Below are 115343 nucleotides of genomic sequence, written 5' to 3'. Positions count from 1 at the left end.
TGCTTACTACGGATACGATGACTGTTTTTTCGCCGATCGGCAGCACAGCATCGCTGATCGTCCTGAACGTTACCGGAGCTAATGCGGCCGTTGCTTTAGTTTTTACCAGTGTACCTGCCGGAATGAGGTAATTATCGTCAGCTGCCGTGGTGCGGCTGAATACGACTTGTCCAGTCGCAGATACCGCCTGCAGCTTTGGAAATGCCATGACTGTATATATGCTTTCAGCGATCAGCTTGCGGATATGGCGATAAACCTTGTCATACAGCTCTTCAATTTCTTTTGCTGGAGACTCCAGGAATGTTCTTGCCCGAGATCCGATCCGGTAGTCTGTGATTTTGGAAGACACTCCCCGTGACCAATCGACCATATCCTGAACCAATGATTCCATAGACTTGCGTTCAAAAGCCAATATTATCCCTCCTTTCTAAGCGGACACTGATGCTATTGTCTGTGATTCTGTCCCGGCTGCCGTGAAGCTAATATCTACCCGGATTGCTGTCATATCTACTTCAATAGCATTTACAGTTACAGTATCGATCCGCTCGTCATCCAGTAACGTTTCGATGACATCCAGCTCAATCAATTTATTTATATAGGGTGCCTGCGCAAGTCCGATCAGTTCGTGCAGCCTGCTGCCATACGTCGGATGCTGGGTAATACTACCGCGCCGAGTAGTCAGGCGATGGTTGGCTGCCTGCTGGATGTTCTCAGCTCCTACAACAACTCCCCAATCTCCTGCCCCGTCATAGGTAATATCGTTGTCTACAGCAGCTACCAGGTCTACTCCACCCAGTTCTTCGATATAACTGCTACTGGGCTGCCGAGTAGTCTGATTCGTATCATCAATGTAAATAGTCTGACCAGTAAGCCTTACCCGAGCATCTTTGCCGCTGGTGATCGGCTGCGGATTGGTAACAGTAACTGGATTAGAGTAGATTGAGTTTGTTTTGATTTCACCAACAATAATGATGCTGCCTGCAATAGTATTACCGAAACTTCCCGGAACCATGGAACGAACATAAAAATAACCCTCAGCTGTTCCGGCAGCCAGGGTTGCATCTTCTGTTAATTCGTATACTTTTTGAATACCTTGTGCATCTATTTCTGTTTTAAATTGAGATCCTGCAGCTATCGTCAACTCGCTATCTGCTTGAGTACGCATAAATCGTACATAGCCACCTGCATACAGTTCAAAATAGGCCTGGCGGCTGGTCATGGTATACGGGTACTCCAGATTGTTGTACTCTGCGATATCTTGCCAGGGTACATTATAAAGAACAGATAACCCTTGTATCGTATCTGCATCGTTTAGGACATGTTCAATCATATGCCTTCATCCTCTTCTATTTCATCCGGTTCCCCGATAATTTCAGTATCAGCGGCAAGCTGCCGTAATTTGTATAACTCAGCCAATATGGACCGCAGCTCAATTAATACATCATGGGGTACCCGATCAGATGTGCCGAGGGCATTACAAGTCCGCCGGCACAAATCAATATACTGTTCCAACTCATCGGTATTAATATCTACTCGATCATAAATAGCCTCATTGTAATCATATAGGGCAGAATAGGCGCGTTCAGCATAGGTGACGATCGCTTCAATGTTTGCCTGTTCATCCCTCAATACCGGGTAATTGATAAAGCTTGGCTCCGTATTCGGCAGGTAGTATGTGTCATCCATCGTTACCTCCTCGTGGCTTTTTTCATAAACTCACCAATATTGGATATATTGTCAGCCAGTTTGCCAGCCACTTTCTTTGTAGAGGGGTTTCTTTGCAGATAATCTGAAGCAGCTTCCTTCCGAGTTTTCGCCAGTCTCCGCAAACAGATGAACCGTAATTCGTAACGGTATAAGGTTGGCTCTGATTTACTGCGCTGTACGCGGAAGTCCTGCGGCTGTATTTCATAATGCTCATCATCTTCCCAGTTATACCAGTACATCGAGTGCTGCGGGTCATTCGCCTGTAGGAACTTTCGATAGACACGAGCACGGAAATTAATAAGTTCTTCGTAACCATCCAATTTCTTACCCTCGGCGCTGGTACGTGTGCTGTAACCGGTCGTTCCTGAAATCGTGACACTGGGTAACCCGATACCGAAATCTTGTACATATGCGCCACCGAGAGTCTGTGTAACGTTGCCTCGCCCGGCCTCTTCCTGCGCAAACTCGCTAGGATTCACCAGAAGTGTATGCAGCACAAGAGACCCGGAATTACCCGCCGGGGTTGTTTTGCGTATTTCAAAAGTCATACGATAAAACTTCTTAATGTCGCGGGTTCGATTTTTGACTAATGCCTTCTTGACTGCTGCCATCTCCTCACCCTTTTTCTACTTTCATTTCACCCTGTGGTAGCTTAAATAATGCAGAGCCGGTAGGATGGAAAAATTCAAAACCAGCCTCAGAAATCTTGATATGCCCAGTCCCATATTGGATGGTTGTATCCGTGGCAGTCATCGTTATCGATGATGCAGCACCCTTTTTATCCGCAGGATAATGTACAACTGCCTGATCAGCAGATAACTCTACATACGCACGCATCGGCAGCTTGCTTTCGTCCAGCAGATTACCCTGTACGTCCTGGTGAGCCAGCCCGCCCTTCACTCCGATATCAAATACCGGTAACTGTACCCTGATTTTATCCCTGGCTACTGTAATGAAGTTGCTGCTATAGCTGCCATTGCGCTGGAAGCCGATCATATAAGGCGCATCCTTCCGATTATCCATGTAACCGATCAGCACTGTATCCCCTTCTACAGGTTCCCGGTCCATATTGTTAATGATCCATACCGGTACCGGTTGGCTGTAGTCCAGAAATATAACTTCGATACGTCCAAAACGCTCATAATCTTTAACGCTTGTCACTTTTGCCAATCGATTTACGCCGAATTCCGGCTGACGGTTAGTTGTACGCCCTCCCAGAGAACTTTGATTTTTCATGGTATTTTCAGCACCTGCCCTTCATAGAGATATTGTCCCGGACTGGATACATTGCGCTGGTCTCGCTTAATCAACATCTCCTTATTTGCATTCCATATCTTTGTCCAAGCATCGCCTTTCCCGTATGCTGCAGCAGCAATGATCCATAAGGATTCGCCTTTCTTCACAGTATGGAATTCTGCCTTTACCTCAGCTGCCGTCTTTTTAGAGGCGGTTTTACCGGCTGCTGCCGTCTTGGTAGCAGATTTATTTGCGGCAGGTGCAGCTGCCTTTTTATAATCCTTGCCACGAGTAAGCTGCAGCGTGGTGGTCCAGCCTTCATACAGATTGAATGTCTGATTTACAGATTCAATGTAGAATTCTTTCATAATGCCTGAAGCCTGTAAGCGCTGACCGATCCGGTAGTGTCCCTTTCCTCGAACAGTCACTGCTCCATTCATGAATAGATGATTGTTTTCGTACCAGGATTTAAGTTTTTTGGTATATTGCCCGCTCATTCCTTCCAGCAGCGTGGTGCTGGTCTGATCATCTTGATCAATTGATAAGCCTTCTACCTGAACTTCAAGCGGTGATAATCCATATCGACTAACATTGGCTTCATTAATCAGCGGCGGTACAACGTTTTTGAGATCGAATCCCAGTGGATTGATCGTTGTACCTGCCCAGAATAGGTTGTAATGCTCGTCGTCTGAATAAGATAGATCTTCTTCGATGACATCTGCTGCTGTGACCTCATGGGCTAACAGCTTTTCCCAAGCGTCTTTATCAAACGGTGTATTCCGTAGGAAAAGTGAAACCACTGCATTGTCTTTACCGAATGGGAAGCGCGGATAAGGATAATATCCTTTGCCTTTTGGGAATTTTGCTTTTGCAGCATCAGATGCCTGCTCGATAGTCTCGTTGACTACGCGAGGCTTGCTGCCTTTATTCCATGCTTCATCTGGATTCCGTACATCCACGAAAAATTCTGTGAATGGCTGTACACATGCACGTTCCATCATGTTCCATAGCGACCCTTCATACTGATCAGCGGTCAGGATCATCGGGAGAAACAGGTCTACTTTGGCAAAATTGTACCGGAGAATATTAGTGACGTTCACTTTCTTGGCAACTGGCGTTTGTTTCTTCTCATCCCATACGGTCCACTGCACTGTATTTAATTTAGGTAAAATAAATCGCATGATATTATCCAGAACAGCAGCAGGGGTCCCTTTCATCACGTTCTCATTCGTAAAGTAGCTCATGAGTGTGACCCAACCTTCATTGGTCAAAAAGAACTTATCTGACTTAGCCTCGCTGCCGCCGATCTGCGGATAAAATTTCAAATTGGACTTGATCAGAATTTTCCCGAAATCTCTGCCCGTTACAGAGGTGGCCATTCCTCCATCCAATTCGCGCGTTCGTCGCACCCGGTCCACCAGCCCAACCATGACTGTGGAAGATTCTTCTCCTTTAGTTGTCTGATACCCCATTTGTATTACAACCAGGTCATTGGGCTTGATCAGCTGGGAACGGAACCATTTATCTCCGGCAAGTTTCATGCTGAATGTTCCGGCGGGAGCATCAAGCGTTTTTTGCGTTGCAATCGATAAGATCTGATTGGTCGGGTCATCTACGTTCTCAGCCTTCCCCTTGAGCTGGTAACAGGCTTTTTCTGTATGAAAGCTTACTCGAACTACCGGTACATACCTGCTGCCCTCTACGCCGCCTACAGGAGCCCAGCTGTAACGCTCTATCATGAGTACCCCGCCTTTGTAGGAGACATACGCAGTTTTTGCCGCTCTGCCTCAGCTATAATTCTTCTGACCATTCTTTCTAATTGGCTATGTGTAGCACCATTTAGAGACTTGGCACCTTCTCCTGTAACATCGAGCTTAACCGTGATCTCAGATTGATGCTTCACCGTGGATACAGCTGATCCGGCATTGGTCATGTAACCAATGTCACTGTCACCCGCTCCACCAGTTCCTAAAGACTGCAGCAATTGTTCCGGATCCATCAGTTTGCCGGATGAATTCATATATCCCAGATGTAGATGGCTACCGGTCGTGCTGCTGCCGCTGCCAGGCACTCCCCGATCACCACCGACATTACCGATCCAGTCGCCTGTTTTGATTTTTTGACCAACCTTGAGACCAGAGTTCACATTGGATAGATGGCTATAGAAGTAAGTGCTACCATCGGCCATTTTTACGCCGATCTCAGTACCTCCACCACGAGTATTGGCTTTGCCGTCTTCATCAAGTGCGCTGCCATCATCCATTTTTATAAAGGAAATTGTTCCGCCGGTCAGAGCATCCAACTTGTCTCCCTGCTCTCCGTTAATATCCAAACCACCATGAGCCTTTTTGCGGAATCCTTCTTTGGATCCAAATCTACTTGTAATACGGCTTTGCCAGTTATTAAAAAAACCGCTGCCGGAGCTAGTCGGCATCCCGCCGATCAATCCATTGGCAATATCGACGACGCCCTTGGACCAATTATTATTTAAATTATCTGGATCATTTCTGGCCCCGACAGGAGCATAACGCTGCTGCACTCCTGTTATGGTATCTATACCTTGATCGACATAGTTATTTTTAAGATTTTTGGCCATTGCCAGGATGCCATCATCGATACTATCGAAATTCATCAAACCATGAGAACCCATCATACCACCGACATTATTACGGTTGCGTGATGCTGGGGAAGTACCATTACCGGTCTCATGCATCGATATAGCAGCAAGTGCTGCCGGATCGATTCCGTATTGCAAGCCGGCTTTAACAAATTGTGCTCCCTTACCGGATAGCACACCGCCAAGCTTCGCATCTAATTGTGAGGCGCTGATTCCGCTCATGTCTGTAATCTTAGAAGAGATACTATATCCATCTTCCAGTGAAGCAGGCAGGCCCGTTAACGTGCTGTCTCCTCCACTCAGCAGCTCGGCGATCATTTCTTTAATCCCCTGATGCTCGGAGTAAATGTCGGCCATCTTGTTTTGGACCGTATACAACATCTGCCGGAATAGCCAGGTCCCTTTTTCGGTTAAATCCTTAGAGCTTTTTTCCATAGAGACATATTTGCCAGATGCATTACTAGCCATATCGGTAGTCGTACGATCCATGCTTTTGAAATTGTTTTTGCCGGACAGGGATAAATCTTCAACGTTATCGGCTACCTCATTAGGCATTTTACCAATATCCGAGTCACCCGCATGATTGTCCAGACCCCATAACCAATTCCATCCTTGTGAAAGAGCGCCCTGCCTAGAATCCTGCCATGTTTCCTGCTTAAATGGATTTTCAAATAGACCCGGATTCTTGCGTTGTCCCGATTGATGACCGAAAAGCCAGTCACTAACTCCGCTACCGGCTTCATCAGCCAATTTAGCTGATCCGATTACACCAACAGGCCCGAGAATTTTACCGGCTACACTGGCTGCTGTTCCAGCTCCTGCCGCCGCTTCACCCGCAGCAGCGGCTGCTCCCCCTTTAGAGGCAGGATTAAACCAACTTTTCACTTTATTGAATATTTTCCATCCGGCATATCCGCCTGCAGCAGTTGTAATAGCATCCTCGGGATTCTCTGCTACATATCCAGTAAGGTTGCCAATGGTATCACCGATTTTGTTGCTGGTTTCTTCACTAACCCCCAGCTGCTGCAATGTATCGGTTACAAATTGGCCTAAGCCTTCCTCTAAATCTTTTACAGTACTACTGACCGTGTTAAAACCTTCAACCAGCGTACCGACAAAGCCGCCTGCACCTTCTTTTAATTCGTTGACGATTCCAACTAATTGATCACCCAGACCAGTCAAGCTCTGTTTATACTGCGCATCGATATCCAGAAACCCTTGACCGGTTTCATTCATACGTTCTGTATCATACTTTGCGCCGGAATCAATTGATCCATTTTTCATTGATTCAATCTGCTCAGGGCTGAAGGATGTTAACCCATCGGTTGCGTCATAGAACTCAGAAGCTTCACGTTTGGTTGCTGCAAAGCCCCCGTCAGTCAGCCAGCGCTGCATGATCCGCTTGGTCAGCTCCTCATTGCCACCACTAATGCCTTTAATGTACTTGGACATGGCCGGGATATTATCTGTGTTCATCAATCCATCTTCATAGGATTGTTCCAGATCAAACAGATCCATCTTTCCGTATTCTCCAGGCTTATACTGCTGGAGTGCCCGTATCCCCATCCACTTCCAGTTATCGTTTTCCGGGGAAAATATACCACCCAGCCCGCTGATCAAGTTACCGCCAGAAGCTCCAGTGAGCTGCGTCATGCCCTTCTCAGTACCGATCCGGTCCAGTGTAGTCTGGTACGCCAATATCTGCTTAGAGCTGCCATCCTTGAGCGTTGTATTCATAGTTTGTAGCAATGCATTATTGGTCTCCATCACTTCTAAAATACGCGGAGTCATGCCGGATTCAGCTACACTCCCGGCAATAGCATCTGCAAAACTTTTCGGATTAACAGATCCGCCCGCCGCCCGGTTCGTTCCGGTTGCTCCAGCAACTTCAGATGTTGTTAATCCATAGGCGCGGCCGAACTTCAATAATCCCTTCTGCTGATCGGTATCGATGTTGCCTGCTGCCCGTGTATATTGGTCCAGGAACCCCCATGCTTCTGATGAGCTATAACCCATGCGATCGCTGCGGCCAACATCACCAGATCGGTCCCACATGCTTTTAGCCGCTCCGCTCCAGCCTTGCTGTCCACGCATACGTTGTGCCAAGTCCAGCGAATCAACCTGGCGGCTGTAAGCCAGTCCATAGGCTTGTGAGATGATTGCCCCAATACCACCGACCCCAGCCAGACCTAACCCCATTTTCCCAGCAGTCAGCACTCGACCTGCAGTGCCTTTAAAGAACTTGCCGACAATTCCTTTATTCACCTGATCGTTTAACCCATCTGCATTCAGGCCGCCCGATCCACTACCACCGCCGGAACCGGATCCACTTCTAAAATTAGACGATTCTCTTGATCGTGCATTATACAGGCGCTCGGTTTCAATGAGTTCCTTACGGATAATATCCAGCTTTTTCTCGCGCTCACGGATTGTTTTTTCAATTTCGCCACGCTCTGATTTTTGAGCAGAGTTCATTTTTTCGTATAGCTGCTCTACCATATCATTCTGCCGGCGGAATTGGCTGTCTAACTCCTGCATAGTGTCGGTAAAACGCTGCTTGTAGATATCCAGTGCTTTTAACTGGTTTTCATCAAAGAAGCCGCCTTTATTCGCGCCTTTGTTGACAACGCCGGTTACGCCTTTCAAATCCTGCTGCAATTGTTTTAAGCCGCGCTGTAGTGAGCCAAATTCTGCTTTGGCGGATACGCGGACCGTATTCTCTTTTGCCACTCTTGTCCCTCCTTCCTATGGTTCGACGTTTTCCCAATCGTCCGGGTCGTGCGGCAATTCTTGACGCGGCTTATAATTGTATGATAGTTTGCTATCGATTTCGTCGATTTCCTTATTCCATTTATCAAAATCGTCGTCGGAATATTCTTCGGCATTTGGACTATTGGCTTTTTTATCAAAAGCTATATGCGCAAATTCCAATTCGACTTGTTCAGGTGTCATTGCCAGAATGCGCGGATCGGTTGGCGGCAAGCCTCCGTATACATATTTACGGAGTATCCATAGTTTCCTTTCCATCGGCAGCTGGACGATCGTTTGCAGATGCTTCTCGAAAGGCTTTACGAAAAGAAGCCTCCCACATCTCATACAAGCCATATACATGGAATAACAAATCAGCTTCTGTAATTTCGCGCAGCTTCAGGAGACATTCTGGACGCTTGTACATAACTACTTCCAGAGTTGAGATCACCTGAGCCATAAACATGATGTCATCATCCACGAAACGGGGATCTCTAACACCAGACTCGCGCAGGATTTCCGACTTAATTGCGCCCATCTTCATAATGTCGCCCATAGAAGGCTTTTTAAATACAATTACGCCAGTATAGTGATTGCCTTCCTGTGACTCGTAATCGAGCGCTTCGCCTTCCTTCAACTCCGCTCCGGCACGAGCCTGTCCGGCAGCTTTAACCGCTGCTAATGCGTCTTCCTTATCTTTATCCGTGTATTGAGACATGTTCTTCCTCCTTAAAATAAATAGCCCTCACATGGAGGGCTTGATAGTTATGCAGATTCAGGTTTGCCATAGTCGGCAGACAGATACAGCCATGTTGCATTTTCCCCAGACATTGCATTCGCCTGGAATGTCTCCGAAGATTCTTGCAGTGTGCAGCCCCGGTAAACAATAACAATATCCCCGGTGTATTTATCCGTAATTTCAATATCGATAACGTTCATCGTCAGGATACCGATACCATAGCTGGATAAACCGAGTTCTGCCAGAGATTTGCCACGAATGCGGTATTTCTCAAGCGAAACGCTACCTTCAGCACGCAGCGGTACTGATTCTTGCGGCATGATAGAGCCGATTTCGTATTGGTTTTCCGTACCAAATGAACGGCGACCGCTTACGCTCTGCGCTCGTCCTACTTCTTGTCCGCCAATTTTAAGGCGGATCGTATGGCCAGCATGTGCCGGTTGGTCTTTTACAGTAGCCATGCATGTCCCTCCTTCATTTTATAAATTAAAGTGTGAAATGATTGGTCATTAAGAAATTATTGATTGGCAGCGTCGGTGATCCTGACCACTCTAAAGAGAATGCCGTGCCATTCTGTGTAACACGCACCGAATCCGGATCGTATTTAGTGATCCAACCTTGCTTTTGGAAAGCCTGCAGCCGGGAAATAAGATCGTTGTAAATGGTGGTCGCGATCCCGGCAACGGCTGCTTTACCTACATATGTGGTTTCAAAGTACGTTTCCAGATCTTCGCTCATGGCATCCTTCAGTGTGGAAACTGATAATTCTGACTGGGTCAGATCCTGACTCGGTGAAAGTGTGATTCCTTGGACAATACGGAAACCAACGTTTTTCACCTGCTCTACCGGACAGATATGCGCTTCCAGCAGCGTTTCGATTTCCAGACCGATGTACACCTTTTCCAATCCATCAAATCTCACCAGCTTGTAAGTGACCGGCTCCTGAGATTCTTGTCCCGCCCATATCCCGGCCACAGCTGCTGCCATGTAATATCCGGGCTTAACCACTTTATTCCCTTCACTGTCTGCTACCAGAGGACACGGCGTAACCAGCATGCCGCGTTCGGTAGCCAGTGGGGCAGCGAGTGCCGTGATTTCGCTGGTAGTCGCTCCTGCCGCATGTCCGTAAAATGCACGGCGGCGTTTCCGGTTTTTGGTATTGGACATAAAGGAAATATGCGCATCAACCTTCGCCCAAATCGCTGCTGCTGTTGTAACCGGAATAATACCGGCTATATCTTCGGGTTGCAGCAGATCGATAGCAGTCTGCCATTCACTATCTGTCGGACCCTTGGCAGCATCTGCTGCTGCAACAGGCGATACGCCAATCAAATCTGCTCCATGTCGCCAAGCTACATTCATTACTTCCATCAGGTCACTAGCTCCTACAGCAGCCGCCGCATCTTTCGGATTATTGAAATATGAAACTCTGTCGACTGGCAGTGTACTGCCCGCCCCTGGACGCCCCACTACAGATAGTGATTTCAAAGCACCCAGGGTAACCGGTACCATCCCTGCTGAATCGACAGTCGAATAAGCGCCAGGACGTTTGATCGTCGTGCCGCCGAACGAAATATTAATACTCATACGGTACCTCCTTATTTATAATTCATGGTCGACTGCTCCTGTAGGACAGTATTCCATTCTGCATCTGTTTTACTTTGCAGCAGTTCCGGACGCTCCCGGGCCTCATAACGGAAGCTTGCTACAAGTCCGATATGAACGCTGTGCTGCTGCAGATACTCTTCCAGAGTGATCCTTGCAGGCCCCTGCTGCATTTTTTTACCTTCACTATTTGCAGGCTGCGTCCCTACGGCTGCCTGCTCCTGACTCATTGCTTCATCTTTCTGTGCCAATTTGGACACCTCCATTTACCGTAACGCTTGTAATCGCAACTACGTGTTCTGTTATTTCAACATCCATTGGATTCAAGTAAGTGATTACCAAGCTCCCCCAATATACAGGGAAGGGTATAACCTGCCCGCTGAAATCACTCTCATCCTTACCAGCTTCCATACTGAAGCTTCGGACACCCAGCGCTACCGCCTGCTTACGGAATTGGATAATAAGCGCCTTGAGCAGACGATATACACGCTCTCGCTCGTCTGCATTGTTATGCCAGATGCGTATCTCCATAGACTCTTGAAATACCGTTCCATATAATTCGCCATATTCCAAGTCAATATCATCAAACGTACTACCAGCAAAGTCGCCGATCGTATGATTGGCTTCACTGTCCGATACTCGATTAATCCCTATACAGGGTAATTCTCCAGATGTTTGCGGGTCCGACTTCAGTACTGTCATCTTAATTTGCGCAGCACGAAAAGACTGCTTCAAAAATTGCAGCAGTTCTTCTTTCATATCCACACTATTAAATTGCATATACTAGCCGCCTCCCAGTCCGGCAGCTGCCATGTCCTGCTGGAAGCCCTGTGTTATCATTCCTTCGATTTGTTCCCGGGTATTTTCAATCACAGCGTCCCGGATCGGCTTAGGTTTTGTTGGCGGACGACGCCATGCAGCTGCCGGGGAATTTTCAGAAATCCGGCGGAAAGTCAGATACTGCGTCTGCCCTTGCTTATTCATGCGAACCATCCCTTGATAAGGACCAGACTTCCAAGTATGACCTGCTCCCGGGTGCGCCCCTGCCTGGCTCCGTTGCCCTGTGTTCTCTTCCTTAATCCTTCCGCCCCAGTCATAGGTCCGAGTAGGTAGATTAGAAGAAACACGGCTGAAAGAGAGCTGACGCGCCTGATCATATATGCGACCCGGCATTGCGTTGTTGGCAGCTCCTGGTGCGCCGTGCCGGAAAGGTACTGTGATATACTTCTTGCCATTCTTGCCCGTTTTCGCTTTTGGAGATGCAAGCAGCTTTGGCTTCAGATCTCTGGAGTCCTGACCACTTTCAATTGATTCGCCGTGTGAAGATGTACTGAACACTTCACCCGTCATAGAATCAGGGAACCTCAGCCCGTTTTGAATGCTGCGCACGTAATCACCCGTTTGGATGCCTACCCGGAATGTCCCGCCGCTATAACTCACGTTCACACCAGAAGCATATTCAACCCAGGTAGATTGTAGCAGGTGTGCTGCTTCCTTTACGGCTGCTTCAGTGTACGGTAGCTTATTGCCATTCCCTAACCGATCCAGAACAGAATCAAATTCCGGCAGCTGGATCTCGATGGATAATGGATTCATGTAATACACCTCCCGGATAATACCGCAGCACTACGGTACGCGGCAGTTCCTGACCATCTTGATGCCGTGGACGCGGCAATACAGCATATACGGTATATACCGGACGATGCATATATGTCACGGTATACTGCGCCCTATCCGGCGGTGCCTCTTCTCCGAACCATTCAATTGTTGCTCCCGTCATAGTGTAATCGTCGGGATCGTACAGCATGGTTGCACCAGTAAGAGGATCATGCATGCGAACTGACAATACACGAGTCACTTTAGGATTGAGCAGAGTATCAGCCGGGCGGTTATTCAGCTGCTCGCCACGGATCAGCACCTCAGATGTTTTCACCTCATCGTCAATCAATGTGACAATATCACCGAATCCGATGTTGTACATGTGTACCGGTTCACGAACACCGGGGTTGAATGTGCCATCTGCTTTGCGCTGCATCATATTAGCTGGCACCGTCATTAGAATGTCACCAACTTCAAACATACCGGCATATGCGAGGTAATCTTTACTTGTTGTTACATTCTGTACTGCTGGACGGCCTGGTATAGGAAGTTCATATACGAACCCAGTACCGCCACAGGCCAGACAATCATACCGGGGCTGCCCACTGTCTACATTCATGCAGGAGCAGCGGTTGGACTCTTGCCAGAGTACATCCCGGCCATGTCTTGCCAATAAATCTTCGAAGCGCGGAGCATGTGCTTTAACACCACTTCCAAAGCCCATTACAATCCTCCCATCGTAAAGCCGCGCATTTTCGTACGCCCTCCACCAATTTTCGGATCAAAGAATGCGCTGACTTCGCTTTGTAGCTGCACAATGTGTGCTGAGTAGGTTCCATACATGGCACTGGCAGTCGACTGAAAGCTTTCACTAATGCCATCGATAGACAGTGAATATCCAGCCATACCAGCCAAGGTAGAATCTCCGGCTACTCCCAGTACATCTACCGCTGCCATTTTGGCGACGACAGCTCTGATATCTTCAGTCAGCTGCGCCGGAGAGAGACCTGCTACATAATCAATATGGAACACTTGTGGAGTACGCGACAGCAGTCCGGCAGCAAATGGTGTTGAATTGTAGCCCATTCCATAACCCATACCGGCTGTCATGCCGTTACCGCCTCGATTAACGATTTGCAGGTGAGATGCTTTTTTATTTAGCTTGATCCATTCCGGATAATCCATAAAATTAACCGTCAGCTGCCCGGCATAGTTCACCAGCCTGAATGCATTAATCTGACTGGCATACCGTTGTCTTAGCTGAATGAAACCATAGGACTGCCATTTCTGCATATCATAATCATACGGCTGTTCTTCCAGCTCATAGTCGACTCCCTGAATTAAGCCGCGATCATCGGGATTGCACGCAATAATGGTTGACTTCAGCAAAATGCCTAGCCTGCGTTCTGTCTCCTTGACCGCAGTCATCAGGAAGCCGAGTATGTCCCGGTCATCCATAGTCACCCCTGCAGCATTTGCCAGGCTTAATCCGTATGTCCATCGGCTGCGTATCTCTGCCGGGGTAGGCAAACCAACCGGTGATGTGATAACCAGCTCACCAGTTGATTCGTCTCTTTCCGTCAGATAGTAAGGAATGATATCCATTACTTAGATTCAGCTGTTTTTTTGGTAGTAGCATCCGCTGGCTTGGATGCAGTAGTTGCCTCTTTCTTTTGATCAGAGGCTGCATCAGCCGGCGGCTGGTTATCCTCATTGGATTTAGTTTCAGTTTCATTCGGCGTCGTAGCTGGCGGAACATTTGAGTTTTCTTTATTTCCGCCGCGCGTTTTGACTTCTTCATAGCCCGGGATAGTCAACAGCAATTCGCCAACCTCATCATTCACTTCTGCAATGCCTTTTTCATTAAACTCCACTGGACCGAAAGAGGTAGTGATAATGAGTGGGTTATCCCCACTCGTTCTTCTGATTTTCATCTTCTTTTCTCCTTTCAGGCAATAAAAAAGAGACCGTTATAAGTTAACGATCTCTTTATCGCGTTGTTGGTTTGATTGTACCGTAGGATTGAGCACCGTAAGATGGTCCAAACATATCGCGGTTGCTGTTTGTACCCAGCTTGCCGACATTTTTAAATACAACAATACGACGAGGATTGTATACCTGCAGCATACCGAACATCAGGATCATGAAACGTTGAGTCGTATCGACCAAGCCCAGAGGTACACGCATCAGGTCCGCCAGTTTTTTGAATGCCAGAACATCTTCTGCATCATTATCGATGAGGAACGCATATTCACAGCCTGGCAGATCGTCACCGTTATCTACCAATACCTGTGTTGCTCCATTACCCGCATCCGGTACTTCCGTAAGGAATTGGGCTTTCTCTGGATTACTGCTTGTGCCACGGTATACTTTATAGCTGGTAGCTGCCAAAGCTGCATCATCATTCAGCACTCGTGGAATTGTGATATTCACCTTTTGTTTGGCAGCAGCAGCTACAGACGCAGTAGCTACAGCAGCAGATTCGCCTTTCGCACCTTTAGCAGATACAAAGTAGTAGTAAGAGCCTGCTTCCAACCGAGATGTTATATCGGCTACCACTTCAGCAGTAGCAGATGATGGTACCGCCGGCGCTCCTTTTTGAGACAGCAGCTTTGGTGGTCCTTCAGGTTTCAAGAAACGATCCGGAATGAAATCGATATTTGCCGCATTCGCTGCATATCCACGAACCGGTTGACCCATACGAACATTGCTGCCGATATCAATTACACGCTGACGACCATTTGGACCGATAAACAGCTTCGAGAAATCTTTGTGAACTTGGTTGGTCAGATACATTTCCAGGTTAGCTCCACCAAAGTTATCCGATACGATCGTAGCAGCATCCTCAAGGATATTTTCATCCAGTGGCTGTCCACGCATGTCGATGATGTGCTGATTCTCAAACGACTTCCCTTTTACAAAGCGTTTAACCTGCGCCAAAATGCCATCAAATGCCAGTGGATTCTTTCCACTGTCACCGAAGAAGAGGCTTTTTTCTACCTGCTGCAGCAACCACATTGTACCGTTCCTTGTCTCAGCTGCCATAGCGTCTCCCACGCCTACCGTTTGTGAAAATTGCATTGGCATAGTCACACCACGGGTTACGCCCATGAATTTGACCAGTGCAGTTTGACGGATATAGTTACTGTTGTACTCCTGCGGACGTCCACCCTCGACGATAAATGGATCTCCATCGTTACCATAGCTGTCGAGAACGTTAAATTCTTCTACTGTGCTGTTTGCACCCGGCTTACCGATCCGGCGCCACAGTGAAAGATGTTCTTCTCTGGCAGTCACTACCCGAAGTGTCGATTCAAGTGATTGTGGGCGAATAGCAGACATATCGCCATAGAGACCTTCTCCATATGCGGCGCCCGGTGTACCAGTACCCATAGCTTTTGTTAAAGCTTCAAGATCATTTTGTGTCATTTGGCCGAAACCATCTGGCAGATTTTGCAAATTGCTCATTTATTTATCCCCCTTCTTAAACCCCAAGTTTTTCTTTTACAGATGCTGGCAAGTTCAGGTGACTGATCGGTGTGCCAGACTCATAACGAATGACTTCATTCCCGCTCAGATCGCCTGCTTCAAACGATTTTTCCAGAATCGCCAGTACTTCTTCACGCGATTTTTGTGCACTATCTTCTGGACGTGTGATACCTTGTTGATCGCGCGGGCCAGTGTAGCTTTTACGCATTTGCGGCTGATCCAAGGACTTACGCAGCTCTTCGACTTCTGTTTTGAGAGTGCTGTTCTCTTCTGTCAGGGACTTTACCAGTTCCTGAGTCTCCCCATTTTGCTTGATGATCTGTGTCATCGATTTTGAAATGCCTGCCAAAGCGATTGCGACTTCATTGTTCCCTTGGTTTTCTGTGCCTTGATTGTTGTTTTCCATATATTCTTCATCTCCCTGATTGAATGATTTTACGAGTTCGGCATAGGTGACTGTATTGACCGGATTCATGGTCAGTACTACATTACGCAGAACCGATTTGATAATCTTGCCTGTCTGCTTGCAACGTTCGACAACGCCGCCTTCGATACTCCAGCCTACCCGCCTGCTGCTCTGTGACTTCTGCAGGTCCTCCATGGCTACAACTGCCTGCATGGTTAAATTACGATTGGCATACAGCTTGCCTTTGACGTAGACACCATTGATAGATTTCTGAGTTACCGGATGTTGGAATTCCCCGATCCGGACGTCAAGCGGTTCACCAATGAACTGATCTGGAGTATTGCCGTGTTCCCACTTGATCCAGCCTTTACTCAGAAAGTAAGAAGTGTCCATACCTGCTGGTGTGATACTGTCATTCTGCTCATCTGTATCATCTGACGACATAACACCTTCAACAATGTAGTCGCCAGCTCCATCCATATCAACCGACTTTTCCAGTGGTACAAATAATCGGAACGAATCTCCTTTAATCAATTTCTCTCACCTCCTTTTTGAAATGATCTGATCCAGCGGTGTCGGCAGTGCGGATGCAGTGGGACACAAGCCCACCAGTTCGCAGCTGTACGCCCGATATTACTTTTGCCTGGCCACACATACTTCTTGCCATCTTCCTGCGGCGTTTGAGAAACGATGAATGTCTCTCCTTCCAGTAGACGCTGACAGTGCTTGCACGCTCCGGGGACGATTGGTACTTTCACTACGTCGCCTTCCCGTAGTCCGGCAATGTAAGCATCATTGGTAGCCATGGCAAGTTCTGTGATCGCTACACGCCGCCAGTCACGATTCTGAATGCTGTACACGTCAAAAAGCGCTTGAGAAAGCTTGTCCGCTCCCCAGCGCTCTTTCATAGACTGAATCACCAACTGCTTAACTCCTGCACGATGGCTATCAGATATTTGACCAATCTTTTCAGCAGCACTCAGTACAGCATGTTCCATAGCAGATATCTCAGCTGGTGAGAGTGCTACAATTTCGATTTGCTCTTGCTTATCCCATAAAGTAAAAGGAAACGGCTCTTTCTCAGCTGCTGTAATCGTCACCGGCAGCTTATCGATAACATCCTCGGGCAAATCAATTCCTCGTTCTTCAGCCTCTACCCGTAACCGGGCTGCCAAAGCTGAACGAACAATGTACTTTTCTGCCAGGCGACTCAGCGGCTTTGTCCGCTTTCTCCATATATCATCAATCTGCTGCAATACTTCTGCCGGGTTCTTACGCTTAACCTTATGGTTCAAAGCAGATAGCCGCTCACGGAACTTTTTGACGTATGCCTTGAATCGGTCCAATGCATTCGATTTTCGCAACTGCTCTGCTGGAAGATCAAGTACTGCTACGGTTTCAGCGTTGGCCTGTTGAGCAGCAGTATCCAGCTTTGCATAAAAATCATCTTCAAGCTGGGCGATGAGCGGATCATCCGAAGGGTCCCACATACTGCGACCTTCCTGTTCCACCGTTTTTGTCGGTGATACCTTTAGCGCCTTCCGGATCTCCTCAATCACCTGCAGCTTTTCCTCATCAGAGAAGGAACGCAGTTCAGGCGGCAGCTGAATGTTGACTTTTGGCATCAGTAATCAGCCCAAGAAACAACAATGTCCAACGACTTCTCAATCGCTTCCTTGTCATCTTCGGCTTCCTCCTCTCCAGTATCCGGTGGATCGTCTTCTACGGGTTCCTCATTGCCGCTGCTGTTTAGCTGTATGGAAGCCATATAGGCCTGTATCAGCACTTGGTTGGCTGGCGCATGCATCCATACCGCATCCTCGGGTACTGGTAACCCGCGCTGCTGCCGAGCCTCTGCCACAGTAATGATCCCCATTTCGATATCATCTTTCAGCCGCTGCGCCTTGCGCTCTTCCTCTTCATCGTCCAATCCAGTCCAGTAAAAGGCGAACTCCGGTGCGATAATATCCAGAATGTTTTGATTGAAGGAATTAGATAAGAAATGCATCAGCGGTATAAAGCCTTTATCCATGCTGCTATCAATTTTGACTTTGGTATTGTCCGACTGGGACATACCCGATCCGCTGGTCCATGATTTAAAACCAACTTCGTTCGGGTCAATCTGATATACTGCACAGCTGATGTTGAACAGGAATTCCAGAAACTCATTAAACTGCATGTCCTGGTTACTAGATTTAAATGGTGTGAATTTAAATCCGCTGCCCTCTTCTAAGCCCATAACCGGTACTGCCCATTTACCCTGCGCTCCGCTCGTCAGCGTCTTCCAGTGACGTTCGAACGCTTCAAAGTCCTCTTCATCGTATTTACCGATAAACTCCAGCACACCCTGCGGCAGGCTGTTATATGAGAAGTACGATGTATTGTACCGGACACCGTTTATGATGCCGGTCACGATCTCTACCAGGTTCTCCAGCTCACTCATACCAAAATCAGAAAACTCGATATCAGTACGCGGGTTACGAATACTATAGGCCATTTCCTTGCGGTTATATTCTGCTGCTACTCGGCCCTCTACCCGCTGAATAAAGGCGATAGGGTCTGGTTCATTGTAATTGGTCATCGACTGGTAATCAGGCGCTGTAAACGCCTCAGAAGCAGGGGCTATAGGCAGCAGTTCAATTGTAGCTGCATCAACAGCGAATATATCTGTTATATCTCCCCGCCGCGTCAACACATTCTCCCAAGCCATTGCATCCAGCGTCAGGGTATCTCGGACGATCCGACGCAGAAACTGATCGAAATTATCATTCCGCTGCGGGTTACTCCAGTTACCAGTGCGCAGAAAGAATTCCTCCAGCTGAAATGCACGTTGCTGGGCTGCCTTACTCATCTTCTGCTGCGGGTTCTTGAATCCGATCTTAAAGCCCATATCACCATCAAATCGCGGCCTACGGGCAAAGCGGGCTACCTGATTAAGTCGTGTATTGATGATAGCTGCTATAGCCGGCACCTTCGCCATATTCCTGAGTGTGGCAAATGAAAGCATTGTCGGTTTAGATCGGGTACCTCCTATCCCACTACCAGCAGTAGGCAGTATAACAGCAGATTTGGCTTTCTTTGACGGTTGTGCTTCCTCCAAAAATGTTCACCTCCCCTATACAATGAATTTGGAACGACGTGGTTTGCCCATCACCGTGTAAATGACATATCGCAGTGCATCCATAGCGTGGTCATTCTGCTTGGTAGGCTTATCGTCGCCGCGTTCTGACGCTTTAACATCCCAGATATAACTGAAAAACTCTTTGATCGTCTCTGTACACAGCACAGATACAAAGAGCTGCTTTTCTTTAAGAGCAACCGCTACAGATTCAATGCCGGGCAGCACATCATTATCTGCCTCCTCGATCCGGCGGACACCCATCTTTTTCAATTCAGTAATAAATCCCTTCGCAGATGGATCAATAAAGATTTTCTTTATATCAACATCTGCAATGAACTCCACAAAATCACGAGCGTAATCACTCGGTGCTTTGGCGTCATTGGCTCCGCTATGGTAATACTCTTTGATGATATACAGCTTTTTGTTTATCTCCCCAAATAGCAGGAATACCGTTGCATTCGTATGGCCATAATCGACCCCGACATAGTATTTCTGATATTCGGTTGGCAGCATACCGGTTTGTATGACGTTCTCAACTTCATCGAACATGTCATAGATAACACCTTCTGCCATTGCCCATAAGCCGAGAATGTAACGCTTATAGAACACGCCGCTATACATGGAACGATAACGTTCTTTAATTCGTTCCGACAGGGACAGGTTATCATCCATCGTGAAGTGCAGGTGCAGCAGTCGCTTCTCGGCGATCTTATCGATCCAGTCTGTTTTAAACCAGTGATAGGGACCATCCGGGTTACAGTTGAACCAGAACTTTGATCCATCCACCGAGCAGCGGCCGGTTGCCTGGTTAACAAATGAGGCTGGCATTAGAGCAACCTCATCAAAAAACATACCAGCCAGCGTAATACCCTGAATCAAGTCCTGCGATCGCTCATCTTTACCGCCAAAGATATAGAAATAATTCTCTACACCTTTTTTGGTAACAGTGACCATATTGTCAGCACGGGCATCCTTTACCCTGTATCCACGGCTAACCAGCATCAGCTTCAGCCAAAATAGAACGTTCCGCCGAAAGCTGCCGATCGTTTTGCCGGCCATACCAAAGTTTTGTCCCTGGAATGTCTCCATCGCCCACATGACATAAGAAAAAGACATCGATACAGTCTTACCACTCCGGATCGCTCCGTCAGCAATAATCCCCTCTTTGTCTTTTACAGCAGAATTTTCATTCCACCAGGTCAATATTTGCTTTTGCTTATGACTGAATGGCCGCCAGTTGAATTTGGGTCTTTTAATTTTCATCCGGCCACACCTCGGCAGCTATGCCGCCCAATGCTTCCATGAATCCATCGTCGTTGTCTTCGTCGGTCAGATCCTCGCCGCGCAGCTTGGCAACTTCCAAACGTGCTTTTTCCAGCTGTACTTTCTGCGTATCAGTAAGGAAGGTCGTATATTTCTCAAGTTGCTTGAGGGCAGCCATCTTATCGTATAGCTTGATGCTGGCTCCGTCTTTCCCCATCTTCACCTGAGAGACGACAGTTCCGTCAATTTCATCAGACTCTTTGAACTCGACATAATTGACTTCTTCCATCAGCACCTGACCATTAAGCTTAACCGGACCGAACATCCCCATTACAGGAACCTCTTGTCGACCGAATGCTACATAGTCAGTAATATCAGCAAATGCGATTTTCATGTACTCCATAACAATGCGCTGCACACTTAATCCCAATCCATCGACCAGATCGTCTTTGACTTTGTCGATTTCTTGCTTTATTTTAGGATTCCTCAGGTTGTCCCAGCCCGTCACATGGGCGGATCTCCTGCTGTATCCGGCAGCGATTGCGGCTCGTGTAGCATTGAAGTCTCGCAGATATTCCAAAATGAACATGCGTTGCTTCGTTGTTAGACCGCTTTCATCAGGTATATCTGGTAACTCTTGTTCAGCTTCTGGTTCAGGCGGTGGCTTTCTCCGTTCTGAAACGTTCTGTTTCTTTTTGGAGCGCTCCGTATTTTTGGAACGTTCCGTATCTTTCTTTGGAGCAGTTTGACGTTTGGGTTCACTGGAGGCAACGCTTCTGATCGCATTAAGATCGACCTTTCTGGGCTTATCTCCATCCTGCGGACTGACTATGCCATTCTGCTCCATGGCGTTTATAAGTCCGGCTGCTATTGCAGGTTCAATGCCTAATCGCTCTTGTATCAGCTTTGCTGAAGCTTTCTTTGCTTGTCCTACAATATTTACAGCTGCAGCATATAAATCATCTATTGATGTCTGATTGATCTCACCAGAATCAGATGTTAGTTTAGTGTCCCAGCCATCTTTTGCTTTCCAGCCACGTACGGTACCTGCAGATACTCCCAATTCGTTTGCGATATCAACCAAGCTGGTTTTGCCGTCGCTGGATCGGTATATATCAAAGGCTTCGTCTCGTTTTGGGTCTCTCTGTCTGCCCACTACATGATCACCACCCCCGGGGTCTTAAATTTATTAAAAACTAGAATTCCTTAATAAAAATAGTTGCTGGTCCTGGAATGATATCCATATTTCCACGAAGCAATCCATCTTTACTGACTATGCGTACTTCTAAACCCATATTGCCATCAAGTTCGATTCTATCACTGGGTTTATATTCCCTACCTCTAAGTTCTTGAAAAAGCTCTTCGCTTGAAAATGATGATAAACTACCATTTGAAGTAAGAAGAATTTCTCCCACAGGCTGACGTTTAACTGCATTTTCATCCGCATAATCTATATATTTAATCTGACACCATGGAATGAATGTGCGTTTTTTATCTTGATTGGAGATTACAATGCCGAATTCATCTACTGTATGCAGCTGCCGGTTCTCAGCAGCATTACCATCCTTCGTCCATACCGTTACCTTGCTGCCGATATGATCAACAATATTTGCATTCAAAATGCTTACCATCTCCCTTGCACGGTAACATTGCCACCAGATACTGATGCAACTTCAACCGTAAAATGTGTCAGTCCAGATAGGTCAAACTTCCATACTTCATTCATCCCTGCTGAACTACCTGTCGTATAGTCCGGACGTATACCAGCCAATGAAGCAGTCACTCCGCCGGATCGTCCCTTGAAGTTAACTGTTGCAGATGATGCTGTTCCAGAAACGGCAATAGTGATCTGCTTCTTCTGCCCCACGACTGTCGTTTTGAACGTAGCTGATTCAGCTTCATCGATCAAAAGAATATTTTCCATAATGCCTCCTTATCACAGCATCGTTCGGAATGGATGTCCTGGTGCTGTCATGGTATCGAACAAATGATGCGCTGCCAGGTTATCTCCAACTGCATCCAAATGGATACCATCTGCCATAAATGGGGTAGTTGTCATTGTCGTATTGTTGCTGATGTACGTGTTCAGGTCTACCAGCGGTGTACTATACTTGGATGCCAACTCCCTGATCTGCGCGTTCACTTTATTCCAGCTATATTCATTCAAACCATAGCGTGGCAGGATCGTGCATAACTGGATAGGTATACCGAAGTCATCCCGACATATCTTGATAGCTGCTTCGACATTCGCTTTACTATCAATCTCTGGACGCGGTAAATCATTGGTGTTCAGCATTAAACTGAGGAAAGACGGATTTTTCGCCCGGATTTCATTAGGCATAAAACGAATATAATCACTGCTGAGCGACGGCCGTGTTGCGTATTCATGCCGTATGCGGTTTCCCGGCCAGCAATTGTTAATCAACCGTTTGATCTGCTTATCACACCATCCGCCGGATCGATCGCTATTACTATCTCCATACCATAGGATTACGCCATCCAGTGGACGTCCCAGCTTTGTATCAGGGTCCAGAATGTACATGTAATTGAATCCTACAGTTGTACCGGATGACTTAGGGCCTTTGCGTCCTGTACTGATGATCTCGACCTTATGAGTCGCCCTTGGTAGACCGGTCAGATGGATCATGGCTGCGTTCTTCATCGCATTGACCTGACCGTCTATATAGAGATAGCAATCCCAGTCTGTGGAGCCATCCGGCGCCTTTTGTAACACGCCATCTACTTTCACTTGCAGAATTCCGGCATGCTGCGCGCCATACACGAAAAGAATAGCATCTGTGAAAGCGAGGGTATCATTAGCAATCGTAATAACTTCGCCTGCAGCAGTTGTCGTCGCGTACTTATCACCTGTATTATGCCCAGAGTTATCGGTCTGCCCCTGCATCCATCCGGCAGTATATGATACTTCCGCATGAGTGCTTTTCACCTTACTATGCGGAGATAATAAGTCTGCCATCAGCTCACCACACTTTCTGTAGTACCAATACCGCCGAAGATTGATCCGGCAGCTGCACCTTCTTTGAAAACATAGTAGGCTGCAATGATAGATCCGGTAATGAGCTTTTCATATTGATATCTCTTTGATACAGGCTCTTGTACTGCTGTAAGAGTTTCTGAACTGAACGTGATACCATTACGCGACCAATATACAGTGAGGGTCCCGTCAGATGTACCGCTGGACAACGTAAAAACAATCTGTTTAGCGCGTGCATAAGTTCGCTGCAATGATTGATACGTTGTGCCTGCCGTTGTTGGTACGGGGCTATCGGTTAATGTCCCGTGAAGCATATAAAACCGGTTATTGTCCTGGGCAGCAAATGCGCGTATCGGTCGCCCTGCCTCATACAGAGCTTGTGACGCTTTACCAAGTGCTGCTGCTCCCAATTCATCACCCATCTGTATCACCCCGATCTGTGCGGTCTACGCGCTTCGCCAGGTCAATCAGGTAGTTTTTAACCTCAGCTGGCGTATAACCTGATGTGAAAATGTCACTCAGATAGCGCTCAAGCTGCCCACCTTCATACCGATCACCCAGATGCTTCTCGATAGCAGCAGCCATGTCCGGCATAAATGATTCTTCTTTCTCATCCAGTTTCTTGACCGTAGCAATAAACTGATCGATTGGATTTTTGGTCATTTCAGTTCTCCTTCCACAAAAATAAAAAAGCCGTCAAAGGCGACTTAGTTTAAATTTGCATTAGTAAGTATAAAAATACTCCCACTACTACAAACGGCGAAATATATGCAATTACTTTTTTCGGTACCCCGTTTGGCATGGTTAAGAAAGCTCCGATAAACACAGCTGCTACTATTAGCATCCCAATAGCAGCTCTAATTAAAGGCCATGCTCCAGCCAAGCTTTGGTTCCAATCTATTTCAAACATCTTGCCACCTCCAGATCCTATATCGGATAATAGCGGCACAGATTTAAATTAGCAGATAAGGTTTATTGTACAGCTTCCCAATCCTCGGCAAGCATATCTGCCTGAGAAGCCAGCCATCCAGGTTGCCATTGCTTTGCAGCGGTCCACATAGCAATATACGGCTGTGAGTCCAGCGGAGTATCTACACCAATATGTTTAGCCGTGCGGTCATTAACCTTCGCTCCCGGTTCCTGGGTAGAATGAGGTGGCAATTGAAGCGCTGGCATAAGGACAATCCACATCCCTTTACCATTCCATCCTGTACGAGCAACCTTTTTCCCTTGTTTCAATGCTTCAATCGCTTGTCCGAAATTCATAATAATTCTCCTCTCATATATAAAAAATAAAACCGCCCATGGTTGGCCGGCTTAGAAATTTATTAAATTACCATCGATCCGAATCTTGCGCGGCAAGTCCGGCGAAAATACATTGACTACTTCATTGTTCGGGCTATTCGATATGTCAATCAAAGCTGCCGGTATGATTCCACGGCTACCCTTTGTAAAGACAACACGGTCAATTTTGGATTTGGTAACTCCTTGGCGAATCTTTGCAAGGTCTTCTTGGTAGAAAACGAATATTGCATCGTCTGCCCCCATATAATCCGTTATCTCCAAGTTCCGCAGCAGATAGCTTTCCGCATTAGAAATCAGGATTCCGTTTTTCGTGGCACCTTTTAATAGTGCGTTTTCAAATACCAAGCCAGTAGCCGGGCCGAATAGATCCGGATCAAGCGTATTGTAGGATGTCAGCCACTGTTCGTTATCAATGCAGCTGCCGTTCCGGAAGATAGTGCCGGCTGTGTGACCAATGCTGATGGCTCGGCCGCCGCCCGTAATATCAAACCCATCTACCAGATGGTCTCCGCCTTTTTCAAAGTGAATTCCAGAACGTTCAGCATTTCTGACAATAGCTCTGTAGATCCTCACCCCAGTGCAATTGGCTCCAGCAATCCCTAATCCTTTACTGTCACCTTTAACCACTTTGTTAATGACAGGATCTTCAATAAGCACATCACGGAATCCACACATTGGAGCATTGATCTCTATTGCGTCTCCCGGGTTCTTCTGGCCTGCATGACCATACTGAAACCGGCGAATAGTTACTCCAGCTCCCAGTGACTCTCCTGCGTAATCTTCACCATCGAAAATACGATACTTCGGATTCTTCCGCTCAGATATTCCATCATCATATAACAAGCCATATCCCAGATTGCCTGCGATCGTTATATCTTCCGCCAAGACGTTATATGCACGAGTTTTACACAAGAAGGCCGTGCGTGGGTTGTCTCCATTTACGGTAATACGCCGGAACTTGTTATCTCGGCCATTGACGATTTCTACAATAGGATTCTGCGTCACGCCGTCTGCTGCCAGATTGCCTTGACGGGATTCGATAATAATATCTTCCATTCCAGTGCTATCTCCATGTACCAAGTGGGCGGCATCTTCAAACTTGATCGTGCCATTCTTGACATTAACACCTGGTCGCCAATCAACTCGGCCTTTGACCCAGACCGATCCACCAGCCAAATCCACCTCTAAATCGCCGGATGCCGCAGCATCAATAGCAGCTTGTAAAGTCTGACGATATTTTATGACCGACACTGTACCATCCCCTTATAAAACAAAAGACCACTCTTAATAGAGTGGTCTTAATATTAATGTTTGTTTATAAAAGCATCTACCAAAGTTTTTAAATCCAATACTTTTTCCGATTTAATTATAATACCCAAATTCATCATAGAACGAGTGATGGATATTGCTTCTTGTCGAGTTTCTATAGTGGCTATTTTTATTTCCCCCGTATTAATTACTTGAGGTCCGGCATATAGAACACCTAATAACTTAAGCCTTGTTCCAGCAATAAATTCGCCTTTTCTATTTAAATAAACTCCTTGATTAAATAGTACAACAGGGGAGCCACTAGATCCATGATAACAGGCTACATCTATTAAAAATTCTTCTTTTCCGTTGTAATTATATGCAGGGTGTGTGGCAGTTTTTCCATGTCTCATGATTGGATGATTATTTACTTCATCCCATAATCCATTCGGGTATCCAATCATTGTAATATCTTCTATAGCAGTTAAATCATCTCTCTCTGTTTTAGTAATAATAGAATCTTCATAAAAAGTTTTATAAAAGAGGTGTTTTCCTTGCTTCTTCATTTCATTAATGATAGGTCCGATAAGTAAGCAGCACAAATCCACTTCAGGATCAGGATGCATTATCCAACTTTCTTCAAACTTACCTATTCGAAAACGTTCTTGACCATCTATGATGTATTGACTATCACTACTTCTTAATTTAATAACTAAGTTCCCATATATTCCTCCTTTAATTACATGCTTATTTGTAATAATAACTGGTATATCTTTATCATTGATATCAAATTGGAAATAGAAACCGGTACCCGTGCTAACATTTCCTAAAATATCTTCGGATTCAATCCTTATAGTACAGTACATGAGTTGCTCAGAATCACTTAATTCATTTATTTTTCTATTAGTCACAGCTTATCATCTCCAGATAAGTATTTAATTACTAATCTAGAATAAACCACAATACCCATATAGTGGAATGATATAATTAACTATTCTTCCTCATCCGGACTTTCTTCAGGAACTTCAATACTTACATATACTTCGGCATCGCATTCAGTACAGGTAAATGAGGATTCATTCATATAATCATCGCCATCATCACCCATTTCTTCTGCAATATTCGAACCACAGCGCGGACAGAATGAAATATGTCCGTTTTTATAAGCGGATTCCGAAGCAATTGGTAATGTTACAAAATGGCTATAATTCCCCTTTTCAATCGAAACACTTTTACCCCCAAGATCTACTGCTTTCTCCATAGAAGACGCTGCGACCTCAGTAGTAATTGTAACATCGTCATTTTGGGCCACAATACGATATCTTATTGTTTGTCCTCTTACCATATTTATCCCCTTCTCGTTTTTTAAGATACTTATCTAAAACTCATCCATTAATCTCAGCATCTTGAAATGTTTTTACTGAACTAAAAATATAATAAATAAAAGCCCCCCTAAAATAGAGCGACTTTTATTTATTATATTTTCAATTAATATTAAGGTGTATAAGTTACATAATGAAACAGTGTTTTAATATTTCGAATAGATATTAAAATTGAATGTATGGTCAATGATAACCAAATAGCTGCTAATCCCCATCCCCATATTGGTATTGGCATAGCTAAATTAATTGGTGTCAATGAACCAATATAAAAGAGCAAAATGCTAAATAAAACTACTATTAACTGTATAGTAACCGCCCAAGTAAAAAATCCTATTAGCATATCATACACAGATACTTGTCCATCGGAAGAAATTCTTGATCTTAATTGATCTGCATGACTTCCAACCGTAGCAATAACTGTAATGCTAGTTATATTAAAACCTGCTAAAATTGATATAGCCGCTATAACCTGCCCGCTAAGCTGTTGCAATTTTTCTATAAGAACTTTAAAATCAGAAACAAAAAAAGAAGTACCTATTAATAATAAAATGGATGCTACTATTGGTAATGCAACGTCAACTACAAGTTCTGATTTAGATGAGTATTTCAAATATTTTTTAAACGTATCCCATGGGAACTTATTAGCATAAAAAAACTTTTTGATATTACTCACCCTTTATCTTCACCCTCTCAATAATCTTCTGCTATTCGCTATCTCTCTTAAAACTACTTCGATAGAACTTAACATAGGTTGATTATTACTATCCACTTCAACTCTGCGGGTGTACTTTTCTTGCGACTCTTCTAAATTTATTTTTTTCTCAGCGCCAGCCAATTTCCCACGAACCACCATTTTAGTGACTCCAGGCTGATCCTTATATTTTTTCACTAAACCAATAGCTCCAGATAATCCGCTTCTTTGATACTTAGCTTCAAACTTTAATTTCACAGTTGTTGCGGATATAGTTTCAAGATCTCCTTGCAAAGCTTGTACTGCTTCATTCTCATCTGCCATAGTTTCCACTTTAGCAACTTCTATCTCAATTCTATGAACAGTATTTAACTCACGAATGCTGTTGAAAAAGTTTGTTTCAACTAATGTACAAATTTGTAGATAAGTTAAGTTTGCATTATTGATTATAACATGTCCATAGCGTTCAATATATTCGTCAACCCTAACTCTTTTCAATCTCTGATTTACTTGAAGAAGCATTAAACCGTCTGACTTTCTAATAATAAAATAAGTGGATTCAGTTTCTCCTTCTCTGATTTCTTTAGGATTTGGACGTCTTGTTAAATCATCCGCATGAATCAACTCTCCAATTGTTCCATATTCAGCAGAGGAAAAACTACCGAAAATAAAGTGTTCATCATGTTCAAAATGATCTAAATACATTAACCAAACATCATTATATCTTGCAGTTCTTTGCCCCTCATTTAAATTATTAAAGATATGATTTAATATATCTACCATAACATCCGATTCCCATTTTACTGCATCTGTTGCATGTCTGCTGTCATCTAAGTAGTGCAAATCAATTTGATATGCGTTAAACGATTTATGTTTAGTACCCACTAAAAAACCTCCTTTTTATCCATATATCGGAATATAAAGGAGGTTTGTGAATATTACAACAATTAATTGTATATAGTACATGTTTAGCACTTCAACAATAAAATTTGAAATCCTTGCTAATGAAACATTAAGTGTATACCCATGATAAAATCACCTCATTTCAAATCTTCAATCAATGCTTTGATCGGATCCGGCACAGGAATTTCCTTGCCGTCTTCTTTATTGCCATCCACATATGCCTTGTTGCTATCGGCATAGTATACGACTTGTTTGCCATCGAACAGTGGGTACCCGCCAGTATGAAAGATCCCGGTCTCTGCCAGCTTGCCAGCACTATCACGAGCTGCTGCATTTTTGTCTTCGATAACATGAAGTACATGCGATTTATCCAGATATGCAATTGCCATTTCGTTCCTCCTTTCTATAGTTATGTATACACACAGAAAAGACGTACCGCTTGTGCAGTACGCCTATACCTGTGTGTGAAAGAGTATTTTATTTTATCTGAATTTATAAGGCGCCCAGGTGGCGCGCTCTTTGGTATTCCATGCAGGTGATCTTACCCCACTTCCCCACGTCCATGCCGCCGTCTACACAACCCGACACAATCTCAGGTTGGAGCATTAAACTGTATTCTCATACAGTCATCACATCATGGTTGAGTACCGCGGGATTCAAGGGACCACAGCTTCACCCGGAACATTCGTTCCTATAGGTGAATTGTAGCCCGATAATACAGACGCTGTGCCGTCTCTGTACAGACCATTTACAGACACTAATCTCTAGCAAAGTGGAGTATATATAAAGCACGTTTTACTTTTTTGATTACTTTCCATCCAAAATCATCTTCTAGATAAGATTCCACTAATTCATCTATTTCTAGAGTATCCAATTTGAGTATTATAATACCCTGCTTGAGACGATCTTGTTTTTCTTTTTCTATACGCTCGTAAATCTCGTTTACCAATAGAAAAAAAAGTTTCGTCATCCACTTCATCAAAAAAATAAGATCTTACAGGAATTGTTTTACCGGTTGCATAAGCAATTATCGGCTCCGGCTTTTTTATGAAGTCGTCAGGAGAGAATTGCACTTCCAGATGGTTGAACTTCTTTATCTCTTGCGCATCTAATTTCATTTATATAATCTCCCAATCCTTCAAGGTGTTGGCTACTGATATAACTCCGCGCCGTATTTTCCGATCTACTGATCTTTCTGTCAAAAATCGTAACTTATTTAAGGCCGCCTGTCTATCGTTCCCTTTTAGAAAGACGAACTCCGTTATCTCCTGAACACCCTGGTCAAGAATTAAGGCTACAGCCAATTCTATATTGGCCGTCTTATCACTATACTCCCTTAGCTTGCACTGCTGCTTGATTGTTAAATCTTCAAGGTCTTTCAAACCGGCAGCTGCCCGGCTCATATACCGATATCGGCGCAGCAGTGACTTCGCCGCCTGAAATTCTTCCTCCGTTGCTTCTGGCAACCATTGCAACTGCTCCACCCCCATATGATTCACCCTTCCTGTATTTCTTCATACATGCGATCAAGTATATCGTTGACTCCTACAATATCCATTAGGTCAACTCCGAAATAAGTTGGATATTGGCATTCGTATTCAGCAACCTTGTCGCCTACTTTTATTTCAAATGAACCGCCGGCAACTTGCGTAACTGACCAAGCTATTCCATTATCCATACCACTTTTATAGATCACACGGCTGCCCCCTAAAATTCAAATAGTTCCGATTGACCTTCTTCCACCGTCACCTTTGAATCAGCGGCGTCAACGATCAGACCTCGATCTATCATCCATTTCGGAGCTGAGTAAAGAAACTCTGCCTTTACCTGCTTACCAGCCCATACAGTGCCGCTACGGTCCTCATGCTGGGCCTGTATAGTCCATACAAAGAATTCTTCGGCTCGGATCAGCTGCTTATCACCAAGACGTTCACGCAATTCTGCTGTCTGCTGCTGATTATATCGGGACATTCTTGCTTCTCTTTCTTTTCTAGTCTCTATGACGATCACCTCGTGATTTAATGAGTAATGAAGGTTATTTTCTTCGTTTCCATTTAGCCCAGTTCTTAGATTGGCTTTTTGCTTTTTTATACTGGAGCTTCTCACTGTATTTCATTTTTCTAAATTGTTTGCGCATCTTATCCAAAAAGTTCCTGACTGAAGGTGAGTTTTTAATCGTAAATGTACCTGACAATTTAAAGTTACTATTTTCGTCTTTTGAATTTATTTCAGCGACGCTATAGTAATGATCAATTTCTTTCCCACCAATGAAAAACTTAATGTTCTTTGATTTGTAATCACGATTACCAATCATTTCTAGGTATCCTTTCCTGAAGATTCCGAGAATCCAACTGATTCTCGATAATCATTCTTCAGTGTGTTTTAGCTTTCATTGTTCACTCCTGCATAATGATCTTCTTCCATAGCCTGTCCTTTTTCACATAAGCAAAAGTCTTCTTCCATCGATTCAGTTGTGCCATCAGCTACATATTTTATAGTGAGGTATAGCCTGCGTCCTGAACCATTGCATTCTTCGCACTTTGTCCATTCGTATCGCATATCTTTATCCTCCTCCCCGGCACCGTTATAGTGCCGGATGATATCTAATACTGTTTGCATGGGTTAAGCTTGTTCCTCCAAAAACTCAGGATTGTCGTGTATATTCCCTACCACTTCCTCATCATTCCTAACTCTAAATCCTGAGTTTCGTTTGTCGTTTTTATAAAAACTTAGTGGTAATGATTGGAACATGGCTTGTGAATCACTATGGCAGACTACTTTCAAATCAGAATTACGACTCTTTGGTATCTGTACATCACCTTCGTATATTTCTTTTCCTTTTTTATCAATAATATTAATAAATTGACCTACAGTTTCAGGAATAACTCTAATCCAAAATTCAGTTGCGAAATATTCGCTGTCCCAATCCACAATCTCGCCTACTATTACATCATTTCCAATCAAGCTACCGTGTACCCATTCACCTGTCTCGATATGCTTACCGCGAAACTTAATCTCTCTGCTCATTTCAATATTCCTCCAGTTTGAATTGTCGGTAAAACTCCCGATCCACCATTACATATTTTTCTGGGTCCATACTGACATACCGATAATGGATGTTGTGATTTACGTCCTCGTACAAAGCGAATACTGTACTCCCATCTTCCAATTCGACATAGAACTGTTCGATCCGGCGTTTAATCTTTATCTTTGCCATATACCAACCTGTTCATGCGGGCTGTCCATCTATCCATTTCTAATTCAACCTTGCCTACACCTATGTCAACGTCTGCTCCGCTTTCGATAATATAAGAGATCATTGCGCCGCTATAAGCAATCTTCATCTCTTTGAACAACTCCATGATCTGATCCTCTCGGCTCTTACTCTCCATCTGGTTGGCTCCCTTCCAAAGCTTTATGCGCTATGTTATGCAATACCAAGGCTTCGTTATGCATAGATTTAGCAACAGGAACAGCAACTATATTTCGGAGCGCCTGCAGCAACTTATCCCGTTCCTGTTCTGCTGCATTCGCTCTACGTCTTTGCTTGTGCATTTCTTTTGCAAATACCTCTGCATCATCTTTAGCTGATTGTTCTCTATTTCTGACAATATCAAGTTCCTGTTCTGCTGCTTCTGCCCGAATACGCTGGGATTCAGCTTCTTGTTCAAGCCCAATATGCTGATTAATCAAGTCGGCTACAATATCCCTAGCAGCATGTACTACCAAATACACCCCTGCGTTATCTCGTATAGCTGGTATATCGTTAGGTGCAATAAAGACCCTGGATCCCCGAATCGTTTTTAATTTGATTTCCCGTTGCTCTGGCTTATCTGTCATACCTGTTATCCCTCCATGGCTGAGTACGGGACTCAGCCTTTGTATTGGTTGATGTGATTAATTTTTCATAAATACGAGCCAGTGTGTCTTGCTACGCTTATTTCCAAACAGCGGCGGTTGACTGAACAACTTTCTTACTTCGCCCAGAGTTACCTGATCCTCATTCCATTTGAATATCAGCGTTCCATTCGGTTTCAGCACACGCATGCATTCAGCGAATCCTTTTCTGATATCTTCCTGCCAAGTATCTGGATTGAGTCGTCCATACTTTTTGGCCAACCATGAATCGTCACCTGCTCTGAGCAAATGCGGCGGATCAAATACCACCATGTAGAACGCTTCGTCTGCAAATGGCATATGACGGAAGTCGGCAACCACATCAGGATGCACATTCAGTGTTCTTCCATCGCAAAGGGTGTCGCTCAGCTCCCGATTGTCTGCGTATACAACGTCAGGGTTCTGTTTATCAAACCAGAACATTCGACTGCCGCAGCAGGCATCAAGTATTCGTTCCATGTGTATACCTTCCTCTCTGCCTGTGTATTAGTTAGAGCTGTTTGCTACGAAACATTCCACGTCTGCCGATTACTTGGTATTCGCAAAAGTCTGTTCCCCATTGCAGCAGAGCCTGCTTGAGACTAGCTGCTTTGTCCTGGGCAAAGTAATGAGTTTCGATATTCTCCACAATCTGCTTTGGTGTAACCCAGTCGCCGGCTGCTTCCATATATTCCTGCGCCCGGATCATTGTTAACCGATGCGCCGAGATGTGACCGCCTGCTTTACCGCCAGCATCTGGACCATTCAAATGATGTGGTGTGAGGATATTTATAATATGCTGCGCTTGTTGCGCTTCACCTAAAATCTCAGCATTCATATGAGTACGAACTCTGTTTTCCTCAAACATTCTATATGCTTCTACAGAACGATAAGGATTATCTTGTAGTTCAACCTGCAGCACTCCGATTCCCGACGAGCAAAGCGCACGTTGTGCAATTATCGGCACCTCCCAGTGACTGCGCCGGGGTATAGCAATATAGGTCTGATGAGCATACCCGCCCGCTGCCCAGTGATAAGCCTGATCCATTACAGCCAGACCAAAGCTCGTTTTCATTTCCACGATCAGCAGCTGTTCGTTCTGAATGGCTACAATGTCCGCACGGGGTCCGCCGCTGCTTAATTCAATTTCTGGGTACACGGTGTAACCTAAACGTTCCAGGTACAATTTTATCGGCTGGTACATATCTGATTCCTTCATTCACCAATCCTGCCTTTCTGGCCGAGCGAACCCGGCCTATTATTAATAGAGCAACAATTAAACTATCGAAAAATGCTTTTCTACTATTTCTTTCAGCCGGTGATATTCGTGGTAATTTTCGATATTTTCAAGGACTTTTTTACTTTGGTAGCCGCGCATACCTCTTATCGATTCTTCGTGATAGTACATAATGCTATCGATGCAAACATCCGTGGTATTTGCCTGAATGAAATATATGTCTCCTACGTCATTTACGTTGTACCGGGATCTGATGCCGTTCATGCAGTATTCAAGAGCCAGATCACCGTGCGTTATTTTAACGTCATTCCATTCTGGCCTAACCCCACGTTTGTAAAGCACCACTTCTTCAGTAAAATTCCGAGCCGTTTCCAAGAATTCGTCATTGTGATGCACGATGAAAAAATGTCGTGAAAAGTAAAGCTGTGAAACGATAAGCGTGTATTTATATCCAGGCATGAGTAATGTTCCTCTCGAGTAAATTTCTTATATGGGTTGATGAGTAATTGAGTAAGAAGATAAATGTAACAGCAACGGCAACCCAGAATACTGCAGCTAGTAGAAATCCATAAACTAAACCTTTGACCATTCTATATATCATCCTCTCTGTTACTATCCGTCACGTTTTAATTGATAACCGAGTATCTGCAGCTGATTGCCTACGTTGCAATTTTTATTACAATGACCATCAATGTGTGCGAATTGACTTTTATATTTCCGAATCAATTCTTGCCGGACAGGACATTCTTTGCACTGGTTATCAAGTAAGTCGCTGATCTCATAAATGACCTCTTTACGAGTCATTACTGTATACCGTCCTCTCTGATGATTTTTTATTTATAAACTGCAATTTTTTAGATATATGCTCCTATAACTAGCCTGCAAGACTCATATTTATCCCTAAATAAATTGAAAGTGTGACCAGACAACAACTTAATGTGGATCACTCTATATGAGTCAAATAAAATTTGAGGAGCGGATTTGAATGATCAAATGGTTTAAAGAAATAGGAGTCTTAATCAAAAAATCACCCGGTTTACAATTTACAATTATCGAGATAACCATGGAGTTGATAAAAACACTCTTAGGTTTTTAATTCATAACAGAGCTGGTTAGGACTATTGGCTTCTTTGTTCCAGCTCTATAGAATTAATTATTTCGAATTTTTCATGTTTTCATCTTTTCGAATGTTAGAGACTGAATTCCACCTGTCCGACCGCTTCTTTGTAGCGCTCAATTGTGAGTTTATTACCAGAGCCAGTACATAGTTCTGGCAAATTGGCTCTTACAAGCGCCTGAGCAAAAGGCGGCGGTACTGCATTTCCACATCGGGCGACCTGAGCACTTTTGGAATATTTTTTACCGTCCGCATCTACATCAATGGTGTAGTTGTCCGGGAATCCTTGAGCCGCAAACAGCTCGTGTGGCTCTAACATGCGCATTCCAATATCAATAATCTGGTAATCAACGCCCTGGACCGTTACGAGTCCGAACCGATCTTTGGTAGTCACCGTGTGCAGCGGTCCATCCAGCTGCTGTCCGTTATCTGCACTTCCATAATATTTGAGCAAGAAAGCTCGAACCTCTCCAACATGTAATCCGCCAGCCGTGATCGTCGGCATCGGCTCTGTGACTTGCTGCCCATCTTGGCAAGTGCCGCGTAGCTTAATCAAATGGCTTGTTACCAGTGCTGATTTACCACCACCGCCAGCAGTAACTGTGCCGATCGGATCGTCTGCTGCGCTGCCTACTGATTCGCCAAAGTGTCGAGCAATATGAGCAGTGACCAGAGCATTGTGATCAACCGTGGTCACTGTGCTGAGTGGATCATCCATTCCTGTACCGGGACCGTTATAATTACCGCCGTAATGTTTGGCTAGAAAGGCAGCTGCCAAAGCGAATTTATTACCGCCCGCAGTAATTGTTCCGACCGGCTTTTCCAAATCCAATACACGCGGCGCTTGCCCCTCACGCTCACCGTAACCCATTTGGATCAGTGTTGGAGTGATCAACAGATGCTCCGCTTTGGTTGTCACCGTAGTGAGCGGATCGGTAACTTTATACTGCAGCCGATCACTGCCAAAGCCTGTTTGTCCGATCCGGGCAATATATGGTGTCACTACACCCCAACCGTTTTTAGCTGTAATTGTTTTCAGCGGCTCATCTACAGAATCGCAATAATGATGATTCGATCCGCTAAAATTCACACGCATAATGAATGGCTTCGGATTGTCGATTACAAAACGCTCTATCCCTCTTGCGATCCGCCGGAGCGTGTTTTCAGCCAGTGGTTTTTTTCGTTCAAATATACTCGGCGCCGGACGGGACCAGTCGATAATCTCTGCTGCTGTTCGCCATGGCTGCCGTATGCCCGCCAGCACTTCTGGACTATCTGGCGCTCCGTGTGTAGGCTCGGGCCAAACAATAGGACGGCTATCACGCCGAGCGATCAGGAATAAACGTTTGCGGATAGTTGGTGCACCATAATCGCAGGCCCGCAACTCTTTTGTCTCTACTTCATATCCTTGTCTTTTCAAGGCATTCACAAATGAGTTGAATGTCCGGCCTTTCTGCTGCGGATCAGGATAACCGTTTTGGAGCAGCGGCCCCCAGGTTTTGAACTCTTCTACATTCTCCAACATGATCGCACGAGGCTTAACGGTAGCTGCCCATCGGATCGCTACCCAAGCCAGGCCACGAATTCCCTTTTCAACCGGCTTGCCGCCTTTGGCTTTACTGAAATGCTTACAGTCCGGGCTGAGCCAGACAAGTCCGACATCTCTGTCTTTCACAACTTCCCGCGGATCAACGTCCCATACTGATTCACAATAGTGTTCGGTCTCTGGGTGGTTAGCACGATGCATTGCGATTGCAGCCGGATCATGATTGATTGCTATATCTACGCTGCGACCAGTAGCCAACTCGATACCAGTGCTGGCCCCGCCGCCGCCTGCAAAATTGTCTATAATTATTTCTTGCATGCTCAATCTCCTATCTCTATGCAATTTGTTTCGCCGCATTCTGGGCAGCTGGGTTCGTCCAATCGATCAGCCTGTTCTTCCTCCACAGCAAATCTACGTCCGCATTCTTCACATTCGTATTTGATCCATTCCATGCTGCTCACCCTTTCAGAATAGGCTCGGTTCTGCTTCCTCTTGTGCCGGCTGCTCCCGATCAGCGATGATCTGTTCCCAAGTCCATCCGCTTACCAGCAGCTTTCTTTCATGCAGTTCACGTTCGGCAGATTCTAAAGAGGGTATACGCCACTCTGTTAATTGCTTTTTGAACTGCTCTATATTTTCCATGGTGTATGCTGTTTTCCGACCCTTTAGCAGCTTATCTTCCAGATCGGCTATTTGTCGTTTGAGTCGATTTACCAGCACTCGGTCTTCTTGCACTGCCTGTTCATAACGGGGAATTTCTTTTTCTGCTTGTTCTGGTGTGAGTGTTGGAATAGTCAATTGCTCTCCCTCTCTCCCAGCAGCCCGTGCTGCCGCTGCTTGATTTTCTTTTCCCGCGCCTGGTCGATCACCAGTAGCACAACCTCGTCCGGATCCCGATCAAAGTATTCAGCAATCTCCAACAAGCTGCAGCCCTTATTCCACATATTCTGGAACTGAGGAAGGTCTTTATCTTCATCCCAGAAGAAATTGAGATCTTCCAATGCCGTATAGATGTTCCGTCTGGTTTCAAGCAGGGGCATACTCATTGTTCCAGTTCAATGATCGCTTTGAAGACGTTAGGATCTTCTGTTTTCTCTAATGCATACTTTTGATTTTTTATTTTATGATCTGCTGCCCACCTGCTAATTCCCTTAACGCTGGTTCGAAGTCCACCACTTCTGCTGCTATTCATCTTGATACCGGATGGATCTAAGCGTGCATATAACGTTTGAGTTTCAACGTCCACACCGAGTTGAATACGGTCGTCTGGTTTAAATCCAGTTAATTTGACGGCAGATTGGTTAAGAGCAAATCCCTCGCTTGCATAAAGCGTCAAGCTTGGTCCTTCTACCTTATGCTCAGTGGTATACCAGATAATATTATTCACAGCTGGTTGCTCCTCTTTGATTTCAGATTTGTTTTGCTCAACTATCGTTTGATTAATAGGGGCTTTTTCTACAGGCTTTTGCTGCTTTTGGAATTTACTGATCGCTTCAGCTTCTTTTGCTTTGGTTGTCAGTCCCCAGCGTCGGCAATGATAGTTCTGCAGAGTGTTTTCAGTTACTCCCCACTCCAGAGCAATAATTGATCTGCTTTTGCCAGCAGCACGTTGCCGCAGATACTCTGTCATTTCTGGTTTGACTTTAGACTTTTTCGTTCGGCTGCCATCATCCACGAGTACGACTGAACCTCTCTTCTGGACTTCTTTTTGCATTTTAGCTTCGCTACCACTCAGATGATCAGCAATTTGTTCAGGCGTCCACGTACTGGTCACAACCTCTCCAGCTGGAGAACCTTTTTCATTCTGACGAGGTACTGATGTTCCCACGGGAATCAGCCTCCTTTTCAGCAACCGCTACATTGTCTGCTATCATCATTGCGAAATTGGCTACATCCAGGCATTCACTGCGAATACGTGCCGCGCTCTCGCCTTGACCTATAGCTGCATATACTTCCTGCATTTCTTGAAAAAGGCGATCCATCAGGTAAGCCAGATCACATTCTTTCCATCCGCTCTTATGATCGTTCTTCACCAACACCTCTTCCATGCCGATTGCGAAGTCTGCGACCTCGTCCCGTACAAATGTTGGATTAAACTTGATCTTTGCTTCATCAGCATTCACTTCTGCAATAATCACGGCACTTGCTTTTGCTATGTCCATTTTAATCGCTCCAATACGTTGTTATATGATTTATATTCTTTAAATTCGATTTCCAACCGTGGGTTTGCCGGGTCCGTTTCGTAATCCATAATATGTGGCAATGCCGTTTTATCATCTGTATATATGCCTGCATCCTCTAAGGCATCCAGCAAGGCTTTTAAGCCATTATCAGGGTCGCGCCTACGCTTGTCCGGAAAGAACACCCAAATCAGAACGTACACCTTACCTGATTGCTGCTGCCATCTATTTCGGGCTATCCACATCTTTGCTCGCAGAACAGCTTCCTGATACCAGGCTTCGGCTTCTGGTGTTTTGATACGAATCTTACGTCCGCGTATCCATTTATCTTCGTACATATGGTTTACGCTTGGCGCAGTACCAGGTAATATGAGTCGATTCATTGGCGCTTCCTTCCTGACGCATTGAACTCCAGCCATGTCTCGTATGCAGCACGTCCCAGCTTCGCAATCATGTTACGCCGGAACTCTCGACGCCGTCGTTTTGCCCTGAGCTGCGCTTTATTCATGCCCTGGCCACCCCTTTATAATTTCGTGAAAGTGTATGATCCCTGAGTCGACTTCTACCGGATCAACGCCAGGCAGTTGCGTAAATACTTCTTGGCGGGTTGGTACGTCTCCGGTGTACATGAAGCGGATCTTCATGTACTCGTACACATCCCACATGGTCGGCTGCTGTAAGCCCATAGGCTTCCCGTCCTCTCTTTATGAATTCTTCCCAGTCTTGTTCGTGCAGGTTGTAGTCATCCAAACACATCGGGATATTCTTCTCCGTATTCCTCTTTAAGAGATTCGTAATTGTGTTGCCAGTCATAATTATCAAAAACTGATTTGTAATCAACCACGCTTTGCCCTAATCCTTCAAAAAAGTCATTGAGTTCAATCGCTATATAATCAGCTTTCATAAATACAGCAATTCCGCCTTCTTCAAATGAATATGAGCCTACAATTCCAACAAATTCTGGTAGCATTTTAAAATCTACAAAAACACAAGCGACCATCCGATTTTTTTCTTTGTACAGCTTGCATTCATTCTCTTTCAAAAAATCATATAAGCATGGTTCTACTGATAGCCCAGCCATATCTATTCATCCCTTCAAGTAGGTTCACTTTATTTCAAATAACCGACTGACTTGGCGTATGCCTGAATGGATTCCATATCCTCGTCTGGGTAGCCCCAGTGCGGACAGTACAATCCTCCATATCCATGATTGTGATTGGCATCATCATCACCAAAAATATAGTCGGTAAAGTCGCACATTAATCCCCACATCGTGCCGCCTTGAGAAAATCCTTGTTCCTGATCACGCGATTTACCTTGTTGCTGATTTTTCATTTCCATAGACATTCCTGTGTAGTTGTCTTTCAGCCAGAGTCTGCCATCAGCCCAATAGAATTTATTGTGTCGATCATACTTCTGCGAGTATAGAAACCTTCTGCCTCGACTCGCGATTTCAATAATGAGTTGATTAATCAGGTCGATACGTGATTGGAAGGGGGAATGTTCATCCGGATTAATCCGATTCGAACCAATCTTACGTACCCTCGTGATTTTTTGATATTCACCAAAGGTCATTTCATAGCCGTCGTTGAAGCTGAGAAATTCAGCATATCTTGCTTTGCCTGGCGTCTCAGCAGTGCGTGTCACAGCATAGTCGGGATAATTGTTAAAGAATCCTGGATAAGAAATTTCGTAAATGTTCATAACTGGCTCTGTTGTCGTAATCATGTTTGTTCATCCCTTCATAGTAGTCTGTAAAATTATTCGCTTTCGTAGTTTTCCGCTTCGTCGTATTCACCAGCATTCATTCGTTCCAAAGTTCCTTCGATTGTCTCGGCTGTGTCAACGAATATAATTGTGTGCCCAGGTTCAATATTGGAATTACTTTTCCCCAGACGTTCGGATCGCTGTTGTAAATACTCCTTGAGATCTTCAAGCGTTCGGACATCCAATCCATTAAAGAATCCTATTTCGTTCACTCCGTTCCCAGCAGCCTATAATTAAGGTTCAGATCCCGTTCGATCGTTACTTTGTAGTTCTTACACATTTCAATGATCCGGCTGCCTGTAGCTTCGTCAAACTCACACATCTGAGCAATAGTCTTTTCTGAGCTGATCAGGATCGGCAGGTTATTCAGATATCGATAGTTGATGATTCCGAATATTTGCTCTAACTGCCAAGGGGTTGGTTTATCTCTGCCCTTGAATAGATCGTCGATAAACAGAACGGATACCTGCTGCATGTAGGACACTTTTTGTTTAGCAGCTTCAAAATCGCTTTGTAAGTCATTTATACCTTCTACCCAGGGAAAGTATTGTACTGCTATCCCTTTAGCCAGCAGATTATTACTGACGGCTGTCAAAAGATGTGATTTGCCTACACCCGGCTGTCCCAGTAAGCAGCAACTATTATATCTCGCTTTATTCTTAATCAGATTCGGCAACTCTTTGGTGTACTTGTAAGCTACCGCATACATCTGTTGAATAACTGCAGGACGATTAGCAGTATCAAAGTTTGAGAATGTCATTTCCCGAAACGCATCTGTGATCCGGCTGCTCTTCATAAGCCGCTTAATCTGTTTTTTATCCCGACAAGAGCACGGCACTGCTACATCTTGTTTAATTGGGTTTGTGGTACCGTCTGCCAGGATGATTGTTGTATCACGCTCTTCAATGATAAATTCAGCATCTTTGCAAATGTCACACTCATATGATGTCTGGGTCGTGTTCTGGCATGCTCCATTTTCCATTGTTTTCGTCGAGGAACGAATACGCACTTTCTCGATTCGCTCTTTCCATACCTTGAGCGCCCCGCCGATTCCCTGCATCTCGTCGTCCATTGTAGTTTTCCTCCTTCCAAGGATCATCGATACCGGTTGCCTTCCAATGTTTCAAAATACCCTTCACATAGCTGAGTGTTCGTTTACCGGACAATACAGCTACCTTCATAGCTTCTTCGTACCAACGTATGCCGTAATCATTTACAAGATCATGGATCTGATCAGAGATGATTGAACTGATTGTTCCAAATCCTTCTTGTTCAAAAATCCGGTATGCACGACCATCACCACGAGTGTTCTTCTGTTCTTGTTCTTTTCTTTTCTCTTCTGTTAAGTTCTGTTCAGTTCTATTCAGTTCAGTTCTGTTAGCAAGTAACCGTAAATGACGGTATTTAACGTTAAATAACAAAGGATATTCTAAGTTGAGTAAATCATCATACATAACGACATTGATTTGCTCATCACGGCAACGCTGCAAATCGAAGTTTGAAGCTAATCCGTTCCCGATCAAGGTACAAACAACTTTAGAATCTTTAAGCATAGTGCGATATTTTACTATTTGTTCAATAGCTGTGTTAGACAAGCGCTGTCGCTTCACTTCGAACAAATAACGACGATAAGTTCCCGTGGCTACAATATCTAGATACGAGTTGTCAATGCGTAGCTGCTGTTCAACTGAGGTGATTTCTTCATCATCTATAAATCCATCATTTTGTATAAGATCGACTAGTAAATCCTCAATATCACTCTCACTTGCAGATAAATAACTGTTATTTAACGTTATTTGACGTTCAGGAGAATTGAATTTAGATTTCTTTTTACTCTTCAATCCTTCCTGGTGTTGAGCAAAATTTACAATTTCGATGACTTTATCTCCATCTGTTTCATACCAGACGATAACACCTTGTTCTTCCAGCTGCCGTATTGCCTGCTCTACATCGCGAAGTGATTTGTCCAACATCGGAACCACTAACGCTTTTACTTTTGCTGGCGATCCCGGCAGTCTGCCATAATCATCCGCATGCGGAATCATCCAGGTGAACAACAGCATACTGAAAATATCCGGTAGCATATTCACCTTTTCCGAAACGGATATCACCTTGCTCAGCATCCGTTTCTCAGCCATCTGTAATCATCCTTTCTCTTTCCTGTTGCCAAAATTGTTCTCGAAGCTGCAGCGCCCATTCCCGACCTTCACGTGTATGATCGATCCAGTCATGACAGGTACCAGTATTGACTTGAGGACCACACAACATGGCCACATCGTTTGCAGTCGTTTCAGGCAGCTTCCAACGTCGCATCAAATGTGCACATTCCAAATGCTGAGGACTGCCGCATCGCTCACAGTAGCCGCCGCTGCGGTCCAGAGCATCAGCGTATACTTCTGCTGTGATCCGGCCGCGCTCTTTGGCTGTCTTTTTAAATCGCTTTTGTTTTCCCGGTTTGGGTACAGGATTATGAGTCCAGTTCATGCCCAACTGCTCCCGGGTCATAGTTATAAGTTAGATCGTACTGAGAGATGGCTACCGAACTGAGCAGCATGACGATTACAATTACAATGGTTGCTATATATTTCATAGAGTTCCCTCTTTTCAAATTTGATTCGTCGTGTTAATATTCAATTAACTATTTGAGTAACACGACGATCTTGAGGGCCGCATTCCCGTGCGGTCCTTTTTCTTTTGTCCGCAGTTCCGTGTATAGATCAGTAATGGCTTCTTGAAAGAAATTATTGCCTGGGAACTGTACGTCTGCTTCCGCCTGCATTCTCTCCAGTTTTACCAATCTCTGACGAAGCGCTTGCCGTTGATTCAACCGTTCTGGTGTCATACTTCAATCCTCCTGACCGGTACCCATGCTTTGATATAATCCAGCACTTCCTGAAGATCCTGCCTCAGTACATCCTTGTAACTCGGCACCTGCCAGCGATCCTTGATTTCCTTATGAATTTGTCTGAACAAGTCTCTCCGTTCCTCGCTGACTGGTTCAATGCTGCACACCTTCTTGTTGACCGCTTGCTGCAGTGCACGCTGCTGCCCACTATTCAAAGTGATTTGTGAATCCACCTTGTTTTCAACCTCATTCATACGATCAATAATAACAGTCTGGCTGCTGAGTAAATTCTGGGTTGCTTGCAGGATCGCCTGTAGGTTTGCGGGATTGCCATTCAGTTTGCCAGCCATCCTATTAAACTCTGCAATATACATTTCTTTAAATCGCATAGCTGTTGAACCCGTATATCCCATAGCCAGCATTGCAAATCCATCTTGAGTGATGATGTACTTTGGTGCACTTTTGCGTTGTGCGGTTTGATATGATGAGCGCACGAAATTGTGCTCTCTAAATTCTGGGCTACATGCCAGTTCACGAATGTCCTGCATCACACGGTTATGCTTTTTACCGAACGAATGAGCTACCTGCAAGCTGTCTGTTACAGTCCGGCCATTTTCGATATATACCATTTGCGTCATGTATAAATCCCTCTCTTTTAGGCAGTCTGATTTTTATTCTTCCTTGTAGCTTCCTTAGGCTGTCTTTTTTGATGAGCCAACCGTATACCTTCACAGAACAGCATTAGAAATTGCTGTTCATAGGGTTCCAGTTTGCGTTCTGTTTTCATGCTGTAGACCACCTTTCATAAAAAATGAATAAATCTCAGCTTCTAACGCTGCAATCTCCTTTTCAATCGTTTCAGGAGTAACGCCCTGTTTATTCATTTCTTCAATAACCTGTTCTTTTGACCGCATCCTAGCCCCCCTCTCAAGCCCGTTTCAGCATTTCTAAAATCTCTACAGGGATAATTTCTTTGTATTTTGCAATAGTTATATCCTTGTAGGTTAGACCGCTTTTAGGACCGAGCACTTCAACCAATACTCTATTTACATCATCAGAAGCAGGTGGCAGAATACCAGATGCTAGCTTACTGATATAAGATTTCGAAACCGGCACCTTGCAAGACTTACATTTGTCTGAAACTTGCTGATAGGTGTAGCCCGCTTTGTTGATTGCATCAGTCAATACATTGGCATATCTTACATTTTGATTGGTAGTAATCATTTGTTCCTCCTTTCCCGTTTACCTATTAGTAAACGAAGTGTTAAGTAAATAGTAAACGATAAATTCGTTTCAGTCAATACTTAACGAACAATAATTGTTGACTTTTTACTGAAACGTTTAGTAGAATGTAAACAGGAAGCAACACATATATTGAAGTTAAAAAAGAGGAGTGTCTTATTTGGATTACTTTGCATTGTTACGTTCATACATAGCTGGATCGGGAAAATCCCTTTCCAAAATATCTGAGGAATTATCTGAAGAAGGTATTTCGGTGAGTAAGGGGTACATCTCACAGCTCCAGAACGGCAAAACTGGTAATCCTGGTAGTGACGAGATGAATCGAGCTTTAGCCAAAGTTACTGGCGGCGACCCTGAAAAGCTTCTTATCGCTGCCGCTATTCAAAAATCTCCTTATGAGATCCGCGAAAAAATGGAGCGACTTACTCAGCTTCGCGAGCTTAGAGCAGAATATACTGCTGTCTCTCCGGATATGATCGAGGTCCCAGTGATCAATACTTCTATGGCAAATATCAATGAATGTGAATACATACATAAATCTGCTGCCGCGGATCGCGAAGTTTTTGCTTTGAAAGTAAATAATGACTTGATGATCGGTGACTTTATTTCTACCGGTGATGTTGCTATTGCAGTACGGACAAACCAAGTTGATCCGAGTTCTATTGCAGTTGTATCAATTAACGGACAGGAAGCTATTCTATGTAGAATCAAATGCCAGGGCGATATTTGCGTGATTAGTTATTCTAATAGCAAATCTCAACCGGACATTATTAAATCAGAAGAAGTATCTGTAATCGGACAGTTGATTGAAGTTAGAAGGAAATACTGAGTACTCTTGCCTGAAAGGAGGTGAGAAAATAAATGAATGAGGTAATTGAGGCTATTGGCTATATTCGCCAAAGTGATGAAAGAAGCGACAAAGAGGATATATCTGAGCAAACCCAGCTAAAAAAAATCCAAGAGTACTGTGACTATCACGGATTTAAATTAGTGGGTGTTTTCAAAGACATAGACTACTCCGGTTTTAGAATAAACTATACGAAGCGTCCTGGTATCATGGGAGCATTATCAAAATTAAAGACTCCAGGAAATCGTATAAAAAAATTTGTGGTTTATAATTTATCAAGAGTTACCAGGTTAAAACAGGATTTTGGATACATCCATAGTTCCTTAGCAAAATTAAATGTTGATATTTGCTCTGCGTCCGAATCTTTGGATTTTGGAAGTCCTTCCGGAAGGCTCGTTGCTGGTATTCTTGTAGATTTTAATGAATACTATAGCGACAATTTGAGTGATATAACTATGCAAAGCAAAAAAACCAACGCAGAAAAAGGACGTTGGAATGGTGGACCTCCTCCCTATGGATTGAAAAAAGAAGGCGATCGTTTCATAGTTGATGAGCCGGCTGCTACTGTCATTCGTGAAATATTTAAAATGGCTTTAGATGGTAAAGGACCTTTTATTATTACTAATTGGTTGAATGACCAAGGCTTTAAAATGGTGTCTGGTGCTGAGTGGTCAGTACGCCGAGTGAGGTATGTATTATCGAATAGTACTTATGCGGGTATGCAGCATTGGGAAGGTGAATATTATCCCCTCAAAGACTGTGATTATTTAATTGAATGGTCTGACTTTCAGTTTATTCAAAACACACGTTTTGCTAAAGGAACTGTTTGGCGAGGACATGATGACAGACAACTTTTATCGTCGATACTACGCTGTCCATTGTGCGGTTCGAAAATGCATGCTCGTCGCGTCAGCAGCCGGTTGGATACTAGACGGTATATCTGCAGCAAAAAGAACAGCACCGGCAAGTGCGCCTGTCCAAGTTTTGATTTAGAGTCATTGGATCAGGCTGTTCTTAAATTGCTAACAGATACAGCAAAGCAACGTTTTTCCTCGCACCAAATTATGTCAGCATTATCTGACAAAGAGGACAGCGAGAACAATTCAAAAAAAAGTTCTCTCGCAAAATTGCAGCAGGAATATCAAATACTTGATGCCGCGAAACAGAAAGTATTTGATGATTACTACCTTAACAGTAAATTAAGTGAAGAGCAATTTGGTGCGCTTATGAAGAGATATGAATCCAGACAAAAAGAAATCGATCTCTTATTAGAAAAAGTGCCCCTTCCCACAAAAAAAGAGTATGGTGATTATGATGATATTTTAGAAACGCTTGCAGGTGATGCACTATTAAGTTTACCAGCAGACAAGCGCCGAATATCTATTGAGTTACTAATACACAAAATTATCCCTGGCTCCCCTGCTGAAGTGCACTTTAAATGGGGGGACGTGCAAGAGATACCGGTACAGTATACCAAGCGTAAAGGCAGTACCTATTTTTATTAATTAAACAAAAAAAAGAACCGCTAGCTATAAGCGTAGCGGTCGAGTTTCATGTTTCAGAAACTCCAGTAGTTGGATAGGAGTGGAGAGAAACCATACTGTAGTTACAGTATACTGTATGCGCTTTCATTTAGTCAACCCTTTTAACTAAAGTTTTTTGATAATTTTACATTTATTTTAATTAATGTGATATCTGATTAAATGATATACCTATTTTCCATACAAAAACCGCTTTGGACTCAAGCATCCAAAGCGGTTTTTACATTGATTTGACGAGGACGTGTGACACGGTACCATTCGTAGCAAAATAATCCGATAATAATGAGCTGGACCAGATCACCGCCATAGTACATCCATTGGGCCCCTGCTTCTGCTTGTCCTGTAGATACACCTGTCGGTGGATGAACATACAGGTATTTGGCCAGCATACCATGCAGAGCAGCTGCAATGACTGCTACAATCGCCCGATACACATGACTATAACGGTGGGCCACCGGGTCCACATATAACATTGATATAGTGAATACGTAACCTGCCAAAGCGATATGCAAATGCACCAGCAGATTTACCGCGGTATATTGATGCATCCATGTATAGAGCGGTGTCGTATACAACAGCCACAGTCCACCTGTATTGAGTATAGCCGCAACAACTGGATGGCAAATCAGTGCCGCATACCTACTGCGCAGCACACGACTCAGGCGCCTTGCCTGGCTGATCGGCAGACTGCGCAGCAGCAAGGTAGCTGGCGCAGATAACACTATCAGCAGTGGCCCCAGCATACCCAGCAGCAGATGACCGATCATATGTATGCGAAAATCACTATGTGCCGCGGCTGCAAAGGGTCCGATAATGACCACTACCGAGCAGGTACACCCTGCATACCAGCATATATAACGATAGAGCGGCCAGGACTTGTAATGCTGGCTGGACAATCGTCCCATAAGGGTATACCCGATAAGCACTGATGCATACAACAAAGTACAGATTAATTCGATCGCTGTAGATGCCGAACTACTTCCATGTCCCCAGCCATGTTCCACTACCTTCCTCCCCTTCCTATCATTCTGTGTTCCTAACCTCATTCCGCAGTGTCTCTGTCTGTTTTCAGACATTAATGAGTAGCAGGATATTATGTTCGCCGACGTGTGCGCCACAGCAAAATGCTGCCAACTATAATCATAACCACAGCAATAATATTCCATGTCCAATCGTAAGGAGCCAGTTCTACATCATATCGAATCTGGTGAATCCCCATCAGCTTATGCTGTACCAAGCCATCATACAATTGGAATATACCTGCTCCCAGCAGTACGCCTCCCCACCAGCGTGTTAGCCAAAGCCCTTTACGGCGCCGCAGATCTGCAAATAAAAATAAAGAAGCAATGGTAGCAAACCAGCTGAAAGCATGAAAAAATCCATCCGATACAAGCCCAACAGCAGTTGTCGACAGATCATAAAAATGATGCCAATGCAGCAGCTGATGAAATATAGTCTCGTCGATAAAAGCTGCCAGACCTACCCCAAACAAAACTCCCGACCATAGATTACGCTTGCTGTAAATATAACGTGGTTGCGCCGGATCATCTTGAATGTGCATATATCCTGTACGGGGCGTCATTTATTCTCCTCCTCTGACCTATAATAATAAACTGGAAATTATTTTACATTCCACAGCCTATTACCCATTCCAGACTAATAAAAACAAAAAAGAACTCTGCCGGATTGAACAGAGTTCTTTTTTGTTTTTTTATTTCTATACATCTACCCTATAGAATTCCCACGAACATATCCGTGTTCTGTCAGACAAATACGGAATACTCGCTTTGCTGCAGCATCATCTTGGCCTGCTCCATATCCTGCTCATTACGGAAGGACAGACGCATCACACCCGGCACATCCTCCCGGCTCTCGATAATCTGCACATTGCTGATATTGATGCCACGATTACCGATTTCGGTCGTGATTTTGCCGATAATCCCCGGATGATCGGGGACATCCAGATACAGATCATAGAGCTTCGTAATCATACCTTTGCGGCGTTCAGGCAATTCGTCGCGGAAAGCACCGGCTTTTTCAAATTGCTCCTCGATCCCGCGGGCATCTTCACTCTTCAGCAGTTCGATAAACTGTTCTACGCCTTCATTCCAGTCTTCCAGCAGCTGCAGTACAATATGACGGTTGTTCAGCAGAATATCACGCCATACGATCGGATCACTGGAAGCAATCCGGGTAATATCACGGAATCCTCCAGCTGCCAGCATCCGATATAATGGATTACCTTCATTATACTGCCGGATCTGATTGACCAGAGCGACAGCAATCACATGCGGTAAATGGCTAATGGCTCCTACAATCTCATCGTGCATCAGCGGCTCTACCCGGATAATCTGTGCACGGGTATGCTGGGTTAGCAGCTCAGCCAGACGTTCATACGCCGGTTGCGGTACATGATCCGGTGGAGTCAGCACATAGTAGGCATTTTCAAACAGCAGATAAGAAGCTGCCCCTACTCCGGAGCGCTCTGAGCCCGCCATTGGATGACCGCCAATAAAGTGTACATCTTCACGCAGCTGCAGCTGCTCTGCACAGGCAACAATGGATGCCTTGGTACTGCCTACATCGGTAATAATACAGCCCGGCTTCAGCGGCAGATGACTCAACTGCTCCAAATAAGTGCCGAGCAAACTGACCGGGACACAGAGGAAAATAAAATCCGCATCCTGTGCAGCTTCCTCGACAGAAAGTGTAGCATGGTCAACCACCTGCCGCTCCTGATAGGTATGTATCAATTCCGGCAGGTGCGTATAGCCAGTCACATGCAGACCCGGCTTGCCTTTGAAGCAAAGCGCAAGTGAGCCGCCAATTAGCCCTACACCGAAGATTGCAATTTTCGTTGTCATGATTATCCCACTCATTCTTCATTGATTAGATTACATTCACATTATGGGTATCTGCTGCATAGATGCTTTAAAGCACCATAACCTATATGCGCAAATGAGCAGCGAATTTCCTCGCCAGCTTCTTTGCCGGAGGAAATCCGCCTATCTCCCAGGTTACAGCATTATACCGCAGCTGTACGTTCCTGCAGTGTTTCTTCAAGAGCACGGATGAAAATTTCATTCTCGCGTGCTGTTCCTACCGTCACACGGATATACGTAGGATATTTGTGATGGCCTGCACGGATAATCACCCCTCGGCTCAGCATGGACTGGAATACTTCCATTGCCGGATGTCCGGTGTCGACCATGATAAAGTTGGTTTGACTTGGGAAATACGACAGTCCCAGGCGTTCAAAATGACCTGTCAGATATTCGATGCCTTCACGGTTTTTGGTACGGCATTCTTGGACAAAATCCTGATCCCGCAACGCCTGACGAGCAGCTGCCTGACCGATTCGCGATGTGTTAAAAGGCTCGCGCACCTGATTAATCAGCTTGATCACATCAGCTCCGCCTACACCATAACCGATACGCAGTGCAGCCAGTCCATAGATTTTGGAGAATGTACGCAGAATGACCAGGTTAGGGTACTTGGACAACATTGGAATACTTTGTGGGTACGCTCCATCCACTACGTATTCGTAGTAGGCTTCATCCAACACCACCAGCACATGGGATGGTACCTGATCCATGAACTGTACCAATTCCGCTTCGTCTACAATCGTACCTGTCGGGTTGTTCGGATTGCATACCCAGACAATTTTGGTACGATCATTGATTTGCGCCAACATGCCTGGCAGGTCATGTACGCCATCTTTGAGCGGTACTTCGTGAACAGCAGCACCTTCAATATCCGCATTGCTTTTATATACGGAAAATGTCTGATCGGCCATGATCGTCTCATCGCCCGGCTCCAGAAAAGCACGTGTAATCAAAGCGATAATTTCGTCGGAACCGCAGCCGAAAATAATCTGCTCGGATGTTACGCCCAGAGAAGCAGCCAGCTCGGCTGTCAGTTCTACAGCACCTCCATCCGGATACAGATGCAGTTGGGTCAGCTCGGCAGCAATTGCCTGCTGTACAGAAGGAGCAGATCCATACGGATTTTCATTGGAAGCCAGTTTGGTTACTTCAGTCAGACCCAGCTCGCGTTTCACTTCTTCAATCGGCTTGCCTGGCTGGTATACGGGAATATTTACAATACGGGATTTCGGTTTCATCGGGACCACTCCTTCGGACTGTTTACATTTTCTTTGCTGTTGTGTATTCATTACATTATACAGAATTAGCGGACGGAATTCACCGTTTCTGCGGAAAACCTGCTTTCCACTGATCCGATCTGATTCCATCCGCTGATTCAGCATGATGACTGTCAAAGGACATGTATCTCCGGCGCAGAATATTCTGTGCTGCAGCGCTCATCATGACAGTAAGCTTCTATACGATTGTTATCCTATCGGGACTATTACCATTTTATCCTGATTATTGATCGGGATTATTAAATGCTGCAGCCCATCTGATTTACTTGGGACCGATCAGATCGGATACGAAATTCCGGATCTGCAGCAGCCCTTCCGCTTTGCGTTCCGGATCGGTCAGCAGCGGAATCTGGGATTCGATCTGACGTACAATCGCACTGCCCACAACGACTCCATCACAGAACTCGGAGAATTGACGTACCTGTTCATGACTGGAAATACCGAATCCAACGGCTACTGGCAGATCCGTATTGGCTTTGACATTACGGATGAACTGCTCCACATTGTTATGGAACGAAGCGCGTTCTCCGGTTACTCCCAGAGAAGACACACAATATACGAATCCCTGCGCTCCATCCAAGATAGAAGCAATACGCTCTTCTGACGTAGGTGCTACCAGCGGCACCAGGCTGACACCGGCTGCTCTGGAGCGTCTGCGCATCTCTTCAGATTCTTCGACCGGCAAGTCCGGTATAATCATGCCACTGATATCATAACGCTGCATCTGTTCGAAGAATCGATCCAATCCATATTGCAGAATCGGATTATAATAGGTGAACAAAATAAATGGCATAATTACTCCACGGCTGCGTGCCTGCTCCGCAACTTCCAGGCAGGTGTCAATCGTCACCTGATGCGTCAGGGAGCGCTGGGAGGCGCGCTGGATTACCGGGCCATCGGCCAGAGGATCAGAGTAAGGAACACCAAGTTCCAGAATGTGCGCACCAGCCGCCTGCAGCTCCACAATAATATCTACCGTAGTCTGCGGGTCGGGATCACCCACTGTCAGGAAAGGGATCAATGCAGTCTCACCCTTCTCCCGAAGCTCTGCAAAAGTAACATCCATCCGGTTTTGGCTCTGCCCTGTGATACTCATAGTGACCCCTCCCGCTCATATCTCATAATGGATTCTACATCTTTGTCGCCACGGCCCGACAAGCAGATGACCAGTAGTTGATCGGATGCCATTTCCTTGGCCAGCTTGACGGTATGGGCAATCGCATGAGCCGATTCCAGGGCTGGAATAATTCCTTCCGTCCGGCAGAGCAGCTTGAGTGCATCCAATGCTTCCTGATCGGTAATCGGTACGTACTGGGCACGTGCAATATCTTTGAGATAGGAGTGTTCCGGTCCTACGCCAGGATAATCCAATCCTGCCGAGATCGAATGTGCTTCCTGTACCTGTCCGTGCTGATCCTGCAGCAGATAGCTCATCGAACCCTGGAATACTCCTTTGGTACCGAGGCTCATCGTTGCCGCGTGAAGCGGCGTATCGATACCACGACCAGCTGCTTCAACTCCGATCAGTCGTACTTCTTTATCCTCGACAAAAGGATAGAACATGCCGATTGCGTTACTTCCGCCACCGATTGCAGCGACTACCGTATGAGGCAGACGATTTTCCTTTTCCAGAATCTGACGGCGTGTCTCATCACCGATCACCCGCTGGAAGTTACGTACCATCATTGGATACGGGTGCGGACCAACCGCCGAACCCAGAATGTAGAAGGTATCATCCACATTGCTGACCCAGTAGCGCAGCGCTTCATTACCGGCATCCTTGAGCGTCCGGCTGCCGGAAGTAACCGGAATGACTTCGGCTCCCAGCATATTCATACGGAATACATTGAGCTGCTGACGCTTGATATCTTCTTCGCCCATGAATACCTTGCATTCCAGACCGAGCAGCGCGGCTACAGTCGCTGTAGCTACACCATGCTGTCCTGCTCCGGTTTCAGCGATAACTTTCTTTTTGCCCATACGCTTGGCAAGTACACCCTGGCCAATAGCGTTGTTGATTTTGTGGGCACCGGTATGATTCAGGTCTTCACGTTTGAGGTAGATTTTCGGACCCCCCAGCTGTTCAGTCAGTCTTTCGGCATAATAAAGTGGAGTCTCACGTCCGGAATATTCTTTGAGCAGATAATTAACTTCTGCATTAAATTCGTCGTCAGCCGCGTATTTGCGGTAGGATTCTTCGAGCTCGATAAGTGCGTTCATAAGTGTCTCCGGTACATAGCGTCCACCGAAGTCTCCAAATCTTCCTTTTGCATCAGGTAGTGTAGTCATTATGCTCTCGCCCTTTCCACAAACGATTTAATTTTGGCAATATCCTTGGTTCCGTCTGTCTCTACACCGCTGGATACATCGATTCCTTCCAGAGGGTACCCAGACAGCAGGGTATTTACATTCTCGGGATTCAATCCACCAGCGACAAACAGTGGTATATGATGCGCTGCTGTCCACTCATGGTAGGCATGAATCTGTTCCCAGGCAAATGTTTTACCGGATCCTCCTCCATACAGAGGGTCATACGTATCTAATAAAAAGGCATCTACAGTGCCTTTGTACATTTCCAATTGAGCAGCAGTATCGGACTGCTGTTGGTTGTTGCTTAGAGAGATTACTTTGAATACCTGTACACCCAGGGTGTTACGTACCTGCTGGCAGAATTGAGGTGTCTCATTGCCGTGCAGCTGAATAATATCCAGTGAAGCTTCTCTGATTACGGAAGCAAGTTCATTCAAATCCGGATTAACAAATACACCTGCGCTTTGCGGGCGCTGTCCCTCCGGCCACTGCTGGAGTACGCTGATCAACTCGCCGGCCTGATGTGGAGTGACCTGACGCTTGCTTCTGGCAAATACAAACCCGATGTAATCGACGGGTAACGGTATCATATATTTTAGCACTTCAACGCTTTGAAGTCCACAAATTTTTATCTTGGTTTGGGCTTTGCTACTGCTCTCTTTATCCTCTTTTACCAAGGAATCATTAAGAGGTGGAACAGCTGATATATTCTGTTTATTCATGGGAAGCCTCAGCAGCCGCTTGGTGATCCACACCAGACTCTACAGGCTCCATCAGGGTTCTGACAGCCTGCGCAATATCTTCCTGACGCATAAAGTACTCGCCTACCAGCACACCTGCTGCACCAGCTTCTGCGACATAACGAATATCATCAGGTGACATAATACCACTTTCACTGATAAGAGGTACTCCCTCTGGCAGCAGCTGAATGAGCTCTGCTGTTGTAGAGAGCGAGGTCTCGAATGTTTTGAGATCGCGATTATTTACTCCGATCAGTCCATGTTCTATCGCCCCTTCGGCCGCGAGTACAATTTCCAGTTCTTGACGGTCATGTACTTCGATCAGTACATCGAGTCCAAGAGAAACAGCGACTGCCAGATAATCACGAATCTGCTGCGGAGTCAGAATAGCTGCAATCAACAGAATCGCGTCTGCTCCAATCAACCGGGCTTCATAGATTTGCCGCTCATCTATAATAAAGTCTTTACGCAGCAGTGGCAGCTGGATCGCTTCATGAATCTCTGTCAGATAGCGATCATTTCCCTGGAAATACTGCACATCGGTCAGAACAGATATACAATCGGCTCCAGCCCGCTCATAGGCACGGGCAATATTCACCGGGTGAAAGTCCGGACGAATTAATCCTTTGGAAGGGGAAGCTTTTTTCACTTCGGCGATCAGACCGACTCCCCGATTGGCATTGGATGTCAAAGCATGACGGAATCCACGCGTTGCAGGCATATCTGCGATCTGGCGCTCTGCATCTGACAATGAAAAACGACTGGCCAGCTGTTCCACTTCACTCTGTTTGGTTACTACGATACGATCAAGATACATAACTATAGGCCTCCGTTGTCTGAATTAATTGTTCCAGCTTGTGCGCTGCGGCACCGGAATCGATAGCTGCTGCTGCAATAGCAGCCCCTTCAGCCAGATGATCGGCCTGTCCTGCCAGATAAATGCAGGCAGCTGTATTGGCAAGAACCACATCACGATAAGCGCCTTTCTCACCATTCAATACCCTGCGGATAATATCTGCGTTTTGCAGGGCATCGCCGCCCAGCATGTGCTCCAGCGGATGCATATCCAGTCCAAAATCGTGCGGGTGCACTTCATACGTCTGCACCTGTCCATCACGCAGTTCGGCAATCCGGGTAGGCGCTGCAATACTGATCTCATCCAGTCCATCATGACTGGCAACAACCATCGCACGCTTTAGTCCAAGCAGATTCAGCGTCTCGGCAACGGTCTCGATTTTGCTGGCATCATACAATCCGATCAGCTGACGATCTGCACCAGCCGGATTGGTCAGCGGTCCCAGCATATTGAAGACAGTACGTACGCCAAGTTCACGTCTTGTTGCAGCAGCATGCTTCATGGATGGATGGAACACCTGGGCAAACAGGAAACATATTCCAATCTCATCCAGACACCGTGCAGCCTGATCTGCATTCAGGCCGATATTAACGCCAAGTGCTTCCAGTACATCTGCACTGCCTGCCTTGCCGGAAGCAGAACGGTTACCATGCTTGGCTACACGTACCGATACCGATGAAGCAATAATAGCAGACACAGTGGAAATATTGAATTTATGAATACCTGAACCGCCTGTACCGCATGTATCCAGCAGGTTGGAAGACAATACAGGCACCCGGCCACCGCTCATGCGCATCGCTTCGGCAAAGCCTGCGATTTCTTCTACCGTCTCTCCCTTTACCCGCAGCGCTGTCAACAGTCCGCCGATCTGTGAAGGTGTAGCTTCTCCGCTCATGATGGTACTCATCACACGGTTTGCTTCCTCACGCTGCAAATGCTCTCCCTGAATGACTTTGGTAATCGCCTGCTGCATCGTAGCTGATGTATACATATCGTCTCCTCCTCTTGGATCTGCCGGTTATCCGTTCGTCCGGCTCTGTTATTTATAATAGATTCAGGCTCTCAACCTGCTTGATTGTATTTTTTGTCTGTTTATACCCGTTCGTAGCCGTACAGATAATCCTGATTGGTTACCGTGTCCGGATGGTTTGATTTCGGTGGAAACATTGCTTCAGCCACACGGATAGATTTGAGCATCGCTTTTGCTTTGTTAACCGTTTCCTGATATTCATTTTCCGGAATGGAATCCCATACGATTCCGGCACCTGCCTGTACATAAGCACGACCATGTTTGAAAATAATCGTGCGGATCGTAATGCAGGCATCCATATTGCCCGAAAAGCCCAGGTAGCCGATCGCACCGGCATACGCACCGCGTGCTTCATTCTCGATCTCCGCGATAATCTCCATTGCCCGCAGCTTCGGTGCACCCGATACCGTACCTGCCGGTAGACAGGAGAGGAAAGCATCGAAGAAGTCTTTGTCCTTGCGCAGCTGACCAGATACATTGGATACGATATGCATCACATGCGAGTATTTCTCAATTTGCATAAAAGAGTCCGCTTTGACTGTACCGAATTCAGATACACGACCCAGATCGTTGCGTCCCAGATCTACGAGCATCAGATGCTCTGCCCGTTCCTTTTCATCCTGCAGCAGTTCTTCGGCCAGTGCCTGATCTTCGGCTTCGGTCTTGCCTCTTGGCCGGGTGCCAGCAATGGGACGAGTCTGCAGTCGATCGCCTTCCACTTTGACGAGTGCTTCGGGTGAGGTACCTACAATGATCTCATCATCCATTTTCAGATAATACATATAAGGAGATGGGTTCATTGTCCGCAGTACCCGGTATACTTCCAGTGGGGCCACTTCGGTCTCAATATGGAACCGCTGGGACAATACCACCTGGAAAATGTCTCCGGCGCGAATATATTCCTTGGCCCGGCTGACTCCATCCAAGTACTCTTCCTTGGTCATATTGGACTGAATCTCGCCCAGTTCGATATCTTCTGATACCGGAGCACGTCCTGCTGTACTGGTTGGCGGCTGATTATGCAGCAGCAGCTCCATCGCTTCCAGCTTGTGTGATGCCTGATCATATGCTTTGCGAATCTGCTGATCATCAGCTCCCTCGGGGATATGTACATTGCTGACGAGCAGAATATGCTGTTTTACATGATCGAATACCACAATCTGATCACAGAACATAAACTGGATATCATCCATGCCCATATCGTCTATACGGTGAGCGGGCAATTTCTCATAATATTGCAGCAGATCATAACCGAAAAATCCGATTGCTCCACCTGTAAAAGGAGGCAACGTGTCCAGCTTGGGACTGCGGTAACGACGCAGCAGCGCTTTGAGCTGTTCGACCGGCTTGCCGGCTAATGCTTTTTTCTCTCCATTCATCTCCAGTGTGATCTGTCCCTGCTTGCCGGAGATCATCAGGAAAGGGTCACTGCCGATAAAAGAATATCGCGCCCATTTGCTGCCCCCCTCTACACTTTCTAGGAGGAAGGCACGTTTGTGATCGGCGTAACGCTGGAATATTCGAATCGGTGTCTCCATATCTCCGAGCAGCCGCTTGGTAATGGGTACCAGATTGTACTGACCTGCCATTGCAATGACTTGTTCCACCTGAGGTTGAATCATAAATATCCGCTCCTTCTATATCATGTAGGGTGAATTTTTTTGAATGAATAGTGACATGCCGGATAACAAAAAAGCCTTCACGCGTAATGACGCATGAAGGCTGCTATGTGCAGATTGTACAAATGTAAGAAATGGAATACATCTATCCATCTCCCGCTTCCCCTGATGATCTGTTCTATCCTGCTGCTGGTAACAGAAAGATATACCTATGGAATCAATAGTATCAAAGTAGCTGCTTCCCCTCTGGAAAACGGCCTACCTTGTATATTCATTCCTCATCCGGTTCTGCTCTTAAAACGCCATCGCACCTGTAATCGCTACGGACACACGCTCGGAATTCCCATTCGCTGCTGATTGTGCTCAGCTTACTCCTGTTTATTCATACTGTCCGCCGATAGGGCTTACGTTTTCTTCTCATCTATACTCTTCTCTACTCAATTGCATCTCATCTCAATACACGGCTCATATTGCTTATTAATCTTGTTGTATACTATACTTCATAACAGGCATCTAACGCAACCCTTACAGTAAAAAACATTATTCGACGCTTTAAAGCAGCAAAAGGAAAGGCATCATGATGCCTTTCCTTTTGCATGGTAGCAGAGGGGTTTATTCTGATTAATATTCCACCAATCCTGCTGATTTTATTATAAAAATATAAATTGCAGCTGTAGCAATCAGGATGTAGCCAGGTCGGGACGAAGCCGTTTGGCTTCATTCAGGTAGACATGGCGAATCTCCTGCTGGGTCTTCGTCGTATTGATATGCAGCATTAACCGGATACACAGCGGCAGACTCCCCTGAACAGGCACTTCCAGTGCACACATCAGCGGAACCATATTCCAGCCCTCCATCTCGCGAATAGCCAGAGCCGGGAAAACAGCATCCAGATCTGGTGTCATCGTAATCCAGATACTGCTGATATCTTCCGGTTCGAATTCATTACGATCCACAATCTCCTGTAGCAGGGCCAGTGTCTCATCCAGAATCTCCTGGCGGTCGTTGCGGGTTACGGTTGTGGCTCCGCGAATACCTCTTACATACATGCTCTTACACCTCTTTCTTTAAAAGCTCAACCGTTCGGCGTACCAGATCATAATCGACATTGCGATTAATTTCTACTTTGCCAATTTCCAGTGGTACAACAAAAGTCATCTGCCCTTCCTGGAACTTCTTGTCATGCATCATGGCACTCATAATCCGGTCTACACTCAGATGTTCAGGCAGAATAGTAGGCAGTCCGAGCGATTGCAGCATTTCGCGGGTTGTATCTACCAGACCTGGTTCTGCACCCAGTGCTTCCCCGATCAGAGCCGAACCCACCATGCCGATCGAAATGGCTTCGCCGTGAATAATCTCGCCATAGCCAGCCACTGCCTCGATAGCATGACCAATCGTATGACCCAGGTTGAGAATGGCACGCAGATCATTTTCCCGCTCATCTTTGGATACTACTGCGGCTTTGATTGAGCAGCCTTTTTCCAGACCATATCCCATTGCCTGGATGTCCACCAATTTGAGCTCGTCTGCATGTTCCAGACACCAGTAGGCAAATTCGCGATCCCAGATCAGTCCATGCTTCACCATCTCGGCCAGTCCTGCATATACTTCGCGTACCGGAAGAGTCTTGAGCGCGGACAGATCGTATAATACCAGCTCCGGTTGATGGAAAACACCAATCATATTTTTGGCAAGCGGATGGTTAATTCCAACCTTGCCGCCTGCACTGCTGTCATGTGCCAGTACGGTAGTAGGCATCTGTACAAAACGGATACCTCTCATATACGTACCTGCTACAAAACCGGCCAGATCACCTACAACGCCACCGCCAAGAGCGATAACAGCAGATTTACGATCCAGACCGCCTTCGATCGCCTTGGTCATAATAGCTTCAAAAACAGACAGCGACTTGGATGTCTCGCCTGAGCCTACAATAGCGGTCACTACCTTGAATCCGGAAGCAGTCAGCGACTGCTCCAGAATACCAAGATAAGGATCGGCTACCTTTTCATCCGTAACGATCAGCAGCGGACTCTGCTTGGATAACTGATGCTTCTCCAGATAACTGCCGGCCTGCTGCAGCAGACCTTCACCAATATAAATGGGATAGGAACGTTCGCCAAGTTGAACGTCGACTGTCCGAATATCAGTCATTAGTATTCATCCACCTGTGCCTGGTAATTTTCCAGGTTTTTGCGAATCTCGGTCATAGAGTCACCACCGAATTTTTCCAGGAAAGCCTTGGCTACTTCCCAGGCGACCACACTCTCCATCACAACGCTGGCAGCCGGAACCGCACATGCATCCGAGCGCTCTACCTGAGCGGTGAATGGTTCTTTCGTATCGATATCTACGCTTTGCAGCGGCTTGTACAGTGTCGGGATTGGCTTCATAACGCCGCGTACGACGATTGGCATACCATTTGTCATACCACCTTCGAATCCGCCCAGACGATTGGTTGCACGATGGTAACCCTGTTCCTCATTGTACAGAATCTCGTCATGTACCTGGGAACCGCGAATATGTCCTGCTTCGAATCCAATACCAATTTCCACGCCTTTGAAGGCATTGATAGACATAACCGCCTGCGCAATACGTGCATCCAGCTTGCGGTCATACTGCACATAGCTGCCCAGCCCAACCGGAACGCCTTCAATGATACATTCCACAATACCACCGATCGAATCGCCTTCTTTTTTGATTTGATCGATATAGGCTTCCATTTTCTGTTCGGTTTCTTTGTCAACAACACGTACGGAAGATTCTTCGGTACGGGCAACCAGCTCATCAAGCGGCAGATTATTCGGTGGTGCTTCGATCTCACCGATCCGGATAACCTGTCCACCGACTTTGATGCCAAACGATGCCAGGAATTGACGGGCAACTGCACCTACGGCTACACGAATAGCAGTCTCGCGTGCGCTGGAGCGTTCCAGTACATTACGCAGATCTTTATGGTTATATTTGAGTCCGCCATTCAGATCGGCATGACCAGGACGCGGACGATGGACACGGCGTTTCTCTTCATCCGTTCCTTCCATCGGCTCAATATTCATAATCTTGGTCCAGTGCTTCCAATCATTATTGGCAACGACCAAAGCAACCGGCGCGCCTGTTGTATATCCGTGGCGAACACCACCTACGATATCCGCTGTATCTTTTTCAATTTGCATCCGGCGGCCGCGACCATATCCTTTTTGACGACGGGCCAGTTGGAAATTCAATTCTTCAAAATTAAGCTGCAGCTCACTTGGCAGCCCTTCAATAATCGCAGTTAGCTGGGGTCCGTGAGTCTCCCCTGCTGTTAAGTAACGTATACTCATTTTGCGTTCCCCCTTTAAACTGTTAAACTGTGCATCGCTAAAATCCGTAATTACCTTTGCTTATTATAGTACAGCCTTCATCCATTTGACAAGGAACCTCAAACATTGCATTTCCGTATGGAAACTACCTGATTTCCATGTGGATATAACAAAAACACGCCGTCTGCTGCCGGAGCAGAACAGACTGCGTGTCTATGATTATTGTATCTATCCAATCTTGCCGTTCAGGAGGACCACTCCTAATCCTGTCCCCTGATTTGTTGCTTGTATCTATTATCTTGAAATTGTAAGTAAGTCACCGTTTTGATACTGCTTGTCTGACCGGACAAATCTATGAAGATCGGTCCGGCTTACTACGACTGTTCCGTATCAATTCCCCCATGCAACTACTTTTCGTTCTTGATCCACAGCTGCGATCAGCCGTTTTTGTGATAGAAGAACGTCTCAGATGAATCAAAGCCGTATTGTGCCGGAGAGAAAATCTGCTCCGTACTGCCTACAAACAATACGCCACCCGGACGCAGACTGGCTGCAAACTTGTGGTACAGCATACTTTTGGCTTCTTCAGTAAAATAAATCATGACATTACGGCATACAATCAGGTCATATCCGGTTTCAAACGTATCTGTCAACAGATTGCCTTTGCGGAATTGTACCGCCTTTTTGAGATTGTCATTTACAGCAAACATATGACCATTCGGTGTAAAATGACGTTTAGCAACATCGGTCGGTACATCTTTGAGGGAGCGCTCCAGATAAAGTCCTTTTTTGGCTTTTTCCAGTGCACCATCATCAATATCCGTAGCATGCAAAGTTGTTGAGGACAGAATATTTTTATCGGCCAAAATCGTAGCGATTGTATAAGGCTCTTCCCCTGTAGAGCAGGCAGCGCTCCATACTTTCAGGTTTTTCCCACTCTTCTGCAGCTGCGGCAAAATGCTATCGCGCAGTACTTCCCAGCGGTTCGGGTTACGCCAGAATTCGGACACGTTAATGGTCATCCGATCAAGGAACTCATAAAACAATGATTTATCCTTGAGCATAGCCTCAAAGAATGCAGAGAATGTGGTAAAACCGTTTTTGGAACGCAGTGTTGTCAATCTGCGCTTCATTTGAGCTTCTTTATACTGTGCTAGGTCAATGCCCGTACTATCTTTCACTTTTTTGATGAAACCTGTATAGTCCGAGTCTGGTTGAACGGCATCATTTGTAAGCATGGCATCACGTCCTTAAGTTCATAATGAGTGTAGTCCATGCGGGGGTATGTTTAGAGCCAGACGGAAATATTTTTCTCGTAAACGCTTAATTCGTCTGGAGTAAAAAAGTTCGCGATCTCTCGTTCTGCACTTTCAGGGGCATCGGAGCCATGAATCAGATTGAAAGGAGTGTGGGCAGCGAAATCCCCACGGATTGTACCAGGCAATGCTTCGGTAACTTTGGTCTTGCCCATCAGTGTACGGGATAATGTGATGACATCGTCACCTTCCCATACCATGGCAAACACCGGTCCCGAAGTAATGAAGTCAATGAGTTCTCCGTAGAACACTTTACCTTCATGTTCGGCATAATGCCGTTTGGCCTGTTCTTCCGTCGGAATAAGAAACTTGCCTCCGATCAATTTGAATCCTTTGTCTTCGAAGCGGCTGATAATACGTCCCATTAACCCCCGCTGTACTCCATCAGGTTTAATCATCAAAAATGTGCGTTCCATTGATTCACTCTCCTGTTATCTACAAAGTGATCTGCTATCGGAGCAATTTCAAGATGCCCACTTGTGTATTCTAACAGAAAGTGTGAATTACAGAAAGAAACACCATCATATACGTTTCCGACATTTTTTGATAAAATATGCCCTTTTTAGAGTACATTACTCGTTATGCGCCTGATTTCCGACAAGCAACCAGCCTTTGATGCGGTTAGCGGAAAGCCATTCACATACTTCGTAACTTATATATCGACCGGAGGGGGCTTCTCTGTTAGTTCTTGTCGAGAAATGTTTTGAAATTATCGTTATTAATGGGAACGCTTAGCAACAAAATGAGCAATTTCTTGCAAATGTTTCTGTGTTTTACCGGATGGAAGCTGCTGCAGAGCATCCATCGCCTTTTGAATATAACGATCTGCGAGGGCTTCTGCCTGCTCGATTCCCTGACTGCCGCGTACCATTTGTACGGCCTGTTTTACATCGGTTTCTCCATTGGCTTGATGAATCCGGTTAATCTCGGCAAGCAGCGGCTCCCGAAGAGAATCCTGCTGCAGGGCATACAGTACCGGCAGCGTAATATTGCCTTGACGAAGATCGCTGCCCGGAGGTTTACCAATTTGCTTTTCTGTACCGCATAGATCCAGCACATCATCACGAATCTGAAAAGCCATTCCTACATTGTAGCCGTAACGATACAGCTGGCGTGTCACTTCACGCGGTGCGTCGGCAGCCAATCCACCCAGCTGGCAGCTGATTGCGATCAGCAATGCCGTTTTGCGGCGAATCCGCAGCAGATAGCGGCGTATGGTCTGATCCGTATTAAAGAAGTCCCGGATCTGTTCCATCTCACCGATCGACATCTGTACCATTGCTTTGGCAAGTACGCGATGAATTTCCGGATTTTCCAGCCTGGCGACAATAACGAGCGCTTTGGCATAAATATAGTCACCGGTATACATGGCAATCCGGTTATCCCATTTGGACTTTACTGTCAGCTGTCCGCGGCGGGTCTCTGCATCGTCAATAACATCATCATGTACCAGGGAAGCCATATGAATCAGCTCAAGCGGCACTGCTACATTGCTGAGACGTTCCAAATCGTAATTACCGTATTTACCTGCAAGCAGCACAAAAGCGGGACGAAGCCGCTTTCCTCCCGCTTTCAACAGATGAAGTGAAGTTTCGTTAAGCAGCGCGTGCTCGGTATCAATGCTGCGGCTGAGCTCACGTTCGATTACGTTCATATCTTTTTTTAGTGTCCCGAAAATGTCCAGTAGTTTCATTCGTTCACCCGTGTCATCATATTGTCAGTCCATAATTCCATATTTACTTTATGATCCAGCAGACCCAGCTCATGGGCATATTGAAAATACAGAGCAAGCCCCTGCTGTTCCTTTTCTCCAAAATCATACCATAACTGCCGGAAATAATGCTCCCAGTATTCATGACTGCCGCCCATTTTCTGGCGCGCTTCATGAATTACCGGATTCAGATCAGCCACACTGCGCTGCTTACTGGCCCGCAGCTGCTCACCAATTTCGGTTACAAGGTCCGGATATACAGCTGCAAACTGCTTATTTACGGCCCATACCGCAAAGGTCATGCTAAGACCTGTCCACTGCTTCCATTCCAGACCCAGATCGGTAACGATATAGCCTGTGTCACGCTGCGATGCCGCAATCGCATGATCGCCGATTAGCAGAGCTGCATCACAATGCTCCATCATCCGGTCTAATTCAGGATCCATAGATACATATTCCGGTTTGTGTCCATATCGTTTGTCCAGGATGATTTTGAGCAGATTAACAGAAGTAGCAGAAGTATTTGTCAGCGCGATCGTTCCACTTCCCAGCTCCGCTAACGGCTTTCTGGAAAACAGAAGAATCGATCCGACCGCATTCTTGGCACTCACCGACAAATCGGGCAGCAGCCAGAAATCGTCAGAACGTGTTCCATACGCAAAAGCAGATACCGGAGTAACAAATAATCGATCTTCCAGCAGTCCACGATTCAGATTAGCTGGAAGATCGCTGTGTATAACCGCCGGTACAGACAACTGTGCCGGATCAAAGTTCTGATAAATAGGCCAATCATTCGTATACTCAATTTTACCGATTTTGATCGGCAATTCAAATTCACTCACTGTTATTCCCCCATCGTTCAAATAAATGATGCTCAATATCCAGAATATCGAGCACTTTGCCAACTACAAAGTCGACAGCATCTTCCAGTGTCTGAGGGCGATAATAAAAAGCCGGCATCGCCGGAATGATACTGACTCCCATACGAGCCAGCTTAAGCATATTTTCCAGGTGAATCGCATGCAAAGGTGTTTCTCTTGGAACTATAACCAGTTTCCGTTCTTCTTTAATCATCACATCTGCTGCACGGGTCATTAGATTGGCGGAAGTGCCTCCTGCAATATTCGCCAGGGTCCCCATAGAGCAGGGAATAATGATCATGGCTTTCACCCGAAATGAACCACTTGCAATTGATGCTCCAATATCCGAAAAAGAATGATACACCAGCTTGCCCGGCAGGGAACCGAAATGCCCACTAAGCATTTCTTCCCTGCCGGAAGCAGTCCAGTCCAGTTCTTCTTTGAGCACTCTCCACCCGGCATTGGAAATCACCAGGTGGACACTGTAGCCCATCGATAACAGTATTTCAGTCAGACGAACACCATATACGGAACCACTGGCTCCGGTAATGCCAATCACATAACGCTTGCCGGCATGATCAGGATGATAGCCGGCAGGGAACGAAGCGACAGACTCGGACGGTGTATGTTCCGGACGGTTTACCACCATTGCTTAACCGCCAGATCTACCAGGGTAAAGACGAACATAATAATACTGAGCGCTCCATTCATTGTGAAGAAAGCAGTCTGCAGACGACTCAGATCTTTTGGTGTAACAATGTAATGCTCATAGAACAAAATGGCACAGGCGATAATGACACCAGCGATGTACCACCAGCCCAAATCGGTAATAAACAGTAGACTGATCAGTCCCGCAGCTGTAATTACATGGAATCCCTGGGCAATTTTCAGAGCACGCGGAATACCAAAGCGGCTTGGAATCGAATGCAGGCCTTCCTTGCGGTCAAACTCCGCATCATCACAGGCATAGATCACATCAAATCCGGCTGTCCAGAATGTAATTGCAATATAGAATACAATAGCTGCCCAGTCGATTCGGCCAGCGACTGCTACCCATCCGCCCAGCGGCGCAAGCGCAATCGTCATTCCGAGTACAACATGGCATAGCCAGGTAAATCGTTTGGTAAAGGAATAAATAATCAGCATAAATAGCGCAATCGGCAGCAGCTTGAATGCCAGCGGCGATAGCTGTGTAACCGCCCAGAAAAAGACAACAAGCGAAATCACAATAAAGATAACTACCTCACCGGAACGAAGCAGTCCGGCAGGAATCGCCCGCATCATCGTGCGTGGATTTTTACCATCAAATGTACGGTCAATCAGACGGTTCAATCCCATCGCTGCACTGCGTGCACCAACCATGGCAACCAGAATCCATACGATCTGCTCCCAGGTCGGCAGATGACCATAGACTACATAAGATCCCAACATCGCACCCATAAAGGCAAACGGCAGGGCAAACAAAGTATGCTCAATTTTAATCATTTCCAAAAATATCTTAATCTTTTTAAACATCCTACTTCTCCTTGATCCCAATATGAAGTGCTGCAATTCCACCGGTCAGCGGATAAGCCTGTACCTGCTGCAGTCCAATACTACGGAATACACCAGCCAGCTCCTCACGTCCAGGGAAAGCTTTGAGCGAATCCGGCAGCCATTTGTATTGTTCATAACGCTTGGCGACCAGCTTGCCCATCAGCGGCAGCAAATTCTGAAAATAAAAATAATACACGCCTTTAAATGGCTGCCAGGTCGGCTTGGATAATTCCAGACATACCACCATACCACCAGGCTTAACGACCCGTTTCATTTCTTTGAGTGTCTTCTCCAGATCCGGCACATTACGCAGTCCGAATCCAATCGTCACATAGTCAAAAGAATTGTCTGCAAATGGTAGATCCATGGCATTGCCCTGGGTAAGCGTAATATTGTCGCTCCATCCATCACGGTCAATTTTCTTCTGACCGACCTGCAGCATATTCGGGCTAAAGTCCAGTCCGCATACCTGACCGGTACCGCTGGCTTCTGCCAGACTGAGTGTCCAGTCACATGTACCACAGCATACGTCAAGAGCCGTATCGCCAGGTTGAACATTCATTTTTTTCATGGTGAATTTACGCCATGTCTTGTGCATGCGGAAGCTCAGCACATCATTCATCATATCGTACTGGGGCGCAATCGATTCAAAAACCGACTGGACAAATTGTTCCTTCGGCTTGGCACTTTCCGGTTTGTTCATAGTCATACCACCTCTTCTGAATTACTTGAATTATGCGGTTAGCGCAGAGTGGCATATACTTCCATCAATGGAGAAATATCCGCACGTAGACGCTCATAGCCCGGCTGCTGCAGACGCGATTCAATGACTGACAGCGATTGTTCCAGCAGTTGGCTGATCTGTCCTGCTGTCTCATACTGCTCATACCACTGCTGCCAGCGCGGACTTTCTACCGGCTCTGTCATCATCGCTGTCTGATCCTGTGGTTCTGCTTGCTCTAGTGCATAATACAGACTGTAATGTCCAAATGGACGCTGCTGCAGGGAAGCCTGTTTCAGCTGCAGATCTTCGGCCAGTACTTCACAGCGGCTGAATGCATACAACATTTCTTCCCAGAGCTCTGCGCGGTCTGCCGGAAGATAGGCTGTAAATGAAAGAAACAGCTGCATCTTCAGCTGTGTAATTGCCTCGATATATTGTTCGGAAGTAAGTGTCGTTTTTTGAACTTGCTGATACAAATTCATTTTGAGACGGTTATTCTCGCAGATGGCTTCACTGAGCCTGGATACCATCTGAATCTCGCCTGCTTTGGCCAGCAGCTCGTAAAAGCGGCTACTAAAATAATCGCCTGCCAGTACATTCAGCTGACGGGAACGCATCTTGGACTCCTCCTGGTGCAGTGGAGAGGTATCAATCCGGTCATGTGTATCCAGCGCCATCTGTACCAATCCTGTAACAAGGGAAAATAAGCGCCCTCTCTCCGTTTCCTGCTCCGTATCTACAGCTTCATTTAGAAAAGCCAGCAACAGACGGGCTCTGGTATCCGGAAATTCGGGAATAGCGGTATGCTCTTGAATCATATCGTAGTCTGTATATTTTTGGGATGTTTCCAATAAGCGATACGGTTTCATCTCAGCCTCCATGCCTTTGTGGGCAAGTCTATATTTTCACAAACTATAATGTTTTAGATTTAAACATTTCAGTTCATTATAACATATGTTTTTTCGACAAGACAGGGCAAGTGAACATTTGTAAGTTGACCATTATCCGGCTCGCAAAACAATAAAATACTGGCTCCCTTTATTAAGTCCAGCTTAATAAGTAGGGAAGCCAGTATGGATGCTGCAGACTGCAAATGTATGAGATTGCAATCATATCAATCTTCCGTTTTAACGGTACCGTGTTTGGTGTGTACTTCAGCGTCGCCCCTGATTTTGATTGCCGACGTATTCTCGGTAAACTGTACAATCAGCAGCTCGCCTTTGTCCAGCTTCTCTGTATGATGAAAACGAGTATCCCGGCCGCGTGTCAGACCGATGACCTGTACTCCATTTTCTTTGGCTTTGATAACTACATAATCACCGTTAACAATTCCGTCTTTGGATGGTTCCATTTTGGCCTCCTTCTGCTTCTGGCAGTTGTCCGATCAAGTAGTCAGACAGATGCGGAAAGGACCGTGAACATGAAGATCACGGTCCTTTCCTGAACATGGAATATGTACAGCTTATTTAATTCCATCTTTCAGTGCTTTACCTGGCTTGAAAGCCGGGATTTTGCTAGCTGGGATTTCCATTTGCTCCCCAGTTTGCGGATTACGTCCCATACGTGCGGAACGCTCACGAACTTCGAAGTTACCAAATCCAACCAGTTGGACTTTATCGCCACTTTGCAGGGCGCTGGAGATTGCTTCGAAAACAGCGTCAACTGCTTTTGTTGCATCTTTCTTCTGCAGTTCTGTTTTTTCAACAACCTGTGCGATCAGATCAGTTTTGTTCATGTGTATTCACCTCCTAATGCAAATATAAGCTTTCCACTTGCTACTTTGGTTTTCGAATAAACGAAAATATAGGTAAACGCCGCGGAATTTTCGGAATATGGACTGTGCCAGCTATCGCCGGGACACAGAACACACCTATAGTAATACAGCTATCCTTTAATTTCAAGCGTTTTGCACTTTTTTATCTGATATCGCTGACCTGCCAAGCATTACCAGTCACTCAAATCGTCATTTTGCTGCTCCATCTGTTTGCGGATCGCTGCTTTGAGACGATCCTCGGGAACATGGACAACAGAATCACCGATAACCCGGGCCTGACAGCCAAGACGAATATGCTCTTGCAATGAAAGTCCCAGCTTACGTGTCTCGGCCGCTCCTGGTGCAGAAAGAGCAGGTTCTCCCAAAGGCTGTTCTTCCGGTCGTACCACAACCTTGCACATTAGACAGGCTGCTCTGCCATCACAGCGTACCGGAAGATGCACCCCCGCCCGTCTGGCAGCAGCCAGAAGCGTTGTTCCTTCCGGTACCTGCACCGATTTGCCTGCAGGCCTAAAATCTACACGGCATTGCTGTTTTCCGGACAAGAGGATTCCTCCTTTGGGTTATTGATGTTAATTGTCTGTTTAATTATCGATCCCGGTCAGTTTATAAATACGCTGAATCATCTGTGGATGAAAACCATTGGCAGCAATAATTTGTTTGACCAGTTCGCGATGATGCTCGGGCTCGGCCGCCATATGTTCTGCAATCCGCTCATAACGATCCCTGCGGTCCCTCAGCAGGTTAAATATCAACTCATGTGCCAACGGCATAAGAGCCAGTGAACAGCCGTTCAGCGCTACTACAGGAGCATGATTATACAGATTTCTATCAATATGTACCCGGTAATAGGATTCACGTGCACGAACTTCAAAATCTCCGACCAATTCCACTTTGTAATCTCCGGCCTGATAATGACTCAGGATAGAGCGATACATTCTGGTTTCGTTCTGTTCCGGTCCGTCCAGTACAACAGCATGAGCCTGCAGCTGTTTATGCAGCAGATTCACTGCGTCTCCATCTGCATACAGATCGATATCCCGTGGCGCTTCCTCAAGCGGGATTCCCTGCAACAGCAGACCGCAGCTTCCGCCCAGCAGCCAATGTGTATGCTCCCCCTCATGTTCTGGAGCGAGCCAACTGGCCAGATCGATCAGTGACTGCTTGAGCTGCGGATGTGATTGCACATATTGTTCAGGATTATACATTTACAAATATGCCCCCTCTGCATTCAAACCTGTACAAAAAGAACGATAGGATTCTCCTTCGTTCTCTGTACGTTTGACTCCAAATCCAATCAGGAATGCCACTGCTGCCAGATTTCCAGCTTCATGGACTCCATCTCGTTTTTGGGATCTCTTCCCATCAAAGCTTCTACAGCTTCACGCGGGTCGCTATTTTTAAACAAAACACGATATAGCTGCTCGGCAATCGGCATCTGCACATCATATTTACGAGACATGTCATGCGCCGCCTGTGTCGTACGTATGCCTTCCACAACCATATTCATGGAATTCATCACTTCATCCAGCGATTTCCCCTGACCTAGCATATAGCCTGCTCTCCAGTTACGGCTATGACGACTGGTACCGGTAACCATAAGATCTCCGATTCCTGCAAGTCCGGCAAAGGTCAGTGGATTGGCTCCCATTTCACTTCCGACCCGGACCATCTCGGCAATCCCCCGTGTAAGCAGCGCCGCTTTGGCATTATCACCATACCCCAGTCCATCGGACATTCCTGCGCCAAGCGCAATAATGTTCTTGAGTGCACCAGCCAGTTCTACACCAATCATATCCAGATTCGTATAGACTCTAAAATATTCCTCGTTCATAAACAGCGTCTGTGCCGCAGCCGCAGCTCTCTCATTACGGGAAGCCACTACCACGGTTGTTGGCATACGCTTTACAACCTCTTCGGCATGGCTTGGACCCGAGAGCACGACAATATTTGATTCTTTGGCACCCAGTTCCTCACTGATTACGGTAGACATCCGTTTGAGTGATTCGGTTTCGAACCCTTTGGTTGCATGAACACAGAGCATATCTTCATGATAATATGGTTTGAGCTGACGGCAGACTTCACGCATCGCCTTGGAAGGAGCTACGATAATGACTGCCTGGGTATCCTGCATAGCTTCCGCAAGACTGGATGTTGCCGTTATATTCGCTGGCAGCATAGCTTCCGGCAGATATTTGCGATTGGTATGGTGTTCATTGATCTCACTGGCCTGCTCATCACTGCGTGTCCACAAGGATACGCGGAATCCATTGTCCGCCAGAACACAGGCGAGTGCTGTTCCCCAGCTTCCTGCTACCAGAACCGTTACCTTATCAGACAACTTCGCTTCCTCCCTTGCCCGCTTTTGCTCCGATTTTGTTTTCTGTACCTTTAAAAATACGAGAAAGATTCGCCCGATGACGCCAAACAGCCAGCGCCCAGATAATCACACTTACCGTTACAATAGGGGCAGAATACCCCAGGAACAGCAGAATCACCGGAGTCAGTGTAACAAAAATCAGAGAGCCCAGCGATACATAGCGTGTAAGCACGATTGCCAGAATCGCAAACACACCAGCAGAGAGTGAAGGCAGCAGACAAAGTGTAGCCAATACACCGATCGTAGTAGCAATTCCTTTGCCTCCGCGGAAACGGAAATAGATTGGCCAGTTATGACCCAGAATTGCTGCTATTCCGCATAATGCCGGAACCCAATACGTCGGAGAAGAAGACAGCCATACGCCTAGCCAGACTGCTCCTACACCTTTGAGTGCATCCAGCAGTAGCACGGTAATGGCCGGACCTTTCCCGAGTACACGAAGTGTGTTCGTTGCTCCGGCATTACCGCTGCCATGATCACGAATATCGATTCCTTTCATGCCTTTGGCAATCAGCACACTAAAACTAATGGAACCGAGAAGATAACTCACTATGATGGCTAAAACCGATACAATCACAAGCTTCTCTCCTTAATCGTCCGATGATTTGCGACGTGTAAAGATACGGATCGGCGTTCCTACGAAATCAAAAGCGGCACGGATTTTATTTTCCAAATAACGTTCATAGGAAAAGTGCATCATTTCCGGCTCATTTACAAATACGATAATCGTAGGTGGTTTCACCGCTACCTGGGTAACATAGTTAATCCGTAGACGCTTACCTTTATCTGTCGGTGGCGGATTGATTGCAATCGCATCCGAAATAACATCATTCAGCAAATGCGTAGGGATACGCAGGGAATGCTGCTCGGCTACCTGCTGCACCACAGGCAGAAGTTTGTGAATACGCTGTTTGGTCAGTGCCGACAGGAATACAACCGGCGCATATTGCATAAACAGGAAGTGATCACGGATGTTATTCTCAAAGTGCTGCATGGTTTTGTCATCTTTTTCGACAACATCCCATTTGTTGACTACAATAATACCTGCTTTACCCGCTTCATGAGCATAGCCGGCTACGTGTTTATCCTGGTCAATAATGCCTTCTTCACCGTTAATAACAAGCAATACCACGTCCGCACGTTCAATTGCTTTCATGGCACGCATAACGCTGTATTTCTCGGTATTTTCATAGACTTTACCACGTTTACGCATACCTGCAGTGTCAATCAATACGTAACGCTGTCCATCACGTTCAAACGGAGTATCGATAGCATCACGTGTTGTACCCGCTACATCGCTGACAATAACACGCTCTTCGCCAAGAATCGCATTAACCAGCGAGGATTTACCTACATTTGGACGGCCGATCAGAGCTACGCGAATAACATCTTCGCCATACTGATCGTCTTCCAGATCCGGCAGATTCTCGACGATCGCATCCATCAGATCTCCCATACCGCTACCATGGCTACCAGAGATACCAATCGGATCTCCAAAGCCAACATTGTAAAATTCATAAATATCGTCCATGCGATTCATGTTATCCACTTTGTTGACAGCTACGATAACCGGCTTGCGGGAGCGGTACAGAATCTGTGCCACTTCTTCATCAGACTGGGTCAGGCCACTTTTAACGTCACACATAAATACGATCACATCGGCTTCGGCGATAGCGAGCTCTGCCTGCATCCGGATCGATTTGAGCATCATATCTTCGCCATCCAATTCAATACCACCGGTATCAATAACACTAAAAGGCTTGCCATTCCACTCTGAAGTTCCATATATCCGGTCACGGGTTACACCCGGTCGGTCTTCTACAATTGCCAACCGGTCACCGATCATCCGGTTAAATACCGTTGACTTGCCCACATTTGGGCGTCCAACGATTGCTACTACGGGTCTTGCCATAGGTTTTTGCCTCCTGTTCTATCTTTCCGTTAATCATCATAGCAAAAAACGATTGCCTTGGCTAACATTATGACGAATTTAACGTTAATAAAAAGAAATAATCGGCGAACCCATTACGGATTCGCCGATTATCTGGTGCGCTTAGCCGATAAATCCTCCGCAATCATCTGGTGGACTGTACGGGTTAAGCCCTGGAATGTATATGCTGGTAAAGTGAATATTGCAGTGTGATTTCTTGCTTGCAAGCAATACCGTCTGTTCTAACTTTTAGCTATGAATTCTCTTACTTAGCAGCAGGAAACTTTCATTTTCTACTGCTTTAAGAGAGGAGTGGATTGAAGTTATTGTAGTTGGTATTGGTCATGCGTCTAAACGGCATTGAAACATTGCCGTTTAGGGAGCAAGGAAATCACTTGCTCTTAAATCGCTTGCTTCTAATCACTTAAATTTGCTTAATTTATCGCCGAAGAGGTCGCCCAGTGTTACGTTCATACCTTGATTGCTCAGGGAAACGTTAGGGTTGTTCAGCTCTTCCTGTTTTGGAGCACGGCTACCTTTGTTGCTGTTTTCTCTAGGCGCTTTTGGCTCATCTGCAGGAGCTTCTTCGGTTTCTTTGATGCTCAGGCTAACGCGTTTTTCGCTAGGATTTACATCCAGTACTTTTACGGAAACGGTTTGGCCTTCTTCCAGTACTTCTTGCGGAGTACCGATGTGTTTGTGGGAGATTTGGGAAATGTGTACCAAACCTTCTACACCTGGAGCGATTTCAACGAATGCGCCGAAGTTTACCAGACGTTTTACTTCGCCGGATACTACATCGCCAGTATGGAATTTGTCTGCTGCAGTCTCCCAAGGACCTGGTTGAGCTGCTTTGATACTGAGGCTGATTTTGCCTTTTTCAGGATCAACGCGCAGTACTTTTACTTTTACTTCGTCGCCTTCGGACAGTACGTCAGCTGGCTTGTCTACATGTGTCCAAGCGATCTCGGATACGTGTACCAGACCATCTACGCCGCCTACATCAACGAATGCACCGAATTGAGTCAGACGCTGTACAGTACCTGTCAGCTCCTGGCCTTCTTGCAGGCTTTCCATGATTTTGTGCTTGTTGGACTCATATTCTGCTTCCAGCACATCTTTTTGGGACAGGATTACTTTGTTATTTTCGCGGTCCAGTTCTTTTACTTTAACGCGAAGTGTACGACCTTTGTAATCGCTGAAATCTTCTACGAAATGACGCTCTACCATAGATGCAGGGATAAATCCGCGTGCGCCCACGTCAGCTACCAGTCCGCCTTTTACAACATCGGATACAGCAACTTCGAATACTTCACCGGACTCAAAACGCTGTTCCAGTGTTTCCCATGCGTTTTCACTGTCGATCGCACGCTTGGACAGAACGAGAGTTTCTTTCTCGTCATTGATGCTTACAACTTTGCATTCCACTTCCTGGCCCACTTCTACAGCTTCAGAAGCGCTGTCTACGTGTACTGAAGAAAGTTCACGGACTGGAATAACGCCGTCATATTTATATCCAATACTTACATAAGCTTGATTATCATCAATTTTGACGATTGTTCCTGTGACTGTGTCACCTTTGTTCAGGGAGACGAACTGATCAAGCGCCTCCTGGTTTGTAACTTCGGTAGTTTCTTGGTTATTATTTTCTTCCGACATGTCAATACCCTCCTCGATTCAAATCCCATTTATTTAAACTCGCATTAAAGCTGAGTTCAAAACACATTTATTGATTTTCACGGATAATTTTATGGATAGCTTCCATAATTTTCTCCGTTGCTTCCTCGGCCGTACCAATTGCATCCTTGCCTTTGTAAGCAGAAAGATCAACCGGTGGACCATACACAACCTTGGTTGTACGAAAAAGCTTGTAATTCCCGATAATTGCAGCCGGAATTACTGCAGCATCACTCCGTAATGCAAAAGTTGCAGCACCACGCTTGGCGACTGCCGCCTGAGAATTACGCGTACCTTCAGGGAAAATACCCATTATACCGCCTTCACGCAAAATGGTGAGTGCAGTACGAATCGATTCTTTGCTGATACCTCCCCGTTTAACCGGAAAAGCACCCAATCTTGCAATAATCGGTCCCAGTACAGGAGCATGAAACAGCTCTTCCTTGGCCATAAAACGAACCTGGCGCTTAATCAGGATACCTACCATTGGTGGATCAAGATTACTGATGTGGTTGGAACAGAGCAGTACGCCGCCTTCTTGCGGGATATGCTCCAATCCTTCCGCTTTGATACGGAACAGAATTCGGTAGAAAAAGCGTATAAGAGCGCGAATGAATCGATAGAACATCAATCAGACTCTCCCTGCCATTGTAGTATGGGCCAGCATCAGAATATGATCGGATACTTGTTCGATGGACATCGATGTTGTATCGAGTACCATAGCATCCTCTGCACATACCAGCGGGGAAAATTCACGCTGTTCATCCAGCTGATCCCGTTCTGCAATTTCGCGTTCAAGCTGCTCGAGGGTAATCCCCTCAGAAGCATCCATCTCTGCATATCTGCGTCTGGCGCGCTCCTGCACAGTTGCAGTCATAAAGATCTTCAACTCTGCATCAGGAAGCACATGAGTACCGATATCGCGTCCATCCATCACAACGCCTTTACGCAAAGCCATTTGCCGCTGTAAAGACGATAGCTTTACTCTCAGCCCCTCGATTTGCGCATATCGTGACACAATCCGGTTCACGGTCAGACTACGAATATCTGCAGTTACATCCGCTCCATTAGCCAGGACCTTCTGCCCCTGTTCATCAGGTATTAATTCAATCACCAGATTCTGTGCTTCTTGAAGCACTTTTTCGGCATTTTCAGGTTCAATATTTAATTGAAGCATATGCCATGTGACGGCGCGGTACATTGCTCCCGAATCGACATATACATAGCCGAGTCGCTTGGCGACCATACGGGCAATTGTACTTTTCCCTGCGCCGGCAGGTCCATCAATCGCAATGTTGATTTTCCCGTTATGTTCTAACTTTTGGCGTTCCAACCGGGAACTCCCCCTCAATCATCATACTCCAACTCAATAAAAAAGCAGGCATTGCCTGCGTCAAGCAAATTATAACACAGTCCCCTAGAACATGCAAAATCGCACAGTCACTTATAAACTTTACAAATCGAACGATTGTTTAAATCAATAACGAATTAATTTTCGCAGGATTGAATCCGTATAATTCGTTATATTCTGTCTAGTATTCCTTGTTTCTGACCTTGTCAGGCTGTTCCATGATTATCTGGCTCTTAAATTGGAAAATGTGGAAATAAACCATTTTTGATATGAACAAACAGCTAATATTTCAACCGATTGCTCGATTCGATATTATATCCAGGTCGTTTTTATAAGTTATTGCTAAGTTATTGCGCTTGTACTTGTAGAGGCTTAACACACCAAGCACTATTTTCATCCACAAAAAAACAAAGCCTGCATACCGGCTTTATTCTCCGGTTGCAGACTCATCATTTTATCCCGATATTACGTATTCATTTCTTCTTCCCTTTTGACAAAGCGGAAAGGAGAGCGATTATTAGCACGTGCAATCTTGATCATACCACCATACCACAGGAACAACATTAAAGGTACTATGTACCATAGCCAGTTCTGGGTAACCGTCTGCAAGATAAAGTCATATACACCATGCCAGAACAACGGCAGAATCAGTGCACATACCAGGAACCAGCGACGTTTACGCGAAGTAGTAGTAAATTTGGCTTTACCCACGTAATACCCCATAATGACTCCAAACAATGCATGTCCCGATACTGGCAGCAAACCACGTGCCAGTAGCGACATTACCGACATTGAATTATAAAGTGCATACAGCACATTCTCCAATGTAGCAAATCCGAGTGAAAGAGCTACCGCATAGACGATTCCATCGTAAGGTTCATCAAATTCAGTATGGTTGTACAGAATATGATAAATAATAAACCATTTGGCTCCTTCTTCCACACCTGCAGAGATCAGAAATGAGAAAACATACGGACTTTCTCCCAAGCCGAGCACCATGGCTCGCTGAATAATCATAATCGGAAATACAATGGCTATGCCCAGCAAGAAAAATTTGATCACCAGATGAAGCGGCTCGGTGTCATATTTATCCTTGAGATAGACATAGACAAGCAGTGCAATACCCGGAGCTATTGCGGCCATCAGAATTGAAAATAAAGACACCCAGATTCCCCCTCATTGATTGATAGCCTGACTACCGGTTGATGTGCCATTATTTGCAACATACGAAATAGGAACTCCTTCCGGCCGGTCGAACTATTCATCAAGTGAAGGAAATACCTGGATGCCTTGGTTTCATTCAATCATTGCGTTTGAAATGTTCGCAAATGACCTGAACTGCATTTTCCGGCATAACCACTTTGCCGTACTCTTCCAGCATAGCTTCGGTAACCGAAGTAGCATCTCCAAATTCAGCCAGTACAGCGATCAAAGCTGCATGCTTGGACATATCTACTTCAGCAGGATCAAGGGTGAATACCCACTGATCTTTGTAATGATACAGTCTTCCAGCTTCCGTTACATTCTGAGACAGAGTATGCGCTGCTTCGATCAATGTCTCGAAGTCCTTAAAGGAATAAGCGATAAAGTCAGTCTCTTCGAGCGTAACTTCCATCTCGTATATCTCATCAGCCAGATCATCTTCGTTCATGGTACCCAGATGCTGATCGTATTTACCGCGAGTTACTATCACTACCATACCTTGTGCAGGAAGCGCGAATACTTCAACTGCCAGAGGACCGGTAGCATCAAACCCAAGCTCCGTATAAGCCTGGTCCATCATTTCAGTGAACAGGTCATGGACTTTTGGAATCTCCTGCCACATATCTTCTTTTTGAATCCCGCGCTCAGTGAGATCGTCAAAAGTAAGGAAAATCCGTATTTTATCTGAGCTCAATCTTTCTATTTTCATGATAGGATCCCCCTTAAAAACATAGGTTGTGATCACGGCACAATGCGTGTCATCCATTCCCTATTCATATGGTGATAAATATAGCGATGCTATATTGTCTATGTTACCATTTATTATCCTTAAATGCACGTAATAAAACGCTTTAGACAGAATTATGATTGTAAGCGTTTTATTGTTATCTTATTGATTCATCGCGTCTATTTTTGGGTTATAACGCATTTGTATGCCTAAAAAAAGCATAGAAGATTTATACAAGTGTTGCTTTTTTATGCTTTTTAGGGATTTAATTTACATAGGGCTGCTGTTTATCCTAATTGTTGTGTAATTCTCTGCATGGGTATCATCAGCTGGACCAGAAACTACAGACAGAAAAGAGTGTGAAATGAATGTTCAAGAAAACCGCGGGATGGCTGCTTTTATCCGTGCTGATCCTATCTGCATGCAGCAATCAGACCACCGCTGGCAATACAGGTGCCACTCAGACGCCTGCTACACCAGCTGCAACCGAACAGAATACCGGAGCAACTGCCGCACCCCAGACCGGAAATGATACCACAGCATCATCAGGTACAACTTCTGCTGGCTCAACCGATACCAAGTCTGGAGAGAACAGTAGTACAACTGCTGAAGATTCCAAAGCCGAGGCACCTGCAAGCTATACATATCATATGAACAAAAATTATGATATCGTGCCAAACAAAGAATCCGACAAAACACCGAAAAAAGTCGTTTTGCTCACTTTTGACGATGGTCCAAAAGAAGCAAAAATGATCAACAGCATGATTGATACGCTCGACAAGCACAATGCCCGTGCTATTTTCTATGTAAATGGCAGTCGTGTCAAAAGACACCCCGAGCTGCTCAAGCTGATTCATGATCGTGGTGGCGTAATCGGTAATCATACGTATGATCATATCGTTCTGAAAAACGAATCTCCTGCCAAAGTTAAACAGCAGATTGAAGATACCCAGAAAATCATTAAGGAAACGATTAATGTCACTCCACGCTTCCTGCGGCCACCAAATGGAGCAGGCAACGATGCCGTACATGAAGTCGCTGCTAAAAACAATCTGATGTACATGAACTGGTCGGTAGGATCACTGGACTGGGTGAATCAGAATGATCCTCAGGCAGTTATTACCAATGTTATGGACCAGTTGCACTCCGGCAGCACGATTCTGATGCATGAACTGCCATGGACCGTCGAGGCACTGGATCAGTTGCTGACCAAGCTGGAAGCCAAAGGATATACATTTGTTGATCCGGATACGATTGAACCAGAAATGCGTTAATGTTTAATACCAAAACACGATCAAGGAATTCTGGCTCATACAATATCGCAAAACAGTAAATAAAAACGCAGATAGCGGAATCATCCGCTATCTGCGTTTTTTGCTTTTGATATTCAGGCCAGCCAGCTATTGTATCTGTGTATAGGTTGGATAAGCAGGTTATGACTGTCTCATGCTGGAAATAACTACATCATCAGGTTTTTGAATTTATCCCAGCTTAGCATAAAGCCCGAGAGCTTGAAGCCCCACCAGAGCAGCATACCGGTCAGTACGACGAACATAAAGATCAGATAGCCATAAAAGAACTTGGCCAACCGGATTTTGCGTGCCGGATAGATCGTGCTACGAGGCGCGTATTCCTTTTCGCCTTCTTCCTCTTCTTCGCCATCTACCTGTACATGGCCATCTGCTGCCAGAGCCGGACTTACCGATTGATAGGCAGCTTGCCGTACTGTTCGTGATGAACGCTTGCTGCGGCCCCCAGGAAGCTTAATTCGTCCACCGGTTAACAGCCCTTCATCCCGGTTACTGCCATAACGTTCTACTCTGCTTGTATCCTTGGTATTACCATAGCGTTCCAACCTGCTTAGACGTTCGCTCATTTTTCCCTCCGCAACGAAATAATCAGACCGGATATCAGGTCAATCATAAAATGACATAAAATGGGTGCCCATAATGTACCGGATTCAATATAAATATACCCAAGAGCATAGCTGCTGACAAACACCCAGCCTGTGGGAATCCAGTGACGAAGATACCGAAAATGAATCGCAGCGAAAATAATGCTGGTCCAGTAAGGTCCGAAAGCATGCTGAATCGCTCCGCGGAACAGTATTTCTTCGCAAATTCCTACAATCAGCGTGATAATGATAATATGCCAGATCGGCCGATTTTTGAAAATCATTTCGTTAATTCCACCGTCGTCCATACTACTCTCCGGCACTATACGCGAAATAAACAGATCCGCAAGCAGCATCGCTCCGGCGAGTCCCAGTCCCCACCATACAAAATGCAGACTGGCTGGCAGTTCCAGCAGTGCAAATGGATTACGTCCCTGCAGCCAGATCCAGATCATACCGACAAGCAGTGTGAGTCCCTGGGTCAAATACAGATTGGCAAGCAGCAGTTTGTCAGTCAGTTGTTCAGGCTGTACACGTTTTAATTTGAATGATCGAAACTTGCCTTTTTTCATAATCACAATCCTCTTAGTTAAGCATTGAGCCGGATGCCCACTTTCAATTGATAAAATTCATTATAACATGATATCCGACAAAGCAAATAATTTGCTCCTTCTAATCCTCCTATCCCGCACATTGATCATCATGATTCTCTTTGATTGCTAGTATGCCAAGGTATTTTTATGGTTTGCATTGCTTTTATGATCCCCATATTATTCTACTTTTTTTGAATACGATGCTGGATAAATATTGGTTTCAACCGAATCTGAAATTGTATATAATACGTATATTCAGACTGATTAGACCTTTAATATTCGTGTTTGATTCTAAAATACGTTATTGACATGGTATGTAACCCATGGTACATTATGAAAAAATTAAATTACATCAGCGTCTGTGAAGGAAAAAAATTGCACTCTGGTTTTCAGAGAGCCGGTGGTTGGTGCAAACCGGTAAACCGATTGTATATTTTGAGCGTTCCTGAGTCACTGTATTGAACATGGAGTAGGTACAGTCGGGTGATTCCGTTATGAATCCGGTCAATTGATTTGACCATAAGGCTGCTTCTTGTGAGAGAACAGCGAATTAGGGTGGTACCACGACAGCTCTCGTCCCTTAACTACGATCGTAGTATGCGGATGAGTGCTTTTTTTGTATCCTTTTTACTTTTGTGCGTTAGTGCGTTTATTCGGTAATCAAATGTGGTGGATATTAACATCTGCAGCTGTCTGTTAGCACTAGTGACGGAAGCAGGTGTTCATATAAATAAAATCTGCATAATCAACAAGAACGACTACAAACAAAGAATGACCAATTTGGAGGAGGAAAGAAATAATGTTTAAGGTACTGGTATCTGATCCAATTAGCGATCTGGGGATTCAACAACTGATGGATGCTTCAGACATCACGGTAGACAAAAAGACAGGACTCAGTGAAGACGAATTAACTGCCATTATCGGCGAATATGATGCACTGCTCGTACGCAGTCAGACCACAGTAACTGCCAAAATCATGGAAGCTGCAACAAATCTCAAAGTAGTCGGACGTGCTGGTGTGGGCGTCGACAATATTGATCTGGAAGCTGCTACCCAGCGCGGTATCATCGTTATTAACGCACCGGACGGAAATACTATTACAACCTGTGAGCATACTTTTGCCATGATGATGGCTCTGGCTCGTCATATTCCACAAGCCTATGCCAAAACTATTAACGGTACCTGGGACCGCAAATCTTTCCTCGGGGTCGAACTGCGTAACAAAACACTCGGCGTGCTCGGTATGGGACGTATCGGCAGCGAAGTTGCCAAACGTGCCAAAGCGTTCGGTATGGACATTCTGGGCTATGATCCGTTCCTGACCCAGGAGCGTGCCGACAAAATGGGGGTCAAACTCGCCAGCGTGGATGATATCCTCAAAAACGCAGACTTTATGACAGTGCATACTCCGCTTACACCGGAAACCAAACATATGATATCTACTCCACAGTTCCAGATCATGAAAAAAGGAATGCGAATCATCAACTGTGCACGCGGCGGAGTAGTGGATGAACTCGCGCTTGTAGCAGCGATTGATGAAGGCATTGTAGCCGGAGCAGCCTTTGACGTATTCGAAAGCGAGCCGCCACAGGCAGATCATCCTTTCCTCAACCATCCGAATATTATCGTCACCCCTCACCTTGGTGCATCCACTGTAGAAGCCCAGGAGAATGTAGCGATCGATGTATCCGAGCAGGTGCTGCATATTCTGCGGGATGAACCTTTCAAAAATGCGGTGAATATGCCTCCTGTTGCTGCAAGCGTCATGAACAAGCTGCAGCCGTACTTTGGATTGGGTGAGAAGTTGGGCAGCTTTGCCGCTCAAATCTCTGTACAGGCGATCCAAGAGATCCGTATCGACTATGCAGGCGACCTATCCGAAGTGGATACCCAGCCGCTGACCCGTTATATTCTGAAAGGCATTCTGTCCCGTCACCTCGGTTCGGAAGCCAATATTGTCAATTCGCTTCATCTGGCGAAAGTGCGTGATCTGAATGTGATCGTTACAAGTGCGCCTTCGACCAAAGGCTTCACCAATCTGATCACTGTCAGCCTTAAAGGGCAGGATGGCAGCGAACAACGCATATCCGGTACGCTGCTAAGCGGTTATGGCGAGCGTATCGTCCGGATCAATGATTATTCGGTAGACGTACTACCTGCCGGTCACCAGATTCTCGTATCGCACACAGATAAGCCAGGCATTATCGGTAATGTCGGCTCCCTGCTGGGTCAAAAAGATGTCAATATCGCCTCCATGCAAGTTGGACGGAAAATTGAAGGCGGTGAAGCCATCATGATCCTGACCGTGGACAAAGACGTGCCGAAGCAAGTACTGGTAGAACTGACCGACCTGCCAAACCTGAAGACTGCCCAGGAAGTTGTACTGGCTTAACCCAATAGTCCAAAAATATGGATTATCCCGAATTATAATAAATGTAGATATACCAAAAAGCTCCTGCACCGAATAATCGGCAGGAGCTTTTTGGTAATGAATTTTAGGAGACACACCGTTGAGCGCTATTTAATCCCGGACTTCACGATGTACAGGGAGCTTCAAAGTAAATACGGTACCTTTACCTACCTGGCTATCCGCAGCAATAGTACCCTGATGGGCTTCTATAATATTACGTACAATAGCCAGCCCAAGTCCGGTACCACCCGATTCTCCCCGTACTCTGGCTTTATCCGCTTTGTAAAAGCGTTCAAAAATAAATGGCAGATCTTCCATCGGAATCCCTGCACCTGTATCCTGAAACGACACTTTGATCTGATCTTCTTCCAGTACCGCTGTAACTGTGATCGTTCCTCCCGCCTGGGTATGACGGAAAGCATTATCCAGCAGATTGGTAAAGACCTGCTCCAGCCGATCGGTATCAGCTTCCAGCATGAGCGGTGCTTCAGTACGAATAAACTTCAGATCCAGTTCACGTTCCTTGGCACGCACAGAGAACTTCCGGTACACCCGATCCATCAATTCATTCAGATTCATCTGGCCGAAATTCATGTCTGTATGTCCTGCTTCCATCCGTGACAGATCCAGCAGATCCTGTACGAGCCGGCTCATCCGCAAAGACTCGTCATAAATGACCTGTACCAGTTCATTGCTTTCCTCGGGCGAGGATGCCATGCCATCCAGCAGTGCTTCACTATATCCCTGAATCATCTGCAGCGGTGTACGAATCTCATGCGAGACGTTGGCAACAAAGTCACGCCGCATTTTCTCTGCTTTCACTTCTTCAGTCACATCACGCAATACAGATACGGTACCGCGAACATCCTCTCCTGAATAAAGAGGGGTCATATTCACTGCCCATACCTGCTGTTTGACATGAATATTAGAGCTCTGATCCTGTCGTTCGCGAATAACCCGTTCGAACATCGGATAAAGAGGTTCCGGCACTTTGGAAGCTGCAGCGCCGCTGCCATCCTGCTGTCCCTCCCAGCCGGCCTTGTGCCAGCTATCCATAATCATTTCGCCGAGTGGATTATGAAGAATCATATTGCCCTGCTTGTCAAAAGTAATTACACCATCACCCATGCTTCGCAGTACGCTGGCCATCTGTTCCTTTTCCAGCTGCAGATTCTGGATATTTTTCTCCAGTTCTTCAGCCATATGGTTAAAGGCGCTTGCCAGCTGACCAATCTCGTCACCAGTACGCAGTGCCAGACGGGTATTATACTTTCCTTTGCGAATACCATCTGTCGCCTGAATCAGCTGCTGCATCGGCTGCGTAATCTTGGTCAGCAGAAACAGCGCAAAAAATGTAGTCAGCGCAAAACCGATAATCGATACATACGTAAACAGCCTTTTGATCGCATCTGAATTGGTAAAATTGGTATCAATATAAGGCAGTAAAAACAACCCCAGCGTCAGCAGCACACAAGCTACCAATCCGCTGATCGTCAGCCACAATTTACCGACAAGCGTTCTCCAGAAGTCCACTTATTTAGGCACCTCTAACTTGTAGCCTACCCCCCACACCGTCGTGATCATCGCGGCAGAATCAGGAGAGACCTTATTCAGTTTTTCACGCAAGCGCTTTACATGGGTATCGACCGTACGCAGGTCGCCGAAAAACTCATAATTCCATACATCCTTAAGCAGCTCTTCCCGTGAAAACACCTTGTCCGGAGACGTAGCAAGGAAGTGCAGCAGCTCATATTCTTTTGGTGTCAGACTGATCTCATGACCGCTGGCTGTTACCCGGTGGGCATCATGCTCAATAATCAGGTTCGGGAAAACAATATTGTTGCTCGAATTGTTCTCCTGGGACAGATAGGCTGTTGCCGATGAACGGCGCATGATTGCCTTGACCCGGTAGATAACTTCGCGTGGACTGAACGGCTTGACTACATAGTCATCCGCTCCTACTTCAAAGCCCTGTACACGGTTTACTTCTTCGCCTTTGGCTGTCAGCATCAATACTGGTGTAGACTTGGATTGACGCAGACGGTTACAGACTTCAATTCCGTCGATTCCCGGCAGCATCAGATCCAGCATGATTAGACCATAGTCATCTGCCAGAGCTTTCCGCAGCGCGGTTTCTCCATCTTCGGCTTCTTCGATTTCATAACCTTCTTTTTCCAGATACATGCGCAGCAGACGGCGAATACGTTCTTCGTCATCGACTACGAGAATGCGGTTCAATTGTTCACTCATTTTCTAAAGCCCCCCAGCTGTGCGACGGAATATCGGAATTAACGATTTCTGTAGTATTGTGGTGCTACTTATTTGGAGCCTTTTTGCAGGGCATCGAGCTCCTGTTTGCTGAGCGGACGATGCAGACCGCGCTTAAGATTGCCAATCAGCAGTTCGCCAAAAGCGATCCTTTTCAGACGGATAACTTTATGCGAGAGCGCATCAAACATACGACGGATCTGGCGGTTCTTGCCTTCGTAGATCGTGACACGAATCGTCGCCTGTTTTTTGTCTGTATCGATATCGTAATATTCAGCCTCTGCAGGCTGGGTCATACCATCTTCCAATTGGATACCACGACGGAATTTCTCCAGGGAATCGCCATGCGGTACCCCTTCTACCGTAACCAGATAGGTTTTGGGTACATGATGCTTGGGATGGGTCAATCTGTTGGCCAGTTCGCCATCATTGGTCAGTATCAGTAATCCTTCGGAGTCATAATCCAGACGTCCAACCGGGAATACACGCTCATTAACGCCTTTAAGATAGTCCTGCACCGTTTTCCGTCCTTCCGGATCGGTTACACTCGTGATGACTCCTTTTGGCTTATTAAACATATAGTATACTTTTTTCTCAGCTGCGATGGATCTTCCATTTACTGTGATTTCATCGACAGTCGGATCAGCTTTGGTTCCCAACTCAGTGACTACCTCACCATTGACGGTTACTTTTCCCGCCAGAATCAGTTCTTCACTTTTACGGCGTGAAGCTACACCCGCTTGAGCCAATATTTTCTGCAATCGTTCCATAATAGTCATTTCACCTCATGTTAATGATACTCATATGCGAACAAAATCACAAGATAAAGCATAAACTTCACACGCTACTTTCCTATAATCTACAAGAATTCAATGCTTCAACAAGATGCAGCTGCCTTTTATAATACGTGCATTATCCAGATATCTGGCAACTGACCGAGCAATATGTATAATAAAGGAAGAAAAAAGATTGAATGACTACATTATTCTGTATACGTGTGACCCTGCTGCTATTTCATCGCATTATAATTTGGAGGGATATTTGTTGATTCGGAAAATGACGCATGCCAATATCGGCGACTACAATCAGGCTAATGAGGAATTCATGGTCATCGGCCGGATTGTGCCGAGATACGAAAATGACTGCTGGAGCTATACAGAGGAGCTATATAGCGAGCCTTATTCAAAGCAATACGAAGATGAAGATATCCATACTTCGTATATTGATAATGAACGAAAGGTAGTTTTCTTCTATTATGTCGATAATCGCTGCGTGGGACAGATCAGGATGAGTGCTTCCTGGAACGGCTATGCCTTTATCGAAGATTTGGGTATTTGCCGAGATTATCGTCGGCAAGGAATTGGAAAGAGGCTGCTAGAGCATGCTATAAAATGGGCCGAGCAGCACAGATTGATCGGACTCGCACTAGAGACGCAGGATGTCAATGTATTGGCATGCCGATTTTATGCCAGAAATGGCTTTGTGATCGGTGGAGTCGATACTATGCTGTACTCCAAATTCTCTACGGCTCATGAGAAAGCGATTTTCTGGTATTATATGTTGTAACTATGCTCAAGCACTTATAGTAAGATAGACAGGACGAGCCAAAGGTTGCTCTAGTGAACATACATAATTAACACACTATCCATTCAAATAAAAACCCCCAACTGCTTCTTTGACAGCATGGGGATTTTTACTGTTTAGCTATATGATTACTGCCATAATATACAGATTGTTACTGACCCAAACTCATATTATCTGTGATCAGCTAAACAAACATTTTTATTTCAGACTGTTATTAGATGATCTATTCGCAAAATAACCCTTTTTACTTGATATAATCCGCCATCGATGTTACCTGGAGTCCTTCAGCACGGGATGGAATCATGGCTGCAGCAGCCAAACCATGCTGTGGCTGTGACGGATGTTCATTCACTACTTCACTCAGCTGGCAGAAATGAACGCGATACGTCTGTCCAGGCAGCAGGTCAAAGAAATTATCACTGAACTCTCCTGCATGATCTGCAGACAGCCATACCTGACGAGCAAGCTTGTCTGTTGTCAGTTCAATGACAGCTACACCATTTTCTTCTTTTTGTGTAACTGTAATATTTGGCTGGCTCAGTGGAATATCCTTGTAAGATACAAAGTAGCTCAGCTGGGAATCAATAATAATGCCATCCTGCTCCAGTTCAACCAGCAACACTGCCTGATGCGGGTCTACACCATCCAGCAGATGATCTTTGGACAGGGACATCAGTTTCAGACATTCATTGCCTGCCAAACTAAAGGATTGCGGGATTTCCTTATACAATCCACCATCGGTGCCAAGTACTTTGACCCGGATTGTCAGTGCAGCCGGCGCCAGTACATCGGAAATGGCATAAATATCAAACTGCTCTTTATTCGAGCTATCGACAGATACCGCAATATCACGGAAGCTGCGTTTGGCATAATAATGCAGTGCTTTCCAGCGGCCAAAATAATCCATGCCTGCCCATGAAGCCACTGGCCAGCAGTCATTCATCTGCCAGTACAGTGTACCCATACAGTACGGCTTGTTACGACGATGTGCTTCAATCGCCATTTGCATGGCTTCTGCCTGCAGTACCTGACTCATATACAGGAAGGATGGAAAGTCCTTGGGCTCCGGCAGGTATTTATCCATATATTCCTTAATCAGGCGGTTACCCGATCCATTTTTCTGATGGCGAAGCATCACTTCGGACTCCAATTCCATATCTGCTTCTTCGGCATACGTGCGTACCGAGCGATATTCCGGGAAAGACTGGAATCCGTACTCACTCATAAAGCGACCTACGTACTCATTATATCGCTCAAACGGCTCACTGCCATGCCATACACCCCAGTAGTGAATATCTCCACTGTCGGTTAAGCCCTGTGTATGCTGCTCCACCGTATCGGTCATATCGACCATCGGAGAAGACGCCCAGTAGTCGATACCCGGTGATTCGCTGGCTACGACATCAGGCAGCAATTCATGAAATACCGCTTTGTAATCATTCCAGATTTGCTCGCGCTGCTCTTCGGTATAATTCTTTTTCCAGCCCCAGCCGCCGTCTTCGATATAATGCGCCCAAGCGGAATCCATCTCGTTATTGCCGCACCACAGAACAACAGATGGATGGTTGCGCAGACGGCGTACATTCTCCTCGGCTTCGGCCTGTACGCTGTCCAGGAACTCTTCATCCCCCGGATACATGCTGCAGGCAAACATAAAGTCTTGCCACACCATAATGCCGTATTCGTCACACAGTTCATAAAATTCATTATTTTCGTAAATACCGCCGCCCCACACACGCAGCATATTCATGTTGGCTTCGGCAGCCGATACGATTTCGTGCCGATATCTCTCATATGTCACTCTTGGCAGGAAGCTGTCATTCGGAATATGATTGGCTCCCTTGGCGAATACAGGCACACCATTCAGCTCAAAATAGAACGATGTTCCCGGATAATCACCCTGCTTTTCCCGGACCAGACGTACGGAACGGATTCCCGTGCGCACACTCTGCTCTGCGAACTGCTTCTGCTGGTCGGCTACTTCTGTCACCGCTATTGTAAACGTATACAAATGTGCTTCGCCAAGTCCTCTGGACCACCATAATTTGGGGTTTTCCAGTGTCAACGGAATCTCGATAATATCGGTACCTTCCTGCAGAGTTACCTGCTGCTCCCAGTTCTGATCTTCGGTTCGGATATGCACATTGCCTTTGCGTTCCTGCTCCGAATAAATCTGAATTACGGCTGTCAGTTCGGCAGAGTCGGCAGTTACATGATTTTGACGAATATATACATCTTCAATCCGCACTTCCGACCAGGCGACCAGTTCGGCTTCACGCCAGATACCACTGGTTACAAAACGAGGACCCCAGTCCCAGCCATAATGATACGGAGCTTTGCGGGCAAAAATACTGACGCGCTGCTCTCCCAGCTCACCCACATCGGACTGGTCATTACTGGCAGGCAGTGCATAGCCCAGCGCTTCCAGTTTCGGCAGCTCTTCCTGAATCGGAGAGCGGAAATAAATACGTATTGTGTTCTCGCCTGCTTTGGCATAGCCTTTGACATCGGCTCTCCAGGTACGGAACATATTATCGGCGGAAAGTACCAGTTGATCATTCATATAGACATCCGCATACGTATCCAGTCCGTGAAATACCAGATCTACATGTGAATGCTGCAGAACGGCCTCATCCACCTGAATGGTTGTTATGTATTCCCAATCCTTTTTGTCGATCCACTGTACGTCTTTTTCATTCGTACCATAGAATGGATCAGGAATTTTGTTATGTGCCAGCAGATCGGTGTGCACCGTCCCCGGTACCTGGGCAGACAGCCACTCATTCTCATCAGCTGCTTTGAACTGCCAGTCTTGCAAGGTGAGACGGTAAGGCGTGATTTGCAGATTGCTCATCATTCAATTCATCCTTTCGGTATTGGGTTATGCCTACACCTTACTATGACTAGAACCAATAATCAAATTAAATTGATACTGTCGTTGATAGCAGAAGAACCGGTCTTATTCGTGGAATATGGATTCTGAAAAATACAAAAGCAGATCCGCCAATATGAATGCTGGCAGATCTGCTTTTGTCGTTACACGTATTCTTCAGGCTTTGGAATCTTCATCATTATGAGGCAGTGCCGATTCGGCTTCTGCTTCAGATAGTGCCTCTTCAGCCGCTTCGATCAATTCCTCACCCAGCTCTTCAAGTGCCGGAATATCTTCATTATACGTCTGTTCTTCCAGACGATTGAACAGCAGCTGGGTCTCCTCTTCCAGATCACCCTCATCCTCGAACAGGGCAGCATCCGGCAGTTCTCTAAGTCCGCTCAGACCGAAATAATCGAGAAAGGCTTTGGTTGTTCCATACAGTATGGGACGTCCGATCGCTTCTGCGCGACCTACTTCCTGAATCAGATCTTTGTTGACCAGTGTATAAATAGGTCGCTCCGATTTGACTCCACGAATCTCTTCAATCTCCACCCGTGTGATCGGCTGTCGATAGGCAACAATCGACAGCGTCTCCAGCGCAGCCTGAGATAGCGAAGAACGATTGGGTGATTCCGCCAGCTTTTCATAATAAGAAGCATGGGCCGGCAGGGTAGACAGCTGATAGCTGCCGGCAATATGAATAATCTGAATACCACGGCGGGCTTTTTTGAGATCCGCCTGCAGCTCATCAATTGCGATCTGTACCGTCTGTACCGTCTGATCGGTCACATCGGCGATCTGTTTGACATTCAGTCCCTCTTCACCCGAGAGAAACAGCATGCCTTCAATAACTGCTTTCAACTTCTGGGACTTCATTAATGCTTATTTCTCCTCTCCACTCCATCACAATGTCATCAAAGAGCTGGCTCTGATAACAGGCAATCTGCTTCATTTTCATCATTTCCAGTATAGCCAAAAAGGTCACAACAATCTCATGGCGATACATTTCCTGATCCAGCAGTTTGGAGAATAACAGGTTCTCTCCTTTTTCCAGCGCCAAAAAGCGGTTGGCTACCTGACGAATCCGATCTTTGACCGAAATCTCGTCTCGCTGGATACGGGTAATCTGTGTTCTCCGGCTCGCTCTGCGGAGTGCCTTGCGGAATGCTTCCACCAGGTCCATCGTATGCAGGCCTTCCACCGGATTGTAATTGACTTTGGCGGTAAACGGTTTGAGGTCTTCGGGTTCCTTGGTGAAAATCAGGCTCCGCTCTTCCTCCCGCTCGCGCAGATGTCCGGCAATTCCCTTGTACTTGCGGTACTCGACGAGCTTGCGTACCAGCTCTGCACGAGGGTCCAGATCTTCTTCCTCATAATAATCAAAATCATCCATCTCCATAACTGGCGGTCTTGGCAGCAGCAGCTTGCTTTTGATCGACAGCAGCGTTGCTGCCATCACGAGGAACTCGCTCGTCACTTCAAGCTCAAGCTCCTTCATACTATGAAGATACTCCAGATACTGTTCCGTGATTTCACTGATCGGAATGTTCTGGATGTCAATTTCCGATTCGTCAATTAGATGAAGCAGCAAATCGAGCGGCCCTTCAAACGTTTCCAGTTTGTACAGTACAGTCACAGGCACACTCCTTTAATGGGATTCATTCGTTACACTCCTGCCGAAATGCATATTTCCTCCAGGGTCAGAGCGCATGGGCAGCAGCATCGACAAGCTTAACATACAAACCTTATTTTATCCTTAATGTATGGCTATGACTATACATATTCAGCAAAAAAGAGGCCTAATCCTTTTCAGGATAGCCTCTTTTCGGGAAATTCGCTACTATTCAGTAATTATTTGAGCTGTTTGGACAGATTCGCCATCTCAATCGCCGCATTGGCGGAATCCCAGCCTTTGTTGCCCGCTTTGGTACCAGCACGCTCGATGGCCTGCTCGATATTCTCCGTCGTTACTACACCAAAGATAACCGGTACGCCAGTTTTCAGATTGATCGCGGATACGCCTTTGGCTACTTCGTTGCAGACGTAGTCGTAATGGGACGTTGAACCGCGGATAACGGTACCAAGAGTGATAACGGCGTCATACTTGCCGGATTCAGCCATTTTCTGAGCAATCAACGGGATCTCAAAAGCACCGGGTACCCAGGCAACATCCACATTATCCTGCGGTGTGCCGTGACGCTGCAGTGCATCCAGTGCGCCGCTTAGCAGCTTGCTAGTAATGAACTCGTTGAAACGGGCAACGACGATACCGAATTTTAGATCCTGCGATACTAAATGTCCTTCAAAAATGTTAGCCATGGTTAAATTCCTCATTTCGATTGGGGTTAGTGGGAGAACAGTCTGTGCTCTGTGATGGGTCCGCTCGGGGAAAGGATGATCCACCGGCCTCCGGTTAAGAATGGATATCTGGAAAGACTGCTCTCGCAGTCGATATCCATTCTTAAATGTCGGCCTTGTGGATCATTCCTTTCCCCTCGCTCCGTGCATCTGGATCAACTGCCTGACTCCCGAAAAAAGATGGTGCGGCAGGTAGGGTGGCAAGGGCGCTGCGCTGCTTGCCGGGTTTGCTGGTATGGTGGGTAAGGATTAGTTGATTTTGCTGATGGTGGTGCAATTTTAATAGAGTGATAGGTGTTTAGGGATTGTATAAAGTTATTTAATGGGTTTTTGAATGCTAGCGATTGATCCTGGTTTGATTTAACAGAACGGCACTGTTGGTTATGCTGGGTTGTTTGGGGTGGAGCTGGTGTTTTTTTGTAAATAGGTGATCAGGGCCTGGATGCTGATGAGTTTTAGGTTGTGTTTGGTAGCTATGCTGCGTAGCTGATCCAGGCGTGCCATGGTGCCGTCTTCGTTCATGATTTCGCAGATTACTCCTGCAGGAGATGCTCCGCAGAGACGGGCGAGATCGATAGCAGCCTCGGTATGGCCAGGTCTTGACAGGACACCGCCGGTATTGGCGATTAGCGGGAACATATGACCCGGACGACGGAAATGCTCGGGGCCTGCAGCCGGATCGGTAATAGCCTGAGCAGTCATGGAGCGTTCGTGGGCTGAGATACCTGTCGATGTGCTCACATGGTCGACCGATACGGTAAAGGCTGTACCGTGGTAATCCGTATTCTGGGCAACCATTGGCTGCAGCTGCAATTCCTCGGCGCGCTCTGCGGTGATCGGCAGGCATACCAGCCCCCTGCCTTCGGTCACCATAAAGTTAATTACCTGCGGAGAAGCATGATCGGCCAGTGCGATAAAGTCACCTTCATTTTCCCGATCTTCATCATCGACGACAATGACGACCTTGCCCTGCTGCAAATCCTGGAGCGCTTCTTCAATCCGATCCAATCCGGAAAGTTCATTATCCATGATGTCGACCTCCTTCATGTATATACATATAATTCGAAAGCAAGAAATAACGGCAGACTACATATAACCGTTTTCCTGCAAAAAATTCGCTGTCAGTGCTGATTTGGGACTCTGCTGCGCATCATTCGGTGAAGAGGAACGATACTGCAGCATATGCTCCACATATTTCCCCAGTACATCGCATTCCAGGTTTACCGTGTCTCCCGGCTTGCGATGGGCAAGCACGGTTTCTTTGAGGGTATGCGGAATAATCGAGATCGTGAACATATCATTCATGACTGCGACGACAGTCAGACTGATTCCATCCACGGCGACAGAACCTTTGGGAATAATATAACGAAACAGGGAATTATCCTGCGGCTTGATCTGAAATACAACAGCATTCTGGTTGTGTTCCACATGTTCGACAACAGCTATACCATCGACATGCCCCTGGACGATATGGCCGCCAAATCTTCCATTCGCTGCCATAGCCCGCTCCAGATTAATCGGGCTGCCGGAACGCAGATCCTTGAGACTGGACAAACGATGCGTCTCCGGCATGACATCAACGGTAAACAGAGAACCTGCTATCGAAGTAACCGTCAGGCAGACTCCATTACATGAGACACTGTCGCCGATTGCCAGACCAGGCATGATACGTGAAGCGGTAATGCCGAGTACCATCGTCTCTCCCCGGCGCTCGCTACGTTTAAGAGTACCTATTTCTTCAATTAATCCGGTAAACATCGGTATCCTCCTTTACTTCACACTGCCTTCTTATCAGTACATAGGGATGTACAGTAAACGTCCATGATAAATACATATAAATGGATATGAATACTTGGAATTATATGTGCAACAGAAGTGCAGCCAGCAGGCTGCATCTATTGCGATTCCGATCATTTACAGATGATGATAACGAGTACGTCCGCTGATACAGACATTGTCATCCAGCGTCTCCACTTCTACCTGCTCCAGGGTTACCGCCTGATTCATTTTCTCGAATCCATCAAAAGTAAACGTCGACATACTGCCACCGATCAGCTTTGGTGCGAAAAACAAAGTGACCCGATCCACCAGACCGGCTTCCAGCATAGAGCCATTGAGTCGTCCGCCACCTTCCAACAGAATAGAAGAAATCTCCTGCTCTCCCAGCATCCGCATGGCCAGCGTCAGGTCTACTTGGGGACCCTCGCCACAGCGGAGAATTCGTATACCTCTATTCTCCAGCTGACTTATTCGAACCGGATCTGCTTGTGTAGTCGTCACTATTATCGTATCCGCCTGATCGGTATTCAGCAGCCGGGCCTGATCGGGAATACGGAGATGTGAATCGATTACGATCCGTACCGGATTAATGCCGGGTGTCGCTGTACGGGTAGTTAACTCCGGATCATCCGCGAGTACAGTACCAATGCCGACCATTATGCCTTGATGACGATGGCGCATACCATGTACACGTTCACGGGCATCACTATTCGAGATCCATTTGCTATCTCCTGTCCGGGAAGCAAGACGTCCATCGAGCGTACTGGCTGTCTTTAGCGTAACGAATGGCAGACCGGTCGTAATATATTTGTTAAAAGTCTCGTTCAGACGTTCGGAACGGTCAGCCAATACACCAGTTACGACTTCGATACCGTGGCTGCGCAAACGCTCGATACCGGAACCGGCTACCTGCGGATTGGGATCTACCGCTGCTACTACGACACGCCGGACCTTCTCTTTGATCAGACGATCGCTGCATGGAGGTGTCTTGCCATAATGACTGCACGGCTCAAGTGTCACATAGGCTGTAGCTCCTTCCGCTTCTGCACCTGCCATATTGAGAGCATGTACTTCAGCATGTCCGGTGCCTCGTCTCAGATGGGCTCCCATTCCGACAATACGGCCATCTTTGACGACGACGCAGCCAACCACCGGATTGATATCCGTTTGTCCCTGGGCTTTTTCTGCCATATCCAGTGCAAGGGACATATAAAACTCATCATTTAATATATTCATTTTCGAAGCTCCTTTGGGTGAGTAGATCATTCTGCTGGATCGATTTCGTATATATCCATGACTTGCTGCCAAATCGGTATCATACCACTAGAGTAGAGGGTACCTGTACATTTTGCAGATCCTGTATATACGGTTACTATTCATAACATAGTAACAAAATTATAAAAAACAGACAATCTCACCTTATGCAGCTACTAAAAAGCCCCGCAAACCGGCAAAATGCCAGATTTACGGGGCGATGTGTAAGACAGGAATATAAGAGTTATTCACTCACAGTACAGATATGCTGATTGTACGCAGTCCATGGCAAAAATACAGGTAAAAGCTTTCCATTGTCATTCAACTGACAAACGGATACAGCAAATACATATGGACTGAATTTATGGTTCCAGCACATTTCATGTACAGCGAATAAGGTTCTGCCATAGCAGCAGTTGCACGGCTAATCCAGCAGATGTTCTACCTTGCAATCTCTTACGACCAAGTCGAAAAATGACATTGCAAATAAAACCATTACCTTATGCATAATGAATAACAAATGAAGTACTACCGTTCTATACGGAGGTACTCTCTTTCCTCTCCCATCCAGACTATACTGTCGGCTCCGGATTCTCACCAGATCCACCGTATCCGGCCATCAGGCACAGATTACGGGTCACGGACTGAGAGACTGATCAAGGAAACACAAGTGTGCCTCTGATCGTCTCAACACCGCCGGTGGGGAATTTCACCCCGCCCCGAGGATAAATATATTATTGAGTTTGTAATTGACTCGCGCTGCCACTTTGCAGTGCGATGGTGAAATCATATCATCTGTGCAGGCAAAAATCAAGATATCTTGTATTTAAGATTTATATAAGTGGTTGGAATCTGCTGCTATCTGCCACAATTTATCAATTACAATTCGTTAATTAATTTTGAAATCCCACCATTCCATTTACAACGGTCATACGTACCTGCGTCTGAAGCAGTGTATCGGCATTTTCGTAGAGATCACGATCCAATACGGTAAAGTCGGCTGCTTTGCCTACCGCTATAGAACCGCGATAATCCTGTTCGGCTACTGCAGCTGCACTGCCAGTCGTAAACAGTTGCACCGCTTCATGAATACTGAGTCGTTCTTCCGGTAGATATCCTTCTGCCGGTTCTGCCATATCGGGTCTGCGCCGAGTCACAGCTGCATGCAGACCAAGCAGTGGATTCAGCGGCTCGATCGGCGCATCGCTGCCACCGGCACATACCACACCTGCATCGAGCATTTTTTTCCAGGCATAGAGATATTGTGTGCGCTCGGGTCCTACCCGATCCATTACCCATGGGAAGTCACTCGCTACAAATCGCGGCTGAATATCGGCGATCATCTGCAGCCGGGTCATCCGCTCAAGCAATGAAGCATCCAATACCTGTGCATGAATAAATCGATCCGGCAAATGACTGATTCCCTGCAGCGGATAAGCTTCCATCGCCGACAACGTCATATCGGCAGCTCCGTCGCCAATGGCATGCACGGCAATCGGGAAGCCGAGACTGCGGGCACGTGCAGTAATTTCATTCAAGCGCTCCTGCGGATGGATCGCCATCCCTTTGGTAGCAGGCGCATCACTATAAGGCTGCTGAAGCAGCGCTGTTCTACCTCCTATCGCACCATCGGAGAAAATCTTGGCTGCGCCAATGCGCATCCATTCGTCTCCGTCTCCGGTACGCACACCGAGCGCTTCGGCTTCATCCAGATGTGTATAGTAAATAAGCTGGTGGCTGCGGAAATTCAATCCTTCTTCCCGCAGCTCACGGTAGATCCGGCGCATGGTCTCTATACTGCCGAGAAAGCGCAGATCTTCCGTATGCGCTCCGGTCAATCCCAGACGAAGTCCATCTTCACAGGCACGCCGGATCGCATCTTTGCGGGTTGAATAATCGGGTTCCGGCTGTACCGCTGCAAACGCCATATTGGCTTCCTCATACACCCAGCCATTCAATTCTCCCGCTTCATCCCGTCCATAAGCACCGGACTGGGGATCCGGAGTAGCTGCTGTTACACCTGCACGGCGAAAAGCTTCACTATTAGCCAGATAGGCATGGAAGCAGGTACGAGTCAGATAGATTGGATGATCGGTTGTGATCTCATCCAGCTCCCGGCGAAGCGGCGGAACCGCCGGAGTAAATGCATTTTCGTTCCAGTTCAGACCCAGAATCCATTCTCCGGCTGGGGTGATATTAACCCGTTCGCGGATTAGGTGCAGCATCTCTTCCCTCGAGCGTACATCCGAAAAGTCCAGCATGGACAGCTTCATTCCGTGCATGGACAGATGCATATGGGAATCGACCAGTCCGGGAAGTACCCAATTCCCCTGCCAATCCACGGTAGTATAGTCCTTGCCTGTCAGCTGCAGCCTTAATTCATCAGTGCTGCCTATCGTCCGAATATAGCCGTTCTCGCTATAGATCGCATCTGCTCCCACTGGTAGTCCGGTGAGTTGGTTAAATCGTCCATTGATAAATAGAGTTCCCGGCATGTTTACTCTCCCTTTGGTTACGGCTCTAGATCCGTATGTAGTATGATGTACTGTCATTTTAGCATAATCCAAGTTTTACAAACCAGTTGATCTGCTTTGACATAGCGTGCATATTGACCCGGTAGACTACATGAGGGAATCAGGACGGCATAAGGGTATCGCAGCCAATTGATCAACGGATCACACTGCTTGCCTGTAAACAAGCAGCACATAGACGAAATCACTATTGGCAGTACATGTACGCCACTAAATGTATACACCACAAAGGGGATACGGAGAAGATGAAATGGAACCAATTACATAAGAAACCAAATAAGCAGCTGGCTATATGGACGACGGCAGCCCTATTAACAGGTAGTCTCTGGATAGGCGGAACAACAGCATCGGCAAAAGAGGAGCTGGTTCCACTGCGCACAGCTGTACAGAACATGCAGGGCAAGATCAGCTGGAATGCAAAAGCGCAAAAAGCTTCGGTCAGCGTCGCCGGTGTTACTTTCTCCCTTCGCTCAGGCAGTACAACCGGGATGCTCGCAGGCAGTCCGGTGAAGCTGGATACCGCGCCTGTATTCGAAAAAGGGACGCTGCACGTATCCGAGAAAACGATGTCTCTCCTGCAGCAAGCAGTACTCCAAAAACAAAATAAAAGTGGCTATAGGCTTGCCAGCTCTTTCCAGATGCCTTCAGGCAAAGCAGAGATTGCTTCTTCCACACCCGATGGCAAGCGTCTTGTCGTAACCGAAGCGGATAAAGGCAGTATTACTATCCTGAATATCGCCAATATCAACAAAGTCCGTGCAGTTAAAACCGTGAGCTTCACCTCTCTTTCACCTGAAGCAGAAGTGACCAGTGTAGCTGTTATGCCTGATGGACAATATGCACTGGCCGTTATCCGCACAGGTGATAATAAAAACGAGGCTAATCCAGGCATTCTTGCCGTTGTGGATATGAATACGTACAAGATTGCCAAAACGTATCCACTCGGTATTGGACCGGATTCGATCGCTATTTCCAAAGACGGTACTTATGCAGTAATTGCTATTGAAGATGAGGAGCTTGATCCTGCAACCGAAGAATTCGATTATCCCAAAGCCAAGCGTCCCGGCAGCATTACCGTGGTACAATTTACGGATGCCAACCCGCTGGAAGGTGCGATTACTGATCTGCCGGTGGATCTGAGCACTGTACCCGGAGCTGTATACCCTCATGAACCGCAGCCCGAATACGTGGCGATCAATAATACAGGCACGATGGCAGCTGTTACTTTGCAAGAAAATAATGTAATTGCTCTGGTTGACCTGGATAGCAAGCAGATCACGCGTATGTTTGCTCTGGGAACGACCCGGCATGCAGCGGATCTGAAGGAAGATGGCAAAGTATCTTTTACAAGCACCATGACCGGACGTTATGAACCGGATGGGATTGTATTCTCTCCGGATGGACAGTATCTGTTCACGGCCAACGAAGGAGATCTCGGCAAAAATGAATTCAAGGATGGCGTTAAAGCAGGAGGTCGTAATATTGCAGTATGGGATCTGCAGGGCAAACGGGTCTACGACAGCGGCAATCTAATTGACCATGCTACCGCTGAAGCCGGTCTGTACCCGGATGATCGCAGTCCGAATAAAGGCAGCGAAGTAGAGAATCTGACAACTTCAACGGTTAACGGCAAGCCCGTACTGGCAGTCGCTTCAGAACGTGCAGATGCGATCCTGTTCTTCGATATTAGCGATCCGGTCAAGCCGGTATACCAGGGACTGATTCCAACAGCCGGTGAGTCACCGGAAGGAATTCACCGGGTAAACGGACGCAACCTGTTTGTCAGTGCAGATGAGAGTACAGGTACGATCAGCTTGTATGCACCGAAATGACCGTGACTCAGCTCATCCATTTTTTTATATGAATATGAGATGGTATGTACAGATATAACATCAGGAAGAGAAGCAATATAAATGGCAGATATAAATAGTCGAAGAGCTGTTTCTGACCGAACCTGGTATTCATTAAATGTATTACAAAATACACGCCAAGCCGCACTTCTACGCTGAAGTCCGGCTTGGTGTGTATCTTTTCATTGTTCACTTAACAAGTTTTGTTATTGCAGTAGGCATAGCATCTTACACATCATAATTGACCAGATAATGCTGAAGCTCTGTATTGTAAAAGCCTTTGCTGTATTCGATCAGATTGCCGTCGGTATCATAGGAATACCGCAGCCGCTGCAGCAGAGCTGTGTTCTCTTCCACACGCAGCAGTGACTCGGTTGCAAAATTTGCCGTACCTACTGTAAAGCTGTCTTTGAAGTTATGCAGCTCAATTCCATAATCCTCGATCAGATCATACATTGATTGCAGCTCCAGCCCTTTCAATTCCAGTGAGACAGGGAATACCGGCGCCAGATAATTCACATAATGAATATAAGGCTGCTCATCCAGCCAGTACAGCCGCTCTACTTTGAGACAACGCGGTCCGAACAGACGATAGATCTCGCTATCCGGTTCATTGTTGATCCAGACCGAATGCAGCAACTGCTTGCGAATCTGGTGACCTTCTTCTACCAGCAGTTCGGTAAAGCGTTTGCCTTTGGATAATCGGGAAAGGGATGTATTGCGGATAACAGTCGTTCCGACGCCGCTTCGCTTTTCCACGTACCCTTCCTGAGCCAGCTCCTGAACTGCATTGCGTACAGTCATTTTACTAACGCCAAATTCGCTCTCCAATTGCGGCTCGGAAGGAATCGTCGTGCCCATTGGATAGACGCCATGAAGAATGCGATCTTTGATAATTTTCTTGACCTGTAAATAGAGAGGTCCTTTTTTTCGCGTAATGGACATGAAATGTCCCTGCCTTTCTGCTTGTCACCTGTCTACATCCCTGCCCTGCATCATCATGGCCTGCCGAATCTCCATATCGGTTGAGACGGGAGTATCTCCAGTCACCGTATGGGCCAGCATCGCTGCGGTCGCTGCATAATCAGCCATCTGCTGCATATCCATACCCGTCAACTGTCCATGAATAATACCAGCCGTATAAGCATCGCCCGCTCCGATCCGGTCATGTACCGGGAACGTGAGGATTTGGGAAAAGACAAATGTGCCGTTCTTGTAAATATACCCTTGAAGCGAGTGCATATTGTTCTCATGAATCGCCCGGTGAGTTCCGGCAATCACAGCAATATCATACTTCTTCGCGACATGTGGAATCAATTGTTTTAATTGATCGAGCCGATCTACTGTCGCTGTATCCATGCCAAGTATGCCTATAGCATCCCGTTCGTTCATCATGACGATATCGGCATGCTCCAGCATCTGTTCATAATGGGGACGAGCGATCTCATAGCTGTCATTTCCCCAGAGCGTCGGCCGGTAATTACAGTCGAATACGACCTGTCCATTCTGCCGACGTACAGTTACAGCCAACTGCTTCATCTGCTGACGTACTGTATCATTCATAGCCAGTGTAATACCGCAAAAATGAATCAGCTCGATTCGCCGGGCAATCTGTTCTTCATCATAATGGTCCGGATGAGCTGTATTAAAGCTGCTGCCCAGACGATCCGTATACGTCACCCTGCCGGGACGCGGACCAAAGCCATTTTCCAGAAAATACATACCGATATATTTACCACCTCGCTGAATCAACGAGGTCGAGATCCCCAATCTCCGCAGATAAGCGATAGCCGCTTCACCCAGTGGATTGGATGGCAAAGTGGTAACCAGATACCCATCATGCCCAAGCCTGGACAGCGCGGATGTAATATTCACCCCTGTACCAGAAAACGTATATTTCAATTCACTACCTTGTGCCAGCGTCTCATAGCCGGGCACCTGAAGACGCATCATCACTTCGCCAAAAGCCGCCACACGACAACCTGCTCCAGTCTGTGCATCTGCAGGGATCTCAGGCATAGCGATCCACCAGTCCAGTTAGTGTATGGTGCAGAGTCTGTACATGTTCCACAATGGTATCTCCACTGTGCGTATCAATAATCGAAGAATACACATGCGGAATGACCTGTGGGACTCCTGCTTCCAGCGCAATTTGCACGATAGCTCCAAAATTATCAAGATCGATGCCGCCTGTCGGCTCCAGGGCAAACTGTTCTTCGGCACATGCTGCTGCCACTGCCCGGTACTCCTCTTCCAGTTCCAGACCTTTCATCGGAAAATACTTGATCGCATTGCCACCCATATCGCGAATCAGTGCAATTGCTGCCCTGATTGGCACGATCGCCTGCTCGCTGCCGGCAGCACTGGCTGGACCTGTCGAAATATTCACATATCCCGGACGACCGCTTGGAGAGACCAGACTGTTGATCCAGCTGTCTCTACTGCCCAGATTCGCCCGTGTAGCCCCTACAGCCGGAAATACCTGATTAATATGTGCTCCCGGATAGCTGCGAACAATCTCGGCGACGACTGCTGCCTGACGGTTATCACCCGCTCCGAGTCCTATCGATACAGCATCTTCAATAGCAGCGCCATAGGTCTGCATCGCCTCTGCAGCTGTTATCGCGTCAGGGTAATTCTTGGATAGCACGCCCACGACGACATGCCCCTGCGCAGCTTCGAATATTTGTTTTGCATTATCGATGCTGCCTGCCAGCACATTTAATGCCGCACGGTTGCGGTATAATCTTCCAGATAAGTTGGTCATTGGTCACCCTCCAGTAATCTCGCCAATCCGGCCAGCAATGATCTCCAGATCATCTCCCAGCAGCGGACGCGGATCGATATCAAAATAACCTTGCTTGACGCCGTAATCCCGCGTATAAATAGCAATCTCCCCTTCACGCAGACGATCATTCACTTCCTGCGCAGTCAGCTTTGCCACGGACGCATCGATATGTACTCTGCCCCGGAAAATAGCCCGTCCTGCCTCATCCTGCACAATCTTGACCGTGATACCAGGCTGATCGGATAGCGGAACCAGTATATCCTGCAGGGCATGCTTCTCCTGCTCACTGCGATCAGGTTTGTCCTGATATTCATCCAGCGCCTGCAGCAGACCGAATGTAGTTTCCTTGCCGACCTTCATACTTCGTCCGATACCATGCAGCTGGGCTTTGAGCCATTCTACATATATGTGTTTTCCGGCTACTATCCCGGATGTAGGTCCTTCGATCGCTTTGGAACCACTAAATATGACCAGATCGGAATAAGGAATATATTTGGGCAAGTCTTCCTCGGCAGCCGCGTCAATAATCAGCGGTATATGATGACGATGCGCCACTTCCCATGCTTCTTCAAACGAAATCATGTTTTTCTGCACCGCATGATGGGATTTTACATACAGGATCGCTGCGGTATGCTCGTTGATCGCTTCTTCCAGATGTTCAGCGCGACCTTCATTGGCATAGCCTACTTCAACTACCTTGCCGCCTCCCAGATACACCATTGTCTCTACCGGTGCTCCATACTGTACATTATGGCCTTTGAACATCAGGATTTCATTACGGGTGATCGGTTCCTGATGAAGCCGCAGGCTGCGCCGGATATTCCCTTCTGTGACTATGGCTGCTACCGAGAGGGCAATTCCACTGGATGCCGAATTGACAACAACGGCCGCTTCCGATCCGATCAGCCGGGCGATATAATCACCCGCTTTATTTACCAGATCAGCGATCTCCACGTAGCTCTGACCTCCTGTTCTCATCGCTTCCATGACCGTATCTGTAGGTGCAGACACACCGAGTATACTCATGCGCCCACTGGCATTAATGACTCGCTTGAGTCCGTATTTGGCATGCAAAGAATGCTCCATCTTTGACTACTCCTTTCGCTTCGATATACTGTGCAGCTGTCCGCTGCTCTCCCTCCGAATCGGTTAACAGAACCGGCCCCGGCTCAATCGCAAACAAGGTAAGATTCGCCTGCTGACCCGGCTTCATCCCGGCTAGTTCCGGACGATTCAGCCACTCGGCTGCATGTATCGTTACCGCTTCCATGATATCGGTCAGTGCATACCCCAGATACAGGAATTTACTCAGGACGTTGGACATATTATACACCGGTCCATCCAGCCGATTCCGTCGGTAAATATCCGTACTGATCGTATGCAATGGAATACCGGCATCCCTTGCCTGCTCGGCTACTCGAAAAGAAAAACTGGCCGAACCATGTCCTACATCCAGATGAATCCCGCGTTTCAGAGCGGCTGTCAATTCCGGTAGCGGCTGACCGGCAGTATCAAACAAATTATTGGATTTGCCATTCAGATAATGCGTGACAATGTCTCCGTGATTCAGCAGATTCAGTACTTCCCGGATATCGGGCGGACCTGAACCGATATGTACCATCAATGGCAGATTCGTCTGCGAGGACAGCTGCCGTGCCCGCTGCAGTGGTTCAATCCCCTGCTCTTGTACCACACTGGCGCTGATTCTTGCTTTCAGCCCTACAATATGATTGGGATAATGCTCTACAGCCTGCTGTACCTGTTCGGCATCAATCCACTCCAGATTGGACAGTTCATCTACACGGCGCAGTCCAATCCGTGAAATATTCAAAAAGGCCAGCAGCGATGTTCGTGTACCTTCGTCCTGCTGCAGAAGCTCATCAATATCATCTCCTCCACAGCTGCCTGCATCTACAATAGTCGTTACGCCATGCCGGATACCAATTTTGTCAATCTCATCTCCATACGGAGACAATTCCGAATAAGCATGCACATGCATATCGATCCAACCACTGGTTAGATACCAGCCCTCGCAGTCTACCTGCTGTGCAATGGGATCACGATGCGCAGCCTCCTGCTGCCATAGCGCAGATGATTGAATAAAGGAAATGATTCCGTTTGTAATCAGTACATCTACCTGTTCACCGCTTAGCAGCATCGCCTTGCGCAGCAGTAGTGTATGCGGTACATCTGTGTCATGTTGCATTGTCTCAACCTCCTGGCCTGGATACATAAAATTCACATGCCACTTCAACGCTTCATAGGGACAGAGCCAACCGTCGTCTCGTTACTTGTTATATAAATTAGCACAGATCACTCCAAAAATAAACATAACGTTATTATGTTTAACGCAGATGTAAACTATAATTTACATTATGCAATATATATGTTACATATAATAAGAGGTGGATGATTTGGAAAATAGAGTGAAGCACGCTCGCGTACAAGCAGGATTTACCCAGCAGCAACTGGCTGACCAGATTGGTGTCACCCGCCAAACCATTAGTCTGATTGAAAAAGGCAGCTATAATCCTACTTTGCGATTATGTCTGGAGATTTGTTATGTGGTCAATCAATCGCTGGATGAACTATTTTGGATAGACAAGGAGGAATAGATAAGATGCGACCTATTAGAGATGAACGATTAATCATTCAGAATCTGAGAAATATCCGCCTTGCTTTTGGTGTACAAAGTGCAGGCATCGGTATTATTCTATTGTATACGCTCATACGTTATGGCCTAGAAGAGATGATTGCGCAACCGGTATGGATCGTCTTTATGCTGACTGCGATTACCCTTGGATATGCCAATTTGAGAATCTCTGTGGATATGGATCGCCCTTCGAATCCGCGCAAACCCGGATCTTATTATTACAGTATTTTGATGTCCGCAGCATCAGGACTAATTGTAGGAGGACTGGTCTGGTTCAGCCATCCCAAAGAACCTTTGAGAGATGCATTGATTATAGGTGGAGTAGTATTTGTGTGTCTGCTGATACCGTCCTTTGTTGTATCGTATTGGCGACACAAAAAGGCACAGGATGAACAGAATGAGGAATAAAACAAAAAAACGAATAATTCTATGTGGCAGCTATCTGGTAAATCTTATACGTACAAAAAAGTATAAAAAACAGGCTGTCTGGTGTCATTGCGACACTGGACAGCCTGTTTGGTTACGCCAGCAACTCCTATAGCAGAAGTTACTGACGAAATAAGTTTATTATCGTACTGAATTATACTTCTACAACTTCAACAGTTTCCATTTTGTCGCGGCCCTGGAATGCGTCAACGTATTCCATACCTTTTACGACTTTACCGAAAACAGTGTGCTGTCCATCCAGGTGAGGCTGTGGTTGGTAAGCGATGTAGAATTGGCTTCCGCCTGTATTGCGGCCGGCGTGAGCCATTGCCAGGGAACCGCGCTCGTGTTTGTTCGGGTTGATTTCGCAATCGATCATGTAACCCGGACCACCTGTACCTGTACCATTAGGACATCCGCCCTGAGCTACGAAACCAGGAATAACGCGGTGGAAGACCAGACCGTTGTAGAAACCTTCACTTGCCAGTTTCTCAAAGTTGGCAACTGTGTTCGGAGCGTCTTGATCGAACAGATCGATAACAACCTCGCCGCCGTTTTCAAGTTTGATTTTAGCTTGTTTTGTCATAATTCATCTATCTCCTCTCGTGGATCAGCATTATTGAGTCTATTCAACAAGCTGTATATTGAAAATACATACAGGATGCCATGCTGAATACCCGCAAAGGCGATCAGCACAGCACCCTACCAGTTTACTATGAAATTCACTTCAACGCAAAAGATTATAGCAATTACGGCGTACCCTGCGACAAACGATTAGCTGCGCAGAGCTGCAGATGCCTGCAGACGAGCGGGAACCAGATCATTGCCTACCAGATCTTCGTAACTCTCCCGGCTGACAATGACATCACTATTGCCTTCACTAACCAGTACGACTGCCGGACGGCGCAGACGGTTGTAATTACTCGCCATGGAATAATTATAGGCACCCGTACAAGCGACAGCGAGCAGATCACCAGACACCGGATGAGCCAGTTCAATATCCCAGATCAGCATATCTCCACTCTCACAGCACTTCCCTGCAACCGATACCAGTTCGGACGAGTCATCCTGGGCACGGTTGGCGATCACGGCTTCGTATTTGGCATCATACAGGGCTGTACGCGGGTTGTCCGACATCCCGCCGTCGACGGATACATATTTGCGAATGCCGGGAATGTCTTTACTCGTGCCTACAGTATACAATGTTGTGCCGGCATCTCCGACAATACTGCGGCCTGGCTCAATCCAGATCTGCGGTACTGCTCCATCACTGTCTGCAAAATTTTTCCGAATCGAGTTCGCGATGGCCTGCACATAATCGGCCACCTGGAGCGGACTGTCTTCCTCGGTGTACCGGATGCCAAATCCGCCGCCCAGATTGATAACAGAGAAGTAAATGCCTTTATCCTGCTGCAGTTGACGGGCAAATTCAGCTACACGCTGAGCTGCTACTTCAAAGCCATCAACTTCAAAAATCTGTGAACCGATATGCGAATGCAGACCGAGCAGTTCAACGCTGGACAGCTGATCTGCCTGAACAACCGCTTCATACGCCGAACCGTTACCGATATCAAAGCCGAACTTGGAATCTTCCTGACCGGTGGAAATAAATTCATGCGTATGCGCTTCTACTCCCGGAGTAACGCGCAGGAGAATTTTGGGCTGAAGACCTTTCTCGGCAGCGATCGCATTCAGCAGATGCAGCTCGATCAGATTATCCACTACAAAGCAGCCAATTCCGGCATCCAGTGCCAGTTCCAGCTCTTGTGGCGTCTTGTTATTACCATGAAAGTGAATGCGCTCTACCGGGAATCCGGCCTGCATGGCTGTGTACAGTTCGCCATCGGACACTACATCCAGTGACAATCCTTCTTCTTCTACAATCCGGCATATGGCCATTGTGCAGAAAGCCTTGCTCGCATAAGCCACCTGGAACTGCATTCCTGTTGCCCGGAAAGCGTCCATGTATTCTCTACAGCGCTGACGAATCAACTGTTCGTCCATAATATATAAAGGCGTGCCATACTGTTCTTTTAGAGCAACGGTATCACAACCGCCAATTTCCAGATGTCCCTGCTCATTGATCTTGCTCGTTCCATGTAAATACATCGTCGTCCTCCGTTCGTTCATTTGAATGTACAGTCAGTATAGAACGGTTCCCATAGGCGCAGAATGGACTATTGTACTGAACATTTGTATTATATGGGGCTGGTGCGGCTTACCCGTAAAATGAAGGGGTTTCTTTTATTTTACCATTTGACGGTAGGCTTCTGAGAAATATTATTCAAATTCCATTGAGATATTATTCAAATTCAATTAATTTTTCTGCTATTCAATTCGAATGAATAGATTAAAAAGCCAAAGCTCCACAACAGGAAGCTCTGGCTTTTTGATTGTTCTATCCATATGCAACTCTATCTATTGCCCGGTTCTATCGATCATTACGTCAGATCAAGAACCTGAAATCGACAACGAAGCAATTTTGAGCGAAGGCGAAGTACAGCTGCCAATAAAACGCAGATCATTACCCAGCTCCTCCACCTCTCCCAGCAGATCGTAAAAGTTGCCGGAGACTGTGATCTGATTGACCGGACGACTGATGTTGCCATTCTCGATCAGATAACCCAGACAGGCGAGTGAGAAATTGCCGCTTGTCGGGTTAGTTCCGGCGTGCAGCCCTTGCAGCTCGGTAATCAGGATACCACGCTCGGTCGAAGCAATGAGTTCGTCCAGACTGCGTGTACCTGGTGCCAGGTACAGATTATGATAAGATACGCCGATTTTGCCTTTGTAACCGCCTTTGGCAGCGTTACCCGTCGTCTCGACGCCTGCTTTGGCTGCTGTCTTGCGATTATGGAGGAATGTCATCAGCGTTCCTTCATGGATCAGCTCATTGCGCTGCGCAGCTACCCCTTCGGCATCGAATCCACTTGTGCCAGGCACTCCAGTCATCAGCGGATCATCGATGAGGGTAATATTACTGCCTGCGATACGCTGACCCAGTTTACCAACCAGACTGGAGAATCCTTTTTCTACATTTTCTGCCGAGAAGATCGACGCATGGGTCTGCAGCAGATTGGAAGCAGCATCTTCACGCAGGATAATCGGATAATTATCCGAAGGGACAGGGGCAGCGCCCAATTTGGACACCGTTTCGGCTACGGCGCGCGCAGCGATTTCTTCCAACCGTATAAGGGAAAAATCGGTCAGCGAGTAATCAAACCAGCCTCCGGTTACCGTCTCCTGCTCTTCGCCTGCCAGCAGATAGACACTTACACTGCCAACGCTATCCTGCTGATGACAATGCAGTCCTCTCGTATTGGCAATCAGCAGTTCATGCTCGCGTACACTGGCAGAACTCTGGCGCACCATCGCTATCCGCTCATCCTGTTTCAGCACGATACGTTCGACGGTCTTGGCCGCCTCGATCAGTGTATCCGGATCGGTCTGCATAAGCAGGGCAGAATACGTATCCAGCTGCGGATATTTTTCCGAGCCGGCAAACAATTCATCATCGTCTTCCATTTCCAGCACAGCCGCGTTACCTTCCGCTTCTTCCAGCAGGAAGGCGATACTGTCTTCGGCAATTTTCTCGGTAAAGGCATAACCCAGCTTGCCACCGATCATTCCGCGAAAAGATAATCCGTTCGTCTCTGTTATCCGGTAAGTATCCACTTCACTCTGACGTACCACGACCGAGATGGCCCGGCTGCCGGAGTAATAAATCTCCATATCGGTATATCCATACTGTTCACCCTGACGGAATAACGTTTCCTGAAATTGCGTAATATTCATCTGCCTATTCCCCCTTTCTGCCCCCGATAGTCATTTTGGATACACGCAGTGTCGGCTGACCGCAGTTTACCGGCAGACTGCCACTGATGGAGCCGCACATTCCCTGTCCATGATCCAGATTATTGCCGACCATATCGATATGCTGCAGAGCCTCCAATCCTTTGCCAATCAGGGTTGCTCCCTTGACCGGTTCGGCGACCTGACCATTGCGAATCATATAGGCTTCGTTGATAGCAAAGTTAAAATCGCTGGTCGCTGTATTCACCGAACCACCGCCCATGGATTTGGCATAAATACCGTATTCCGTATTGGCAATCATCTCTTCACGGGTAGAGCTGCCTTCTGCAATAAAAGTATTATTCATCCGTGATGCCGGTGCGAATTTGTACGACTGGCGTCTGCCGGAACCGGTAGGTGGCATATTCATACGACGAGATCCTACTTTGTCGATCAGATAGCCTTTGAGAATACCATTCTCAATCAATACATTGCGCTGGGTAGGCATCCCTTCATCATCAATATTAAGCGAGCCCCAGGCATTCGGAATCGTGCCATCGTCAATCGCCGTAACGAGTGGTGAAGCGATCTGCTGACCCAGCTTGCCAGCAAATACCGAAGCGCCGATACCTACCGCTGTCGATTCCAGACCATGTCCACAGGCTTCGTGGAACAATACACCGCCGAATCCATTCTCGATCACGACCGGGAATTGTCCGCTTGGCGCATAACCAGCTTTGACCATCGTACCTGCGATTCGTCCGGCTTCGCGTGCTTCTGCTGCGATATCCATCTGCTCCAGCAGTTCCAGTCCCGCATAGGCTCCCGGTCCACGGAATCCTGATTGGCGCTGCGTACCATCAACTGCAATGGCGCTCATGCGCATCCGTGTATAGGTACGTGTATCCTCTGCCCACAGTCCGTCCGAATTGGCAATGAGCACTTTCTGTTCCCAGTTCAGAATGCCGACCGACGTCTGCTCGATCAGGGGATGGGAAGCTTTCAGTGCTTCATGCGCCTGACGCATCAATTCGATTTTGCGGCTGTTCTGTGAGGCTGAGGGACGCTGCAGAATCGGATGACGATCTTCAAATTGAACCTGATTAAAATTCAGCACCAGATCGCCGGAAGATCCTTTGAGTGCGCGAGCAGCCTTGCGGGCTGTCTCAATCAAATATTCTTCACGCAGATCGCTTGTATAGGCATAGACTGAAAAAACACCCTGAAGAATGCGGATACCTATTCCATAATCGCGTCCGGACAGCGCACGTTCCACCACGCCACCAAGCATTCCCAGATCACGATCCGTACGGTCTTCCACAAAAATCTCTGCAAAATCGCCACCACTTTCCAGTGCAGCGTTCAATATTTTCTCTACCAGTGCAGGTTGCAGCATACTATCCCTCCTGAATAAGTGATGATAGGAGAACAGAATGATTATGTAAAGGAACAGACAAGCTGCATTCAAGCCATCCTGTCTGTCTGTTCACCGTCTTGATTCCATATTGTACCACTAACATTCTCTGCTTCCTAACCGATTGGTTTCACTTTTTTAATTTATCCAATCGCTATTCTACTACAACGGTTCATTGACTCTACGATGTACCCCGGTCCAATATGATATAAGTTCGACAACATAATGGACTCCAGCAAATAGAGCAGCGTTGCAGTCATCACTATCTAACTGCAACGCTGCTCTATTCTAATGCCAATTGGATCACAACCTATGAGGATTGCGCAGCACTTTTATCGGTTTTCTCACGGAACACGAAAAACAGGGCAATACACATCAGCACAACGCCGATCAAGCGCTTAATGCCAAACGGAACCACTTCACTCTCAAACCAGCCAAAATGGTCGATAACCATACTCGCTACCAACTGACCAACGATGACCGAGATGACTGCTGCGGTTACGCCAATTTTGGGCACAGCGAGTACCATCAGCGACAGATAGATCACGCCGAAAATCGCGCACAGCAGCTGCCATTTGGGAACTTCATGAATATTCAGTATATTCCCCTGTCCAAAAAAGTTAACAATAATCGTCAGAAAAATCGCTCCGGTAAAAAAGGTGAAAAATGCGCTTTCGATCGTACCTACACGCTTGCCAAACGTTCCATTCACTGTGGATTGTACACTCAGTCCGATTCCTGCCAGCAGCGGCAGCAACAGCATAATAATATTCATAAATACCTCCTCCTATAATACAAGCACAAAGGATATCATCAGCAGCACAACAGCAATCAGTCGATTACGGTTAAAGGCAATACGCGGCGAACCGAGCAGGCCAAAATGTTCAATCAGAATACTCATAATAATCTGACCGACAATGACCGCCGTCACCGAGACACCAATACCCATTAGCGTGACGCTAATGACCAGCAGCGCCAGATAGACCACACCCAGCAATCCACCAGTCAGATTCCATTTCGGTACAGTGAGAATCTGCCGCAGATCTCCTTTACCAAAAAACAGAGTAACTAGAAAAGTAGCCATCGCTCCTATGATGAAGATGTAGTAGGTGCTCTCCAGCTCACCTACATGCTGACCAAGCGCTCCTCCAATTGCAGCTTCTATACTGAGTGACATGCCTGCGATCATGGCTGTCAGGTATATCAGTAATTTTGAAATGATAATCCTCTCCTTACATTTATTTATCGAGAATATTCGATATATATAATCAAAAAAGAAATCAGCCGAATTCAGATTTCTTTATCCAAGAACTGGGCCAATTTCTTGATGGTATCCTCATTACGACGGTAATAGGTCCACTGACCGTAACGTACAGCCTCCAATAATCCAGCTTTTTGCATAATGGATAAGTAATGGGAGACGGTGGACTGGGATAAATTCACCTTATCCTGAATATCACCTACACATACGCCGCCTTTGATACTGACCTCCTTGGGCAGATGTGCTTGCTGTTTGGGGAAATTTTTCTCAGGTTCTCCAAGCCATCTCAAAATATTGAGGCGTGTCTCGTTGGAAAGGGCTTTGAAAATGTCAATTTCATTCATGCGGAGTATTGTATATCGAATTATACCGATATGTCAAATCAGACTCATTCAGATCTTCGTTGCCTCGGCACCAGGCATATACTTTTACTGCAGTGGACTAAATTTACTGATAACTCGTTATAATTTTGATATTACAGGCTGTAAAGTATTGATATAATTGTTAAAAGCTGCTGAATCGCTAATCTATTTCTACACTTCTACTCTGCCAATTTCCTGTTTGTATTCCTCCTCATCCCTTTGTTTGTTTTGCCAGCAGCTGAAATACCCACCTCTACATATCAAGGAGGATTATTTTGAGAAAAAGTATACTGATTATCCTGTGTATGCTGCTGGTGCTGCAGAGCACGATTATATCCAGGCAGGCAGAAGCCCGCAGCAGCACTGTAGTTGACCCTTCGACTACTTATACATATGCCAAACTGACAAGAGATATTCAGTCACTCGCACGCAAGTATCCTGAGATCATGGAATATCGTTCGATCGGTACGACTCGTTATGGGCGGGAAATCTGGGCAGTCGGGCTCGGACGCGGTGAAGCAACCCTGTTTATTAATGGATCTCACCATGCCCGGGAATGGCTCACTACTACACTCAATATGTATATGATTGAGCAGTACGCTGCTGCCTATACGGCCAACCGCAAGTTTGAAGGTTATGATGCACGAACCATTTTGAATAAAACCAAAATCTGGTTTGTTCCGATGGTGAATCCGGATGGCGTTACCCTGCAGCAGCTGGGTCTGGATGCTTTTCCATCTTCGGTTCATCAGGCGCTGATTACCATGAATGGGGGCAGCCGGAATTTCAAACGCTGGAAAGCCAATCTGCAGGGAATTGATCCGAATCGCCAGTATGACTCCTACTGGTCTAGCCTGGAAGCCAATATCTCTTATCCATTTTGGCGCAATCACAAAGGCTCTTCTCCGGTACAGACACTGGAAAACAAAGCGATGGTCAATTTCACCTATGAGATTGATCCAGAGATTGCCGTATCCTATCATTCGGCTGGACGGATCATCTACTGGAGCTTCCACACGCTGGCGGCCAATCTGCCCCGGGATAAACGGCTGGCACGCTTATTTAGTGACTATACCGGTTACCGCCTGATGCCGCAGCGCAGCGATTCATCAGGCGGTGGATATACCGACTGGTTTATCACTACTTTCAATCGGCCTGCTTTTACTCCGGAAATCGGGATCAGTCGGCCAAGACTGTAACTGCCACTTCCAGTGCTGGAGGAACCGTCAGTTTCACTCTTAACAGCAAATATGCACAGCTAAACGGCAAGACGATCACACTGAGTGCCGTACCAAAAATGGTCGATAATATTATTTATGTACCGGCTCGCCTGATTAGTCAGGTTACCGGAGCAATGCTTGACGTTCAGGCGGCAGATCACAGTCTCCGCTTCACCAGCCCAGAGATCAATCCGGCACCGGTCGACAGCAGTCTGGCTGAACGTTCCGTAGAGAATGACAGCGTTAATGCCAATACAGGCAGTAATACGGTCGGTTCATCTACTTACGGAGGATAGTATAGCTATCTCATAGACAGCTCCACGGCTGCTGCAGACAACTCGGTATTTTCAACTATTTTTAATTTCATTACATTCGGTTACACCAGGCAACTGCTTCGGTATCAGTTTGCATCGATCAGGTTATAACTCTCTTCATTTGGATACTTAATATATGAGTTCTATTATAATCCAAGGAGGCTGGTATAATGGCACCGCAGGACGAGCGTTATGCAGACGAGAAGATCCGCGTAGGCGAGGCACTGAGTATGGATTGGTATGAACAGGCAGAAGGATATGACAGCAAGTTTCTCGGTGAGCAGTACGAGATTCCGCATCCGGGTCTAAGCGCAGAGCTGACCGAGGATATTGCTCCACTTCAAAAGGGTTCTGTCATTCTGAATTACACTCATTTCTCGATTGTCATGAGCCGTTCACGGCGGCTGGCCATTTATACGGTTGTCAATATTGATGGCAGCCAGCTTCAGGATGCTGGACGGTCGGACAAATGGCGATATGATTCACGGATGGATGAACAGTATCAGAGCGGAGATGAGATTTACCGGGATAACGATCTGGACCGTGGCCATCTCGTAAGAAGACGCGACCCGATCTGGGGCAAGGATGCCGATCGCGCCAATGTGGATACATTTCACTTTACCAACTGTGCTCCCCAGCACAAAGATCTGAATCAGGATACCTGGCTGGGCCTGGAGGATTATATTCTGGAGCATGCACGCAGCAACAAGCGCAAGGCTACAATTTTCACCGGTCCCGTATTTCGTGACAGTGATATCGCCTACCGCGGTATCCAGCTGCCCGAAGAATACTGGAAAGTCGCTGCAATCGTCAAGGATAATGGTGAGCTCTCTGTAACTGCCTATCTGATCTCGCAAAAAGGGCTGCTTCGTACCATGCAAACCGAGGATGAACTGGGTCCGTACAAGACGTATCAGGTCAAAGTCACTCAGATCGAAGAGCTAACCGGTCTGGACTTCCGTCATCTGCGTGAACATGACGCCTATCCGGCAGAAGCGGTATCACCGAGTATGACGATTGAGAGTGTACAGGATATTCATATCTAATCCACAGTAGTTATACCAAAGTATCCCTATCTCCAGTCATGCTCCTCCCATATCCGGGCCTTTGTCAAAACAGCGGTCTAATGTTAAACGTTACGTAAGTATGTCTTCACAGGATACATCTAGCTCAATAGATATTACAGAAAACGGATGTACCAGATCATATACCAAAAAGAGCCATGTGGATCATAAACTGTACCCTTTGTAAAGG

Annotated in this window: 137 protein-coding genes, 1 riboswitch and 1 other annotated feature (1 of these 139 running past the window's edge); of the genes, 11 read left to right on the top strand and 126 right to left on the bottom strand. The window is 46.3% G+C overall.

Annotation, left to right across the window (positions count from 1 at the left end; translation table 11 throughout):
- The 68 genes from H065_RS0117995 to H065_RS0117655 all read right to left on the bottom strand — a co-directional run.
- Positions 1–412, bottom strand: the 5' portion of a protein-coding gene (locus H065_RS0117995; protein ID WP_017814479.1) for a baseplate J/gp47 family protein. The gene continues 731 nt to the left of window position 1, outside the view; the window shows 412 of its 1143 coding nt (coding positions 1–412); the start codon lies at positions 410–412; its stop codon lies beyond the left edge, outside the window.
- Between the two features lie 15 nt (positions 413–427).
- Positions 428–1330, bottom strand: a complete 903-nt coding sequence (locus tag H065_RS28080) for a contractile injection system sheath initiator (protein WP_017814478.1) — start codon at positions 1328–1330, stop codon at positions 428–430.
- Positions 1327–1686 (bottom strand): hypothetical protein, encoded by a 360-nt coding sequence (locus H065_RS0117985; RefSeq protein ID WP_017814477.1) that lies wholly within the window; start codon positions 1684–1686, stop codon positions 1327–1329. The genes H065_RS28080 and H065_RS0117985 overlap by 4 nt, the downstream gene beginning before the upstream one ends.
- Positions 1687–1688: 2 nt before the next feature.
- Entirely contained in the window at positions 1689–2318 is a 630-nt protein-coding gene (locus H065_RS0117980; RefSeq protein ID WP_017814476.1) for a hypothetical protein, read from the bottom strand.
- 4 nt (positions 2319–2322) lie between these two features.
- On the bottom strand, positions 2323–2943 hold the full coding sequence (locus H065_RS0117975; protein WP_017814475.1) for a hypothetical protein: 621 nt from the start codon (positions 2941–2943) through the stop codon (positions 2323–2325).
- Positions 2940–4682 (bottom strand): LysM peptidoglycan-binding domain-containing protein, encoded by a 1743-nt coding sequence (locus tag H065_RS27130; RefSeq protein WP_017814474.1) that lies wholly within the window; start codon positions 4680–4682, stop codon positions 2940–2942. The genes H065_RS0117975 and H065_RS27130 overlap by 4 nt, the downstream gene beginning before the upstream one ends.
- The gene (locus tag H065_RS27125) at positions 4679–8290 is read right to left on the bottom strand and encodes a peptidoglycan DD-metalloendopeptidase family protein (protein WP_017814473.1); all 3612 of its coding nucleotides are present in this window, start codon (positions 8288–8290) and stop codon (positions 4679–4681) included. Before H065_RS27125 ends, H065_RS27130 begins: the two co-directional genes overlap by 4 nt.
- A 15-nt stretch (positions 8291–8305) precedes the next feature.
- Positions 8306–8587: a hypothetical protein gene (locus H065_RS0117960; protein WP_238557986.1), complete on the bottom strand. Its 282-nt coding sequence runs from the start codon at positions 8585–8587 to the stop codon at positions 8306–8308.
- A complete protein-coding gene (locus tag H065_RS0117955) occupies positions 8559–9026 on the bottom strand; it encodes a hypothetical protein (protein WP_017814471.1) in 468 nt (155 codons plus the stop codon). Before H065_RS0117955 ends, H065_RS0117960 begins: the two co-directional genes overlap by 29 nt.
- Before the next feature lie 47 nt (positions 9027–9073).
- Positions 9074–9508 (bottom strand): hypothetical protein, encoded by a 435-nt coding sequence (locus tag H065_RS0117950; RefSeq protein ID WP_017814470.1) that lies wholly within the window; start codon positions 9506–9508, stop codon positions 9074–9076.
- Between the two features lie 25 nt (positions 9509–9533).
- Complete coding sequence (locus H065_RS0117945) at positions 9534–10634, bottom strand: phage tail sheath subtilisin-like domain-containing protein (protein ID WP_017814469.1); 1101 nt, start codon at positions 10632–10634, stop codon at positions 9534–9536.
- Positions 10635–10645: 11 nt separating this feature from the next.
- A complete protein-coding gene (locus H065_RS0117940) occupies positions 10646–10903 on the bottom strand; it encodes a hypothetical protein (protein ID WP_017814468.1) in 258 nt (85 codons plus the stop codon).
- Entirely contained in the window at positions 10887–11432 is a 546-nt protein-coding gene (locus tag H065_RS0117935; RefSeq protein WP_017814467.1) for a hypothetical protein, read from the bottom strand. Before H065_RS0117935 ends, H065_RS0117940 begins: the two co-directional genes overlap by 17 nt.
- A 3-nt stretch (positions 11433–11435) precedes the next feature.
- The gene (locus tag H065_RS0117930) at positions 11436–12248 is read right to left on the bottom strand and encodes a hypothetical protein (protein WP_017814466.1); all 813 of its coding nucleotides are present in this window, start codon (positions 12246–12248) and stop codon (positions 11436–11438) included.
- Complete coding sequence (locus H065_RS0117925) at positions 12208–12975, bottom strand: hypothetical protein (protein ID WP_017814465.1); 768 nt, start codon at positions 12973–12975, stop codon at positions 12208–12210. Before H065_RS0117925 ends, H065_RS0117930 begins: the two co-directional genes overlap by 41 nt.
- Positions 12975–13856, bottom strand: a complete 882-nt coding sequence (locus H065_RS0117920; protein WP_017814464.1) for a hypothetical protein — start codon at positions 13854–13856, stop codon at positions 12975–12977. The genes H065_RS0117925 and H065_RS0117920 overlap by 1 nt, the downstream gene beginning before the upstream one ends.
- Complete coding sequence (locus tag H065_RS0117915) at positions 13856–14185, bottom strand: hypothetical protein (RefSeq protein WP_017814463.1); 330 nt, start codon at positions 14183–14185, stop codon at positions 13856–13858. Before H065_RS0117915 ends, H065_RS0117920 begins: the two co-directional genes overlap by 1 nt.
- A 55-nt stretch (positions 14186–14240) precedes the next feature.
- Positions 14241–15719, bottom strand: a complete 1479-nt coding sequence (locus H065_RS0117910; protein WP_017814462.1) for an SU10 major capsid protein — start codon at positions 15717–15719, stop codon at positions 14241–14243.
- Between the two features lie 16 nt (positions 15720–15735).
- Positions 15736–16680 (bottom strand): hypothetical protein, encoded by a 945-nt coding sequence (locus tag H065_RS0117905; RefSeq protein WP_017814461.1) that lies wholly within the window; start codon positions 16678–16680, stop codon positions 15736–15738.
- Positions 16677–17771: a hypothetical protein gene (locus H065_RS0117900; RefSeq protein WP_017814460.1), complete on the bottom strand. Its 1095-nt coding sequence runs from the start codon at positions 17769–17771 to the stop codon at positions 16677–16679. Before H065_RS0117900 ends, H065_RS0117905 begins: the two co-directional genes overlap by 4 nt.
- Positions 17771–19246 carry a phage portal protein gene (locus tag H065_RS0117895; protein WP_017814459.1) on the bottom strand — a complete coding sequence of 492 codons (1476 nt, stop codon included), beginning with the start codon at positions 19244–19246 and terminating at the stop codon, positions 17771–17773. The genes H065_RS0117900 and H065_RS0117895 overlap by 1 nt, the downstream gene beginning before the upstream one ends.
- Positions 19247–19261: 15 nt before the next feature.
- Complete coding sequence (locus tag H065_RS0117890) at positions 19262–20530, bottom strand: PBSX family phage terminase large subunit (RefSeq protein ID WP_017814458.1); 1269 nt, start codon at positions 20528–20530, stop codon at positions 19262–19264.
- A complete protein-coding gene (locus tag H065_RS0117885) occupies positions 20520–21686 on the bottom strand; it encodes a terminase small subunit (protein ID WP_017814457.1) in 1167 nt (388 codons plus the stop codon). Before H065_RS0117885 ends, H065_RS0117890 begins: the two co-directional genes overlap by 11 nt.
- 40 nt (positions 21687–21726) lie before the next feature.
- Positions 21727–22149 carry a hypothetical protein gene (locus H065_RS0117880; protein ID WP_017814456.1) on the bottom strand — a complete coding sequence of 141 codons (423 nt, stop codon included), beginning with the start codon at positions 22147–22149 and terminating at the stop codon, positions 21727–21729.
- Between the two features lie 5 nt (positions 22150–22154).
- A complete protein-coding gene (locus H065_RS0117875; RefSeq protein ID WP_017814455.1) occupies positions 22155–22454 on the bottom strand; it encodes a hypothetical protein in 300 nt (99 codons plus the stop codon).
- A 12-nt stretch (positions 22455–22466) separates the two neighbouring features.
- Entirely contained in the window at positions 22467–23477 is a 1011-nt protein-coding gene (locus tag H065_RS0117870; RefSeq protein ID WP_238557985.1) for an SGNH/GDSL hydrolase family protein, read from the bottom strand.
- A 29-nt stretch (positions 23478–23506) separates the two neighbouring features.
- Positions 23507–23947, bottom strand: coding sequence for a hypothetical protein (locus H065_RS0117865; protein WP_017814453.1), 441 nt, complete (start codon positions 23945–23947; stop codon positions 23507–23509).
- Complete coding sequence (locus H065_RS0117860) at positions 23940–24188, bottom strand: hypothetical protein (protein WP_017814452.1); 249 nt, start codon at positions 24186–24188, stop codon at positions 23940–23942. Before H065_RS0117860 ends, H065_RS0117865 begins: the two co-directional genes overlap by 8 nt.
- A 49-nt stretch (positions 24189–24237) precedes the next feature.
- Positions 24238–24435: a hypothetical protein gene (locus H065_RS0117855; RefSeq protein ID WP_017814451.1), complete on the bottom strand. Its 198-nt coding sequence runs from the start codon at positions 24433–24435 to the stop codon at positions 24238–24240.
- 62 nt (positions 24436–24497) lie between these two features.
- Entirely contained in the window at positions 24498–24791 is a 294-nt protein-coding gene (locus H065_RS0117850; RefSeq protein WP_017814450.1) for a DUF2829 domain-containing protein, read from the bottom strand.
- 51 nt (positions 24792–24842) lie between these two features.
- Positions 24843–26081: a hypothetical protein gene (locus H065_RS0117845; RefSeq protein ID WP_017814449.1), complete on the bottom strand. Its 1239-nt coding sequence runs from the start codon at positions 26079–26081 to the stop codon at positions 24843–24845.
- A gap of 53 nt (positions 26082–26134) precedes the next feature.
- The gene (locus H065_RS26275) at positions 26135–26989 is read right to left on the bottom strand and encodes a S1 family peptidase (RefSeq protein WP_017814448.1); all 855 of its coding nucleotides are present in this window, start codon (positions 26987–26989) and stop codon (positions 26135–26137) included.
- Positions 26990–27069: 80 nt separating this feature from the next.
- Positions 27070–27423 (bottom strand): hypothetical protein, encoded by a 354-nt coding sequence (locus H065_RS0117835; protein ID WP_017814447.1) that lies wholly within the window; start codon positions 27421–27423, stop codon positions 27070–27072.
- Positions 27424–27572: 149 nt separating this feature from the next.
- Positions 27573–28133 carry a hypothetical protein gene (locus tag H065_RS0117830; RefSeq protein WP_017814446.1) on the bottom strand — a complete coding sequence of 187 codons (561 nt, stop codon included), beginning with the start codon at positions 28131–28133 and terminating at the stop codon, positions 27573–27575.
- Between the two features lie 9 nt (positions 28134–28142).
- Positions 28143–29036, bottom strand: coding sequence for a hypothetical protein (locus H065_RS0117825; RefSeq protein ID WP_017814445.1), 894 nt, complete (start codon positions 29034–29036; stop codon positions 28143–28145).
- A 155-nt stretch (positions 29037–29191) separates the two neighbouring features.
- Positions 29192–29443 carry a hypothetical protein gene (locus H065_RS0117820; protein ID WP_017814444.1) on the bottom strand — a complete coding sequence of 84 codons (252 nt, stop codon included), beginning with the start codon at positions 29441–29443 and terminating at the stop codon, positions 29192–29194.
- A gap of 462 nt (positions 29444–29905) precedes the next feature.
- Entirely contained in the window at positions 29906–30172 is a 267-nt protein-coding gene (locus tag H065_RS0117815; protein WP_017814443.1) for a hypothetical protein, read from the bottom strand.
- Complete coding sequence (locus tag H065_RS26270; RefSeq protein ID WP_017814442.1) at positions 30173–30544, bottom strand: hypothetical protein; 372 nt, start codon at positions 30542–30544, stop codon at positions 30173–30175. It abuts the gene before it with no gap.
- 5 nt (positions 30545–30549) lie between these two features.
- Entirely contained in the window at positions 30550–30750 is a 201-nt protein-coding gene (locus tag H065_RS0117805) for a hypothetical protein (RefSeq protein ID WP_017814441.1), read from the bottom strand.
- An 11-nt stretch (positions 30751–30761) separates the two neighbouring features.
- Positions 30762–31025 (bottom strand): hypothetical protein, encoded by a 264-nt coding sequence (locus H065_RS0117800; protein WP_017814440.1) that lies wholly within the window; start codon positions 31023–31025, stop codon positions 30762–30764.
- A gap of 64 nt (positions 31026–31089) precedes the next feature.
- Positions 31090–31368 carry a hypothetical protein gene (locus H065_RS0117795; RefSeq protein ID WP_017814439.1) on the bottom strand — a complete coding sequence of 93 codons (279 nt, stop codon included), beginning with the start codon at positions 31366–31368 and terminating at the stop codon, positions 31090–31092.
- 68 nt (positions 31369–31436) lie between these two features.
- A complete protein-coding gene (locus H065_RS27950) occupies positions 31437–31613 on the bottom strand; it encodes a hypothetical protein (protein ID WP_193746788.1) in 177 nt (58 codons plus the stop codon).
- Positions 31614–31676: 63 nt separating this feature from the next.
- Positions 31677–32081, bottom strand: coding sequence for a YopX family phage-derived protein (locus H065_RS0117785; protein WP_017814437.1), 405 nt, complete (start codon positions 32079–32081; stop codon positions 31677–31679).
- Between the two features lies 1 nt (position 32082).
- A complete protein-coding gene (locus H065_RS28305) occupies positions 32083–32271 on the bottom strand; it encodes a hypothetical protein (RefSeq protein WP_017814436.1) in 189 nt (62 codons plus the stop codon).
- A complete protein-coding gene (locus H065_RS0117775) occupies positions 32252–32416 on the bottom strand; it encodes a hypothetical protein (protein ID WP_238557984.1) in 165 nt (54 codons plus the stop codon). The genes H065_RS28305 and H065_RS0117775 overlap by 20 nt, the downstream gene beginning before the upstream one ends.
- Before the next feature lie 19 nt (positions 32417–32435).
- Positions 32436–32894 (bottom strand): hypothetical protein, encoded by a 459-nt coding sequence (locus H065_RS0117770; protein WP_017814434.1) that lies wholly within the window; start codon positions 32892–32894, stop codon positions 32436–32438.
- A gap of 57 nt (positions 32895–32951) precedes the next feature.
- Entirely contained in the window at positions 32952–33410 is a 459-nt protein-coding gene (locus H065_RS0117765) for a class I SAM-dependent methyltransferase (RefSeq protein ID WP_017814433.1), read from the bottom strand.
- Positions 33411–33441: 31 nt separating this feature from the next.
- Complete coding sequence (locus tag H065_RS0117760) at positions 33442–34089, bottom strand: hypothetical protein (RefSeq protein WP_238557983.1); 648 nt, start codon at positions 34087–34089, stop codon at positions 33442–33444.
- A gap of 117 nt (positions 34090–34206) precedes the next feature.
- Positions 34207–34626 carry a hypothetical protein gene (locus H065_RS0117755; RefSeq protein WP_017814431.1) on the bottom strand — a complete coding sequence of 140 codons (420 nt, stop codon included), beginning with the start codon at positions 34624–34626 and terminating at the stop codon, positions 34207–34209.
- 153 nt (positions 34627–34779) lie between these two features.
- Positions 34780–34971 (bottom strand): zinc-finger domain-containing protein, encoded by a 192-nt coding sequence (locus H065_RS28585; protein WP_081604164.1) that lies wholly within the window; start codon positions 34969–34971, stop codon positions 34780–34782.
- Positions 34972–35357: 386 nt separating this feature from the next.
- Positions 35358–37148, bottom strand: a complete 1791-nt coding sequence (locus tag H065_RS0117745) for a DNA cytosine methyltransferase (protein ID WP_017814429.1) — start codon at positions 37146–37148, stop codon at positions 35358–35360.
- A gap of 147 nt (positions 37149–37295) precedes the next feature.
- A complete protein-coding gene (locus H065_RS0117740) occupies positions 37296–37628 on the bottom strand; it encodes a hypothetical protein (protein WP_017814428.1) in 333 nt (110 codons plus the stop codon).
- Positions 37625–37870, bottom strand: a complete 246-nt coding sequence (locus tag H065_RS0117735) for a hypothetical protein (protein WP_017814427.1) — start codon at positions 37868–37870, stop codon at positions 37625–37627. The genes H065_RS0117740 and H065_RS0117735 overlap by 4 nt, the downstream gene beginning before the upstream one ends.
- A 2-nt stretch (positions 37871–37872) precedes the next feature.
- Positions 37873–38658 (bottom strand): hypothetical protein, encoded by a 786-nt coding sequence (locus tag H065_RS0117730; RefSeq protein ID WP_017814426.1) that lies wholly within the window; start codon positions 38656–38658, stop codon positions 37873–37875.
- A complete protein-coding gene (locus H065_RS27120; RefSeq protein ID WP_017814425.1) occupies positions 38630–38992 on the bottom strand; it encodes a hypothetical protein in 363 nt (120 codons plus the stop codon). The genes H065_RS0117730 and H065_RS27120 overlap by 29 nt, the downstream gene beginning before the upstream one ends.
- Positions 38983–39393: a RusA family crossover junction endodeoxyribonuclease gene (locus H065_RS0117720; RefSeq protein ID WP_017814424.1), complete on the bottom strand. Its 411-nt coding sequence runs from the start codon at positions 39391–39393 to the stop codon at positions 38983–38985. The genes H065_RS27120 and H065_RS0117720 overlap by 10 nt, the downstream gene beginning before the upstream one ends.
- 187 nt (positions 39394–39580) lie before the next feature.
- Complete coding sequence (locus tag H065_RS28300; protein WP_238557982.1) at positions 39581–39760, bottom strand: hypothetical protein; 180 nt, start codon at positions 39758–39760, stop codon at positions 39581–39583.
- The gene (locus H065_RS0117705) at positions 39753–40091 is read right to left on the bottom strand and encodes a hypothetical protein (protein WP_017814421.1); all 339 of its coding nucleotides are present in this window, start codon (positions 40089–40091) and stop codon (positions 39753–39755) included. Before H065_RS0117705 ends, H065_RS28300 begins: the two co-directional genes overlap by 8 nt.
- Before the next feature lie 29 nt (positions 40092–40120).
- Complete coding sequence (locus H065_RS28295) at positions 40121–40738, bottom strand: YoqU family phage-derived protein (RefSeq protein ID WP_017814420.1); 618 nt, start codon at positions 40736–40738, stop codon at positions 40121–40123.
- A gap of 32 nt (positions 40739–40770) precedes the next feature.
- Positions 40771–40989 carry a hypothetical protein gene (locus H065_RS0117695; protein ID WP_017814419.1) on the bottom strand — a complete coding sequence of 73 codons (219 nt, stop codon included), beginning with the start codon at positions 40987–40989 and terminating at the stop codon, positions 40771–40773.
- Entirely contained in the window at positions 40986–41759 is a 774-nt protein-coding gene (locus tag H065_RS0117690; protein ID WP_017814418.1) for a DnaA ATPase domain-containing protein, read from the bottom strand. Before H065_RS0117690 ends, H065_RS0117695 begins: the two co-directional genes overlap by 4 nt.
- On the bottom strand, positions 41716–42915 hold the full coding sequence (locus H065_RS28290; protein WP_051058740.1) for a DnaD domain-containing protein: 1200 nt from the start codon (positions 42913–42915) through the stop codon (positions 41716–41718). The genes H065_RS0117690 and H065_RS28290 overlap by 44 nt, the downstream gene beginning before the upstream one ends.
- A complete protein-coding gene (locus tag H065_RS26245; protein ID WP_017814417.1) occupies positions 42908–43261 on the bottom strand; it encodes a hypothetical protein in 354 nt (117 codons plus the stop codon). The genes H065_RS28290 and H065_RS26245 overlap by 8 nt, the downstream gene beginning before the upstream one ends.
- Complete coding sequence (locus H065_RS28475; RefSeq protein WP_017814416.1) at positions 43245–43367, bottom strand: hypothetical protein; 123 nt, start codon at positions 43365–43367, stop codon at positions 43245–43247. Before H065_RS28475 ends, H065_RS26245 begins: the two co-directional genes overlap by 17 nt.
- 48 nt (positions 43368–43415) lie before the next feature.
- On the bottom strand, positions 43416–43619 hold the full coding sequence (locus H065_RS0117670) for a hypothetical protein (RefSeq protein ID WP_017814415.1): 204 nt from the start codon (positions 43617–43619) through the stop codon (positions 43416–43418).
- Positions 43616–44260 (bottom strand): Rha family transcriptional regulator, encoded by a 645-nt coding sequence (locus H065_RS0117665; protein WP_017814414.1) that lies wholly within the window; start codon positions 44258–44260, stop codon positions 43616–43618. Before H065_RS0117665 ends, H065_RS0117670 begins: the two co-directional genes overlap by 4 nt.
- 117 nt (positions 44261–44377) lie before the next feature.
- Entirely contained in the window at positions 44378–44536 is a 159-nt protein-coding gene (locus tag H065_RS27945) for a hypothetical protein (RefSeq protein WP_017814413.1), read from the bottom strand.
- 13 nt (positions 44537–44549) lie between these two features.
- Positions 44550–44846, bottom strand: a complete 297-nt coding sequence (locus tag H065_RS0117655) for a hypothetical protein (RefSeq protein ID WP_017814412.1) — start codon at positions 44844–44846, stop codon at positions 44550–44552.
- A gap of 178 nt (positions 44847–45024) precedes the next feature.
- Here H065_RS0117655 and H065_RS0117650 point away from each other — a divergent pair, with 178 nt between their 5' ends.
- Positions 45025–45693: a LexA family protein gene (locus tag H065_RS0117650; protein ID WP_017814411.1), complete on the top strand. Its 669-nt coding sequence runs from the start codon at positions 45025–45027 to the stop codon at positions 45691–45693.
- 32 nt (positions 45694–45725) lie between these two features.
- Positions 45726–47216, top strand: a complete 1491-nt coding sequence (locus H065_RS0117645) for a recombinase family protein (protein WP_017814410.1) — start codon at positions 45726–45728, stop codon at positions 47214–47216.
- 236 nt (positions 47217–47452) lie between these two features.
- Here H065_RS0117645 and H065_RS0117640 read toward each other — a convergent pair whose 3' ends face one another.
- The 33 genes from H065_RS0117640 to H065_RS0117480 all read right to left on the bottom strand — a co-directional run bounded on the left by H065_RS0117640 (position 47453) and on the right by H065_RS0117480 (position 78445).
- Positions 47453–48256, bottom strand: a complete 804-nt coding sequence (locus tag H065_RS0117640; RefSeq protein WP_017814409.1) for a cytochrome c oxidase assembly protein — start codon at positions 48254–48256, stop codon at positions 47453–47455.
- Between the two features lie 89 nt (positions 48257–48345).
- Positions 48346–48813 carry a DUF2243 domain-containing protein gene (locus tag H065_RS0117635; protein ID WP_026136313.1) on the bottom strand — a complete coding sequence of 156 codons (468 nt, stop codon included), beginning with the start codon at positions 48811–48813 and terminating at the stop codon, positions 48346–48348.
- A gap of 202 nt (positions 48814–49015) precedes the next feature.
- Entirely contained in the window at positions 49016–50116 is a 1101-nt protein-coding gene (locus H065_RS0117630) for a prephenate dehydrogenase (RefSeq protein ID WP_017814407.1), read from the bottom strand.
- 161 nt (positions 50117–50277) lie between these two features.
- On the bottom strand, positions 50278–51375 hold the full coding sequence (hisC, locus tag H065_RS0117625; protein WP_026136312.1) for a histidinol-phosphate transaminase: 1098 nt from the start codon (positions 51373–51375) through the stop codon (positions 50278–50280).
- Positions 51376–51676: 301 nt separating this feature from the next.
- Positions 51677–52510 (bottom strand): tryptophan synthase subunit alpha, encoded by an 834-nt coding sequence (gene trpA / locus H065_RS0117620; RefSeq protein WP_017814405.1) that lies wholly within the window; start codon positions 52508–52510, stop codon positions 51677–51679.
- Positions 52507–53703 carry a tryptophan synthase subunit beta gene (gene trpB, locus H065_RS0117615; RefSeq protein ID WP_017814404.1) on the bottom strand — a complete coding sequence of 399 codons (1197 nt, stop codon included), beginning with the start codon at positions 53701–53703 and terminating at the stop codon, positions 52507–52509. The genes trpA and trpB overlap by 4 nt, the downstream gene beginning before the upstream one ends.
- Complete coding sequence (locus tag H065_RS0117610) at positions 53703–54446, bottom strand: phosphoribosylanthranilate isomerase (RefSeq protein ID WP_017814403.1); 744 nt, start codon at positions 54444–54446, stop codon at positions 53703–53705. Before H065_RS0117610 ends, trpB begins: the two co-directional genes overlap by 1 nt.
- Positions 54439–55281: an indole-3-glycerol phosphate synthase TrpC gene (gene trpC, locus H065_RS0117605; protein ID WP_017814402.1), complete on the bottom strand. Its 843-nt coding sequence runs from the start codon at positions 55279–55281 to the stop codon at positions 54439–54441. Before trpC ends, H065_RS0117610 begins: the two co-directional genes overlap by 8 nt.
- On the bottom strand, positions 55271–56311 hold the full coding sequence (trpD, locus tag H065_RS0117600) for an anthranilate phosphoribosyltransferase (protein ID WP_017814401.1): 1041 nt from the start codon (positions 56309–56311) through the stop codon (positions 55271–55273). Before trpD ends, trpC begins: the two co-directional genes overlap by 11 nt.
- A gap of 101 nt (positions 56312–56412) precedes the next feature.
- The gene (trpE, locus tag H065_RS0117595; protein WP_017814400.1) at positions 56413–57972 is read right to left on the bottom strand and encodes an anthranilate synthase component I; all 1560 of its coding nucleotides are present in this window, start codon (positions 57970–57972) and stop codon (positions 56413–56415) included.
- A gap of 677 nt (positions 57973–58649) precedes the next feature.
- Complete coding sequence (gene aroH, locus H065_RS0117590) at positions 58650–59018, bottom strand: chorismate mutase (RefSeq protein ID WP_017814399.1); 369 nt, start codon at positions 59016–59018, stop codon at positions 58650–58652.
- 4 nt (positions 59019–59022) lie between these two features.
- Positions 59023–60117: a 3-dehydroquinate synthase gene (gene aroB, locus H065_RS0117585; RefSeq protein WP_026136309.1), complete on the bottom strand. Its 1095-nt coding sequence runs from the start codon at positions 60115–60117 to the stop codon at positions 59023–59025.
- A gap of 8 nt (positions 60118–60125) precedes the next feature.
- Positions 60126–61295: a chorismate synthase gene (aroC, locus tag H065_RS0117580; protein ID WP_017814397.1), complete on the bottom strand. Its 1170-nt coding sequence runs from the start codon at positions 61293–61295 to the stop codon at positions 60126–60128.
- A 416-nt stretch (positions 61296–61711) separates the two neighbouring features.
- A complete protein-coding gene (locus H065_RS0117575; RefSeq protein ID WP_017814396.1) occupies positions 61712–62512 on the bottom strand; it encodes a CheR family methyltransferase in 801 nt (266 codons plus the stop codon).
- 50 nt (positions 62513–62562) lie between these two features.
- On the bottom strand, positions 62563–63006 hold the full coding sequence (gene ndk / locus H065_RS0117570; protein ID WP_017814395.1) for a nucleoside-diphosphate kinase: 444 nt from the start codon (positions 63004–63006) through the stop codon (positions 62563–62565).
- Positions 63007–63308: 302 nt separating this feature from the next.
- On the bottom strand, positions 63309–64283 hold the full coding sequence (gene hepT, locus H065_RS0117565) for a heptaprenyl diphosphate synthase component II (RefSeq protein ID WP_017814394.1): 975 nt from the start codon (positions 64281–64283) through the stop codon (positions 63309–63311).
- The gene (locus tag H065_RS0117560) at positions 64280–65143 is read right to left on the bottom strand and encodes a menaquinone biosynthesis protein (protein ID WP_017814393.1); all 864 of its coding nucleotides are present in this window, start codon (positions 65141–65143) and stop codon (positions 64280–64282) included. Before H065_RS0117560 ends, hepT begins: the two co-directional genes overlap by 4 nt.
- On the bottom strand, positions 65136–65810 hold the full coding sequence (locus H065_RS0117555; RefSeq protein ID WP_017814392.1) for a UbiX family flavin prenyltransferase: 675 nt from the start codon (positions 65808–65810) through the stop codon (positions 65136–65138). The genes H065_RS0117560 and H065_RS0117555 overlap by 8 nt, the downstream gene beginning before the upstream one ends.
- Positions 65801–66676: a UbiA-like polyprenyltransferase gene (locus tag H065_RS0117550; protein ID WP_017814391.1), complete on the bottom strand. Its 876-nt coding sequence runs from the start codon at positions 66674–66676 to the stop codon at positions 65801–65803. Before H065_RS0117550 ends, H065_RS0117555 begins: the two co-directional genes overlap by 10 nt.
- A gap of 1 nt (position 66677) precedes the next feature.
- Entirely contained in the window at positions 66678–67400 is a 723-nt protein-coding gene (locus tag H065_RS0117545; protein WP_017814390.1) for a demethylmenaquinone methyltransferase, read from the bottom strand.
- Positions 67401–67438: 38 nt separating this feature from the next.
- Positions 67439–68290, bottom strand: a complete 852-nt coding sequence (locus H065_RS0117540; RefSeq protein WP_017814389.1) for a heptaprenyl diphosphate synthase component 1 — start codon at positions 68288–68290, stop codon at positions 67439–67441.
- A gap of 245 nt (positions 68291–68535) precedes the next feature.
- Positions 68536–68772 (bottom strand): trp RNA-binding attenuation protein MtrB, encoded by a 237-nt coding sequence (gene mtrB / locus H065_RS0117535; RefSeq protein WP_017814388.1) that lies wholly within the window; start codon positions 68770–68772, stop codon positions 68536–68538.
- Between the two features lie 111 nt (positions 68773–68883).
- Positions 68884–69156, bottom strand: coding sequence for a non-specific DNA-binding protein Hbs (gene hbs, locus H065_RS0117530; RefSeq protein ID WP_017814387.1), 273 nt, complete (start codon positions 69154–69156; stop codon positions 68884–68886).
- A gap of 209 nt (positions 69157–69365) precedes the next feature.
- On the bottom strand, positions 69366–69740 hold the full coding sequence (locus tag H065_RS0117525; protein WP_017814386.1) for a 2Fe-2S iron-sulfur cluster-binding protein: 375 nt from the start codon (positions 69738–69740) through the stop codon (positions 69366–69368).
- A gap of 39 nt (positions 69741–69779) precedes the next feature.
- The gene (locus H065_RS26240) at positions 69780–70403 is read right to left on the bottom strand and encodes a hypothetical protein (protein WP_017814385.1); all 624 of its coding nucleotides are present in this window, start codon (positions 70401–70403) and stop codon (positions 69780–69782) included.
- A gap of 89 nt (positions 70404–70492) precedes the next feature.
- Complete coding sequence (locus H065_RS0117515; RefSeq protein WP_017814384.1) at positions 70493–71536, bottom strand: NAD(P)H-dependent glycerol-3-phosphate dehydrogenase; 1044 nt, start codon at positions 71534–71536, stop codon at positions 70493–70495.
- Positions 71529–72152 carry a glycerol-3-phosphate 1-O-acyltransferase PlsY gene (gene plsY, locus H065_RS0117510; RefSeq protein ID WP_017814383.1) on the bottom strand — a complete coding sequence of 208 codons (624 nt, stop codon included), beginning with the start codon at positions 72150–72152 and terminating at the stop codon, positions 71529–71531. Before plsY ends, H065_RS0117515 begins: the two co-directional genes overlap by 8 nt.
- 12 nt (positions 72153–72164) lie before the next feature.
- On the bottom strand, positions 72165–73487 hold the full coding sequence (gene der / locus H065_RS0117505; protein ID WP_017814382.1) for a ribosome biogenesis GTPase Der: 1323 nt from the start codon (positions 73485–73487) through the stop codon (positions 72165–72167).
- A 438-nt stretch (positions 73488–73925) separates the two neighbouring features.
- Positions 73926–75164, bottom strand: a complete 1239-nt coding sequence (rpsA, locus tag H065_RS0117500; RefSeq protein ID WP_017814381.1) for a 30S ribosomal protein S1 — start codon at positions 75162–75164, stop codon at positions 73926–73928.
- Positions 75165–75231: 67 nt separating this feature from the next.
- Complete coding sequence (locus tag H065_RS0117495; protein WP_017814380.1) at positions 75232–75810, bottom strand: lysophospholipid acyltransferase family protein; 579 nt, start codon at positions 75808–75810, stop codon at positions 75232–75234.
- A 3-nt stretch (positions 75811–75813) separates the two neighbouring features.
- The gene (gene cmk, locus H065_RS0117490; protein ID WP_017814379.1) at positions 75814–76515 is read right to left on the bottom strand and encodes a (d)CMP kinase; all 702 of its coding nucleotides are present in this window, start codon (positions 76513–76515) and stop codon (positions 75814–75816) included.
- 483 nt (positions 76516–76998) lie between these two features.
- On the bottom strand, positions 76999–77697 hold the full coding sequence (gene prsW / locus H065_RS0117485) for a glutamic-type intramembrane protease PrsW (RefSeq protein WP_017814378.1): 699 nt from the start codon (positions 77695–77697) through the stop codon (positions 76999–77001).
- 136 nt (positions 77698–77833) lie between these two features.
- Positions 77834–78445, bottom strand: a complete 612-nt coding sequence (locus H065_RS0117480) for a genetic competence negative regulator (protein WP_017814377.1) — start codon at positions 78443–78445, stop codon at positions 77834–77836.
- 386 nt (positions 78446–78831) lie between these two features.
- On the opposite strand from H065_RS0117480, the gene H065_RS0117475 reads away from it, so the two are divergent.
- The gene (locus tag H065_RS0117475; RefSeq protein ID WP_017814376.1) at positions 78832–79737 is read left to right on the top strand and encodes a polysaccharide deacetylase family protein; all 906 of its coding nucleotides are present in this window, start codon (positions 78832–78834) and stop codon (positions 79735–79737) included.
- 185 nt (positions 79738–79922) lie between these two features.
- Here the strand turns inward: H065_RS0117475 and H065_RS26235 are convergent, their stop codons facing one another.
- Positions 79923–80339 carry a hypothetical protein gene (locus H065_RS26235; protein ID WP_017814375.1) on the bottom strand — a complete coding sequence of 139 codons (417 nt, stop codon included), beginning with the start codon at positions 80337–80339 and terminating at the stop codon, positions 79923–79925.
- A complete protein-coding gene (locus H065_RS0117465; protein ID WP_017814374.1) occupies positions 80336–80929 on the bottom strand; it encodes a CPBP family intramembrane glutamic endopeptidase in 594 nt (197 codons plus the stop codon). The genes H065_RS26235 and H065_RS0117465 overlap by 4 nt, the downstream gene beginning before the upstream one ends.
- 373 nt (positions 80930–81302) lie before the next feature.
- Positions 81303–81534 (top strand) — a binding site (T-box leader).
- Between the two features lie 215 nt (positions 81535–81749).
- Between H065_RS0117465 and serA the strand changes: the two genes are divergently transcribed.
- Positions 81750–83342 (top strand): phosphoglycerate dehydrogenase, encoded by a 1593-nt coding sequence (gene serA / locus H065_RS0117460; protein ID WP_017814373.1) that lies wholly within the window; start codon positions 81750–81752, stop codon positions 83340–83342.
- Between the two features lie 129 nt (positions 83343–83471).
- Here the strand turns inward: serA and H065_RS0117455 are convergent, their stop codons facing one another.
- The 3 genes from H065_RS0117455 to H065_RS0117445 form a co-directional block, all read right to left on the bottom strand.
- Entirely contained in the window at positions 83472–84893 is a 1422-nt protein-coding gene (locus H065_RS0117455; protein WP_017814372.1) for a HAMP domain-containing sensor histidine kinase, read from the bottom strand.
- Positions 84894–85610: a response regulator transcription factor gene (locus H065_RS0117450; protein WP_017814371.1), complete on the bottom strand. Its 717-nt coding sequence runs from the start codon at positions 85608–85610 to the stop codon at positions 84894–84896.
- A 68-nt stretch (positions 85611–85678) separates the two neighbouring features.
- Complete coding sequence (locus tag H065_RS0117445) at positions 85679–86398, bottom strand: pseudouridine synthase (protein ID WP_017814370.1); 720 nt, start codon at positions 86396–86398, stop codon at positions 85679–85681.
- Positions 86399–86672: 274 nt separating this feature from the next.
- On the opposite strand from H065_RS0117445, the gene H065_RS0117440 reads away from it, so the two are divergent.
- Entirely contained in the window at positions 86673–87194 is a 522-nt protein-coding gene (locus tag H065_RS0117440) for a GNAT family N-acetyltransferase (RefSeq protein WP_017814369.1), read from the top strand.
- A 262-nt stretch (positions 87195–87456) separates the two neighbouring features.
- On the opposite strand, the gene H065_RS0117435 is transcribed toward H065_RS0117440, so the two are convergent.
- The 8 genes from H065_RS0117435 to H065_RS0117400 all read right to left on the bottom strand — a co-directional run bounded on the left by H065_RS0117435 (position 87457) and on the right by H065_RS0117400 (position 97973).
- On the bottom strand, positions 87457–90069 hold the full coding sequence (locus tag H065_RS0117435; RefSeq protein ID WP_017814368.1) for a beta-mannosidase: 2613 nt from the start codon (positions 90067–90069) through the stop codon (positions 87457–87459).
- Between the two features lie 192 nt (positions 90070–90261).
- Positions 90262–90963, bottom strand: coding sequence for an SMC-Scp complex subunit ScpB (gene scpB, locus H065_RS0117430; RefSeq protein WP_017814367.1), 702 nt, complete (start codon positions 90961–90963; stop codon positions 90262–90264).
- Positions 90932–91723: a segregation and condensation protein A gene (locus H065_RS0117425; RefSeq protein WP_017814366.1), complete on the bottom strand. Its 792-nt coding sequence runs from the start codon at positions 91721–91723 to the stop codon at positions 90932–90934. The genes scpB and H065_RS0117425 overlap by 32 nt, the downstream gene beginning before the upstream one ends.
- 215 nt (positions 91724–91938) lie before the next feature.
- Positions 91939–92406, bottom strand: a complete 468-nt coding sequence (gene ribH, locus H065_RS0117420) for a 6,7-dimethyl-8-ribityllumazine synthase (protein WP_017814365.1) — start codon at positions 92404–92406, stop codon at positions 91939–91941.
- A 420-nt stretch (positions 92407–92826) separates the two neighbouring features.
- Positions 92827–93474 carry a 3,4-dihydroxy-2-butanone-4-phosphate synthase gene (gene ribB / locus H065_RS26230; protein ID WP_017814364.1) on the bottom strand — a complete coding sequence of 216 codons (648 nt, stop codon included), beginning with the start codon at positions 93472–93474 and terminating at the stop codon, positions 92827–92829.
- Positions 93475–93531: 57 nt separating this feature from the next.
- The gene (gene ribE, locus H065_RS0117410) at positions 93532–94203 is read right to left on the bottom strand and encodes a riboflavin synthase (protein WP_017814363.1); all 672 of its coding nucleotides are present in this window, start codon (positions 94201–94203) and stop codon (positions 93532–93534) included.
- Between the two features lie 156 nt (positions 94204–94359).
- The gene (gene ribD / locus H065_RS0117405) at positions 94360–95460 is read right to left on the bottom strand and encodes a bifunctional diaminohydroxyphosphoribosylaminopyrimidine deaminase/5-amino-6-(5-phosphoribosylamino)uracil reductase RibD (RefSeq protein WP_017814362.1); all 1101 of its coding nucleotides are present in this window, start codon (positions 95458–95460) and stop codon (positions 94360–94362) included.
- 569 nt (positions 95461–96029) lie between these two features.
- Positions 96030–96209, bottom strand: a riboswitch (FMN riboswitch).
- Between the two features lie 162 nt (positions 96210–96371).
- Positions 96372–97973: an amidohydrolase gene (locus H065_RS0117400; protein WP_017814361.1), complete on the bottom strand. Its 1602-nt coding sequence runs from the start codon at positions 97971–97973 to the stop codon at positions 96372–96374.
- Positions 97974–98254: 281 nt separating this feature from the next.
- Here H065_RS0117400 and H065_RS0117395 point away from each other — a divergent pair, with 281 nt between their 5' ends.
- Positions 98255–99841, top strand: a complete 1587-nt coding sequence (locus tag H065_RS0117395) for a choice-of-anchor I domain-containing protein (RefSeq protein WP_017814360.1) — start codon at positions 98255–98257, stop codon at positions 99839–99841.
- A 246-nt stretch (positions 99842–100087) separates the two neighbouring features.
- Here H065_RS0117395 and H065_RS0117390 read toward each other — a convergent pair whose 3' ends face one another.
- The 5 genes from H065_RS0117390 to H065_RS0117370 are packed head-to-tail and all read right to left on the bottom strand — an operon-like array spanning position 100088 to position 104853.
- Positions 100088–100804, bottom strand: coding sequence for a GntR family transcriptional regulator (locus tag H065_RS0117390; RefSeq protein WP_017814359.1), 717 nt, complete (start codon positions 100802–100804; stop codon positions 100088–100090).
- A 24-nt stretch (positions 100805–100828) separates the two neighbouring features.
- Positions 100829–101878, bottom strand: a complete 1050-nt coding sequence (locus tag H065_RS0117385) for a sugar kinase (protein ID WP_017814358.1) — start codon at positions 101876–101878, stop codon at positions 100829–100831.
- Positions 101871–102626 carry a 2-dehydro-3-deoxy-phosphogluconate aldolase gene (gene dagF, locus H065_RS0117380; protein ID WP_017814357.1) on the bottom strand — a complete coding sequence of 252 codons (756 nt, stop codon included), beginning with the start codon at positions 102624–102626 and terminating at the stop codon, positions 101871–101873. Before dagF ends, H065_RS0117385 begins: the two co-directional genes overlap by 8 nt.
- 3 nt (positions 102627–102629) lie before the next feature.
- The gene (locus H065_RS0117375; RefSeq protein ID WP_017814356.1) at positions 102630–103733 is read right to left on the bottom strand and encodes a DgaE family pyridoxal phosphate-dependent ammonia lyase; all 1104 of its coding nucleotides are present in this window, start codon (positions 103731–103733) and stop codon (positions 102630–102632) included.
- The gene (locus H065_RS0117370) at positions 103687–104853 is read right to left on the bottom strand and encodes an amidohydrolase/deacetylase family metallohydrolase (RefSeq protein WP_017814355.1); all 1167 of its coding nucleotides are present in this window, start codon (positions 104851–104853) and stop codon (positions 103687–103689) included. Before H065_RS0117370 ends, H065_RS0117375 begins: the two co-directional genes overlap by 47 nt.
- Positions 104854–105061: 208 nt before the next feature.
- Here H065_RS0117370 and H065_RS0117365 point away from each other — a divergent pair, with 208 nt between their 5' ends.
- Together H065_RS0117365 and H065_RS0117360 are read left to right on the top strand one after the other, a co-directional pair.
- A complete protein-coding gene (locus tag H065_RS0117365) occupies positions 105062–105262 on the top strand; it encodes a helix-turn-helix transcriptional regulator (protein ID WP_017814354.1) in 201 nt (66 codons plus the stop codon).
- A gap of 5 nt (positions 105263–105267) precedes the next feature.
- The gene (locus tag H065_RS0117360; protein WP_017814353.1) at positions 105268–105708 is read left to right on the top strand and encodes a hypothetical protein; all 441 of its coding nucleotides are present in this window, start codon (positions 105268–105270) and stop codon (positions 105706–105708) included.
- 172 nt (positions 105709–105880) lie between these two features.
- Here the strand turns inward: H065_RS0117360 and H065_RS0117355 are convergent, their stop codons facing one another.
- The 7 genes from H065_RS0117355 to H065_RS0117325 all read right to left on the bottom strand — a co-directional run bounded on the left by H065_RS0117355 (position 105881) and on the right by H065_RS0117325 (position 112537).
- On the bottom strand, positions 105881–106312 hold the full coding sequence (locus H065_RS0117355; protein ID WP_017814352.1) for a peptidylprolyl isomerase: 432 nt from the start codon (positions 106310–106312) through the stop codon (positions 105881–105883).
- 188 nt (positions 106313–106500) lie between these two features.
- Entirely contained in the window at positions 106501–107835 is a 1335-nt protein-coding gene (gene lysA, locus H065_RS0117350) for a diaminopimelate decarboxylase (protein WP_017814351.1), read from the bottom strand.
- Positions 107836–108177: 342 nt separating this feature from the next.
- Positions 108178–109521 (bottom strand): TldD/PmbA family protein, encoded by a 1344-nt coding sequence (locus tag H065_RS0117345; protein WP_017814350.1) that lies wholly within the window; start codon positions 109519–109521, stop codon positions 108178–108180.
- A gap of 4 nt (positions 109522–109525) precedes the next feature.
- The gene (locus tag H065_RS0117340) at positions 109526–110914 is read right to left on the bottom strand and encodes a TldD/PmbA family protein (protein WP_017814349.1); all 1389 of its coding nucleotides are present in this window, start codon (positions 110912–110914) and stop codon (positions 109526–109528) included.
- A gap of 328 nt (positions 110915–111242) precedes the next feature.
- The gene (locus H065_RS0117335) at positions 111243–111707 is read right to left on the bottom strand and encodes a DMT family transporter (protein WP_017814348.1); all 465 of its coding nucleotides are present in this window, start codon (positions 111705–111707) and stop codon (positions 111243–111245) included.
- A gap of 12 nt (positions 111708–111719) precedes the next feature.
- Positions 111720–112130, bottom strand: coding sequence for a DMT family transporter (locus H065_RS0117330; protein WP_274517940.1), 411 nt, complete (start codon positions 112128–112130; stop codon positions 111720–111722).
- Positions 112131–112222: 92 nt separating this feature from the next.
- A complete protein-coding gene (locus H065_RS0117325; protein ID WP_017814346.1) occupies positions 112223–112537 on the bottom strand; it encodes an ArsR/SmtB family transcription factor in 315 nt (104 codons plus the stop codon).
- A 293-nt stretch (positions 112538–112830) separates the two neighbouring features.
- Between H065_RS0117325 and H065_RS0117320 the strand changes: the two genes are divergently transcribed.
- From H065_RS0117320 to H065_RS0117310, 3 genes are all read left to right on the top strand, one after another.
- Positions 112831–113754, top strand: coding sequence for a M14 family zinc carboxypeptidase (locus tag H065_RS0117320; RefSeq protein ID WP_017814345.1), 924 nt, complete (start codon positions 112831–112833; stop codon positions 113752–113754).
- Positions 113664–114071, top strand: a complete 408-nt coding sequence (locus H065_RS27445) for a stalk domain-containing protein (protein WP_081604162.1) — start codon at positions 113664–113666, stop codon at positions 114069–114071. Before H065_RS0117320 ends, H065_RS27445 begins: the two co-directional genes overlap by 91 nt.
- Before the next feature lie 188 nt (positions 114072–114259).
- Complete coding sequence (locus tag H065_RS0117310; RefSeq protein ID WP_017814343.1) at positions 114260–115135, top strand: DNA/RNA non-specific endonuclease; 876 nt, start codon at positions 114260–114262, stop codon at positions 115133–115135.
- The last annotated feature ends 208 nt before the right edge of the window (positions 115136–115343 follow it).

The organism is Paenibacillus shenyangensis, from assembly GCF_000346635.1.
Taxonomy (GTDB): domain Bacteria; phylum Bacillota; class Bacilli; order Paenibacillales; family Paenibacillaceae; genus Saccharibacillus; species Saccharibacillus dauci.
Note: the sequence above shows the minus strand (reverse complement) of the source record. Positions and strands in the feature narration are given on the sequence as shown.

Excerpts from the sequence above, each read along its gene's own strand:
- H065_RS28080 (WP_017814478.1), bottom strand. The coding sequence starts at position 1,330 with ATGATTGAACATGTCCTAAACGATGCAGATACGATACAAGGGTTATCT.
- H065_RS0117985 (WP_017814477.1), bottom strand. The coding sequence starts at position 1,686 with ATGGATGACACATACTACCTGCCGAATACGGAGCCAAGCTTTATCAAT.
- H065_RS0117980 (WP_017814476.1), bottom strand. The coding sequence starts at position 2,318 with ATGGCAGCAGTCAAGAAGGCATTAGTCAAAAATCGAACCCGCGACATT.
- H065_RS0117975 (WP_017814475.1), bottom strand. The coding sequence starts at position 2,943 with ATGAAAAATCAAAGTTCTCTGGGAGGGCGTACAACTAACCGTCAGCCG.
- H065_RS27130 (WP_017814474.1), bottom strand. The coding sequence starts at position 4,682 with ATGATAGAGCGTTACAGCTGGGCTCCTGTAGGCGGCGTAGAGGGCAGC.
- H065_RS0117960 (WP_238557986.1), bottom strand. The coding sequence starts at position 8,587 with ATGGAAAGGAAACTATGGATACTCCGTAAATATGTATACGGAGGCTTG.
- H065_RS0117955 (WP_017814471.1), bottom strand. The coding sequence starts at position 9,026 with ATGTCTCAATACACGGATAAAGATAAGGAAGACGCATTAGCAGCGGTT.
- H065_RS0117950 (WP_017814470.1), bottom strand. The coding sequence starts at position 9,508 with ATGGCTACTGTAAAAGACCAACCGGCACATGCTGGCCATACGATCCGC.
- H065_RS0117945 (WP_017814469.1), bottom strand. The coding sequence starts at position 10,634 with ATGAGTATTAATATTTCGTTCGGCGGCACGACGATCAAACGTCCTGGC.
- H065_RS0117935 (WP_017814467.1), bottom strand. The coding sequence starts at position 11,432 with ATGCAATTTAATAGTGTGGATATGAAAGAAGAACTGCTGCAATTTTTG.
- H065_RS0117930 (WP_017814466.1), bottom strand. The coding sequence starts at position 12,248 with ATGAATCCATTATCCATCGAGATCCAGCTGCCGGAATTTGATTCTGTT.
- H065_RS0117925 (WP_017814465.1), bottom strand. The coding sequence starts at position 12,975 with ATGGGCTTTGGAAGTGGTGTTAAAGCACATGCTCCGCGCTTCGAAGAT.
- H065_RS0117920 (WP_017814464.1), bottom strand. The coding sequence starts at position 13,856 with ATGGATATCATTCCTTACTATCTGACGGAAAGAGACGAATCAACTGGT.
- H065_RS0117915 (WP_017814463.1), bottom strand. The coding sequence starts at position 14,185 with ATGAAAATCAGAAGAACGAGTGGGGATAACCCACTCATTATCACTACC.
- H065_RS0117910 (WP_017814462.1), bottom strand. The coding sequence starts at position 15,719 with ATGAGCAATTTGCAAAATCTGCCAGATGGTTTCGGCCAAATGACACAA.
- H065_RS0117900 (WP_017814460.1), bottom strand. The coding sequence starts at position 17,771 with ATGCCAAAAGTCAACATTCAGCTGCCGCCTGAACTGCGTTCCTTCTCT.
- H065_RS0117890 (WP_017814458.1), bottom strand. The coding sequence starts at position 20,530 with ATGAAAATTAAAAGACCCAAATTCAACTGGCGGCCATTCAGTCATAAG.
- H065_RS0117875 (WP_017814455.1), bottom strand. The coding sequence starts at position 22,454 with ATGGAAAATATTCTTTTGATCGATGAAGCTGAATCAGCTACGTTCAAA.
- H065_RS0117865 (WP_017814453.1), bottom strand. The coding sequence starts at position 23,947 with ATGGGTGATGAATTGGGAGCAGCAGCACTTGGTAAAGCGTCACAAGCT.
- H065_RS0117860 (WP_017814452.1), bottom strand. The coding sequence starts at position 24,188 with ATGACCAAAAATCCAATCGATCAGTTTATTGCTACGGTCAAGAAACTG.
- H065_RS0117855 (WP_017814451.1), bottom strand. The coding sequence starts at position 24,435 with ATGTTTGAAATAGATTGGAACCAAAGCTTGGCTGGAGCATGGCCTTTA.
- H065_RS0117850 (WP_017814450.1), bottom strand. The coding sequence starts at position 24,791 with ATGAATTTCGGACAAGCGATTGAAGCATTGAAACAAGGGAAAAAGGTT.
- H065_RS0117835 (WP_017814447.1), bottom strand. The coding sequence starts at position 27,423 with ATGGTAAGAGGACAAACAATAAGATATCGTATTGTGGCCCAAAATGAC.
- H065_RS0117820 (WP_017814444.1), bottom strand. The coding sequence starts at position 29,443 with ATGGCAATTGCATATCTGGATAAATCGCATGTACTTCATGTTATCGAA.
- H065_RS0117815 (WP_017814443.1), bottom strand. The coding sequence starts at position 30,172 with ATGAAATTAGATGCGCAAGAGATAAAGAAGTTCAACCATCTGGAAGTG.
- H065_RS26270 (WP_017814442.1), bottom strand. The coding sequence starts at position 30,544 with ATGGGGGTGGAGCAGTTGCAATGGTTGCCAGAAGCAACGGAGGAAGAA.
- H065_RS0117800 (WP_017814440.1), bottom strand. The coding sequence starts at position 31,025 with ATGTCCCGATATAATCAGCAGCAGACAGCAGAATTGCGTGAACGTCTT.
- H065_RS0117795 (WP_017814439.1), bottom strand. The coding sequence starts at position 31,368 with ATGATTGGTAATCGTGATTACAAATCAAAGAACATTAAGTTTTTCATT.
- H065_RS27950 (WP_193746788.1), bottom strand. The coding sequence starts at position 31,613 with ATGCGATACGAATGGACAAAGTGCGAAGAATGCAATGGTTCAGGACGC.
- H065_RS0117785 (WP_017814437.1), bottom strand. The coding sequence starts at position 32,081 with ATGAGCAGAGAGATTAAGTTTCGCGGTAAGCATATCGAGACAGGTGAA.
- H065_RS28305 (WP_017814436.1), bottom strand. The coding sequence starts at position 32,271 with ATGGCAAAGATAAAGATTAAACGCCGGATCGAACAGTTCTATGTCGAA.
- H065_RS0117775 (WP_238557984.1), bottom strand. The coding sequence starts at position 32,416 with ATGGAGTTGTTCAAAGAGATGAAGATTGCTTATAGCGGCGCAATGATC.
- H065_RS0117770 (WP_017814434.1), bottom strand. The coding sequence starts at position 32,894 with ATGACAGATAAGCCAGAGCAACGGGAAATCAAATTAAAAACGATTCGG.
- H065_RS0117765 (WP_017814433.1), bottom strand. The coding sequence starts at position 33,410 with ATGGAACGAATACTTGATGCCTGCTGCGGCAGTCGAATGTTCTGGTTT.
- H065_RS0117755 (WP_017814431.1), bottom strand. The coding sequence starts at position 34,626 with ATGCCTGGATATAAATACACGCTTATCGTTTCACAGCTTTACTTTTCA.
- H065_RS28585 (WP_081604164.1), bottom strand. The coding sequence starts at position 34,971 with ATGACTCGTAAAGAGGTCATTTATGAGATCAGCGACTTACTTGATAAC.
- H065_RS0117745 (WP_017814429.1), bottom strand. The coding sequence starts at position 37,148 with ATGCAAGAAATAATTATAGACAATTTTGCAGGCGGCGGCGGGGCCAGC.
- H065_RS0117735 (WP_017814427.1), bottom strand. The coding sequence starts at position 37,870 with ATGCCCCTGCTTGAAACCAGACGGAACATCTATACGGCATTGGAAGAT.
- H065_RS27120 (WP_017814425.1), bottom strand. The coding sequence starts at position 38,992 with ATGGACATAGCAAAAGCAAGTGCCGTGATTATTGCAGAAGTGAATGCT.
- H065_RS0117720 (WP_017814424.1), bottom strand. The coding sequence starts at position 39,393 with ATGAATCGACTCATATTACCTGGTACTGCGCCAAGCGTAAACCATATG.
- H065_RS0117705 (WP_017814421.1), bottom strand. The coding sequence starts at position 40,091 with ATGGCTGGGCTATCAGTAGAACCATGCTTATATGATTTTTTGAAAGAG.
- H065_RS28295 (WP_017814420.1), bottom strand. The coding sequence starts at position 40,738 with ATGATTACGACAACAGAGCCAGTTATGAACATTTACGAAATTTCTTAT.
- H065_RS0117690 (WP_017814418.1), bottom strand. The coding sequence starts at position 41,759 with ATGGAAAATGGAGCATGCCAGAACACGACCCAGACATCATATGAGTGT.
- H065_RS28290 (WP_051058740.1), bottom strand. The coding sequence starts at position 42,915 with ATGGCTGAGAAACGGATGCTGAGCAAGGTGATATCCGTTTCGGAAAAG.
- H065_RS26245 (WP_017814417.1), bottom strand. The coding sequence starts at position 43,261 with ATGAACTGGACTCATAATCCTGTACCCAAACCGGGAAAACAAAAGCGA.
- H065_RS28475 (WP_017814416.1), bottom strand. The coding sequence starts at position 43,367 with ATGAAATATATAGCAACCATTGTAATTGTAATCGTCATGCTGCTCAGT.
- H065_RS0117670 (WP_017814415.1), bottom strand. The coding sequence starts at position 43,619 with ATGACACCAGAACGGTTGAATCAACGGCAAGCGCTTCGTCAGAGATTG.
- H065_RS0117665 (WP_017814414.1), bottom strand. The coding sequence starts at position 44,260 with ATGACGCAAATGGTATATATCGAAAATGGCCGGACTGTAACAGACAGC.
- H065_RS27945 (WP_017814413.1), bottom strand. The coding sequence starts at position 44,536 with ATGCGGTCAAAAGAACAGGTTATTGAAGAAATGAATAAACAGGGCGTT.
- H065_RS0117655 (WP_017814412.1), bottom strand. The coding sequence starts at position 44,846 with ATGATTACTACCAATCAAAATGTAAGATATGCCAATGTATTGACTGAT.
- H065_RS0117645 (WP_017814410.1), top strand. The coding sequence starts at position 45,726 with ATGAATGAGGTAATTGAGGCTATTGGCTATATTCGCCAAAGTGATGAA.
- H065_RS0117635 (WP_026136313.1), bottom strand. The coding sequence starts at position 48,813 with ATGCACATTCAAGATGATCCGGCGCAACCACGTTATATTTACAGCAAG.
- H065_RS0117630 (WP_017814407.1), bottom strand. The coding sequence starts at position 50,116 with ATGACAACGAAAATTGCAATCTTCGGTGTAGGGCTAATTGGCGGCTCA.
- hisC (WP_026136312.1), bottom strand. The coding sequence starts at position 51,375 with ATGAAACCGAAATCCCGTATTGTAAATATTCCCGTATACCAGCCAGGC.
- trpA (WP_017814405.1), bottom strand. The coding sequence starts at position 52,510 with ATGAGTATCACAGGGCAGAGCCAAAACCGGATGGATGTTACTTTTGCA.
- trpB (WP_017814404.1), bottom strand. The coding sequence starts at position 53,703 with ATGACTACACTACCTGATGCAAAAGGAAGATTTGGAGACTTCGGTGGA.
- H065_RS0117610 (WP_017814403.1), bottom strand. The coding sequence starts at position 54,446 with ATGAATAAACAGAATATATCAGCTGTTCCACCTCTTAATGATTCCTTG.
- trpC (WP_017814402.1), bottom strand. The coding sequence starts at position 55,281 with ATGTATCTTGATCGTATCGTAGTAACCAAACAGAGTGAAGTGGAACAG.
- trpD (WP_017814401.1), bottom strand. The coding sequence starts at position 56,311 with ATGTATACATCAGCTACGATGCAGCAGGCGATTACCAAAGTCATTCAG.
- trpE (WP_017814400.1), bottom strand. The coding sequence starts at position 57,972 with ATGATTCAACCTCAGGTGGAACAAGTCATTGCAATGGCAGGTCAGTAC.
- aroH (WP_017814399.1), bottom strand. The coding sequence starts at position 59,018 with ATGTATGTAAGAGGTATTCGCGGAGCCACAACCGTAACCCGCAACGAC.
- aroC (WP_017814397.1), bottom strand. The coding sequence starts at position 61,295 with ATGAGTATACGTTACTTAACAGCAGGGGAGACTCACGGACCCCAGCTA.
- H065_RS0117575 (WP_017814396.1), bottom strand. The coding sequence starts at position 62,512 with ATGCTTACAAATGATGCCGTTCAACCAGACTCGGACTATACAGGTTTC.
- ndk (WP_017814395.1), bottom strand. The coding sequence starts at position 63,006 with ATGGAACGCACATTTTTGATGATTAAACCTGATGGAGTACAGCGGGGG.
- hepT (WP_017814394.1), bottom strand. The coding sequence starts at position 64,283 with ATGAAACTACTGGACATTTTCGGGACACTAAAAAAAGATATGAACGTA.
- H065_RS0117555 (WP_017814392.1), bottom strand. The coding sequence starts at position 65,810 with ATGGTGGTAAACCGTCCGGAACATACACCGTCCGAGTCTGTCGCTTCG.
- H065_RS0117550 (WP_017814391.1), bottom strand. The coding sequence starts at position 66,676 with ATGTTTAAAAAGATTAAGATATTTTTGGAAATGATTAAAATTGAGCAT.
- H065_RS0117545 (WP_017814390.1), bottom strand. The coding sequence starts at position 67,400 with ATGAACAAACCGGAAAGTGCCAAGCCGAAGGAACAATTTGTCCAGTCG.
- H065_RS0117540 (WP_017814389.1), bottom strand. The coding sequence starts at position 68,290 with ATGAAACCGTATCGCTTATTGGAAACATCCCAAAAATATACAGACTAC.
- mtrB (WP_017814388.1), bottom strand. The coding sequence starts at position 68,772 with ATGGAACCATCCAAAGACGGAATTGTTAACGGTGATTATGTAGTTATC.
- hbs (WP_017814387.1), bottom strand. The coding sequence starts at position 69,156 with ATGAACAAAACTGATCTGATCGCACAGGTTGTTGAAAAAACAGAACTG.
- H065_RS26240 (WP_017814385.1), bottom strand. The coding sequence starts at position 70,403 with ATGTATAATCCTGAACAATATGTGCAATCACATCCGCAGCTCAAGCAG.
- der (WP_017814382.1), bottom strand. The coding sequence starts at position 73,487 with ATGGCAAGACCCGTAGTAGCAATCGTTGGACGCCCAAATGTGGGCAAG.
- rpsA (WP_017814381.1), bottom strand. The coding sequence starts at position 75,164 with ATGTCGGAAGAAAATAATAACCAAGAAACTACCGAAGTTACAAACCAG.
- H065_RS0117495 (WP_017814380.1), bottom strand. The coding sequence starts at position 75,810 with ATGTTCTATCGATTCATTCGCGCTCTTATACGCTTTTTCTACCGAATT.
- H065_RS0117480 (WP_017814377.1), bottom strand. The coding sequence starts at position 78,445 with ATGAAAATAGAAAGATTGAGCTCAGATAAAATACGGATTTTCCTTACT.
- H065_RS0117475 (WP_017814376.1), top strand. The coding sequence starts at position 78,832 with ATGTTCAAGAAAACCGCGGGATGGCTGCTTTTATCCGTGCTGATCCTA.
- H065_RS26235 (WP_017814375.1), bottom strand. The coding sequence starts at position 80,339 with ATGAGCGAACGTCTAAGCAGGTTGGAACGCTATGGTAATACCAAGGAT.
- H065_RS0117465 (WP_017814374.1), bottom strand. The coding sequence starts at position 80,929 with ATGAAAAAAGGCAAGTTTCGATCATTCAAATTAAAACGTGTACAGCCT.
- serA (WP_017814373.1), top strand. The coding sequence starts at position 81,750 with ATGTTTAAGGTACTGGTATCTGATCCAATTAGCGATCTGGGGATTCAA.
- H065_RS0117450 (WP_017814371.1), bottom strand. The coding sequence starts at position 85,610 with ATGAGTGAACAATTGAACCGCATTCTCGTAGTCGATGACGAAGAACGT.
- H065_RS0117445 (WP_017814370.1), bottom strand. The coding sequence starts at position 86,398 with ATGGAACGATTGCAGAAAATATTGGCTCAAGCGGGTGTAGCTTCACGC.
- H065_RS0117435 (WP_017814368.1), bottom strand. The coding sequence starts at position 90,069 with ATGATGAGCAATCTGCAAATCACGCCTTACCGTCTCACCTTGCAAGAC.
- scpB (WP_017814367.1), bottom strand. The coding sequence starts at position 90,963 with ATGAAGTCCCAGAAGTTGAAAGCAGTTATTGAAGGCATGCTGTTTCTC.
- ribH (WP_017814365.1), bottom strand. The coding sequence starts at position 92,406 with ATGGCTAACATTTTTGAAGGACATTTAGTATCGCAGGATCTAAAATTC.
- ribB (WP_017814364.1), bottom strand. The coding sequence starts at position 93,474 with ATGGATAATGAACTTTCCGGATTGGATCGGATTGAAGAAGCGCTCCAG.
- ribE (WP_017814363.1), bottom strand. The coding sequence starts at position 94,203 with ATGTTTACCGGATTAATTGAAGAAATAGGTACTCTTAAACGTAGCGAG.
- ribD (WP_017814362.1), bottom strand. The coding sequence starts at position 95,460 with ATGAATATATTAAATGATGAGTTTTATATGTCCCTTGCACTGGATATG.
- H065_RS0117400 (WP_017814361.1), bottom strand. The coding sequence starts at position 97,973 with ATGCCGGGAACTCTATTTATCAATGGACGATTTAACCAACTCACCGGA.
- H065_RS0117395 (WP_017814360.1), top strand. The coding sequence starts at position 98,255 with ATGAAATGGAACCAATTACATAAGAAACCAAATAAGCAGCTGGCTATA.
- H065_RS0117390 (WP_017814359.1), bottom strand. The coding sequence starts at position 100,804 with ATGTCCATTACGCGAAAAAAAGGACCTCTCTATTTACAGGTCAAGAAA.
- H065_RS0117385 (WP_017814358.1), bottom strand. The coding sequence starts at position 101,878 with ATGCCTGAGATCCCTGCAGATGCACAGACTGGAGCAGGTTGTCGTGTG.
- dagF (WP_017814357.1), bottom strand. The coding sequence starts at position 102,626 with ATGACCAACTTATCTGGAAGATTATACCGCAACCGTGCGGCATTAAAT.
- H065_RS0117375 (WP_017814356.1), bottom strand. The coding sequence starts at position 103,733 with ATGGAGCATTCTTTGCATGCCAAATACGGACTCAAGCGAGTCATTAAT.
- H065_RS0117370 (WP_017814355.1), bottom strand. The coding sequence starts at position 104,853 with ATGCAACATGACACAGATGTACCGCATACACTACTGCTGCGCAAGGCG.
- H065_RS0117360 (WP_017814353.1), top strand. The coding sequence starts at position 105,268 with ATGCGACCTATTAGAGATGAACGATTAATCATTCAGAATCTGAGAAAT.
- H065_RS0117355 (WP_017814352.1), bottom strand. The coding sequence starts at position 106,312 with ATGACAAAACAAGCTAAAATCAAACTTGAAAACGGCGGCGAGGTTGTT.
- lysA (WP_017814351.1), bottom strand. The coding sequence starts at position 107,835 with ATGTATTTACATGGAACGAGCAAGATCAATGAGCAGGGACATCTGGAA.
- H065_RS0117345 (WP_017814350.1), bottom strand. The coding sequence starts at position 109,521 with ATGAATATTACGCAATTTCAGGAAACGTTATTCCGTCAGGGTGAACAG.
- H065_RS0117340 (WP_017814349.1), bottom strand. The coding sequence starts at position 110,914 with ATGCTGCAACCTGCACTGGTAGAGAAAATATTGAACGCTGCACTGGAA.
- H065_RS0117335 (WP_017814348.1), bottom strand. The coding sequence starts at position 111,707 with ATGAATATTATTATGCTGTTGCTGCCGCTGCTGGCAGGAATCGGACTG.
- H065_RS0117325 (WP_017814346.1), bottom strand. The coding sequence starts at position 112,537 with ATGAATGAAATTGACATTTTCAAAGCCCTTTCCAACGAGACACGCCTC.
- H065_RS0117310 (WP_017814343.1), top strand. The coding sequence starts at position 114,260 with ATGGCACCGCAGGACGAGCGTTATGCAGACGAGAAGATCCGCGTAGGC.